General features: G+C 65.8%; 101 protein-coding genes and 1 tRNA gene (1 of these 102 running past the window's edge). 45 read left to right on the forward strand and 57 right to left on the reverse strand.

Annotated features, from left to right (window positions below):
• Positions 1-69: 69 nt before the first annotated feature.
• A complete protein-coding gene (locus ACFVWR_RS06750; protein WP_387209354.1) occupies positions 70-702 on the reverse strand; it encodes a TetR/AcrR family transcriptional regulator in 633 nt (210 codons plus the stop codon).
• An 85-nt stretch (positions 703-787) separates the two neighbouring features.
• Here ACFVWR_RS06750 and ACFVWR_RS06755 point away from each other — a divergent pair, with 85 nt between their 5' ends.
• Genes ACFVWR_RS06755 through ACFVWR_RS06765 form a run of 3 tightly spaced genes read left to right on the forward strand, consistent with a single transcriptional unit; the run spans position 788 to position 2,570 of the window.
• On the forward strand, positions 788-1,798 hold the full coding sequence (locus ACFVWR_RS06755; RefSeq protein WP_387209357.1) for a zinc-binding dehydrogenase: 1,011 nt from the start codon (positions 788-790) through the stop codon (positions 1,796-1,798).
• Positions 1,799-1,824: 26 nt separating this feature from the next.
• Positions 1,825-2,199 carry a VOC family protein gene (locus ACFVWR_RS06760; protein ID WP_387209359.1) on the forward strand — a complete coding sequence of 125 codons (375 nt, stop codon included), beginning with the start codon at positions 1,825-1,827 and terminating at the stop codon, positions 2,197-2,199.
• 11 nt (positions 2,200-2,210) lie between these two features.
• A complete protein-coding gene (locus ACFVWR_RS06765) occupies positions 2,211-2,570 on the forward strand; it encodes a DUF2200 domain-containing protein (protein WP_387209361.1) in 360 nt (119 codons plus the stop codon).
• A 20-nt stretch (positions 2,571-2,590) separates the two neighbouring features.
• Here the strand turns inward: ACFVWR_RS06765 and ACFVWR_RS06770 are convergent, their stop codons facing one another.
• A complete protein-coding gene (locus ACFVWR_RS06770; protein WP_387209363.1) occupies positions 2,591-4,576 on the reverse strand; it encodes an FAD/NAD(P)-binding protein in 1,986 nt (661 codons plus the stop codon).
• 139 nt (positions 4,577-4,715) lie between these two features.
• On the opposite strand from ACFVWR_RS06770, the gene ACFVWR_RS06775 reads away from it, so the two are divergent.
• The 6 genes from ACFVWR_RS06775 (at position 4,716) to ACFVWR_RS06800 (ending at position 11,945) form a co-directional block, all read left to right on the forward strand.
• Positions 4,716-5,858: an LLM class flavin-dependent oxidoreductase gene (locus ACFVWR_RS06775; RefSeq protein WP_387209365.1), complete on the forward strand. Its 1,143-nt coding sequence runs from the start codon at positions 4,716-4,718 to the stop codon at positions 5,856-5,858.
• Complete coding sequence (locus ACFVWR_RS06780) at positions 5,842-6,357, forward strand: GNAT family N-acetyltransferase (protein ID WP_387209557.1); 516 nt, start codon at positions 5,842-5,844, stop codon at positions 6,355-6,357. The genes ACFVWR_RS06775 and ACFVWR_RS06780 overlap by 17 nt, the downstream gene beginning before the upstream one ends.
• Positions 6,354-7,313, forward strand: coding sequence for an amino acid ABC transporter permease (locus tag ACFVWR_RS06785; RefSeq protein WP_387209367.1), 960 nt, complete (start codon positions 6,354-6,356; stop codon positions 7,311-7,313). Before ACFVWR_RS06780 ends, ACFVWR_RS06785 begins: the two co-directional genes overlap by 4 nt.
• Positions 7,310-8,068 carry an amino acid ABC transporter ATP-binding protein gene (locus ACFVWR_RS06790; RefSeq protein ID WP_387209369.1) on the forward strand — a complete coding sequence of 253 codons (759 nt, stop codon included), beginning with the start codon at positions 7,310-7,312 and terminating at the stop codon, positions 8,066-8,068. The genes ACFVWR_RS06785 and ACFVWR_RS06790 overlap by 4 nt, the downstream gene beginning before the upstream one ends.
• Before the next feature lie 65 nt (positions 8,069-8,133).
• The gene (locus ACFVWR_RS06795; RefSeq protein WP_387209371.1) at positions 8,134-9,156 is read left to right on the forward strand and encodes a transporter substrate-binding domain-containing protein; all 1,023 of its coding nucleotides are present in this window, start codon (positions 8,134-8,136) and stop codon (positions 9,154-9,156) included.
• A gap of 137 nt (positions 9,157-9,293) precedes the next feature.
• On the forward strand, positions 9,294-11,945 hold the full coding sequence (locus ACFVWR_RS06800) for a hypothetical protein (protein ID WP_387209373.1): 2,652 nt from the start codon (positions 9,294-9,296) through the stop codon (positions 11,943-11,945).
• 20 nt (positions 11,946-11,965) lie between these two features.
• Here ACFVWR_RS06800 and ACFVWR_RS06805 read toward each other — a convergent pair whose 3' ends face one another.
• Positions 11,966-13,096: an FAD-dependent oxidoreductase gene (locus tag ACFVWR_RS06805; RefSeq protein ID WP_387209375.1), complete on the reverse strand. Its 1,131-nt coding sequence runs from the start codon at positions 13,094-13,096 to the stop codon at positions 11,966-11,968.
• A 53-nt stretch (positions 13,097-13,149) separates the two neighbouring features.
• Positions 13,150-15,414, reverse strand: coding sequence for an FUSC family protein (locus tag ACFVWR_RS06810; protein ID WP_387209377.1), 2,265 nt, complete (start codon positions 15,412-15,414; stop codon positions 13,150-13,152).
• 139 nt (positions 15,415-15,553) lie between these two features.
• Here ACFVWR_RS06810 and ACFVWR_RS06815 point away from each other — a divergent pair, with 139 nt between their 5' ends.
• Positions 15,554-16,150 carry a dihydrofolate reductase family protein gene (locus ACFVWR_RS06815; protein WP_387209379.1) on the forward strand — a complete coding sequence of 199 codons (597 nt, stop codon included), beginning with the start codon at positions 15,554-15,556 and terminating at the stop codon, positions 16,148-16,150.
• Between the two features lie 92 nt (positions 16,151-16,242).
• Positions 16,243-16,929, forward strand: a complete 687-nt coding sequence (locus tag ACFVWR_RS06820) for a hypothetical protein (RefSeq protein WP_387209381.1) — start codon at positions 16,243-16,245, stop codon at positions 16,927-16,929.
• Positions 16,930-16,937: 8 nt separating this feature from the next.
• On the opposite strand, the gene ACFVWR_RS06825 is transcribed toward ACFVWR_RS06820, so the two are convergent.
• The 6 genes from ACFVWR_RS06825 to ACFVWR_RS06850 all read right to left on the reverse strand — a co-directional run bounded on the left by ACFVWR_RS06825 (position 16,938) and on the right by ACFVWR_RS06850 (position 21,345).
• A complete protein-coding gene (locus tag ACFVWR_RS06825) occupies positions 16,938-18,281 on the reverse strand; it encodes an FAD-binding oxidoreductase (RefSeq protein ID WP_387209383.1) in 1,344 nt (447 codons plus the stop codon).
• Between the two features lie 93 nt (positions 18,282-18,374).
• Positions 18,375-18,716, reverse strand: coding sequence for a PRC-barrel domain-containing protein (locus ACFVWR_RS06830; RefSeq protein ID WP_387209385.1), 342 nt, complete (start codon positions 18,714-18,716; stop codon positions 18,375-18,377).
• Positions 18,703-19,107 (reverse strand): hypothetical protein, encoded by a 405-nt coding sequence (locus ACFVWR_RS06835; protein WP_387209387.1) that lies wholly within the window; start codon positions 19,105-19,107, stop codon positions 18,703-18,705. Before ACFVWR_RS06835 ends, ACFVWR_RS06830 begins: the two co-directional genes overlap by 14 nt.
• Entirely contained in the window at positions 19,104-20,333 is a 1,230-nt protein-coding gene (locus tag ACFVWR_RS06840; protein WP_387209389.1) for an NRAMP family divalent metal transporter, read from the reverse strand. The genes ACFVWR_RS06835 and ACFVWR_RS06840 overlap by 4 nt, the downstream gene beginning before the upstream one ends.
• Positions 20,330-20,800, reverse strand: coding sequence for a hypothetical protein (locus ACFVWR_RS06845; RefSeq protein ID WP_387209391.1), 471 nt, complete (start codon positions 20,798-20,800; stop codon positions 20,330-20,332). Before ACFVWR_RS06845 ends, ACFVWR_RS06840 begins: the two co-directional genes overlap by 4 nt.
• A 44-nt stretch (positions 20,801-20,844) precedes the next feature.
• Positions 20,845-21,345, reverse strand: coding sequence for a MarR family winged helix-turn-helix transcriptional regulator (locus tag ACFVWR_RS06850; protein WP_387209393.1), 501 nt, complete (start codon positions 21,343-21,345; stop codon positions 20,845-20,847).
• 141 nt (positions 21,346-21,486) lie between these two features.
• Between ACFVWR_RS06850 and ACFVWR_RS06855 the strand changes: the two genes are divergently transcribed.
• A complete protein-coding gene (locus ACFVWR_RS06855; protein WP_387209395.1) occupies positions 21,487-22,425 on the forward strand; it encodes an NADP-dependent oxidoreductase in 939 nt (312 codons plus the stop codon).
• A 5-nt stretch (positions 22,426-22,430) separates the two neighbouring features.
• On the opposite strand, the gene ACFVWR_RS06860 is transcribed toward ACFVWR_RS06855, so the two are convergent.
• Entirely contained in the window at positions 22,431-23,372 is a 942-nt protein-coding gene (locus ACFVWR_RS06860; RefSeq protein ID WP_387209397.1) for a MerR family transcriptional regulator, read from the reverse strand.
• 104 nt (positions 23,373-23,476) lie between these two features.
• Here ACFVWR_RS06860 and ACFVWR_RS06865 point away from each other — a divergent pair, with 104 nt between their 5' ends.
• Both ACFVWR_RS06865 and ACFVWR_RS06870 read left to right on the forward strand, forming a co-directional pair.
• Complete coding sequence (locus tag ACFVWR_RS06865; protein WP_387209399.1) at positions 23,477-23,935, forward strand: RrF2 family transcriptional regulator; 459 nt, start codon at positions 23,477-23,479, stop codon at positions 23,933-23,935.
• A gap of 80 nt (positions 23,936-24,015) precedes the next feature.
• Positions 24,016-25,227: an MFS transporter gene (locus ACFVWR_RS06870; protein WP_387209401.1), complete on the forward strand. Its 1,212-nt coding sequence runs from the start codon at positions 24,016-24,018 to the stop codon at positions 25,225-25,227.
• On the opposite strand, the gene ACFVWR_RS06875 is transcribed toward ACFVWR_RS06870, so the two are convergent.
• A complete protein-coding gene (locus tag ACFVWR_RS06875) occupies positions 25,150-26,523 on the reverse strand; it encodes an MFS transporter (RefSeq protein ID WP_387209559.1) in 1,374 nt (457 codons plus the stop codon). The two genes, ACFVWR_RS06870 and ACFVWR_RS06875, sit on opposite strands and share 78 nt — an antisense overlap.
• A 190-nt stretch (positions 26,524-26,713) precedes the next feature.
• On the opposite strand from ACFVWR_RS06875, the gene ACFVWR_RS06880 reads away from it, so the two are divergent.
• Positions 26,714-27,598 (forward strand): helix-turn-helix transcriptional regulator, encoded by an 885-nt coding sequence (locus ACFVWR_RS06880; RefSeq protein ID WP_387209403.1) that lies wholly within the window; start codon positions 26,714-26,716, stop codon positions 27,596-27,598.
• A gap of 3 nt (positions 27,599-27,601) precedes the next feature.
• Here ACFVWR_RS06880 and ACFVWR_RS06885 read toward each other — a convergent pair whose 3' ends face one another.
• The 3 genes from ACFVWR_RS06885 to ACFVWR_RS06895 form a co-directional block, all read right to left on the reverse strand.
• Positions 27,602-28,432, reverse strand: coding sequence for a hypothetical protein (locus ACFVWR_RS06885; RefSeq protein ID WP_387209405.1), 831 nt, complete (start codon positions 28,430-28,432; stop codon positions 27,602-27,604).
• Between the two features lie 74 nt (positions 28,433-28,506).
• Positions 28,507-28,974 (reverse strand): hypothetical protein, encoded by a 468-nt coding sequence (locus ACFVWR_RS06890; RefSeq protein WP_387209407.1) that lies wholly within the window; start codon positions 28,972-28,974, stop codon positions 28,507-28,509.
• A 13-nt stretch (positions 28,975-28,987) separates the two neighbouring features.
• Positions 28,988-29,416: a hypothetical protein gene (locus ACFVWR_RS06895; RefSeq protein ID WP_387209409.1), complete on the reverse strand. Its 429-nt coding sequence runs from the start codon at positions 29,414-29,416 to the stop codon at positions 28,988-28,990.
• Between the two features lie 145 nt (positions 29,417-29,561).
• Here ACFVWR_RS06895 and ACFVWR_RS06900 point away from each other — a divergent pair, with 145 nt between their 5' ends.
• A complete protein-coding gene (locus tag ACFVWR_RS06900) occupies positions 29,562-30,104 on the forward strand; it encodes a CGNR zinc finger domain-containing protein (protein WP_387209411.1) in 543 nt (180 codons plus the stop codon).
• Positions 30,105-30,121: 17 nt separating this feature from the next.
• Here ACFVWR_RS06900 and ACFVWR_RS06905 read toward each other — a convergent pair whose 3' ends face one another.
• Together ACFVWR_RS06905 and ACFVWR_RS06910 are read right to left on the reverse strand one after the other, a co-directional pair.
• Positions 30,122-31,726: an ABC-F family ATP-binding cassette domain-containing protein gene (locus tag ACFVWR_RS06905; RefSeq protein ID WP_387209413.1), complete on the reverse strand. Its 1,605-nt coding sequence runs from the start codon at positions 31,724-31,726 to the stop codon at positions 30,122-30,124.
• A gap of 165 nt (positions 31,727-31,891) precedes the next feature.
• The gene (locus ACFVWR_RS06910; RefSeq protein WP_387209415.1) at positions 31,892-33,337 is read right to left on the reverse strand and encodes an MFS transporter; all 1,446 of its coding nucleotides are present in this window, start codon (positions 33,335-33,337) and stop codon (positions 31,892-31,894) included.
• 88 nt (positions 33,338-33,425) lie between these two features.
• Between ACFVWR_RS06910 and ACFVWR_RS06915 the strand changes: the two genes are divergently transcribed.
• The 3 genes from ACFVWR_RS06915 to ACFVWR_RS06925 all read left to right on the forward strand — a co-directional run bounded on the left by ACFVWR_RS06915 (position 33,426) and on the right by ACFVWR_RS06925 (position 38,562).
• A complete protein-coding gene (locus ACFVWR_RS06915; protein WP_387209417.1) occupies positions 33,426-33,962 on the forward strand; it encodes a TetR/AcrR family transcriptional regulator in 537 nt (178 codons plus the stop codon).
• A 358-nt stretch (positions 33,963-34,320) separates the two neighbouring features.
• Positions 34,321-36,621: an NACHT domain-containing protein gene (locus ACFVWR_RS06920; protein ID WP_387209419.1), complete on the forward strand. Its 2,301-nt coding sequence runs from the start codon at positions 34,321-34,323 to the stop codon at positions 36,619-36,621.
• Between the two features lie 495 nt (positions 36,622-37,116).
• Entirely contained in the window at positions 37,117-38,562 is a 1,446-nt protein-coding gene (locus ACFVWR_RS06925) for an SIR2 family protein (protein ID WP_387209421.1), read from the forward strand.
• Between the two features lie 363 nt (positions 38,563-38,925).
• Here the strand turns inward: ACFVWR_RS06925 and ACFVWR_RS06930 are convergent, their stop codons facing one another.
• Genes ACFVWR_RS06930 through ACFVWR_RS06945 form a run of 4 tightly spaced genes read right to left on the reverse strand, consistent with a single transcriptional unit; the run spans position 38,926 to position 44,820 of the window.
• Positions 38,926-41,082, reverse strand: coding sequence for a zinc-ribbon domain-containing protein (locus ACFVWR_RS06930; protein ID WP_387209423.1), 2,157 nt, complete (start codon positions 41,080-41,082; stop codon positions 38,926-38,928).
• The gene (locus ACFVWR_RS06935; RefSeq protein ID WP_387209425.1) at positions 41,079-42,089 is read right to left on the reverse strand and encodes an ATP-binding protein; all 1,011 of its coding nucleotides are present in this window, start codon (positions 42,087-42,089) and stop codon (positions 41,079-41,081) included. The genes ACFVWR_RS06930 and ACFVWR_RS06935 overlap by 4 nt, the downstream gene beginning before the upstream one ends.
• Positions 42,083-44,077: a hypothetical protein gene (locus tag ACFVWR_RS06940; RefSeq protein WP_387209427.1), complete on the reverse strand. Its 1,995-nt coding sequence runs from the start codon at positions 44,075-44,077 to the stop codon at positions 42,083-42,085. Before ACFVWR_RS06940 ends, ACFVWR_RS06935 begins: the two co-directional genes overlap by 7 nt.
• A complete protein-coding gene (locus ACFVWR_RS06945) occupies positions 44,074-44,820 on the reverse strand; it encodes a TnsA-like heteromeric transposase endonuclease subunit (protein WP_387209429.1) in 747 nt (248 codons plus the stop codon). Before ACFVWR_RS06945 ends, ACFVWR_RS06940 begins: the two co-directional genes overlap by 4 nt.
• Before the next feature lie 1,134 nt (positions 44,821-45,954).
• On the opposite strand from ACFVWR_RS06945, the gene ACFVWR_RS06950 reads away from it, so the two are divergent.
• The 5 genes from ACFVWR_RS06950 to ACFVWR_RS06970 all read left to right on the forward strand — a co-directional run bounded on the left by ACFVWR_RS06950 (position 45,955) and on the right by ACFVWR_RS06970 (position 58,033).
• Entirely contained in the window at positions 45,955-46,203 is a 249-nt protein-coding gene (locus ACFVWR_RS06950; RefSeq protein WP_387209431.1) for a hypothetical protein, read from the forward strand.
• A 1,458-nt stretch (positions 46,204-47,661) separates the two neighbouring features.
• Positions 47,662-48,198, forward strand: a complete 537-nt coding sequence (locus ACFVWR_RS06955) for a hypothetical protein (RefSeq protein WP_387209433.1) — start codon at positions 47,662-47,664, stop codon at positions 48,196-48,198.
• Between the two features lie 1,841 nt (positions 48,199-50,039).
• Positions 50,040-53,180 carry a hypothetical protein gene (locus ACFVWR_RS06960; protein WP_387209435.1) on the forward strand — a complete coding sequence of 1,047 codons (3,141 nt, stop codon included), beginning with the start codon at positions 50,040-50,042 and terminating at the stop codon, positions 53,178-53,180.
• A 386-nt stretch (positions 53,181-53,566) separates the two neighbouring features.
• On the forward strand, positions 53,567-57,097 hold the full coding sequence (locus ACFVWR_RS06965) for a DUF3376 domain-containing protein (RefSeq protein WP_387209437.1): 3,531 nt from the start codon (positions 53,567-53,569) through the stop codon (positions 57,095-57,097).
• A gap of 501 nt (positions 57,098-57,598) precedes the next feature.
• Complete coding sequence (locus ACFVWR_RS06970; RefSeq protein ID WP_387209439.1) at positions 57,599-58,033, forward strand: hypothetical protein; 435 nt, start codon at positions 57,599-57,601, stop codon at positions 58,031-58,033.
• 688 nt (positions 58,034-58,721) lie between these two features.
• Here the strand turns inward: ACFVWR_RS06970 and ACFVWR_RS06975 are convergent.
• Positions 58,722-59,765, reverse strand: a complete 1,044-nt coding sequence (locus ACFVWR_RS06975) for a TolB family protein (protein WP_387209441.1) — start codon at positions 59,763-59,765, stop codon at positions 58,722-58,724.
• 418 nt (positions 59,766-60,183) lie between these two features.
• Here ACFVWR_RS06975 and ACFVWR_RS06980 point away from each other — a divergent pair, with 418 nt between their 5' ends.
• Positions 60,184-60,504, forward strand: coding sequence for a hypothetical protein (locus ACFVWR_RS06980; RefSeq protein ID WP_387209443.1), 321 nt, complete (start codon positions 60,184-60,186; stop codon positions 60,502-60,504).
• A gap of 33 nt (positions 60,505-60,537) precedes the next feature.
• On the opposite strand, the gene ACFVWR_RS06985 is transcribed toward ACFVWR_RS06980, so the two are convergent.
• The 6 genes from ACFVWR_RS06985 to ACFVWR_RS07010 form a co-directional block, all read right to left on the reverse strand.
• Positions 60,538-60,768 (reverse strand): hypothetical protein, encoded by a 231-nt coding sequence (locus ACFVWR_RS06985; RefSeq protein WP_387209445.1) that lies wholly within the window; start codon positions 60,766-60,768, stop codon positions 60,538-60,540.
• Positions 60,761-60,967 (reverse strand): hypothetical protein, encoded by a 207-nt coding sequence (locus ACFVWR_RS06990; protein ID WP_387209447.1) that lies wholly within the window; start codon positions 60,965-60,967, stop codon positions 60,761-60,763. The genes ACFVWR_RS06985 and ACFVWR_RS06990 overlap by 8 nt, the downstream gene beginning before the upstream one ends.
• Before the next feature lie 279 nt (positions 60,968-61,246).
• A complete protein-coding gene (locus ACFVWR_RS06995) occupies positions 61,247-61,510 on the reverse strand; it encodes a hypothetical protein (RefSeq protein WP_387209449.1) in 264 nt (87 codons plus the stop codon).
• A 224-nt stretch (positions 61,511-61,734) separates the two neighbouring features.
• A complete protein-coding gene (locus ACFVWR_RS07000) occupies positions 61,735-61,992 on the reverse strand; it encodes a hypothetical protein (protein WP_387209451.1) in 258 nt (85 codons plus the stop codon).
• Entirely contained in the window at positions 61,989-62,621 is a 633-nt protein-coding gene (locus ACFVWR_RS07005; protein WP_387209453.1) for a hypothetical protein, read from the reverse strand. Before ACFVWR_RS07005 ends, ACFVWR_RS07000 begins: the two co-directional genes overlap by 4 nt.
• Positions 62,622-62,733: 112 nt before the next feature.
• Positions 62,734-63,351, reverse strand: a complete 618-nt coding sequence (locus ACFVWR_RS07010) for a hypothetical protein (RefSeq protein WP_387209455.1) — start codon at positions 63,349-63,351, stop codon at positions 62,734-62,736.
• A 373-nt stretch (positions 63,352-63,724) separates the two neighbouring features.
• On the opposite strand from ACFVWR_RS07010, the gene ACFVWR_RS07015 reads away from it, so the two are divergent.
• Positions 63,725-64,156 carry a hypothetical protein gene (locus ACFVWR_RS07015; protein ID WP_387209457.1) on the forward strand — a complete coding sequence of 144 codons (432 nt, stop codon included), beginning with the start codon at positions 63,725-63,727 and terminating at the stop codon, positions 64,154-64,156.
• Positions 64,157-64,216: 60 nt separating this feature from the next.
• Here the strand turns inward: ACFVWR_RS07015 and ACFVWR_RS07020 are convergent, their stop codons facing one another.
• On the reverse strand, positions 64,217-64,444 hold the full coding sequence (locus ACFVWR_RS07020; protein WP_387209459.1) for a hypothetical protein: 228 nt from the start codon (positions 64,442-64,444) through the stop codon (positions 64,217-64,219).
• Between the two features lie 120 nt (positions 64,445-64,564).
• Between ACFVWR_RS07020 and ACFVWR_RS07025 the strand changes: the two genes are divergently transcribed.
• Positions 64,565-65,158 carry a LysM peptidoglycan-binding domain-containing protein gene (locus ACFVWR_RS07025; RefSeq protein ID WP_387209561.1) on the forward strand — a complete coding sequence of 198 codons (594 nt, stop codon included), beginning with the start codon at positions 64,565-64,567 and terminating at the stop codon, positions 65,156-65,158.
• A 28-nt stretch (positions 65,159-65,186) separates the two neighbouring features.
• Here ACFVWR_RS07025 and ACFVWR_RS07030 read toward each other — a convergent pair whose 3' ends face one another.
• The 9 genes from ACFVWR_RS07030 to ACFVWR_RS07070 are packed head-to-tail and all read right to left on the reverse strand — an operon-like array spanning position 65,187 to position 69,752.
• Positions 65,187-65,453 (reverse strand): hypothetical protein, encoded by a 267-nt coding sequence (locus ACFVWR_RS07030; protein ID WP_387209461.1) that lies wholly within the window; start codon positions 65,451-65,453, stop codon positions 65,187-65,189.
• Between the two features lie 37 nt (positions 65,454-65,490).
• A complete protein-coding gene (locus ACFVWR_RS07035; RefSeq protein ID WP_387209462.1) occupies positions 65,491-65,955 on the reverse strand; it encodes a hypothetical protein in 465 nt (154 codons plus the stop codon).
• Positions 65,940-66,293, reverse strand: coding sequence for a hypothetical protein (locus ACFVWR_RS07040; RefSeq protein WP_387209464.1), 354 nt, complete (start codon positions 66,291-66,293; stop codon positions 65,940-65,942). Before ACFVWR_RS07040 ends, ACFVWR_RS07035 begins: the two co-directional genes overlap by 16 nt.
• Positions 66,290-66,805, reverse strand: a complete 516-nt coding sequence (locus ACFVWR_RS07045; protein ID WP_387209466.1) for a hypothetical protein — start codon at positions 66,803-66,805, stop codon at positions 66,290-66,292. The genes ACFVWR_RS07040 and ACFVWR_RS07045 overlap by 4 nt, the downstream gene beginning before the upstream one ends.
• Positions 66,805-67,293, reverse strand: a complete 489-nt coding sequence (locus tag ACFVWR_RS07050) for a hypothetical protein (RefSeq protein WP_387209468.1) — start codon at positions 67,291-67,293, stop codon at positions 66,805-66,807. The genes ACFVWR_RS07045 and ACFVWR_RS07050 overlap by 1 nt, the downstream gene beginning before the upstream one ends.
• A 13-nt stretch (positions 67,294-67,306) precedes the next feature.
• Positions 67,307-68,131: a hypothetical protein gene (locus tag ACFVWR_RS07055; RefSeq protein ID WP_387209470.1), complete on the reverse strand. Its 825-nt coding sequence runs from the start codon at positions 68,129-68,131 to the stop codon at positions 67,307-67,309.
• Between the two features lie 45 nt (positions 68,132-68,176).
• Positions 68,177-68,383, reverse strand: a complete 207-nt coding sequence (locus tag ACFVWR_RS07060; protein ID WP_387209472.1) for a hypothetical protein — start codon at positions 68,381-68,383, stop codon at positions 68,177-68,179.
• Positions 68,384-68,418: 35 nt separating this feature from the next.
• Complete coding sequence (locus ACFVWR_RS07065; RefSeq protein ID WP_387209474.1) at positions 68,419-69,111, reverse strand: hypothetical protein; 693 nt, start codon at positions 69,109-69,111, stop codon at positions 68,419-68,421.
• Positions 69,108-69,752, reverse strand: coding sequence for a hypothetical protein (locus ACFVWR_RS07070; RefSeq protein ID WP_387209476.1), 645 nt, complete (start codon positions 69,750-69,752; stop codon positions 69,108-69,110). The genes ACFVWR_RS07065 and ACFVWR_RS07070 overlap by 4 nt, the downstream gene beginning before the upstream one ends.
• 282 nt (positions 69,753-70,034) lie before the next feature.
• Here ACFVWR_RS07070 and ACFVWR_RS07075 point away from each other — a divergent pair, with 282 nt between their 5' ends.
• On the forward strand, positions 70,035-70,199 hold the full coding sequence (locus tag ACFVWR_RS07075; protein ID WP_387209478.1) for a hypothetical protein: 165 nt from the start codon (positions 70,035-70,037) through the stop codon (positions 70,197-70,199).
• 5 nt (positions 70,200-70,204) lie between these two features.
• Positions 70,205-70,489 (forward strand): DUF2510 domain-containing protein, encoded by a 285-nt coding sequence (locus tag ACFVWR_RS07080; protein WP_387209480.1) that lies wholly within the window; start codon positions 70,205-70,207, stop codon positions 70,487-70,489.
• Between the two features lie 389 nt (positions 70,490-70,878).
• On the opposite strand, the gene ACFVWR_RS07085 is transcribed toward ACFVWR_RS07080, so the two are convergent.
• The gene (locus ACFVWR_RS07085; RefSeq protein WP_387209482.1) at positions 70,879-72,480 is read right to left on the reverse strand and encodes a hypothetical protein; all 1,602 of its coding nucleotides are present in this window, start codon (positions 72,478-72,480) and stop codon (positions 70,879-70,881) included.
• A 279-nt stretch (positions 72,481-72,759) separates the two neighbouring features.
• Between ACFVWR_RS07085 and ACFVWR_RS07090 the strand changes: the two genes are divergently transcribed.
• Both ACFVWR_RS07090 and ACFVWR_RS07095 read left to right on the forward strand, forming a co-directional pair.
• Positions 72,760-74,373, forward strand: coding sequence for an ATP-dependent endonuclease (locus ACFVWR_RS07090; RefSeq protein WP_387209483.1), 1,614 nt, complete (start codon positions 72,760-72,762; stop codon positions 74,371-74,373).
• Positions 74,370-76,052, forward strand: coding sequence for a UvrD-helicase domain-containing protein (locus ACFVWR_RS07095; protein WP_387209485.1), 1,683 nt, complete (start codon positions 74,370-74,372; stop codon positions 76,050-76,052). The genes ACFVWR_RS07090 and ACFVWR_RS07095 overlap by 4 nt, the downstream gene beginning before the upstream one ends.
• Positions 76,053-76,301: 249 nt before the next feature.
• Here ACFVWR_RS07095 and ACFVWR_RS07100 read toward each other — a convergent pair whose 3' ends face one another.
• From ACFVWR_RS07100 to ACFVWR_RS07120, 5 genes are all read right to left on the reverse strand, one after another.
• Complete coding sequence (locus tag ACFVWR_RS07100) at positions 76,302-76,586, reverse strand: hypothetical protein (RefSeq protein WP_387209487.1); 285 nt, start codon at positions 76,584-76,586, stop codon at positions 76,302-76,304.
• A gap of 290 nt (positions 76,587-76,876) precedes the next feature.
• On the reverse strand, positions 76,877-79,870 hold the full coding sequence (locus ACFVWR_RS07105; protein ID WP_387209489.1) for a type I restriction endonuclease subunit R: 2,994 nt from the start codon (positions 79,868-79,870) through the stop codon (positions 76,877-76,879).
• Positions 79,867-81,066, reverse strand: coding sequence for a restriction endonuclease subunit S (locus tag ACFVWR_RS07110; protein WP_387209491.1), 1,200 nt, complete (start codon positions 81,064-81,066; stop codon positions 79,867-79,869). The genes ACFVWR_RS07105 and ACFVWR_RS07110 overlap by 4 nt, the downstream gene beginning before the upstream one ends.
• Complete coding sequence (locus ACFVWR_RS07115; protein ID WP_387209493.1) at positions 81,059-82,576, reverse strand: N-6 DNA methylase; 1,518 nt, start codon at positions 82,574-82,576, stop codon at positions 81,059-81,061. Before ACFVWR_RS07115 ends, ACFVWR_RS07110 begins: the two co-directional genes overlap by 8 nt.
• Positions 82,577-83,009: 433 nt before the next feature.
• A tRNA-Gly gene (locus ACFVWR_RS07120) sits at positions 83,010-83,083 on the reverse strand.
• An 87-nt stretch (positions 83,084-83,170) separates the two neighbouring features.
• On the opposite strand from ACFVWR_RS07120, the gene dcd reads away from it, so the two are divergent.
• Positions 83,171-83,776: a dCTP deaminase gene (dcd, locus tag ACFVWR_RS07125; protein ID WP_387209495.1), complete on the forward strand. Its 606-nt coding sequence runs from the start codon at positions 83,171-83,173 to the stop codon at positions 83,774-83,776.
• 28 nt (positions 83,777-83,804) lie between these two features.
• On the opposite strand, the gene ACFVWR_RS07130 is transcribed toward dcd, so the two are convergent.
• Positions 83,805-85,478, reverse strand: coding sequence for an alpha-amylase family protein (locus ACFVWR_RS07130; protein ID WP_387209497.1), 1,674 nt, complete (start codon positions 85,476-85,478; stop codon positions 83,805-83,807).
• 115 nt (positions 85,479-85,593) lie between these two features.
• The gene (gene idi, locus ACFVWR_RS07135; protein WP_387209499.1) at positions 85,594-86,148 is read right to left on the reverse strand and encodes an isopentenyl-diphosphate Delta-isomerase; all 555 of its coding nucleotides are present in this window, start codon (positions 86,146-86,148) and stop codon (positions 85,594-85,596) included.
• 85 nt (positions 86,149-86,233) lie between these two features.
• On the opposite strand from idi, the gene ACFVWR_RS07140 reads away from it, so the two are divergent.
• Complete coding sequence (locus ACFVWR_RS07140; protein ID WP_387209501.1) at positions 86,234-88,075, forward strand: cell wall-binding repeat-containing protein; 1,842 nt, start codon at positions 86,234-86,236, stop codon at positions 88,073-88,075.
• 93 nt (positions 88,076-88,168) lie between these two features.
• On the opposite strand, the gene ACFVWR_RS07145 is transcribed toward ACFVWR_RS07140, so the two are convergent.
• Entirely contained in the window at positions 88,169-88,672 is a 504-nt protein-coding gene (locus ACFVWR_RS07145) for a hypothetical protein (protein WP_387209503.1), read from the reverse strand.
• Positions 88,673-88,993: 321 nt separating this feature from the next.
• Between ACFVWR_RS07145 and ACFVWR_RS07150 the strand changes: the two genes are divergently transcribed.
• Complete coding sequence (locus ACFVWR_RS07150; protein WP_387209505.1) at positions 88,994-90,316, forward strand: alpha/beta hydrolase; 1,323 nt, start codon at positions 88,994-88,996, stop codon at positions 90,314-90,316.
• A 72-nt stretch (positions 90,317-90,388) separates the two neighbouring features.
• On the opposite strand, the gene ACFVWR_RS07155 is transcribed toward ACFVWR_RS07150, so the two are convergent.
• Entirely contained in the window at positions 90,389-91,051 is a 663-nt protein-coding gene (locus tag ACFVWR_RS07155) for a hypothetical protein (protein WP_387209507.1), read from the reverse strand.
• Between the two features lie 55 nt (positions 91,052-91,106).
• On the opposite strand from ACFVWR_RS07155, the gene ACFVWR_RS07160 reads away from it, so the two are divergent.
• Entirely contained in the window at positions 91,107-91,766 is a 660-nt protein-coding gene (locus tag ACFVWR_RS07160) for a MarR family winged helix-turn-helix transcriptional regulator (protein ID WP_387209509.1), read from the forward strand.
• Positions 91,767-91,791: 25 nt separating this feature from the next.
• Here ACFVWR_RS07160 and ACFVWR_RS07165 read toward each other — a convergent pair whose 3' ends face one another.
• The 3 genes from ACFVWR_RS07165 to ACFVWR_RS07175 are packed head-to-tail and all read right to left on the reverse strand — an operon-like array spanning position 91,792 to position 94,870.
• On the reverse strand, positions 91,792-93,162 hold the full coding sequence (locus ACFVWR_RS07165) for an MFS transporter (RefSeq protein ID WP_387209511.1): 1,371 nt from the start codon (positions 93,160-93,162) through the stop codon (positions 91,792-91,794).
• A gap of 47 nt (positions 93,163-93,209) precedes the next feature.
• Positions 93,210-93,962 carry a GTP pyrophosphokinase family protein gene (locus ACFVWR_RS07170; RefSeq protein ID WP_387209513.1) on the reverse strand — a complete coding sequence of 251 codons (753 nt, stop codon included), beginning with the start codon at positions 93,960-93,962 and terminating at the stop codon, positions 93,210-93,212.
• Between the two features lie 59 nt (positions 93,963-94,021).
• Positions 94,022-94,870, reverse strand: a complete 849-nt coding sequence (locus ACFVWR_RS07175) for a serine protein kinase RIO (RefSeq protein ID WP_387209515.1) — start codon at positions 94,868-94,870, stop codon at positions 94,022-94,024.
• 237 nt (positions 94,871-95,107) lie between these two features.
• Between ACFVWR_RS07175 and ACFVWR_RS07180 the strand changes: the two genes are divergently transcribed.
• The 10 genes from ACFVWR_RS07180 (at position 95,108) to ACFVWR_RS07225 (ending at position 109,039) form a co-directional block, all read left to right on the forward strand.
• Positions 95,108-95,905, forward strand: coding sequence for an ABC transporter ATP-binding protein (locus ACFVWR_RS07180; RefSeq protein ID WP_387209517.1), 798 nt, complete (start codon positions 95,108-95,110; stop codon positions 95,903-95,905).
• Positions 95,887-97,458 carry a transporter gene (locus ACFVWR_RS07185; RefSeq protein ID WP_387209519.1) on the forward strand — a complete coding sequence of 524 codons (1,572 nt, stop codon included), beginning with the start codon at positions 95,887-95,889 and terminating at the stop codon, positions 97,456-97,458. Before ACFVWR_RS07180 ends, ACFVWR_RS07185 begins: the two co-directional genes overlap by 19 nt.
• A 236-nt stretch (positions 97,459-97,694) precedes the next feature.
• Complete coding sequence (gene dnaK, locus ACFVWR_RS07190; protein ID WP_387209521.1) at positions 97,695-99,557, forward strand: molecular chaperone DnaK; 1,863 nt, start codon at positions 97,695-97,697, stop codon at positions 99,555-99,557.
• Between the two features lie 2 nt (positions 99,558-99,559).
• A complete protein-coding gene (grpE, locus tag ACFVWR_RS07195) occupies positions 99,560-100,252 on the forward strand; it encodes a nucleotide exchange factor GrpE (RefSeq protein WP_387209523.1) in 693 nt (230 codons plus the stop codon).
• An 87-nt stretch (positions 100,253-100,339) separates the two neighbouring features.
• Positions 100,340-101,332 carry a DnaJ C-terminal domain-containing protein gene (locus tag ACFVWR_RS07200; protein ID WP_387209525.1) on the forward strand — a complete coding sequence of 331 codons (993 nt, stop codon included), beginning with the start codon at positions 100,340-100,342 and terminating at the stop codon, positions 101,330-101,332.
• Between the two features lie 2 nt (positions 101,333-101,334).
• A complete protein-coding gene (locus ACFVWR_RS07205) occupies positions 101,335-101,751 on the forward strand; it encodes a heat shock protein transcriptional repressor HspR (RefSeq protein WP_387209527.1) in 417 nt (138 codons plus the stop codon).
• Between the two features lie 150 nt (positions 101,752-101,901).
• A complete protein-coding gene (gene tdh / locus ACFVWR_RS07210) occupies positions 101,902-102,945 on the forward strand; it encodes an L-threonine 3-dehydrogenase (RefSeq protein ID WP_387209529.1) in 1,044 nt (347 codons plus the stop codon).
• On the forward strand, positions 102,945-104,129 hold the full coding sequence (locus ACFVWR_RS07215; RefSeq protein ID WP_387209531.1) for a glycine C-acetyltransferase: 1,185 nt from the start codon (positions 102,945-102,947) through the stop codon (positions 104,127-104,129). The genes tdh and ACFVWR_RS07215 overlap by 1 nt, the downstream gene beginning before the upstream one ends.
• Before the next feature lie 217 nt (positions 104,130-104,346).
• Complete coding sequence (locus ACFVWR_RS07220) at positions 104,347-106,812, forward strand: glycoside hydrolase family 2 TIM barrel-domain containing protein (RefSeq protein WP_387209533.1); 2,466 nt, start codon at positions 104,347-104,349, stop codon at positions 106,810-106,812.
• Positions 106,805-109,039, forward strand: a complete 2,235-nt coding sequence (locus ACFVWR_RS07225; RefSeq protein ID WP_387209535.1) for a glycoside hydrolase family 36 protein — start codon at positions 106,805-106,807, stop codon at positions 109,037-109,039. Before ACFVWR_RS07220 ends, ACFVWR_RS07225 begins: the two co-directional genes overlap by 8 nt.
• 212 nt (positions 109,040-109,251) lie before the next feature.
• Here ACFVWR_RS07225 and ACFVWR_RS07230 read toward each other — a convergent pair whose 3' ends face one another.
• The 6 genes in view from ACFVWR_RS07230 to ACFVWR_RS07255 are tightly spaced (at most 51 nt apart) and all read right to left on the reverse strand, a layout consistent with a single transcriptional unit that may run on beyond the window.
• The gene (locus tag ACFVWR_RS07230; protein ID WP_387209537.1) at positions 109,252-109,722 is read right to left on the reverse strand and encodes a GNAT family N-acetyltransferase; all 471 of its coding nucleotides are present in this window, start codon (positions 109,720-109,722) and stop codon (positions 109,252-109,254) included.
• A 51-nt stretch (positions 109,723-109,773) separates the two neighbouring features.
• Positions 109,774-110,676: an ABC transporter ATP-binding protein gene (locus tag ACFVWR_RS07235; RefSeq protein ID WP_387209539.1), complete on the reverse strand. Its 903-nt coding sequence runs from the start codon at positions 110,674-110,676 to the stop codon at positions 109,774-109,776.
• A complete protein-coding gene (locus ACFVWR_RS07240; protein ID WP_387209541.1) occupies positions 110,673-111,593 on the reverse strand; it encodes an ABC transporter ATP-binding protein in 921 nt (306 codons plus the stop codon). Before ACFVWR_RS07240 ends, ACFVWR_RS07235 begins: the two co-directional genes overlap by 4 nt.
• Positions 111,590-112,585 carry an ABC transporter permease gene (locus ACFVWR_RS07245; protein ID WP_387209543.1) on the reverse strand — a complete coding sequence of 332 codons (996 nt, stop codon included), beginning with the start codon at positions 112,583-112,585 and terminating at the stop codon, positions 111,590-111,592. The genes ACFVWR_RS07240 and ACFVWR_RS07245 overlap by 4 nt, the downstream gene beginning before the upstream one ends.
• A gap of 19 nt (positions 112,586-112,604) precedes the next feature.
• Positions 112,605-113,594, reverse strand: coding sequence for an ABC transporter permease (locus tag ACFVWR_RS07250; protein WP_387209545.1), 990 nt, complete (start codon positions 113,592-113,594; stop codon positions 112,605-112,607).
• 50 nt (positions 113,595-113,644) lie between these two features.
• On the reverse strand, positions 113,645-113,990 hold the 3' end of the coding sequence (locus ACFVWR_RS07255; protein WP_387209547.1) for an ABC transporter substrate-binding protein. It continues 1,355 nt past the right edge of the window; 346 of the gene's 1,701 nt are visible here — the last part of the coding sequence; its start codon lies off the right edge, out of view — the gene reads right to left on this strand; the stop codon is at positions 113,645-113,647.

Consider the following 113,990-nt stretch of genomic DNA (forward strand, 5'->3'; position numbering starts at 1 on the left):
AGTGCGGCAGGTGTGCCTGCCACACTCGACCGGAACGGCCACATTCGCGCTCGGCGCCGCGCGCGGCCGTCAGCGGGAGCCGATCGCCGACTCCAGCAGGCGGGGCGGCTTCGGCAGCGGGCGGTTGCCCGACGCGGCGCGCGATCCGTCGATGATCAGCGCCGCGAAACGACGGGCCGCGGATGCGTTCGACCCGTCTGGCGTCGCCGTGAGCCCGCGCCCGGCGAGGAGCACGAGGATGAAGTCATCGAGCACGAAGTCGGCCCGGAGGTCGCCCGAGGCCTGGGCGCGCGCCGCGATTCCGGCGAGCTCCTTCAGCATCTCTCTCCGGTGCGCGGCGAAGTCGATGGCTTCCGGATGCGCGGCGAGGAAAGCGTCGGTGAAGCCCCGGTTGCGGGCGTTCAGCTCGGTGAGCCGTTCCACCACAGAGCAGAAGCCTCGCCACGCATCCGGGTCGGCCGCACCGGTGTGCACGATCTTTCGGCAGGCGTGGAGTTCGTCCATGAAAGCCTCGACGACCAACGTCTGCTTGGTCGGAAATCGCCGATAGAGGGTGGCCGGCCCGACTCCTGCGTGCCGTGCGATCTCGCGCATGGAGACTCCGAGGCCCGACTGCGCGAACAGGTCACGGGCCGCGTCGAGCACGCGATCCCTGTTCTCACGGGCGTCGGAGCGGAGCGTCTGAGGCACTGTGTCGGTCATCCCTCTCACTTTACCTAAGTGGACGCCGGCGTCCGTTACCGTCGTTCGCGGGGCGATCCGACACGCGCCTCAGAAAAGGGCAGAGATGCGCGCGATCGTGATCCGTACGTTCGGTGACCCCGACGGGATGCAGCCCGTCGAGGTGCCGGAGCCCACCGCCGCCTCCGGCGAGCTCGTGATCGACACCGAGGCGATCGGTGTCGGCGGTGTCGACGCCGTCATCCGTCGCGGAACCATCGGCGGCGCCGGATTCACCGAAGGGCTGATCCCCGGCAGCGAGGTGGCCGGGGTCGTCAGCGCGGTCGGCGACGGCGTGGACGCGGGATGGCTGGGGCGACGGGTGTGGGGGTTCACCGGCACCAGCGGCGGATACACGGAGCGCGCCCTGGCTCGCGTCGAGAACGTGGTCGCGCTACCGGAGGGCCTCAGCCCCACCGAAGCCGTCGCCATCGGGAGCGCGGCGCCGGTGGCCCATTTCGCTCTGGCGCACGGTCGTTTGGTGAGCGGTGAGCGGGTGCTGATCCGCGGCGCCGCCGGGAGCATCGGCATCGCCGCCGTCGAACTCGCCGCGCGTGCGGGGGCGTCGGCGGTCGCCGTGACCACCTCGTCGGCAGAGCGCGGCGAGCGACTGCGCGAGCTGGGCGCGACGCACGTGCTCGACCGAGACGGTGCGGAGAGCGAGGCCATCTCCCCGTCACCCTCCGACGGATTCGACGTCATCCTCGACATCGTGGCGGGCCCTGCCACTGGTCGGTTCATCGAACGCCTCGCCTCGAACGGCCGGATGGTCATCGTCGGCGCCATCGCCGGCTTTCCGCCCGCAGACTTCGGGGCCGCACTGCTTCGCGGCTTCCAGCGTTCGCGGTCGGTGGCGACATTCAGCCTCGACACCGTGCCCCGCCCCGAGCTGGCGCGGGTGCGGGCCGCCCAGTTCGAGGCCGTCGTCCGCGGCGATCTGCACGCCGTCGTGCACGACATCCTCCCTCTCGAAGCCGCCGCCGATGCGCACCGACGCATGGATGCGGGGGAGGTCTTCGGCCGCATCGTGCTCGCTCCCGCCCCGACGTCGGAGGCTCCGTCTAGCCTCGGGAAGTGAACGCACCCCGATCGTCAGGAGACTCCATGCAGTTCGCTTCAATCCGTATCATCACCTCCGACGTCGACCGTCTCGCCGAGTTCTATGAGCGCGTGACCGGTGTCGCACCCCTACGCCCGGCGCCGATCTTCGCCCAGTTCGACACCGACGGCGGCACGATCGCGATCGCGAGCTCGCAGACGGTCGCGATGCTCGGCGAGGCCGCGCCCCAGCCGGCGTCGAACGCATCCGTCATCGTGGAGTTTCTGGTCGACGACGTCGACACCGAGTTCGAGCGTCTGAGATCCGGCCTCACCGACGTCGTGCTCGAACCGACCACGATGCCGTGGGGAAACCGCTCGGTGATGTTCCGCGACCCCGACGGCAACCTGGTGAACCTCTTCACTCGGCCAGCGGCCTGAATGAGCAGATGATGGCTGCGCAGAAGTTGTCCGCCATGAGCTTCGCGAAGATCTATCCGCTGTACCTGGCGAAGGTGGAGAGGAAGGGCCACACGAGGGCTGAGCTCGATCAGGTGCTCTCCTGGCTGACGGGTTTCGACGAGAGCGGGCTGCAGAAGGCCGTCGCCGACGACATCGACCTCGAGACCTTCTTCGAGCGCATCCCCGCACTCAACCCGAATGCCACGCTCATCACCGGGCTGATCTGCGGTTACCGGGTCGAGGAGATCGAAGACCCGCTGATGCAGAAGATCCGCTACATGGACAAGCTCGTCGACGAGGTGGCGAAGGGCAAGAAGATGTCGTCGATCTTGCGCGGCTCCATGCCCTGAGCCGTAACGGTCTCCGGAACCTAGGGCAGTCGAGCACCTCGCACAGCGCTCGGCGCATCCCGCAGCGCGCCCAGGTGCCGCAGAACGGCTCTCGCGCTGGCGTCGTTCTCCCGAAACGCGATCGCGTTGGTGCCGGGCCGACTGAAGGCGCCGGCGAACGGCACGGTCGTGTACGGGCCGATCGCGTAGCGGCGGGGATGCGGTGAGCCTGTCGCGTCGATCACCCTCGAGTCGGTCGGGCGCACGGTCAGCAGCCCGGTGTTGCCGCTGAAGTCGGCGTCGCTGACGATGTGCTCGATGCCGTGGCCGGATTCGATGAGCGCCCTGAGCACTGCGCTGTCGCTGAGAGCGGCGCGCGACGGAGGCAGCCAGGCGTCCACGAGCGCGGCGGCTTCGACCGAGCGTTCGACGTTCGCTCCGCTTGCCCGAAAGACTCCGTGCGTGTCGTCTGTCTCGATGACGGTTCCCGAGCCGAGAAACTCGACGATGCCGGCATCCGACAGGGCGAGAAGCTCTTCGAGGCGATGACCGGGCGGCCCAGAGGCGACGAAGCTGAAGTAGCCGGGCCACCAGCCTTGCAGGTCGCGCATCCGGGAGCGTGCGCTCCAGTTCGGTGCGTCGATGATGGTCGACAGCGCGAACAGGCTGAACAGCAGCGACGTGAAGAGGCCGAGGGTCGCGCTGTGTTCGGGGAGCGTGCGCAACCGCAGGTCGCGACGGATGTATGCCCGCACCTCCTCCTGCAACGCCTCGGCCGACTCCACCCTCACGCCGTCGAGCGGCCGGTCGAAGCTCGCGAGGTCGAGCCGGTCGTCGGGGTCGGGCACCGTCTCTTCCACGAGTCGCGCCAAGCCCGGGCCGAACGGATCGAGGTGTTCGAACCGTTCGACGAACTCCGGCCACGACGACCGCACGCGCGTCGGATGGCCGGTGAACAGCTCGGCGTAGTAGCCGTGCAGCATTTCTTTCGCGATCAGCGGCCAGACATCGGCACGAAAGTCGAGGCGGGTGGATTCGCGCGCGAGCGTGGCCGCGATCTCGGCCGTGAAGAAGCGCAACGGCGGGCGCTCGCCGACGAGGGTCGAAGCGATCTTGGAATGGTACGGCACACCCCGGCGCGAGCCGATGACGAGCCGCGGCTCGCGCCCGCTCGGGGTGTAGTGGAGGGAACCGTCGGCGCGGGAGCTGAAGCGGCCGCCTCGCCCCTCGGTGAGCAGCACGATCAGGTCGACGGCGGCCAGCCCGAAGCCCCGCACGACGACCGTCTGGCCCGGGCCGAGCGCCGAGGTGTCGGCGTCAGCCGTGAACGAGGGCGGCAGATAGGTGAGTCCGTGGCGGTCGGCGAAGCCGGCCAGGCGCTCGGTCTCCGCATCCGGTGCGCTGCCGTTGTGCCCGACGGCGTAGAGCACGAGGTCGACGTCGATGACGGCTCCGCTCGCGAGCACGACGTGTTGACGCGCGTCACCGTCGCCGTCCACGCGAACGGCCCGGTCGGCGTGCACGCGCAGCTCGACGTCGTCGCCGAGCACGGCCCGCGCCCGTCGGAAGAACCAGTCCAGATACACGCTCTGCAGTCGCCGGGTGGGAAAGCTGTCGCGCGACAGGGAGGCGAGTTCGCTGGCCACGCCGGCGTCGCGCACGGTCACATCGGCGATCGAGCCGGTGTGCACCTGCTCCGCCCACTCGATCAGCGACGGCCCTGGCAGCACCGGGCCCTCGATCGCGCACGACGCATCCGTGAACATTGTGACGTCGGCCGCCAGCGAGTTGAGCTTGAGCAGCGGCGACTGGTCGAACCTCCAGATGCGGCCGCCGCCGGGCGGTGAGGGGTCGATCAGGTGCACCACCACCGGCCGGCCGTCGCCGAGCTCGTAACGATTCGCTGCGAACCGCTCCAGCCAGCCGACCGCGCGCGGCCCGGCGCCGATGACGGCGACGGACGGGGCCGCCGGTCGAGGTGCGGCCGTCGCGACGTCGGCCGGAATGCGGTCACGGATCAGAGACATCCGCACATCGTCGCGAGGGGATCAACCCGTGCCAAGCCCACATGTCGATGTGTGACCGATGTGACGCCGTGTTTCCCGCGTCGTGGAACTCCATTGACTCCGCCGCCTACGTTTCACCAAACCTCGAAGGAGAAACGACATGCCCATTGAATTCCTCGGAATCGCCGGTCTGAACGACGGCGGTGAGACCCGCGCGCGCTCCGGCGCGAGCTTCGACAAGGACTACACGCTGCGGTTCGCCCGCGCCCACGAGGAGAACGGCTGGGACCGCATCCTCTTCGCCTACCACTCCGGCGCGCCCGACCCGGCCACAGCTGCCGCCTACATCGCCGGCAAGCTGGACACTCTGCAGATCCTGCTCGCGCACCGGCCGAACGTGTCGTACCCGACGTACGCGGCCAAGGTGTTCGCCACGCTCGACCAGATCAGCGACGGCCGCATCACGGTGCACTTCATCACGGGAGGCTCGACCGCCGACCAGGCCGCCGAGGGCGACTATCTGACGAAGGACGAGCGATACGCCCGAACCGGCGAGTACATCCGCATCGTGAAGCAGGCGTGGACGAGCCGCGAACCGTTCAGCTTCGCCGGCGAGCACTACCGCTTCGACGACTTCGTGTCCGACATCTTTCCGGTGCAGCAGCCCCGGCCCAACATCTCGTTCGGCGGGTCGTCCGCGGCCGCATACGCGATCGGCGCCGCCGAGAGCGACATCTACGCGGTCTGGGGCGAGCCGCTGGTGAACACGGCCGAGCAGATCCAGACGATCCGGGATGCCGCGGCCGCGGCCGGTCGTGCCACCCCGCCCCGCATCCAGGCGGCTTTCCGGCCGATCATCGGCGCCACCGAAGAGCTCGCCTGGAAGAAGGCGGAGGAGATTCTCGGGGCGATCCGCCAGCGCACGTCGGCGCTCCCTGCTGCCCACGCTCGGGCGCTCGCCGAACCGGAGAACGCCGGGTCGCAGCGGCTGCTCGAGATCGCAGAACGCAGTGACCGCTTCGACCGCGCGCTGTGGACGGCGCCGGCCAAGGCATCCGGTGGCCGCGGCAACTCGAACGCTCTCGTCGGCACGCCGGAGACCGTGGCGGCCGCTCTGCTCGACTACGTCGACCTCGGCGTCGACGTGCTCTCGGCTCGCGGGTATGACTTCATCAACGACACCATCGACTTCGGCCGCTACGTCATCCCGATCGTGCGCGAAGAGGTTGCGAAGCGGGATGCGGAGAAGGCCGCGAAGGCGGACAAGTCGGACAAGGCGGAGGCCGATCGTGACGCCGCCTGACACCGTGACGGACGAGTTCCGCTACGTCTCCGCGACGGACGAACTCGCCCGGCCGCTGCTGGCTGAGCTCGAACTCGAATACGACACCCGCTACGGCGACTTCTTCGGCGAGCGGGCGGCCACCGAGTTGAGCCGCTACCCGGCCGAGGAGTTCGCAGCGCCCCGCGGGGCCTTCGTGTTGCTGCTGCGCGACGGCGAACCGATCGCCGGGGGTGCGTTCAAGCGTTTCGATGACGACACCGCAGAGCTCAAACGCATCTGGACCAGCTCGGCTCACCGCCGCGAAGGGCTCGCTCGCCGGGTCGTCGCCGAGCTCGAAGCCGAGGCCGCCCGGCGGGGATACACGCGGGTCACTTTGACGACCGGACCCCGCCAGCCCGAGGCCAAGAGCCTGTACCTGGCCACCGGATACACGCCTCTGTTCGACCTGAGCGCGCCCGCCGAAGAAGTGGGCATCCACGGCTTCGAGAAGTCCCTGGCGGCGGGGGCGGAGCGATGACCACCATCGCCCGGGCGCCGCAGGCCTCCGTGGAGGTGCCCGCGGGCATCGACCTGCATCGTCTCGCGCAACGGAGCGTCGTTCCGCTGCGCCATCCCGGCCGCTGGGTCGCCACGGCACTCGTGCTCGTTCTGCTGCTCAACTTCGGTGAGACCCTCTTCACCAATCCCTCGTGGGAATGGTCGAAGGTCGGCAAGTGGTTCTTCAGCCCGGCGATCCTGACCGGACTGCAGCTCACGCTCGCGGCGACCGCGATCAGTGCCGTCGTCAGCTTTCTGGGTGGCATCGTCATCGCCCTCGGCCGGCTCTCCACCAATCCGGTGCTCAGCACGCTGAGCTGGCTGTACGTGTGGCTGTTCCGCTCTGTGCCGCTGATCCTCGTGCTGATCTTCCTGTTCAACCTCGGCAACCTCTACCCGACGATCGGAATCGGAATCCCGTTCGGCCCGCAGTGGGAGGTGAAGACCGTCACCGTGCTCTCCGATCTGACGCTCGGGGTGATCGGGCTCAGCCTGAGCGAGATCGCCTACTCCGGGGAGATCGTGAGAGCGGGCATCCTGTCGGTCGACAACGGTCAGCTCGAAGCGGCCAAAGCGCTCGGCATCCCACGCCGCCGCCAGTTTCGGCGGATCGTTCTGCCCCAGGCGTTGCGCTCGATCGTTCCGGCCTACGTCAATCAGATCATCGGGCTGCTGAAGGCATCGTCGCTGCTGTTCTACGTGTCGCTGCTCGACCTGTTCGGTGTGGTGCAGAACCTCGGCAGCACCTACCCGTCCGACATCATCCCGCTGCTCGTGGTGGCGACGATCTGGTACCTCATCCTGACCAGCGTCGTATCGATCGTGCAGTTCTACGTCGAACGCTTCTACGCCCGGGGAGCCGTTCGCGTGCTCCCGCCCACTCCGCTGCAGCGCGTGCGCTCCTGGCTGCGCCCGGCCTTCGGGGGTGCTCGATGAGTGCGGGGGTCGAGATCCACAACGCCACGAAATCGTTCGGCGACAAGACGGTGCTGAAAGGCATCGACCTGAGTATCGCGGAGGGAACGGTCACAGTGATCCTCGGTCCGTCCGGTTCGGGAAAATCGACACTGCTGCGGGCCATCAACCACCTCGAACGGCTCGACGAGGGATACGTCGTGGTCGGCGGCGAGCTGATCGGCGTGCGAGTGCATCGCGACAGGCTGAAAGAGCTGACCGAGAAGCAGATCCTCGCCCAGCGCTCGCGCATCGGCTTCGTGTTCCAGAACTTCAATCTGTTCCCTCACCTGACGATCCTCGACAACGTGGTCGAAGCGCCGATCTCTCTCGGGATGCCGGTCGCTGCAGCCCGGGAACGCGGGCGTGCCCTGCTCAGCAAGGTCGGGCTGGCCGAGAAGGAGAGTGCCTACCCCCGCCAATTGTCGGGCGGTCAGCAGCAGCGCGTCGCGATCGCGCGTGCCCTGGCGCTCGAACCCGACCTCATCCTGTTCGACGAGCCGACCTCCGCGCTCGACCCCGAGCTGGTCGGGGATGTGCTGCAGGTCATCCGCACCCTCGCCGGCACCGGAACCACGCTCGTCGTCGTGACCCACGAGATGGGCTTCGCGCGCGAGGTCGCCGACCGGATCGTCTTCATCGACGACGGCCGGGTCGTCGAGCAGGGCACTCCCGCCGAAGTGCTCGACCGCCCTCGGCAGCAGCGCACCCGAGACTTCCTGAGCAAAGTGCTCTGAAGCCGCGGGCCGACGCCCGCGGAGTTCCGCATCCGAACCCCACCCCACCCTCACCAAGGAGAATCGTGCCCAGCACAGCATCAACCCGAAAGCGGCTGCTCACTGCGGCCGGAGCTTTCGTCGCCTCAGCAGCTCTCGTCGGTTCACTCGCGGCCTGTTCCGGGCAGGCGTCAGCGGAGACCACGAGCGCCGACACCGGAACGGTCACAGTCGCCGCGCACGCCAACGGCGCGGGAACCGAGACGACCATCGACGTCGCACAGGTCGACGCCATCCGCAAAGAGCTCCCCGACTCGGTCGTGAAGAGCGGCAAGCTCGTGATCGGCGTCGGCGCGCTGCCCGCCGGCTTTCCGCCGCTCGCCTTCACCGGTGACGACCAGAAGACCCTCACCGGCGCGGAGCCCGACCTGGGCCGGCTCGTCGCCGCCGTCTTCGGCCTCAAGCCCGAGGTGAAGAACGCCACCTGGGACAACCTGTTCGTCGGCATCGACACCGGGGCGACCGATGTCGGCTTCTCGAACATCACCGACACCGAGCAGCGCAAAGAGAAGTATGACTTCGCGTCCTACCGCCAAGACAATCTCGCGTTCACCACGCTGAAGTCGGAGTCTTGGACGTTCGACGGAGACTACGAAGCGCTGGCCGGCAAGACGGTGGCCGTCAGCTCGGGCACCAATCAGGAGAAGCTGCTGCTCGAATGGCAGACCAAGCTGAAGGGCGAAGGCAAGACTCTGGAGGTTAAGTACTTCCCTGACACCAACTCCGTCTACCTCGCGCTCAACTCCGGCAAGATCGACTCGTACTTCGGCCCTAACCCGGGCATCGCGTACCAGAACACGCAAGACGCGAAGTCGGCGAACCCCACCCGGACCGCGGGCACGTACTCGGGTGCGGGCGCCAGCCTGCAGGGCCTGATCGCGGCGACCACCAAGAAGGGGAACGGACTCGCCAAACCGCTCGCCGACGCGATCAACCACCTCATCGCCAACGGGCAGTACGCGAAGTGGCTGAAGGCCTACAACCTCAGCAACGAGGCCGTGCCGAACTCGGAGATCAACCCGCCGGGGCTGCCCAAGACGAACGAGTAGCCGGCCGTCGCGCTAGCTGACTGGTGCCGTGTTGCCCTCCCGCTGGTCGGGAGGGCACCCGGCACCGCCGCGGATTCGCGCGCGGGGGGGGAAGCGGGTGTGGAAACGATCCCAGGTTTTTCGGGCAGAATCGTCGGATGACCGCAGAGCAGCAGCCTTCTTCGCCGGCGTCCGTGCCGGATGCATCACCCGATTCCGGCGCGCACGCCGTGACCGTTCCGCTGGATGGCGGCGAGTGGAGCATCCGTGAGGCGCTCGGCGACACGGCGGATTGGTATGTGGGCGCACCGCTGCCGGCGGCGGGGAACAACGTCGCCGAGGCGTCGGCTGCGATGGCGGCGGCGCCCGGCTGGCTCCCGGCCCGGGTGCCGGGCGCGGTGATCGACGATCTGTTCCGGGCGGGGGAGGTGCCCGACCCGCGGGTCGGTCGCGGCAGCCGGGCGAGCGAGTGGGCCGCCGAACGTTCCTGGGTGTACCGGCGGGCGGTGGAACTGCCTAAGGCCCCGACCGCGTCGTCCGCGCCGAACCGGCACGCGGCCGTTCTCGAGTTCGACGGGGTGGATCCGGGGGCCGACGTCTACTGGGACGGCGAGCACCTCGGGCGCATCGAGGGTCTCTTCCACAGCCACCGCATCCCGCTTGAGCAACGGCATCGCACGTCCGGGCTCCACCGGCTCGCCCTGCGCGTGCTTCCCGCGCCCGACTCCGAGCCCCAGGTCGGGCGCACGGAACGCGTTCGGGTTCACGCGCCGCGGATGGGCTACGGCTGGGATTTCAGCCCGCGCCTGCGGCATCAGGGTGTGTGGAAGAGCGCGCGCATCCGGATGGGCGCCCTTCTTCTCGGCGAGGTCGCGTTTGCCACGCGACTGCGAGCGCCGAGTGGGGATGCGGCGGCGACCGGCACCGTCATCGTCCGCTGGGAGCAGCCCGCCGGGAATCCACTGGTCGTGGCCGACGCGACGGCGTCGGTCGTGGTGTCGCGCGAGGGACACACGGTCGCGGAATCAACGGTTCCGGCGTCCCAAGGCGAGGCGACCGTCGCGGTCGAAGCCCCCGAGCTGTGGTGGCCGAACACGGTCGGCGACCAGCCGCTTTACTCGGTCACGCTGACGGTGCGCGCGGCCGACGGCGCATCCGATTCGCGGGTCAGAACGGTCGGGTTCCGGCAGGCGGAACTGGTCGCGAACCCGGGGGCACCGGCGGGCGCTCTCGGCTACACCGCTGAAGTGAACGGCGTGCTCGTTCCGTTGCTCGGCTGGAACTGGGCACCCGCCGACACCCTCTACGGCTCCATCGACCCGCTGAGCGTCGAACACCTGCTCGGCGAGGCCGCGCGGTCGGGCGCGCGACTCATCCGGGTCTGGGGCGGTGGGCTGATCGAATCCGAGCACTTCTACGACACCTGCGACCGGCTCGGGCTGCTGGTCTGGCAGGAGTTCTCGCAGTCGAGCTCCGGGATGCAGAGCGCGCCGAGCACAGATCCGGCCTTCGTGGCGCTGATGCGCAGCGAGGCCGAGCTGATCGTCCCGACCCGTGCGCACCATCCAAGCCTGCTGCTCTGGGGCGGCGGCAATGAACTGGATGCGGGCGGAGTGCCGCTCGACGACGACCGGTCGCCGGTGCTCGCGGCGCTCCACGCGGTGGTCTCCGAGCGGGATCCGGGCCGTGCCTGGCTGCCCACGTCACCGACCGGGCCCGAGTTCCACAACCGGCTCGACCGCATCCACGCCGATCCGCAGGGACAGCACGACGTGCACGGGCCCTGGGAGCATCAGGGTCTCGAATCGCACTACACGCTCGCCAATGCGGGAACGTCTCTCGCGCACACGGAGTTCGGTGTCGAGGGGATGACGAATCTGCGGTCTCTCGAAGCGCTCATCCCCGAGCAGGATCGGTGGCCCGCCGACCGCACGAATCCGGTGTACCGGCACCTCGGCGAGTGGTGGAACAACGCGACGCAGGTCATCGACTTGTTCGGTGGGCGTCCCGACGATCTCGCGACTCTCAATCGGGCGAGCCAGCTGCTGCAGGCCACCGGGTTGCAGTACTCGGTGGAGGCGGATCGCCGCCGCGCGCCCCGGTGCAGCATGGTGCTGCCCTGGCAGCTCAACGAGAGCTACCCGAACGCGTGGTGCACCAGCGCCCTGGACTTCCGCGGGGATCCCAAGCCGGCGTTCTTCGCGGTGGCGCGGGCGTTCGAGCGACGCCGGGCGACGTTCCGGGTCGAGCGGATGGCGTGGGCCGGCCGTGCGTCGGCCAAGGCCGAGGTCTGGCTGTGGGCCGAGGATGCCGTGCCGACGGGGTCGGCGCTGGTGTTGCGCATCCGGGGGCTCGATGGTGCGGTTCTCGCAGAGCGGGCGGTGCGGCCGGATGCAGTCTCCGACCCGGTCGTCGCCGGCACGATCGAGGCGCTGCTGACGGAACTGCCGGCCGTGTTCATCTGGGAGGCGGAGTGGCGGGATGCGTCGGGCACGCTGATCGACCTGGAACGGATGCTCGCGACGGCGGCGCCTGATCTGGCTCCGCTGCTGGATGTCGACGCGGCCGACCTCGACGTGCGGGCAGACGCAGGCGGTGTCGTGGTGCGGAACACCGGCGCGGTGGCGGCGGTGACCGTGCGGCTCGTCGATCCGCGGCCGGCGGGATCGCGCGGATGGTTGGTGACCGAGGGCGATCCGCGCCCGCTGCTTCCCGGTGAGCAACGGCGATTCGCGGTGAACTGGATGCACGCAGAACCGGGTTCCGTGCGCCTCGAGTGCTGGAACGCACCCGCGCAACTCGTGGCGTGAGGGTTGCCCCACTCCTTTCGTCAGCGAAATCGTGCCAGCGAGAACGCCGGATGCGCCGGGCCGCGGTCGAGCGCCAGGTCGGCGAGCACGCGCCCGACGACGGGCGTGAACTTGAACCCGTGGCCGCTGAAGCCCGCGCCGACGATCACCGGCCCCGCCCGGTCGAGGATGAAGTCGGAGTCGGGGGTGGTCGTGTAGGTGCAGCTGATCTCGGTGAAAGTCTCCGGATCGACGCCGGGCAGCCATTCGCGTGCGTAGCGCTGCAGGAGCGCCAGCTGTTCGGGCTCGGAGCGGAACGTCCGCGCATCCGGATCGGTCACCGGCCCGACCCCGTGCCAGCCGGCTTTCACGCCTTCGCCCGGCGTGAGCATCCCGTAGATCGCCGACGGCCACCACTCGTCCCCGTTCCCCGGCCGGTGGTTGAAGCCGGGCCACCGCGCATCCGGGTCGGTCACCGCGAAATGCGCGGGCTGTTCCTGGGTCACGACCAGGCGCGGCAACGGCAGGATGCCGTCCAGCAGTTTCGTGGTCCACGCCCCGACGGTCACGATCACCCGGCGTGCCTCGATCGTCTCGCGGGCGCCGCTCCGCCCGTCGATCGTCAGGCGCACGCAGTCGTCGTCGAGCACGTCGATGCGCTCGACCGCGGTGTTGTGCCTGATGTCGGCTCCGTGCGCCGTCGCGGCCCGCTGCAGGGCAGCGACGGCCGTATCCGCGTTCAGCCGCCCGGCTTGGGGTGTGAACAGCACCTCCGACTCGAACCGGATGCCGCTCCACCGCCCCGACGCCTCCGCCGCGGGCAGCAACTCGGCGGCGATCCCCACCGAGTGCAGCGCGTCGCGCACTCCGGCGAGCGCCGAACCGCCTCCGTGCGTGACGAGCCCGACCAGATCGAGCAGCTGCGCGTCGACGTCGGCTTCGAGCTCCCGCCAGAGGGGCAGCGCCTCAACCAGATAGTCGAGATACGGCTGCGTGTCGTAGGAGACGTTGAAGTTGCGCGAAGCGCCGTGCGACGCCCCGTTCGCGTGCCCCTCCGAGAACCGTTCGAGCAGCACGACGTCGTGCCCGCCGCGTGCCAGCTGCCAGGCGGCAGCCGAGCCCATGGCGCCGCCCCCGACGACGACGATCTCGGCCGAACGTGTGCTGGTCATGCACACCATCCTGCTGCACCGGGCGGAGCGGCAAGCCTGGCTGCGGCCGAATGTTACGCCGCGGCCACGATCGCCCCTTGGAGCCGCCGCACGACGTCGAGGTAGTCGGCCGTCCAGACGATCCGGATGGCGGTGGCCGCGGTCAACGGGTCGCCGCTCGCGTCGTGTTCGGTGGCCACCGCTTGGGCCAGGCGCTGCTCGAGCGCGGCGTCGGGCGGCAGGGGCTCGGGCGGAGCGGCGCCCTCCAGCAGGTCGCTCCCGAAGTCGCGGTACCAGTGGTCGAGACGCTCCACCAGCAACTCCAGGGCGTCGCGGGTGCCGGCGAGGTCGCCGGTCACCGCATCCTGCCCGTTCCACACGTCGACGATCGCGTCACTCGCGAGCCGCACACCGGCGACGCCGATGACCGCGGCGGTGACCTGTGCCAGGGGGATGCGCTTGGTGCCGCGCTCTGAGAGATAGGTGCGGAACGTGTCGTCGAGTCGACGGGAGGCTGCGGCCGCGCGCAATGACTCCGGGCTCGGTCGCGCGGCCTTGGGGGCCACGGCTTCGCACCTGTCGAGGCCATAACGGACCGCGGCGTTGAGATAGTGGAGCCCTTCGCTGTACGCGTCGGCCAGAGCGCGGCGGAGCGCCGCCGTCGCGCCGCGCGGCCAGAACAGCACGCCGACGAGCAGACTCACCCCGCAGCCGATCGCGATGTCTTCTATTCGGAGCAGCCCCACGCTCCAGCCGGTCGGAACGATGATGTTGAAGAGCAGTACCAGGGTGATCGTGAACGCGGCCTGCCCCGCCGCGAATGAGATCGCGGCCGGGGCCACCCCCGCGAGGAGGATGGCGAACGGCAGCAGCACCCAGAGGGCGACCGTGTTCGTGCCGATCGCGAAGAGCAGCAGAGCGCCGACCACGACGCCCACCGCCGTGCCGACCACCCCGCGCAGTGCGGTCTGTCCGGTGCTCAAGGCGTTCGAGCGGAGAACCGACAACGTTCCGAGCACGACCCAGAACGAGTGCTGCACCCCGGTGATGTCTGCCAGCAGCACGGCGATCGCGAGTGCCGCCGCGCCCCGGATGCTGTTCTGAAGCCACCCGGAATGCCACGTGAAGTAACCGCTCGCCCGCTGTTCGGCGGCCGTGAGGGGCCCGGGCACCTCACCATCCCCTGGCTGTCGCCCGAGAACCCGCTGCCACCACGTGCGCCTCTCGGCCCTGGCGGTGAGTGCGATGTTTCGGGCCACCTGGTCGACGGACTGACTGATCTCCTGGGCGCGAAAGCCGGGATCGAGGGCCGAGACGAGACCGCCGATGGGGTCGGCGTCGCCCCCGGCCTCGCGCCCCGGCAGCACGGGAGCCGCCATCGCCGTCGCTTCGGCTGCGACGCGCGCCGCCGCCAGCCGGGCCATCTCCCGTTCCAGCGCTTCCGGGTCGCCCCCGGGTCGCGCCAGGAGATCTGCGCCGCGGTCGAGAACGTCGGCCGCGACGGATTTCACCGTCATGGCCGACTCGTGAACATGCGGGAGAGAAGACGCGCCGACGGCGACGGATGACGCGGACTGCGAGATCCGGGCGTTCAGCCAGTTCAGCTCGTCGACCAGCCGAACCACTGTTCGCGCTGACGTGCTCAGCCCGGTCGGGCGATACGGCGACCCGAGAAAGACAGATTGGAGGGAGGCCACCGCCTCATCCGCCTCGGCGACCGCTTGCGCCCGTGCGTCCGTCAGGTTCGGCCTGCCGTTCCCGCCGAAGAAGGCGACGTCGGCCCGCAGCCTGCGCGCGAGCGCGCGGCAGGCGTCCGTCGCCGGGGCGCGCAGAGGCTCGCGCACCGGTGCCGGCCACAGGATGGCGATGGCCGCGATGCTGACGGCCGCGGCCATCCCCCAGCCCAGCAGTCTCGGCGCGATGGAGTCGACCGTTCCGGGAAGTGTCACGGGAAGGATGAACGCCAGCAGCAGGGACGTGCTCGCCGACGCCAGCACGGAACTGATCGTGCCGGCGAACAGCACCAGGAACGCCACGGCCGCCATCGCGGGCACCGCGAGCCACACCGGTTTCGACACCAGTGTCCCGAGACACACGAATACCGCGCCGGTGAGGGCCAAGCCGACCTGCGCTTGGAGGCGCTCGCGCATCGGTCCGCCGAAATCGACGAGCATCAGCATCGCGAACGAGCCGAACGCCGAGAACGTCGCAACCGCCGGGTCACCGATGACGAAGAAGGCGAACGCGAAGAGCAGCGGCATGACAATGGCCGTGCGTGTGGCTCGGCGCAGGGCCGCGAACTGCGGATCGTGTCGCAAGTACCAGGCTTTGAGCCGCATCCGCCCCCCTCCCACGTCGCCTGCCGGGCCCACCGCGACGGGAACGGCGAACCGGTTCTGGCGGAAGACTACCGCTCCGGCGCCGAAAGCGGCTCGCCTGCTCTAGCCGCGCCGAGAACGCTGGTAATAGGCTCCCGCCATGAAACTGACTATCAGCCTGCAGGTCACCCTCGACGGGGTCGCCCAGGCCAACGGCGGCAACAACGAAGAGATGGACCCGGGTTTCACCCGGGGCGGATGGGCTCTCCCCCTCAACGACGGTGAAGCAGTTCAGTACATCCTCGACACGTGGCGGCGACCCGACGCGCTTCTGCTCGGCCGCAAAACGTTCGCGCTGTTCGAGACGTACTGGGGTGCGCGCAACGACGATGGCGGATTCGGCGAGGCCATCAGCTCGAAGCCGAAGTATCTGGTCTCCACCACCGTGACCGACCCGGCCTGGGAAGGCACGACGGTCGTCTCCGGCGATGTCGCCACCCAGGTGCGCAAACTCAAGGAACAGCCCGGCGGCGAGCTGCTCGTGGTGGGCAGCGCGGCGCTCGCGCGGTGGCTGCTCGAGAACGAGCTGGTGGATGAGCTGAACCTCGTCCAGTTCCCGGTGATCGTCGGAGAGGGCGAACGCTTCTTTCCCCACCAGGGTCTGGACTTCGCGCTCGACCTGGCCGACTCCCGGGTGTTCGGCACGGGCATCGTCGCCCTCACCTACCGCGTGGGTGGTCGGCCCGAGTACGCCTGAACGAGCTTCCGCGCTCCCGCGGAAGACCCGCAGCGTCTCGCCCCGGCCGACCTGATTGCCGCACCTGGCACATCATATGTAGTGTGTGTCAGATGAAGAATTTCAGTAAAACGGTCGCGGCCCTCACGCTGGGGGCAGCGACCGTCGTCGCCCTCGCCGGATGCGCGGGGTCGACGCCCGTCAAGGCGGCGGCGGCCTCGCACACGGCGACACCGACGCGGAGCGCGTCCCCCAGTCCCAGCGTCGGCCCGCTCGAAGACGGTCTCACGTGGAAGAGCGGCCTCAAGATGGTCGGCGATGCCGGCGGCGGATACTTCGCCACCTTCATGAACCCGCTCATGAATGACGCCGGGTGGGCCGAGATCCCCGAACGCACCGATTGGAACGGAGGGAAATGGGCTTACAAGTCGACCACGACGAGTTGCGAGATCTCCTTCTTCCAGGGTTCGGTGAGTGGCGTCACCATCGTTCCGGGAGACGATCGGGCTTCGACCGTCAACGCCCTCAAGGCGCTCTACGGTGACGTGTATCCGGTCGTCGAAAGCAGTGTCACCGATGTCAGCCTTCGCTACGGGATGTCCGGTCCGATCAAGCCAGGAGACCCGGTGGTCGACATGCTCTCGGCCACGGGCACCGCGCCCGACTTCGGCATGGTGGTGTGGGCGCGCGTCTTCTCCTCCATCGGCCAGACCACCTACCTGAGCGGCCAGTGCGAGAGCCCGGAAGAACTGGCCACTGTGACCACCGCGTTCACCCGCTTCGGCATGCTCGGCTACTAGGTAGGCGCTCACAGCGAAGGGGTGGTCGCGATTCGCTCGCGGGTGCGAGCGAAGAGATCGTGTGGATCGTACATGGCCTTGACGGTGGCGAGTCGCGAAGCCGTGTCGGCCGGGTACACGGCGGCAGCGTCCGCGGCCGTGGCTGTTGAGAGGAAGTTCGCGTAGGCCCCGGAGGTCAGTGGCGCGATCCGTTTCCACAGCCCGGCAAGCGCGGGCTCCGCTCGGTCCATCACCGCATCCGGACCGCCGGCGAAGGTGGTGACCATGAGCGCTGCCGCGCGATGCACGAACGCCGTCGAGTCCGCTGGAACACGCGCGAAAGCGCCACCGAGTGCGTGGATGGTGATCACTGCCGGCTGCTGCTCCGCCGCGATGTCGGCGAGCAACGCGAGCGTGGCAGGGGCACTGGCCTGTTCGACGAACGCATTGCGAACAGCGAGCCGCAGCCCCGGAGGGAGAACGGCGCCGGGTTCGAGGATGTCGGAGTATGCGCATCGGGCGACGCCGTCAGACAACACGGTGCCGAGACGGCGCAGGGGATCGATTGCCGCCGTCGCCGCCGTCTCGTCGCCGTCGAACGCGACGACCAGCTCGACGGGCGCTTCGGCCCCACCGGTGAACGGATTCGCCAGTTTGACCGTCGAGCTGAGCTCGTCGGGCGCGGTGCGCATGTGCTCCGCCCAACCCGCGAGCACTGCGGCGGCCTCCGACGCGGGGAAGGTGATCGTGCCGAACCACAGGTCACCTCCGGGATGGGCCTGGAAGTCGAACCGGGTGACGACGCCGAAAGCGCCACCGCCGCCACGCACCGCCCAGAAGAGATCGGGATGCCGCTCGCGATCCGCCGGCACGACCGCCCCGTCGGCGGTGACCACCTCGACAGCGAGCAGGCTGTCGAGCGCGAGTCCGTGCCGCCGCACCATCCAGCCGATCCCACCGGAGAGCGTGAGACCGCCGACACCGACGCTCGCCGTATCGCCGGAAGAGAGAACGAGGCCGCGCGGGGCGAGCGCGGCCGCGACGGCGCCCCAAGTGGCTCCGCCGCCGACCCTCACGACGCCGTCGTCACCGACGTCGACCGCGTTCAGGGCGGCGAGATCGATGACGATCCCGGCATCCACGGTGCCGAGGCCCGCGAACGAATGTCCGCCGCCGCGGACGGCGAGCGGCAGCCCTGACCCGGCGCTGAACGTGACCGCACGCTGCACATCGGCGACGTCGGCGGGGCGGAGCACGGCGGTCGGGGCGCCGGTGGCGATCGCCGTGCGTCGGGCCGTTTCGTACTCCGGGTCACCGGGCTGGGCGATGCTGCCGGTGAACTCCCGACGCAGGAGGTCGAGGGATTCGGGCATGGTTTCTCCTTCGCGTAGTCGCCCGGCGGATGACGGGGTCGACAAGGAGACGTTCCTCGCGTGGAAGATGTGACAGGATGCGACGAAACCGGGCTACTTCGTGCTCGCGAGCGCGGGGTCGTAGCGGCGGTAGCCGGCTCTCAGCCTGATCGCCGAGGGCGACAGGCGCTCGATGTCATCCCACCGCACCAGGAACGCGCCGCGATGGCGCCACCGCAGAAATCGGGCGATGAGCCACGGCGACGTTTCATCGTTGCGTTCGTAGCCGAGAAAGGAGGAACCCGAATGCGCGCTGACGATGAATCCGTCGAGGCGTGCATCCGCGAGCAGCTGCCGGGGTGCGCCGTCGATGACGAACCGTGCGTCGATCACCCGACCGACCTGGGTTCCGTCCGGGTCGTAGACCGGGGTCTGCATCAGGTCACTCAGGATCATGACGGCCTCCCGGGATGCGGGCAACGATGTGGTCTCGCACCCATCGCTCGGGCCACGTCACGTCGAGGTGCTCGCCCGGCACCCCGAGCGAGACCACGATGTCGACCCGCTGCACATCCGACCAGGGGATGCGGTGCAGTCGCGAGCGCGGAGGGCGCCCACCAAACATCCGGGTCCAGAGGGCGGAGCCGCTGACCAGGTTGGTGATCACGGGCGGCGCGGTGCCCGCCTCGATCGGCTCGTCGTACGGGATGTCGCTGAGCTCCAGGTCGTCGACCGTGACGACGGGAACGTCGTCGCGGTCGAGGATCTGCCGGTCGAGCAGATGGAGCTCCGCGTCGAGCACGCGGCCGGCGTAGGTGGGCGGAGGTTGCTTCTGGATGTCGTTCATGCGCCCATTCCTGTCACGATCATCAGGGGGATGGCGGCGATCGAGGCGACCAGGATGATCGCCAGATAGATCATGGCGAAGACGTTGGTCACCCGGCCGTTGACGGAGTCGCCCATGTATTGCTTGTCGTTGGCGACGACGAGGATCGGCAGATAGGTCAAGGGGAGAGCGATCGCCGAGAACACCACGGAGAATTCCGTGACCGCCACGGGGTCGACGCCGGTTGCGAGAACTGCGACACCGATCAGGAGGGCGATGATCATCGTGATGTGGAAGCGCGCCGCCTGCACCGGGCGGCGGAACTTGCCCCACGACCATCCGAAGAACTGGGCCAGCGTGTAACCGCTGGAGAGCGTGGTCTCCAGGGCGGCACCGAACGTCGCGGCGACCATGCCGACGATCACGAAGGCCAGGGCGAGCTTCCCCCCGGCCTCGGCGACCGGCAGGGCCACCTGCGCCAGTGACGTCACATTGATCCCGCGCGGAAGCAGCACGATCGTGGCGCACGCGGCAATGGCGAGGGAGAGCACGCCGCCGAGGGGGAAGCCGACCATCACGTTGATGCGCGATTGGCCGATGTCCTTCTTCGTCCACTTCTCCTCCACGCCGCCGCTGGAGAAGAAGAACACCTCGTAGGGCGTCATCGCGGCGCCGAACAGCGCGATCGCGTAGTACCAGTACGTCGCGCCGTGTTCGGTGGCGGGAACGTGCGGTGCGATCGCCTGCCCGGCGAGCACGGCCCAGTTCGGGTGCAGCAGGAAGACGGCCACGGCGAAGACGATGAGGGTGAGCCCGAGCAGGCCGGTGACGTTCTCGAGCAGCGAGAACTTCGCACGCCAGACGACCAGCCACACCGCGAAGGCGGCGACCGGGATCCAGAGCGTCGGCTCGATGCTGCTCGCCAGCTGGAGCGACAGCGCGATACCGCCCACTTCGGCTGTCAGCGTGAGCAGGTTGATGAGAAACGACGCGGTCAGATTCGCGAGGCCGGTGCGAGGCCCGAGGCGCTCGCGGATGATCTCGAACGTGGCCCGCCCGCTCACGGCCGCGACCCGGCCGGACATCTGGGCGAACAGGCAGATTCCGCCGACGCCAACCAGCACCACCCAGGCCAGGGACATCCCGAACCGCGAACCGACGACGGCGTTCGTGACGAGGTCTCCGATGTCCAGGAATCCGCCGATCGCGGTGAGGACGCCGAGCATCACACCGAGCAGGCGCTTCACTTCTTCGCCTCAGCCTTCTGCAGGTCGTCGGCGAGCTTCGTCAGGTCGGAGGTGGATGCGCGAAGCGCCGGCAGGGCGGAGCCTGCGTCGGTCAACACCACTCGCTGAGCGGCAAGAACAGCGTCGGTCGCCGTCCGTATCTCCCTGAGAGTGCGCTTCTGCGCGGCCGTCTCCGCTGGAGTCGACGGCGCGACCTCTGTCGCGGACTGCTCCGCCGAGCCCAGCTCGGTGATCGCATCCCCGAGCGCCGTCGACGTGGTCGTGACGAACGTGCGGTCGGATTTCTGCTGCGACACGGCGAGCTGGGCGGAACTCACCGCCGAACGCGCGTCGGTCGCCGCCTGCAGTAGCGACGAGGTCGGGCTCGTGCAGCCGGTGAATCCCAGGATGATGAGCGCAGCAGCGACCGGGGCCGAGAGGAGCCGCCGGTGCCGGTGCCGGTGCCGGCCGTCTTCTCGTATTCGCACGACCCGCACTGTATCCCCGGGAAGCGCTTCTGGGGAGTCTGCGGTCAGGCTGTCTTGCGGCGGCGCGGCGCTGCGGAGCGCGGCGGGGCCGAACGCATGTGGTCGCGAACGCGACCCAGAACGTCGGCGAGAACCTCGACGTCGCCTCGCGTCAGGGGTTCGTACAGCAGTTCGTCGAGCACCGCGATGTGTCCGGGGAACACGGTCGCGAGGGCATCCCTGCCCTTCTCGGTGATCGTCACGGTCGTGGCCCGTTCGTCGTCGACCGCTTGCGCGCGCGTGACCAGGCCCCGCTGCTCGAGCGTCTGCGCCTGGTAGGTGAGTCCGCTCCTGCTGTAGACCACGCCGTCGGCGAGGTCGGTCATGCGGCAGCTGCCACCCGGGGAATCGCCGAGGGTGGCCAGCAACTGGAACTGCACGTAGCTGAGGTCGCCGGCCTCCCGCAACTGCTGCTCGACCGAGTGCCGCAGCAGGCTGCTCACCTCGATGAGCGCGAAGTACGCACCCAGCTCTGTGGGGTCGAGAGCGCGCGGGGAATCGGCCATGTCCACATCCTATCGGTTGCTACGAAGTCAAAGCAGTTGCTACGAACTTGAAGCAGTGCTACAGTCCTGGTAATTGCTTCGGATTCGAAGCAATGACCCACTTGACGCAGTACTCGATGCAACAAGAGAGAGAAGAAGATCATGAAGGCAGTACGTTTTCACCAGTTCGGCACCCCTGAGGTTCTCCGCTACGAAGAGGCCGATCAGCCCGTCGCCGGCGAGGGTCAGGTGCTCATTCGCGTGGCGGGCTCCGCGTTCAACCCCGCCGACGCGGGCATCCGCGGCGGCACCCTTCCGTTCCCGGTGACCCTGCCGCATGTGCCGGGCTACGACGTCTCGGGAACGATCGACGCCGTCGGCGACGGAGTGACCGGCTTCGAGGTCGGTGACGCGGTCGTCGGGTTCCTGCCCATGGGCGAGAACGGCTCCGGAGCAGAGTATGTCGTCGCGCCGGCGGCGGTCATCGCCCAGGCGCCGTCGAGCATCGACCTCGCCGACGCGGCGGCGCTCCCGTCGGTCGGGCTCACTGCGTGGCAGGCGCTCTTCGAGCTGGCCGAACTCCAGGCGGGTCAGCGTCTGCTGATCGCCGGTGCCGGAGGAGCGGTCGGTGCGTACGCCGTGCAGCTCGCGAAGCGGGCCGGCGCGCACGTCATCGCCACCGCGAGCCCGCGCAGCCGTGACGCGGTTGCTGCCGCCGGCGCCGACGAGATCATCGACCACACGAGTTCCGACGTTCTCGATTCGGTGACCGAGCCCGTGGATGTGTTGCTGAACCTCGCGCCCCTGAGCACCGAGGAATTCGTGTCTCTCGTCGCTCTCGTTCGCGATGGCGGGATCGTCGTGTCGACGACCGCGTGGATGGCAACGCCCGGGGATGAGAGCCGCGGGGTGCGAACCGCCGGTGTCTTCGTTCGAGCCGACGCCGACCAGCTCGCCCGGCTGGTGCAGCTGGTCGACAGTGGAGAGCTCACCGTCGACGTCGCCCAGCGCATCCCGCTGAGCGAGCTGCCCGCGATCCACGCCAAGGCGGCCGTGGGCGAGCTGCGCGGAAAGGTCGTCGCCGTCCCCGACGCCGAGTGACTACGTCACGCCGGGTTCTCGCGCAGCCAGCCGAGCACCTGCTGGGCGTGCGTGTTCGGGGGAAAGATCGGGTAGAAGACGTGCTCGACCCGGCCGTCACGGATCACCAGGGTGAGCCGGCTGTACAGCCGGTCGTGGCCTTCCGCCGCGAACGTCGGCAGGTTGAGGCCGTCACCGAGCCGGAAGCCTTGGTCGGAGAGCATCGCGAACGGCAGGCGGAGGCGGTCGGCCACCTCCGCCTGGTAGGCCGTGTCCTGGCTCGACAGCCCGAACACGGCCGTGACGCCCTCGGCCGAGAGTTGGTCGAAGTGATCGCGAAAACCGCATGCCTCGGTCGAGCATCCGCGGGCGCCGGGAATGGAGTCCCAGCCCTCCGGAAGATCCACACCGGGGCGTCCTGTGAGCGGATACAGGTAGACGATCGCTCGCCCCTCACCGAGCTGGGAGAGGTCGACGCTGCGCCCATCCGACGCCACGAACGAGAGGGGCGGAACCGCCAGGCCGGCCAGGTGCGCGGCCGCGCCGTCGTCCTCCGGCACCGGGAGGCCTTTCGGCAGGGTGGTGTAGTCGGTCATCGTCGTCTCCTGGGGGAAGGTTCGGGATGCGCTCTCGTCGAGCCGTTGAACCAGGAGCGCCCGGCGGGCTTGGAGGGTCGCGATGATCCGGTCGATGTCCTCGATGCTGTCGCGGTACGCGGCCAGCGACGACACGCAGTCGTCGCCGTGATCATGACCCTGCGACAGGCACTCGATGAACGGCGTCGCCTTTCGCGCGCTGATCCCGGTGGCCGCGAGACCGCGGATCTCTTTGACGGCGCGCAGGTGGCTCTCGTCGTACTCGCGATAGCCGTTCGCCGACCGGCGAGGCTCCAAGAGGCCGAGCTCTTCGTAGTACCGCACGGCCTTGGGCGTCACACCCGCGTGCCGAGCCAATTCACCGATCCGCATGACAACCTCCCGAACCGAACCTAAACCCTGCCCTGTGGGGCAGGGTCAATTCTGTGCCTCCGGTGCCTTTTCGAGCCCGGTGCAGTGGACATATAGTGTCCACTATGAGAATGAGCAAGGGGGTCGAGGCCGCGCTGCATTGCTGTGTGGTGATGCACTGGCTGGATGGCCGCCCCGTGACGTCGGCGCAGCTCGCCGAGTTCTTCGCCCTCCCGCCGGCGTACCTGCAGAAGACCCTTCGGGCGCTGGTGTCCGACGGCGTGGCACACGCGGCGCGAGGTCAAGCGGGCGGGTTCACTCTCGCCCGGGCTGCAGAATCGATCTCCCTGATGGACGTCGTGTCGGCGGTGGAGGGGCGAGAGGCGGCCTTCCAGTGCGAGGAGATCCGCCTCGACGGCCGATCCGGCACTCTCGGTTCGCGCTCGGGCCCGTGCGCCATCGCGCACGCGATGCATCGCGCCGAGCTGACCTATCGCCGGGCGCTGATGGCCGAGAGCGTCGCCGACGTCGCCGACCAGACCGGCTCGGGTGTGCGCGACCGCACCGTCGCCGCCTTGGTATAGCTTTCGCGCTCTTCGCAAGACCCCGCACCAACGCCCGAGATCTCCCCTGACCGCCCACGATCATCGAAGGATTCTGGACAATGACTATCGATAATTCCGGCCTCTGGTGGCCCCGATTGCTTCCGCTTCTCGCCGCGACGATCGCGGTCGGAACCGACGCCTGGATCGTCGCGGGGTTTCTGCCGGCGTTGGCCGGCGATATGGCAGTGTCGACGGGAACGGCGGGGCTGTCGGTGACCGTGTTCGCGGTGGCGTACGCCTTGGGCGCGCCGATACTCGCCGCGTCGACCAGCCCGCTCCGCCCCCGTGCGATCATCACGGTCGCCTTGGTGATGCTGGCCCTGGCGAACATCCTCTGCGCCGTAAGCGGGGGCTTCGCCCTGTTTCTCGCGGGCCGGGTGTTCGCCGCGCTCGCTGCCTCGATCGTGACTCCCGCAGCGGGCGTGTTGGCTGCGCGGGTGTCGGGGGAGGAGCGTCGCGGGCGCGCTCTGGCGCTGGTCGTCGCGGGGCTGACGGTCGCCACTGCGGTCGGCGTTCCGCTCGGCAGCGCTCTGGCGAGTGTCGCCAACTGGCGCAGCGCTCTCGTCGGTGTCGCCGCCCTCGCTGTCGTGGCGGCGATCCTGATTCACCTGACCGCGCCGAACCCTGCCCCCGGTCGTCGCCAGCGCCTGGCAGAACGTCTCGCACCGCTGCGGCAGCCGCGCATCGTGGCCATCCTGCTGCTCACCTCCCTGGGGATGGCGTCTGCCTACGTCCCGTACACGTACATCGCCACCCTGCTTCCCCCGGGAGAGAGCGGATGGCTCATCGGCGTCTTGACCGCGTACGGCATCGGCGCGGTTGCGGGGTCGCTCACCAGCGGGAGCCTCACCGACAGGATCGGGGGCAACCGCACCCTGACGATCGCGTATGTGCTGATGGCGGTCGCGTTCCTGGTCTTCGCGAGTAGGCCGCCGGCCATCATCGGGATGGTCGCGGCCGCGGTCTGGGGGGCGGCGAGCTGGATGCAGACCCCACCCCAGCAACACCGGCTGCTCGCCGCCGCGCCGACGAGCGGACTGGTGACCATCGGCACGAACGCATCCGCCCTCTACATCGGCATCGCCGTCGGCAACGCTCTGGGCGGGGCCCTTCTCTGTGCCGGCCCCGCCGTTCTGTGCTGGGTCGGGGCGGCAGGCGCCCTGGCGGCGCTGGTGTGGAACATCGTGCTGTCGCTAACGCCGGCGCAGGAAGAGCGCGATGGCGATCGCGGCGGCGATGCACAAACCGCCGTTCACCCAGATGGCCGCTGACACGCCGGAGAGCACCGACTCGGCGAGCGGTGCGCCGCTGCCGACGACGACCGCCGTGAAGACCGCGCTCATGACGGGCGTTCCCAGGGTGATGCCGACCTGCTGGCTCATGGTCGTGAGCCCGGTGGCCAGCCCTTGCTCGTCACTGCCCAGACCCGACGTGGCGGTCACCATGAAGGCGACGATGACGACCAGGTTGGCGACGCCGCCGACGAACGTGGCGACGAGGAGAAGCCAGATCGACCCCGGCGCTTGCGACAGGAGCACAAGCGGTAGTGTCGCTGCGCCTTGCGCGACGAAACCGACGACGATCGCCGCCTTGTTTCCGATCCGAGCGATGAGCTTGGGGCCGATCAGCCCGCCGATGACGGTGCCGGCGCCCAGCACGGCGAACGACAGACCCGCCGCGAGCGGCGTGTAGCCGAGCACCTTCTGCAGGTACAGGGTCAGCAGGAACACGAGGGACGTCTCGGTCGCGAAGGCGAGAAGCCCGGCAACGTTTCCCCACGAGACGTTCGACCGCGCGAGGATGCTCAGTGGCACGAGCGGGAACGCGGCCCGTCGCTCGATCAGCACGAACGACACGAGCAGTATGCCCGCCGCAGCGAACGACGCCAGCGTGTTCGGATTCGTCCAAGAGCCTTCCGCTGCTGACGTGAGCCCGAACACGAGAGCGAGCAGCCCCAGTGTCACGGTGAATGCGCCGGGGATATCCAACTTCGTTCTCGAGCTCGCCCGGCTCTCCTTCAGCACCAACGGTGCGACGATCAGCACGCCCACCGCGATGGGCACGTTGATGAGAAACGCCCAGCGCCAGGAGAGCAGGTCGGTGAGCAGGCCGCCGAGAATGGCTCCGGTCGTGAAGCCGGCGGCCATGAGAGAGCCGTTCAGCCCCAGAGCCTTATCGCGTGCGCGCCCCTCGGGGAAGGCGCTCAAGAGAAGGGCGAGCGCGGCGGGCACGACGGTGGCTGTCGCGAAGCCTTGCGCGACGCGCGCGATCAAGAGGAGTTCGGGGGTCGTGGCGAGGCCGCCAGCGAGCGAGCCGGCGCCGAGCAGGGCCATGCCGATCACGAACATCCTCCGGCGCCCGGCGAGGTCGGCGACGCGACCCATCAGCAGCGTGAAGCCGGCGGAGCAGAGCGCGAACGCGGTGGCGATCCACTGCAGGTTCTCGATGGCGAACCCGACGTCGGCGCCGATCGTCGGGAGGGCGACGTTGAGGATGGAGAAGTCGACGGCGAGCGTGAAGCTCGCCGTCAGCAGCACGATCAGGGCCATCCGCTGCCGGCGTGACATCGCCGGTGCGTTCCCCCTCGGCTGTGTGTCGGCGACCGCTGCCGCTGCTGCGTTCGTGCTCATGTGGAGCCTCCCTTGTGTGTGTTGACCCCACCAACGATGTCGTCGTGACCGGGCCGCAACCACACCCGCTCGTGCCTACCCATGACAGGGATAGGCAGGTCCGAGCGCTGAAGACCAGAATGGGGGGATGACGAGTCCGAGTGAGCTGGGAGAGTTTCTCCGCATCCGTCGCGCCGCGCTGCAGCCTGGGGATGTCGGAGTGGTGGGGTACGGCGTTCGCCGTGTTCCCGGGCTACGCCGCGAAGAACTCGCGATGCTCGCCGGAGTGAGCGCGACGTACTACACGCGCCTCGAGCAGGGTCTCAGCGTCAACGCATCCGAGGCCGTCATCGACTCCATCGCTCGCGCCCTGAATCTGACCGCGGATGAGCGCGCCCACCTCTTCGATCTGGCCCGGCCGCAGCGCTCGGTGCGGCGCAAGGCTCAGGTGAGGCCCGATCACGCCCGACCGGGAACGCTCCGGCTCATCAACTCGCTCCTCGGCACCCCGGCCGTCATCATCGGGCGGCGCAGCGAAGTGCTCGGCTGGAACACGCTCGGGCACCGGCTCGTCGCGGGCCACCTCGACGTCGACAGCCCGACGCGCCCCCACGACCGGCCGAACACGACCCGCATGATCTTCCTCGACGGTCACACGCGTGAACTGTACGGACGCTGGTCGGAGGAGGCGGAGCGCGCGGTCTCGTCGCTGCGCGTTCTCGCGGCGAAGAATCCCGACGACCCAGAACTGGTGGCGCTCGTCGGCGAGCTGAGTCTCAAAAGCCCGGAGTTCGGCAAGCTCTGGGCACAGCATCCGGTCGCTGCGTGCGTGTCGGGCGTCAAGCAGTTCCGTCACCCCGAGGTCGGCGACTTCGAGTTGGCCTTCGAGGTTCTCACGCCGCCCGATGAGTCGATGCACCGCCTGCTGATGTTCACGCCGGAGCCCGGTTCGCCCGCGGAGGAGGCGATACAGCTCTTGGGTCGCGAGGTTGATGTCGCCGACGTCGACTCGACTGCCGCGCGCCTGGGGTGACGCTCAGCGGCGGCCGGGGTCGAGGTTGACGCCGATTCCGTACTTCAGTTCGGGCTCGGGAGAGCCGATGAGGAGTTCGGGATTCAGCCAGACCAGCTGGGTCTCGGTCAGGCCGAAGCGGCGCGAGACCGCGAAGATGGTGTCGTTCGGGTTGGGGATGTAGTACGCGAGCGTGCCGCCGTCGCTGATCGCCCTCCCCTTCGCGTTCGGCACCGCACCGCCGTCCGCCGGCTTGAGGCCGGGGAACGCGGAAGGGAGCGTCCACGTGATCGCCGCGGCAGCCATCACCCGCGCATCCCCGCCGGGAGTCTCCTCGATCGAGTGCAGAAACGACGGGTCGCCGAACGACGGCAGATCGACCATCAGCGGCAAGACGAGCTCGCCATCCGGCTCGGTGCGGTCGGCGGCCGAGATCAGGGAGAAGCGGCTCTCGTCCTGAATGTTCTCCGGGCGGCCGTCGTGCCGCTTGCCGGTCATCATCAAGTCGATCCCGGCCAAGTCGGCAGCGGCGGGACTCTCGGGGCGGATGCGCACCTCGATGCGCCCGTTCGAAGCGACCACGATGCGCACGGCCCCGGTCAGCGGATGCTCGGTGGCGGGATCCCCGATCGGTTCATGGTCGACGACGCTCAGCTCGCCCGTGCCGATCGTCTGGCCGGCGACCAGCAGGGTCGGGAGTTGCTGCTCGATCGGCGCCGGGTCGGCCGCCGCCGCTGCCGCCGGTGACGCGGTCGGGTGCGGCGGCGGGGCGAGCAGTGCGCATCCGGTCATCGCTCCGACCACGCTCGCTGCGACCAGGGCCGCGGCGACGCGGCCAACCCCCCGATGAGTCATGGCTCGTACCTTACCAAGGCGGCCCCACCCGCCTGCTTCCTACGCTGGCCGTTACGGCGTCGCGGTGCGTCGCGTCACCACAGATCGCCGTCGAACCAGCCGCCGAAGCCGGCGCCGTTGTCGAAGCCGGCCCACAGGGCGGAGGTGATGGCTACGTCTGCCACGGTGTCGAGGATGCTGTAGCCGATCAAGGTCTGTGTGAGCGGGTCCCCTGGTTCTCCGAGGATGCGACGGAGGGTGCCGGGGCGCCGCTTCTCGGAGCGAGCAGCCGCCCGCGCGAGGCTTCGCGGGGTGGCGTCGACGGGCGGCTCATCGTCGGTACCGGCGTCGGCCGCGAACCGTTCGAAAAGGAGGTCGAGCTGGGCCGGTGTGAGCCGCTCGAAAGCCTCGACATGCACGGCCTCGATCGCGGAGGGCGACGACGATCGAAGCAGCCGCTCATACCGGCGGACGGCGTCGAGGTCTGCGTGCGTCGTGCCGGCCGGCACGAGGTCGGTGGGCAGATCGAGCTTTCGGCCCAGGATGCGATTGAGAAGGTTCACGATGCGCCGCTCTCTACTTGGCGTTCAACGGTTGGCGGAAGGACTTGCGGAAGGAGGCGGGGCCGACCAGGGGCAGGAGCGCTGCGAGCAGACGCTGGCCGAGTGTGCTCGGGGTGCGGGTGAGTTCGATGTCGACGCGGGTGCCTTCGGGCTCGGGCGTGAGCTGGAAGGTCCAGCCACCGCCGGGGCCGAAGACTTTGGACTCGTGCGTGGTGACGGTCACGCGACCCGCGTCGTCGTTCCAGTCGTAGCGAGCGCGTTCCCACGCTGACGCGGTGCCCTCGGTGACCTCCGCCCAGGATGCGCCGCGCTCATGGACGACGAAGTGCTCGGCGTCGATGCTCGGCCAGGCCGCGGGGCGGGCGGGGCTGAAATCGGTGAGGGTTCTCATCACCTCCGCCGGAGTGGAAGCGGAGTGGATGCTGAGCTTGACGGTGGTCATTCGGAGTCCTCATTTCGTTGGGTAACTGTTCTGAATGGTTATACCGTGGCAGATCGTTCATAACTTGTCAAACAGGTTATTTTGACGCGTAGGTCACGACTAATTGAGCTTGCGGCCCGCGAGTGTCACCACTTAGCATGGTTACATGCACGCTTTTCCCTGTGGCACATCCGCTCTCGACTTCGTCGGGACCCGTCGCGCGCGCCGCAACGCAGCGCCCACAGAGAAGCTCGCATCCCCAGAAGCACTCGACGCCTGGTTCATCGAGGCCGGCATGATGGAGCAGTCGCCCGAGGCCACTCCAGGAGAACTGCAGGTGGCGGTGGAGGTGCGGGAGTCGATCTATCAGCTGGTGTTCGCGCGCATGCACGAGGAGCCGCTGCCGGAAGATGCCGTCCGCGTCGTCAACGCTCACGCGGACGGTCGTCCGATCACCCTGCAGTTGAGCGCGTCAGGAACCGTCACTCGCGCCGCACGCGTCTCCGAAGGTCTGGCGCAGCTTGCTCGCCAGACCGTCGAGATCGTCGGCGGGCCCGAAGGGGGCGTTCTTCGCGAGTGCGCCCGACCCGAGTGCACGCAGGTCTACCTCGACCACTCGCGCGGACACCGCCGCGAATGGTGCTCGATGAAGACCTGCGGCAACCGCATGAAGGCGACGGCGTTCCGGGCCAGGCAGAAGCAGTCCTGACGCGGAACGCCGTCGACTCACGGCGTCGGCACTTCGAGCAGTCGGCCGTCGGCCGTGAGCTCGAGCGTCAGGGTCAGTCCTAGACGGGCCAGGAACCGGTCGTCGTGGCTCACCACGAGCAGCGCTCCCTTGAAGTCGGCCAGCGCGTCGACAAGCTGGGTCACGGAGGCGACGTCGAGGTTGTTGGTGGGCTCGTCGAGCACGAGGAGTTGCGCCGGCGGTTCGGCCAGCAGCTGACGGGCGAGGAGCACCCGGAAGCGTTCGCCTCCGCTCAGCGTCGCGACCGGACGCTCGACGTCGTCGCCTTTGATGAGCAGGCGGCCGAGCCGGTTGCGGATCAAGGAGTCGGGCACATCCGTGGCCACGGCGCGCACGTTCTCCAACGCACCTACGCTCTCGTCCACGCCGTCGAGGCGCTGGGTGAGGTAGCCGACCCGGTCGGTGTGGAGCACACCGCCGGCGTGCTCCGGCCCCCGGTCGCGGCGCTGCAGCAGTGCTTCGAGCAAGGTCGTCTTGCCGACCCCGTTGGCGCCGACGACCGCCACCCGCTCCGGGCCCTGGAGAAGGTAGGTGCGGTTGGTCCCGCGAAGGTCTGCGATGCGCCGGCTCGCCGGGACATCCGGGTCGGGCAGCTGCAGACTGATCCGCTGATCGGGGCGGACGCGGGCAGCGGCCTGCTCGCGCGCGGATTTTGCGGCATCCAACCGGTCGTCAAGACCCGAGCGCAGCTTGCCCGCGGATGTTTCAGCGCGCGATGCGAGGCCGTTCATCAGGATCTTCGAGCCCTTCTTGTTCTCGTTCGCGGTCTTCGCATTCTTGGCCCGTTTGGCGAGTCGGCTCTCCGCTTCCGCCCGCTGTCGCTGCTCGACCTTGACGGCGTGCTGCGCGGCCGAGGCGGCCTGTGCGGCATCGGCCTGCTGCTTGTCGAGCGCGGCTTTCCACTCGCTGTAAGGCCCGCCGAACGTGCTGAGCCTGCCCCCGTAGAGCTCGGCCGTCTGGTCCATCCGTTCGAGGAGAGCGAGGTCGTGACTGACGACCACGAGCGTCCCGGGCCAGTCGTCCAGCATCCGGGCCAACGAGTCCTTCGTCGGTCGATCCAGGTTGTTCGTCGGTTCGTCCAGGAGTGTGATCGGAAGGCGGCGCACTCGGAGCCCGGAGATCGCGATGAGCATCACCTCGCCGCCGGAGAGCGTCTGCACCGGGCGGTCGAGGTCGGCTGCGGAGAAGCCGATCGATCGCAACTGCTCGTCGGCTCGCGACTCGATGTCCCAGTCGTCGCCGATGGTGTCGAAGTGCTCCTCCGACACGTCTCCCGCTTCGACGGCCCGGATCGCGTCGATCACCCGTTCCACGCCGAGGAGGGCGGCCACGGTCGTGGAGTCGTGCCAGGTGAGGGATTGGCGGAGGTAGCCGACGTCTCCCGAGGTGGAGATGGATCCCGAGGAGGGAACCAACTCACCCGCGATGAGACGGAGCAGCGTGGATTTTCCGGCGCCATTGCTGCCGACCAGGCCGGTGCGGCCTGTTGTGAACGACCCCGAGAGGTCTGAGAGAGCCGTGCGGCCGTTCGGCCAGACGAAAGATACGTTGGAGAGAACGATGCTGGATGTGCCAGTAGACATGTGAAAACCTCGACGAGAGAGAACGGACAGACAGGGCTAGGTCCGGTCGCGCGGTGGCAGCTCAAGGAGGCCACCGATGACCGGTGGCTAGACTCTGTCGATCTCGTCGGTCAGCACCGCAACACCATACCAAAGTCGGCCAGGCGGCTCCCCTCTTAATCAGCCCTAATCGGCGATGGTGGCCGCGGCCGTCGCGACGGCGGTCTCGCTGTTGGCGCGCGGCTTGCGGGCGGCGATGAGCATGAAGACTCCCACGACGATGGAGAGGGCGTAGAAGCCGGCGGCCACGCGGAAGACGTTCTGGAATCCGACGACCTGTGCCGCGACGCCGGCGTGGTCGCCGGTGGCGGCGATGAAGATCCCGGCGAGGATCGCCAGCCCGACGGAGCCGCCGAGCTGATGTGCCGTGTTCACCAGACCAGAGCCCGCGCCGGCTTGCTCATCCGGAACCTCGGCCATCCCGAGCTGGGTGAGCAGGATGATTGCTATCCCCTGTCCGATGCCGAGCACGAGCAACGGGAGCAGAATCCACGGGAAGAAGGCTGTAGAGGCTCCAACGGTCGAGAGCCACGCCATGCCGACGAGGGCGACGACCAGGGAGGCGACCAGCAGGCGCTCCTGTCCGAACCGGCGCACCAGCGGCCTGACCACGTACACCGTGGCGAAGAACATGCCGGTGAGGGGGATGAAGCTGAGCCCGGCGAGCAGGGCGCTGAACTGCAGCACATTCTGCAGGTACTGGCTGAGGAAGTAGAACGTCGAGAACATCGCGCCGACGATGAGGATGCGGGCGAGGTAGGCGCCGGACCGTGTCGTGCTAGAGAACAGCTTCAGCGGCACGATGGGCTCGCTGCTGCGGCGTTCGAGGAGCACGAACACGACGACTAGCAGTGCGGCCAGGGCCAGGGATGCGAGAACGACCGGGTCGGTCCAGCCGCGGGTGCTGGATTCGATGAGTCCCCAGACCAGTGCGGTCATCCCGATCGTGATGGTGAGTGCGCCGAGCAGGTCGAATCCGCCCCGGCGTCGTGCGGTCTCGGTGAGGAATCGCGGCGAGAGCAGCACGACGATGATCCCGATCGGGACGTTGATGAGAAGGCCCCAGCGCCACGAGAGCAGGTCGGTGAACACGCCGCCGACGATGATTCCGACGCTCGCGCCTGCGCCGATCACGGCGCTGTAGATCGCGATGGCGCGGCTGCGCTCTTCGGGCTCCGGATACGCGCCGACGAGCAGCGCCAGCGTCGACGGGATCGCAAATGCCGAGGCTGCCCCTTGCAGAATGCGCGCGGCCAGCAGTGTCGGCACGTTGAACGACAGCCCGGCGAGCAGGGATGCGGCGGCGAAGACGGCCACGGCGATCACGAACACGCGCCTGCGGCCGGCGAGGTCGCCGATCCGGGCGCCCAGCAACAGCAGGCCGCCGAAGGCGAGGACGTAGGTGTTCTGCACCCAGGACAGGGACTCGGGTGAGAAGCCCAGATCTGAGACGAGGTGGGGGAGCGCGGTCGTGACGATCGACGTGTCGAGCACCATCATCAGCTGGGCGCCCATGATCAACGCGAGCACGACTGTTCGGCGCCATTTCGGTGTGGATGTCGCGGATGACATCGTGTTCTCCTTAGGATTAGTGGAGGGGTCCCCCCAGTTGTACCACATAAACGGGGGGGCCACCCCATTTAATTCCCATGGAGGCACAATGTCCGACCGACCGCTCCGCGCCGACGCCCGCCGCAACCACGAACGCATCGTCGAAGCGGCGACCCGCGTGTTCGCCGAGGCCGGCGCTGCGGCCTCCATCGAGGAGGTCGCCCGCCGCGCAGGTGTCGGCAGTGCCACGCTGTACCGGCGCTTCCCGACCCGCGGCGCCCTGTTCGAAGCCGTCTACTCCGAGCAGGTCGACCAGTTGCTGGCGCCGCATCCCGAAGACCCTGACACCCCGGCGGAAGCGCTTGAGGCGTGGCTGGCCCGGTTCGTCGACTTCATCATCGGCAAGCGGGCCTTCGCCGAAGAGATGGCCCACGACACCGAGCTCGTCTACGAAGCGCGGCGCCGGATCTACGGAAAGGCGGATCCCCTGCTCGCCGCGGCCCAGGAGACGGGGGCCATCCGCACCGACGTCAGCGCCGACGACATCCTCAGGATGCTGAGCGGCATCGGCCTCGCCGACTACCCGCAAGACGGCCAACTGGAACGCGTCGTGAGCATCTGCCTCGAAGGGCTGCGCGTGCATTGATGAGCGCCCCTGTCGAGTCTTGAGGATCTCCTGACCAGCAAGGCGAATATCGAGCCCAACGTTTTGCGATTAGCTCTCGCGGGGGAGTCATGGTCGGACCCAATCACGATCGCGAAGCTGGAACATTGAAGCAAATACCCAACTCGGAATGAGCCGCTCTGGTCCAGGCCACACACGGGAGCGACTCGCGCGACTTTACCTACTTGAGGCAAGTAGCGCGAACTCCCGTAGCGCGGCTGTGGCGCTCGCGACCGGGGCATGTCATTGAGATGTCCGTGGGGCGAAGACGACCCTCGGACTGGGCCGAGCCGACACGCGCGTCGTGCCGTAGTGTGCTTGTCAAGCGCGAAGGAGCGAGATGCCAGCAAGTGACGAACAGCAGGATGAGCGGCTGTTTGAGGAGGAAGTGCTCCGGGTCGCCCGCGCGTTGTTTGCAAAGGACCGGCCGTATCAAGGCTCGGGATATCTCGATGCAACCGAGCGTGACGGCATCTTCATTGGCGACGACCTGATCGTAGTGGTGGAGGCAACCGTTTCGAGAAGGCTCGACAAGGCGCACAAGGACGGCGACAAACTCAAACAGGCATGTGACCGACTCGCGAAGGAACATCGGTTCAAGGGCGTCAAAGGATACTTCGTCACCCGAGACGAACCTACGGCCGACCAGCGGCAGTACATCGACAGACTTGACGCACCGATCATCGCATGCAGTCTCACGCAGCTTCGATCGAAGCTGATCGATTCGAATGAGTACCTCACCCTTCGTGCGCTGTACGCCTTCGGAAGCGCGCGGAACCCGTTGAGCGGCAGCATGACCGATCTCGACGAGTACGTGCCCTTTGGCCTAACCGCGATGGCTCCGGGTGAGAGTGATCGAAGCTATTCGACGAAGGACATTGCAGAGCGAACGCATTCCGGGAAGCTGACGGTCATTCTTGGTGATTTCGGCGCCGGCAAGAGTATGACCCTGCGAGAAGTGCATCGTCGGCTGGCGGCCGCGAGCATGCAAAAGACAACTCTGAAGTTTCCACTCACTCTTAACCTGCGCGACCACCAAGGCCAGACAGAGCCCGATGAGGCTATACGGCGTCACGCTACGCGACTTGGTTTCAGCAGTGGAACGCAGTTGGTCCGAGCGTGGCGGGCGGGTGAAGTTTCACTTCTGCTTGATGGGTTCGATGAGATAGCTACGACGGGCTGGTTGGGCCAAGCAACGGAACTTCGCGACATTCGGCGGCGCTCCGTAGAACTTGTGCGCAAGTTCGTTGAGCAGTCGCCGATAGGGTGCGGGATCTTGATAACCGGTCGTCGGCATTTTTTCGATAGCACCGTCGAGATGCGTTCAGGACTCGGACTCGGGAGTCGAAGCCCCCTCGAACTTTCGACCGATCAGTTTTCCGACCAGCAGGTGTCGACGTACCTTGAGCAACACGGCTGGAGCGGTTCCTTGCCGAAATGGCTTCCGTCGCGCCCGCTGCTGCTCGGTTACCTTGCGACTTCCGGTGTCATCAAACCCTTGGCAGAGGCAAGCTCCGAAATCGGCCCAGCCGAGGGATGGGATCTACTCCTCGAGCGGCTTTGCGATCGTGAAGCCACAATGGAGTTCGGCGTCGACGGCGCGACCGTGCGGCGCATTTTGGAGCGGCTTGCGACGGTCGCGCGTGGGCGCAATGACGGCACCGGTCCGATATATAAGGAAGATCTTGCTCTTGCCTTTGCGCAAGTCTGCGGCTACTCGCCTGACGAGGGCTCGTACCAGCTCCTTCAGCGCCTGCCTGGGTTGGGCGTTCTTGACGAAACTGACGGTTCGAGGCATCTAATCGATCCTGCGCTCGCAAACGCAGCTGGTGCTGGCGACGTTGTGAACTATGTGATCGGTCGTGGCGCCGATCAAGCGCTCGAAGAACTGCAGCCGACGATAGTCCCGCTGAGCTCGCTCGGCATTGCTGTATGCGAGGTTCGCGCACGGAGCGCAGGGGTTACCGGATCGCAAACGGTCGCAATGGCGAGCAGGCTGCAATCCCGAGCACACAGCGAGGCCCTGGTGCTCGACTTAGCGCGCCTCGCGCTTGAGCTTGGCGAAACTGGGACTTGGCCCTCGCTTGTCTTCAGCGAGTTGTACCTCGAGGAAGTAGTTTTCGCCGATGTTGATGAAGACTTAGGCCCTTTAACATTCGTGAACTGCGTAGTGGCAACGCTTGACGTCACCGAGTACGACGGCGATCGGTCGCTGCCGACATTCACGAAATGTGATTTTGGAGTGGTTCGAGGCGCGGGAAGTTATGAATCGCTCCCGCAGGGGCATTTTTCAAGTTGCACTTTTGATCAGTTCGACCCATCGTCCAAGACAACGCGTGGAATTCTCGCCACGCCCGGACTCTCGGCTCGACAGCGTGTGTTGCTCAGCGTCCTGAAAAAGGTGTACATGCAGTCCGGTTCGGGACGTAAGGACAGTGCACTTACGAGGGGCCTGGATGGAAGGCTGCGTGCGCTAGTTCCGCAAGTTGTTGACCTGCTGATAGGCGCCGATCTGATCGTGAAGGGTCGCGCCGGCGGCAACGCGGTTTACTACCCAGTTCGAGGTGCGACGGGTCGAGTCAGGAAGATGCTCGAAGGAAGCGTTTCCAGTACTGACGCGGTGCTTGCAAGCGCACGCTGAAGGAAACTGTCGTTCGCTGTCGCCGGGACGGCTATTGGAAGCGAAGCTGCGGGGAACGGGACCGCATGAGTGGAGAGTTCGAACGCCCACGCATCGATTAGCTAGACGGCGCGACGGCCCAGATTCGGCAAGAGTAGCCTGAGTTGTTCAGGCGCACTCTTCTACTGGCATCAACCAAATGAGACAAGTCCAGGGTTACTCGAACAACCACACGAGTCCTGCATTGGCCGTCTTCTCGGACCCGCCTGTGGCGCATCGGACTAGATGCGACCATCCTCAGGACTAGAGTTGAACACAGCCGCGACGGCTTTTAGGTCAGGATGCGACGGCTTATCGTGACGGAGTGTGTGACCCTGGATGGAGTGGTCCGGGCACCGAACTAACCTGACGAAGACATCAGCGGAAAGTTCAAATTCGGCGTGTGGCGCTAAGTCGTGCTCGACCAGACGACGGCTTTCGCAAACATCAATGGAACTGCCCAGTAGGGAGCAAACAATGACTTCGCTTGCGTCTGCCCCATTTCACGAAGGTTGCGCCGTCTGCGGCACGCATTTCCCTATCGACATACCGGACGAGTTGGTGGAAGCCGCCAAGAATCGGGATCTTGTCGTCTTTGCTGGGGCTGGCATCAGTACCGAGAGGCCTCAGCTCTTTCCGGAAACCTTTTACGAGGAGGTGGAAGCTCGGTTGCGAGACGAGCCGAGCGGCAAGTCATTCCCCGAAGTGATGCAGGAGTTCGAGGACGCCTTTGGGCGGCGGGAGCTAATCCGGGCGATGCTTGACAGGATCGACTACGTGTCAACGTTTCAATCCCTGCAAAGCAACACGACAGCGTTCCACAGCGAAATAGCGAGCATCTCGCAGCTCAACGCGATCCTTACGACCAATTGGGACGACTTCTTCGAGCGATTTTCCGGAGCTCGGCCTTTCGTCCTTGATGAGGACTTCGCCTTCTTTGACCTGCCTGGGCGTCGAGTCTTGAAGCTGCACGGCTCTATGTCGAACTTGTCAAGCATCGTCGCTACCACCTCCGACTACACGAGCAGAGAGGAAGACCTCGCGAGATCGGTCATGGGGGCTAAGCTGCGTGATTTTCTGGCGACCAAGGTCATTCTGTTCGTTGGTTACTCGCTCACGGATTCCGATTTCGAGAGCATATATCGTTCGGTGATCGAACGAATGGGACGCTTCCGACGTCACGCATTCATCGTCACGCCTGTGGATACGGGTAGCGCGGTCGACTTCGGCCTCACACATCTGAAGACTGATGGCGGTCATTTTGCGCACCTGCTAAAGCGCAGGCTGGAAGATTCTGGCCACCACATCCCGGACGAGCGCCTGGATCGTGCCGAATGGATTCATCGCGCTGTTCTAGCGGCGCACGTTGCCTCAGAAAAGCTTCTCGAGAACCCCAATGTATTCGGAGGATTTACGCAGGCCTATCAGGACGGGATTCTCGCCGCTCTCGGTCGTGTGAGGCTGATGCGCCACAAGGGTGAGTACTCAGACCCACAGCAAGTTCGGCAAACCGTGAGCGAATACGCCCACTCCTTCGCCGAAACTGTAGCCGACCGCAGGTATTTCGACGCCTGCTACGTCGAGGGGTACATGCTCGGCACGAGGTCGCTGCTGCTTAGTGACGACGAATTGAGGAACCTACCGATCATAGAAACGTTCGGAAGCCCTATATTTCGATCCAAACGTCCTGACCCGCATGGAGAGGTCGAAGTGCCGTGGTGGGTGAGCCGACCCGAGTGGACTCTTGCAGAATTCATACAAGAGAGCAATCGGCGCGGAGGCGATGTCGGGGACTGGCTGGCCCGTGCCGCGGCTGCGACGCGATCGAGAGGAGGCCGATCGCCAGGCCTCGCCGTTGAGCACAAGCAGATACTCGCGGGGCTCCGTCCTGGGCAGGTCCCTCAGCACTCGGAGTTTCTCTAATCCGGCCTTGGATCTCGATTCAGTGGACTAGTGTCTGCGGTCGAGTTCGAGGGCACCGGCAGCTCTACGGCCCCGCAACCGGCTCCGGCTCCTAAGGGAAGATGCTGTTCAAATCCTCTTTCACGTGCTGCTCTGGTCCAGAGTTGCCTAAGACAAGTCCTGTGTAGCGTGAGAATTCTGTAGAAACAAGCCCGAGTTGGCGAAGGAAAGCCACGTGGCGAATCTTTAATCGCAGACCAAACCTCAGCAGTATGGTCGGCTGAACTGACGACGGGCCTGCAACAAGTCTCTGCTCGACTCTCGCAAGCCGAGCTACTGGTATTCCACGAGCAACCCTTGCTTCCGCGCGCCCTTCGGAGAGCTTCAGCTGGCTGAGGCGAAGGCGACCCTGTCAGCTTTCGGGCAATCGGGGCACCCTCCCGTGCGTCGGCGATTGATAGGGCGTTCCCATCGAGTGTGCCCTCGAAGACACGTCCAGAACCGAGGGCGATTGCCGGGTAGGACAAGTTCGGGAGATAGGCCGAGATTCGCAGCTATGTCCCAATCGTCGACGACAGGTCCGTACCGGGATCGCAGGTCGTTGACGTGTGCCAGGCACCGTTTGTTCAGGCATACTGAGCACTCAGAGTTGCGACGCATGTCGCGTATCGACTTCCAATACGGGTGCCCCTTGTCGCACCTCCACCCGTGAATGGCATCGCCGGCAGCCAGGGCGGAATCAGCTTGCAGTCCCAGGTTGAGCGCCGGATCCCATAGGTCACGCCATTCTGGGTACGCGTGAGCGATGTCGGTAACGCCTTGAATCAGGACGGTTCTCGCGCATGCGCGGCATCGTCGAACGTTGCCCACAGCCTCATTGTGCGAAGCAAGGTATTCGTGCCCCTCTTCGCACCGCCACCGAGCACGCCACGTGAGGCCAGGGCCCACGAGGTACGAGGGGAATCCGTTCGCCTCGTCGTCCCAAAAGGGTGAGAGACAAGGGTTACTGACGTCGATGTCGTTAAGGCCAGGCATCGTCTCCCGTCCCGCGCAGTACGGGCAGCTCCGAATGCAGACCAGTCTTGCCACTTCTTCGTAAAAGTACTGATGGCAATCCGTGCAGTGCCACCAAAACCACTGCTTGGAATGAGGCGGGAGGACGTCCGGGGTGACTGGCGCGTACGTGTCTGCCCACCACATTTTTGCGACCTCGGGGAACGAGTGCGCCACGTTGTAGGTATCGGTGACTCCTCCTCCGCTGCGGTGGCATTCGGGACAGAGGTGGCGTTCCAGCTGGGCTCTAACGGTCGCGCGATACGAGTGACCCTCTTCACATCGCCACCAGAAGTAAGAACCGTTGGTGAAGGGTAGATTCCCGGGGGGTGGGCCACCGTTCTTGATAACGTCCCACCGAGCGGCGTCTCGAGGTGCAAGTTCGTAGATGCTATTGACGCCGCGCCTGCGAATAAACCCCATACACACGGGGCACCCTTCGTCTTCGCGATACCGGGTGCTGGCGATCGAATCTGCTGACCGTGCCGTGGCATGACCTTGTGAGCAAATGAATCTGAGGTTGTCTCTGCGCCCCTGGTGGCCTTTACGCACGACTGCATGACGCACTCGATATGCGACGTCCTCGTCAGCAATAGAGGATCGGACTAGCGTCAAGTATCGGCTCGGCGGCTCAAGGGGATAGTGGATGGCGCCGGTTAGGCGCAGGTGGTTACTGCCGCCGACTAGCGCGAGGACATCGTCATTTCGGTTGGTGAGCCATTCGTACTGTGCCACGTAGTTGGAATAGTTCATTTGCCAGACGGCATCGAGTACTGGTTGGCGCACATCGTCAGGTAGTTGTGCCAGCCGCTCCTCGCATTGCTCGTAAATTTGGCGAAGGGTGAGGCGGGTATCCGCAAGGTGTCCACGAGTATGCAAGTACACGGTAAGGAGAGATACAGTCAGGACGAAGGTGTCCTGGGAATCGACCTCTCGGCCGAGCTGGTTCAGGATGAGTTCCGCTACCTCCCATGCCGCCCCGAAGAACTTCCAGGAGATTCCGGGGTGACGTCGAAGCAGGCGTTGAAGGCGAGAGTGGGCCTGTCGGGTGGTCCCTCTTACAGTTGCTCCCGCGTTCCCGGGATGCAGCCACATCTTGTGACGACTGCAGATCAGCGGGAACCAGTGGCCAGTGGTTGACGCGTATTCACCCGGGACACATCGAGGGCATGAGGCTTGCCGCTCGAACGCGTGGGCAAGTTCCGTTTTTTCCGAGGGCGTACACAGGCGCGCAGAGGATGACTTGAAGGCGGATTGGGCTCGTGTCCACCGGCCGGCCGTCAGAAGATCGAGGGCGCGGTGGAACGCATCTTCACTAGTTAGCTGCTCGGATGAGCTGGCCCGAACCATCTGCGCGATCCTCGCCACGAAGCCATGGGGGACGAAGTTGGCAGCTTCTAGCCGATGAGCGTAACTGACCGCTGTCTCGAGGTGCGTTATTCGAGGTATCCAGGGAAGGCTGCGAACGCCAAACTCGTCGACGCTCATGGCCGGCCCTGATTAGGCGACTTTGCGTCCAGGAAAGTCTGGTCGAGGACCTCCTGAGTGATGACTTCGCTCTGCGGCGACGTCGATGAGTGGATCACTTGCGCCGCGGCCCGACGGAGTAGTTCATTGACTGCGGAGATGCGCCCGTTGGTGCGCTTGAAGATGGCGCGGCTGAGCTCCAGCAGCGTGCCCGGCTCCTGGCCGAAGAGACCGAGCCTGCGCTCAAATGAGGAGAGGGCTTGGTGCCATTCGGTCACGCCGGAAGCGTCGGCGTTGTAGTCGGTGAGCTCGATCAGTTGAGATCTCGCGAGGACCGGGAATCCCAGGTCTCCGAGCATGACAGCGGATTGGCCGGCGTCGGAGCCCGCGAGGATGAAGGTGCAGCCGTATGTTTGCTCGATGAGGTCCTTGAGAACTCGGGATGATTCAATGCCCACGAAGGAGCGCGTCGTGAGGTTCTGGATCTCGTCCACAACCACCAGTCGGGTGCCGTGGGTGACCATGTTGTTGACGACCCTGGCTTGCAATGATTCGAGCGTGTAGCTGCCCTCAGGGAGCCCTATGAATCTGCTAGCGCGTTCGATTACCGCCTTGGGCGTGATATGTGCTGGCAGGCAGATGTATACGATCGGTAGCGCATCAGCCAGGTCGACGCCGTCTCGCTGTCGGCGGTAGGCGGTGTAGAAGAAACGCATCGCCTCCAGGCACAGGGTGGTCTTGCCCCTGGTGGGAAGTCCATTGATGACGAAGCCGGATCGGCCGCGTGCGCGTTCCTCATTCAGTACGGACGTGAGCAGCAACTCTCGGTGCAGCTTGACCATGCTCGGCGTGGTTATGGTGAGGTCGCGCCCGAGGCGCACGATCCGCTGATGGTTGAACTCCGCCTTGGCCTTGTCATCCCAGTCTTCGAACTCGTCGATCGGCGGAAGTTTGAACTCAGGGGTTGGCGCCAGGTGCGAGTAAAGCCCAGCTCGCAGTTCGAGAAGCGTCTGGTCGGCGGCTACCACAGGTCCGGTTCCACATCGTCAAGCTCAGGCTGAACCACCTTGGGAGTGAAGAAAGGCTCCTCGGTCGGCGCCTTACCAATTGCATGCGGGTCGGGTTGGATCGGAGGTGGCGAGTAGCCAGGGTCTAGTTTGATAGCAGCGTGCGTACGCGCTTCATGCCGTTCCCGAGCCCGCACCTGGGATTTCGCGGCCATTGCTAGCTCATGGGCAAGCTCGTGCTGGTCGGCTCGAGATAGTTCTCTGGCCTCGGCCGCGATGCGTCTCGCTTCCGCATCGATCTCCTCGGCGAATGGCCGAAAGAACCGATCGCGGTCCTTCAGAGGCGCAACGATGGGGTTCCCGCCGGGTGGAATCACCCAGACTTGGCCAAGGTCTGTGGGGTGATAGTGGATTGGCCAGCTTGAGGTCCCCGTGATTGGAGACAATCTCAGGCGGAACGGGTCGAGTTCAGGGGAGTCGTATACCCGGTAGTTGATCTGAATACCGCTAAGAGCAATGACCCTCTGGGTCACGCTGGCAATTCGCGGCAGGTAGTCGGCCGGTACTGGCAGGGGCCTTTCCGGGTAGAACTCGCGGAGCGCGGTCAGCATCGTGTTCGGTGAGTGTGGCGTTGAAGGCCGCCACGGTGACCGAAGCCCGGAATGGCGCGTGTTCTGGTAGACGTGCGCGCACCAAACATGGAAAAGTTCGGCGAGCTCGAATACGGTCAGTAGTTGGCCGTCCGGCGTCCGGTCCCCTCGGTTCGTGACGTCCGAGCCCAGGTACCCGGGCATGTACTGGGCAAACTCCATCTCTATAGTTTCGAAGACACGCTCGACGAGCGATTTGTCGGTTGGCGTGCGAGGTCGCGCTTCGGTGTGGTTGATGCCGCACAACTTCATCGCACTGGACACGCTTTGCGACAGGTAGTCGGCACCATTGTCGGATTCGATCGTGCGGGGACGGATAAATGGCAGCCGAGTCTCGGGTAGCTCTTCTCCGAAGTGTCGGCGCCAGGCGCCCGCAACCAGTCGTTCAGCCAAAGCCTTGTCTAAGGGAAGGACACGGCGCGGCATGCAAGACTCGACGATCATCAGGGCGATGTCGATGCCCTGCATGCTCCTGAGCCGGACGGTTGTTCCTACGATGCAGCGGGTGCTCTTATCGATCATGAGAGCCAATTGGGCGGTTGTCCGGCGGTTCTTGAGCCCGTCCAGCACCTCGACGTCGAACCGGCTCGTGTCAATTTGTACTTCCGAGCCGGGCACGTCAGGAACCGCACTTGCTCTGTTGGCTGAGGTAGGACGATTCGAGTCGCTGTGGCGACGCTTTGCTGTGCCGAAGGGATCGGCAGGCCCACCGATCAACTCGAGGTAATGCCGGAGGGTGGGGTCCGATGGGAGCCGCTCATTCTCGCCGCCGAGACGGTTCAGTTCTTGCCGGATCTCCTCCCGAAAGTACGCGAGAGTATGGGTCGATTGGGTCGTCAGCGTGTGTTTGGTCGACTCGATGGCTTCTCTCAAAAGAGGGGACACGTTGCGCAGCGGATCTTTGAGGGGGAGCCGCCGACGGTCGTAGAGCCAGGATTCTCCGAGGTCGCGGTAGCCGTACAGGTGGCGCTGGAGGGTGCGCAGGCTCATTGGGAACCCCAGCTGTTCCAGTTCCTCCCTCTTGCTGGCCTGACGCTTCATCATCGGCACGTCAGGTTGGTATTGGGCACGTGGCGCGCCCCCGGGTTCTAAGGGTGCGCCGGACAAGACTTCCTCGAGGTGGACCGCGAGATTCCAAGGCTCGGTGGTCAGCGACCTCGCAAAACCCGAGACCCGGTTAATGCTTTCGATAGCGGGCTGTGCTTCGGCACGCTCGGCCAGAATTTCTTCGCCAAGGACGTCGTACTCCGTGTCGTTTTGGAGGTCGTGGATTCGGATGACACCATCCGTTTCTGAGAGCGGAACGACTTCGTGGCCTCGGAAGTGAATGGACACACCCAGGGTGATGTACCCGTTCATGCCCCCTTCACCCACCAAACCCTTGTGTGCGGGCCAATCGGTGCTCCGAACGTGTAACCAACTTTTCGCTGCCACATGAGGGCGTACATATCGGGGTAGCTCACTTGGTGCCCGAAAGCGTCGAAGAACGTTTCCCAGGTCATGAACGGGTTGCGGCTTAGGGCCCCTCGAACGACTTCATGAACTTCGAGGGACGGCCGGAAGTCAGGAGCTCTGAAGTTGGCCAGAAGTTTGACGTTTTGCGCAGGGACGCTCTTGTCCTCGCCAGTCATGACTTGGTAGGTCCAGCCAATCCGGGAGCAGATCTCTGCGGTTCGTCGGAATTGTTCGACCGCGTCATTGCGTAGCTCTTCTGGGCGCACGTCATAAACGATTCGTTCCCCGTCCGTCGAGAGACCGAAGAAATCCGGGACGTGTCGAAGCCCGTCTGGATGCACGAGACAGAACGATTGTGTGGACAGAGCGCTCAGGCTCGCAATATGGTCGAGCAGCCGCAGCGCGTTCTCCTCGGCTTTCGATTCGAACCAGAGCCATTGGCCCGTCTGGGCAAAAAGGTAGTGCCCAAAATAGCTTGACTGCCCCTGAAATTTGGCGCCCCGGCGACAGGGCACAGCTTGCTCTAACGGTGCCCTGAGGGCATCCGATGAAGCGCGCACTTCGTGCCGGTCCCCCGCAGTGTCTAGCCAGTGGATGGATGGCTCGTCGAGCGGCAGGACGTGACGGAACGCGTCAAAGTGACGCAATCTCCCATACGACATTCTCTTTCGACCTCCCTGCGGCGCTTGGCCGCGACGTGGATTGTCGATCGAGGGCCGTAAGGCGCGCAAAAAGAGTGAAGGAGAGCCAGGAAAGAGGGCGGCCGATTTTCCCGGTGGCCGGCTCAACCTGCCTGCCGCCGAGCAAATCCGTTCTCGCTCCGAAAAGCGCGCCCATGATGGGCAGCATACTGGCCACATCGGCGAAGGGCTATGGTCGGCGCGCTGTCACATGGATTGCGATTAAAAGCTCGGCGATCGGTGCTGATCGGGGCACGACCGCTGAGACGCTGCCCGGGCGAACCTGCGGCGATCCGCGGCGCCGCACTCTGGGCATCACGATGTAGGGCCGCGGAAGTCGGCTTGAGTCGGTGGTCCTGAGGACCTCAGCCTCGGAGATAAGGCTCACCTCCGGCCTGCACCCAGAGGATTCGAACTCGGGAACGTCGTCGAAGGGGCCAAGCACAAGCAGGGCCGGGTCGCGCGCTAGTACGACCTGTAAGCCAGTGCGATACCGAAGGTCGGCGTCTATGATCGCAACGCCGATCGAGCGTCTCCGTTCGGCCTGATCCGGGCTGCCGTCTGATTGATGATTTGAGGCGGGGTTGGCCTGCGACTGCTTCATTGCCGCCAAGCCCACGCAGATCTGCCCGCTGCCGCGATGACGGCGGTTGCTTCCCCATCTCGTAACAACTCCCACCTTGCACGTATGTCGGCTCCGGACAAGCGGCCAAGAAGCCAGCTCCACCATGTTTCGGGGTCCTCGACGCCTTCCGCCAACTCGCAAAGGACAGCGTCAAGCCGGGGGAGGATCGAGCCGTCTAGTACTTGAAGGGCTGGATAGACAGTCTGTCCGTCGTTCAAGGTCACTCGGAAGAGTAGGTAGTCATCGACGAGAGCATTCAATTGCCACGGCTCGATCCGTAGCTGCTGGCATATACCGGCTTCGGTGTAGGCGGGTCCGAATCGTGAAGTATCGCCAGCTGCATGCGACGGAATGCTGTCCATTCGCCCTCCCGCTTGAGTGTCGAGCTGATCTCTGGCAATCTCAGAACTGGTTAGAAGTATAGACGACCTGCAATCATAAAACACAGCAGGCGGGAATCAGCGCAGAGGGGGCGCATGAATGATCACTCCCTCGACGGCGAGGATCTCGCGCGGCGCGTGAACCGGAACATCCGGACGGTCATCGGCGGAGACCACCTCGCGGCCGTAGCGGAGAAGACCGGACTTGACCCCGATCGTGTGGCCGAAATCGTCAGAGGCGCCCTACCAGACAGCTTCGAGCTGATCAGATTTGAACTCGGGTACCGACAAACGGTGTGGCCGGACCCTGCGGGTTCGCCGATTTGGGAATCCGAGCGCGACTGAGTCGGGGCGAGACCGCAAGCGTCGAATCCAGATTCATGCTGTCGCCTCACCGAAACGCTGCACAAGTCCGCGCGGCTCGCCCGCTACCTTTTACCGTATGCCCCGCCCAATCCGTCCGAGCCCAAATGGGGGTAACCCTGAAGGGTGGCCGTGGGAGAAGCGCTCCGACCCCGTGTCGGAAACAGCGCGCCGGCTGGTCGTGAACATTCGGACGCGGATGGGCCAATCCAGTGTTCGAGCTACTGCGCGTGCTGCGGAGATTGATCACAACGTGTTGCGGATGGTTCTTGCAGGCGAGTCCTGGCCCGATCTCATCACGATCGCGAAACTCGAACGAGCAATCGGGTCGGTCTGGCCGGGAATAGTTGACTGAGGTGAGGTCTGTCCGCCGCAATTAGGGCAGACCGGCCCGGCTTCGCGCAGCTTGCATCGGGGCCGACTCCGACCCTCCCGATAGGCTCTCGAGCGACGAAGACGCAGGCTCTACCGTCGACTCAACCGACAAGAGCGGCCTTCACGGTCATTGGCAGCGCAGCGGTTTCGTGCAGATCCGCTTTCGGCGGAGCCTCCAGGTTCAGAAGCGGCCCCCGGATGCCCCAGACTCGGACGGTTCCGAGGGCTCATCGCGGGGCGGCATTTTCGCGTGCATCCATCGTTTTCGGGCCGCCTCGTGTGCCTCCCGCCAGGCTTGGTCCGTGTGTGACACTGTCATCGGGCGAGCAGCGCGGGCCGCGTCTAGCACATCTTGGTGGCGGTCGGCCCTGATTGCGTCAATCGGAGCGGACGCAAGTTTCTCATTCCAGTCGTTGAACCACCGGCGAACTCCCCAGTCGTCGGCCTCCCGGATGACGATGTTCCAAGCTTCGTACGCTGTTGTCAGCCTCTCCACTTGCTCTGGGGTGGGGCTTCGATCGTTCGGGCTCCGCTCGAATCGTTCTCCCCAGACGTATGCATCCATCGCGTCGGAGGCGGCAGCAAGCCACGAGGTGCTCCACGAGCCAAGCCGATCCGTGAGATACATCGCGAGCCCAGACGTGTCAGTCGCCATTGACGTTCTCGAGTCTCGCGAGCGGTTCGATTCGGACGATTGGCGTAGTGATCTGCCAGTAGTAGTCAGTCTCCGCATTATCGGGTTCCATGGTCCAACATCCATTGACGCCGACTTTGCAGACGACAACCGAGCGGATCGGTCGAGTCCCGTCATTGATGTTCGGATGGGACCGCGGCCCTAGTTCCCTGGTCACCGTGCCGGCTTCGAGGTCAAATATGTACGAGGTCCCCGTCTGGGTCGTTACCGCGTAGAGCCCGCGGTCCTTTGGGAGAAACTCCAACATCACATCGCTCCTCCATGAGTCGATCACGGGCAACAGATCTCGGGGGGTGATTGTCTGCTTTATCTCGCATGTCTATAGTTCTAACCGGGCAGTCGTGCGTTGTCAATCGGATTGGGAGGCTGCGATGAATAGCTCGGAGGAATGGCAGTGGGACCTTGTCCGTGAACTCGCTCACATGTGGCAACTCAACCCGGGGCCGGTCGTCGAAGCTGCTCTGGATCGAGATGTACAGCCTCGTCAAGTGATCGAGGGGTACACGCGAACGCTTCGCTTCGTTCGACTTAATGGAACCGAGGCGGCGTCTGCAGCTCCGCTCCTCGAGCTCGACGCCCGTCCACCGGGCATCCTCGATGCCAGAGTCGTCCTGCAGGACGATGTCTGGATCGACATCTTTCGTCGCCCGCACCGGGTGTGCCGAATGTCGTCCGAATATGCGCGCGCAGTTATCGCACTGCTGCAGACGCGTGCGCCTGAGCTCTTCGTCCTTGCGGAGCCAAACGGCGACCTCAACGAATGGCTGGAGACGACGCCACTGATGGCGGCGCTTCGCGATCGACTCGGGCACGAACCGAGAGGACCTGTTGGCAGCGCGAAAACGGATCCGCTGGAAGTGCGCGAAGGCATTTCGCTGCTTGACCTCTCCGAAGGATCGAGCCAGTGACGAGGAGGTGCCTTTTGATCTCTCAGGTCGCGATTAGTGGCAACACCGTGGAAGGACATTGTCCGGCCAAGCTTGCGTGGGCGGTTGCCGGCGTTATCGGCATGACGGGCACGCGAACGCGTCCGGCAGCGACGAGCGGACTTCGACTCCAGCTGACACGCCCCGCCTCTGGACTTCAACCCGGCTGACACGGAGGGCTGACCGCCGTCGCGTCGCCATCGCACGGACTCTGCCCACGCCCAGGTAGAACACGACAAGTCGAACTGGCTCAAGAATTAGCAATTGCTGTCACGTCTCGCGCTAGATGGGCATTCTCTACCTAGTTGGCCGCACAACGTTCGACCACAGCAAGTGCCACAGATCGAAACGGCGCCAGCAGCGCGCTAGCTTGTTCGCGTGGGGATACCTCGTCTTATGCCGGACAGCAACGTGTGGGCGCTCATTGTCGACAATGATGGCGTGGAGGAAGTGCGGACTGAGGCGCGAGCGTGCGGCGTGCGGATTGTCGCTTGCCCTGCTGTTGTGAACGAAGCGCTTCGCACCCCTAACTCGGCTGCTAGGAGGCGTCTCGTTCGCGCGATGACACTTCAGTCGTGGGAGCGACTTATGCCCGAAGCGTTCAAGGAGGCGGAGGAGCTTAGGCGGGCAATCTCCCGCTTGCACGAAGATTGGCTCAACCCTCGGCCCGACCGCGTGGAGTGGCAACACCTGAAAGCGGATTGGCAGTCTGGGTGGTGGAGGCGAGTTCGCCGAGACCCCGACGGAGAAGCAGCGCGCGTTCGACTCATGGGACAGGCGGATCTCGACCTTGCCCGCCGGCAGTCTGCAGAGGTGAGAAGCCACTCAGCTGAGGAGGGCAGGCACTTCGAGCATGTCTCGTTTGACCTGAACGTGATCCCGTCGGCGCCCACCCCATGGTGGCATGGGCGCCCCCTTCAGCTCTGGCAGGCAGAAGGTGAAGCCCGGTGGTGGAAGGTATTAATGAGTCCGGGAAGCGCTGAGAACGATTGGCTCGGGCCATGGATAAACCCGGAAGCAGTTCGACGGCAGGAATGGTTCGTCATGTGGGCAAGACAACTCCTTCCTCCAGATGTCCCCCTCGCGTGGCTTCGCTGGGCATTCGGCTTGGTTCAAGCGACGCGCAAGACCACCAAGGGGACTCCTGTGGACAATCAGATCGCAACCTACCTTCCCGAGTGCGACGTCTTCTTGACGGCGGACCGGGCGTTCGCGGAATGCGTCGAGAAGGTTCGTCCTCACGCTCCTTTGGCAATGGGACGCGGGCACATGCTAAGAGCGGGAGCCGATCCTCTCAAGGCCATAGTGCGGAGTATTCACGAAATCAGCGAAGACCACGCTCATCGCCAAGCGCAGACGATACCTCCCATCGGCCATGGTCGCATCGGTCCCAACGACACTGGACGGGGTACGACGCGGGCACGCCCGTAACGGCAAGCGCGTTATCGAGCCCCGGGGCGCCGACGCGGCCGCCATGAATCGGCCGGAACCGCACCCGGGCTCCAACACCTGCCCACCGGTGAACCCGGCGGCGGCCAGAAGGTCGAACATCGCGGCAGTCACTTGCGGCGGGGTAACGCACGGCGGGGGGGTGGCGATGCCGGTGGGGGAACATTCCTGGCGACATTTCCGTATCGGGCACGTTCGCGGCGAGAGCTTCGATGCGATGATCGGCCCTTCCGAGCGTGACGCGACATTCGCCCCTGCCGAGATTGGCGACGTACAAAAAATTGCGTGCTCGGGAAGCGGCGGCGCACATGTAGAGGTGCGAAGCGAGCTCCGCTAGAGTCTCGACTAAGTGAGAATGCCTCAACAAAAGCGTGGTGGACGTGAAGCTCAAATGGACCAGTTGGTTGCGCATTTTGCTGTGCCTGTTCGTGGTGGGACTGACGCTACTTCTGGCCTGGGCGCCCGGGGCTTCGGATCTCGCCCGGCGCGTATGGCCCGACACGAAATACTCCGATATTCGGGAGACTGCGCTCTATGTAGCTACCGCGGCATTCGGCGTGCTGATACTTCCCGTTGTTCGGCGGACAGTAGCCTCTGGCGTCGCTCAAGCGGTGTGGCTCCGACGATCTTGGGATGCAGGCAATTGGACGGGCAGACCGTGGGCCGGCGTCGATCCGGCACACATCCCGTCTCGGTCGGCGATTGTGGCCGGTCCCCGGCAGGCGCAGCGCGTGCAGCGCGCCCTGATTCGTCAGGCAGCGCCGATGGCGCTGCCTGTAGTGACGGTGAGGCCAGAGGGCAGCGGCGAATTCGGGCTGGAAGTTGATGCGGGGTTGCGTCGGTTCGGGAGCCTGGCCCGTGCTGGCAGGCTCTCGAAGTGGGATCGAGAGCGGCAGATTCTGTTTCTCATCGACCTCACGCAGCGCTCATGGGCAGCTCAGGAGTTGCGCCGGGTTTCGTGCATTCTGCGCAGCTGGGAGGAGATCTGGCCGAACCGCAGGGTTGTGCTCCTGACCGCCCGTAGCGACGTAGAAGCCTTCGTGGGCTTCGACGTCCACAAGTTTCCGGTTGATCCGGATCAGGGTACATCCGCACTCGACGCGCCGTTGGTGCTAGGACCACAGTCGCCGCACGCCGCGCTCTGGGCACCGACCCTGCTCGCACTCGCATATGCCGGACTCAGCATCATCCTCGGGCTCGTAGTGCCCGGCTTGCTCACCCGTTCCGTAGAGCCCCTTACGTGGCTGGGAGCCCTCCCATCGCTCTTTGCAGTGGTGCTTTCGATCTGCTGGTCGATATGGACACCTCGTCTGATCTCCGACCGGCCGCTGGGACTAGGTGCCGCCTCCGTGGCTCTCGCGATCGGACTGTGTTTCAGCCAGCTGACCAGCGCGCCTGATAACACAGCGGTGGCGACGCAGCTCTGGAATGCCGTTGGCTCCATCTTGACGATGACGGCCCTCCTCACGCTTGTGTTTAGACGGCGCCCAATGCGCGCTGCAGTGACGAGCTCGGCAGTGCTCTTCTGCCTGGCGATTTTGGTGGCTGCCTTCCTGACCGTGGGTACTGATCCGATGTTCCTCGCGGTCGGGTTGTCGGGCGCGTTCATCGCCACGACCCGTTTCGCTGCACGCGCGGAGGTAGTCGTTCTGGCGGCGGTGATCGTCACCATTGGCGTGGATCTGGCACTCGACTTCGCATCCCTGTCCGCCCTCGCAGTCCCGTCGACCGTTTTCGGCGTGGACGTCAGTCAGACGTTAACCAGTCCCGATCAGTGGTCGATCTTCGTGCCAGCGGTGGCTATTGCGGCGGTAGCAGGCATGCGGTTATGCGTTCTCCGACAAATGTGGATTCGGTCAGGTGAAGCGAGATCGTTTGTGCCGTTCTCCCTGGCGTGGTTCCCGATGTGGGCCCTCGCACCGATTCCCGCCGTCGCTGCCGTTCTGGAATTCAGCATCATGCCGGAGTCGTCGCTGGCATCGTTCATCCCGAAGGATTTGGCGACTGGGTTCGTCGGGCTCGGCCTCCTCGCAGCGATGACCAGCGTGCTTCTCGGGTCGGTCGGAGCACTCGTGTGCAGTCTCGTTCCGGTCTCCGAATGGGTCCGCCGCCTGTCCTTGTCCCTCCCTGTCATTGCTGCCCTCGTCGTTCTGGTCGGTCAGGTTCCCCAAGATGTCCTTCCGCCGATATGGATGCTGGCCGCGCTCGGTGTGCTGGTTGTGGCAGCCGCACAGCTCCCTCCGCCACAGCGATCAGTGACAGCAGCCGTTTCAGGCATTCGCGATGTCGCAGTGGCTCTTGCGCTCCTCGCCGGCGCGGGCTTGATCCTGGCGGCTGCGCTGCCGTGGTTCGTGAACGCCGTCAACTCATCTCTCAATTCCGCGTTCGGCAAGCTGCCACTGAGCTATGCGAGACCCTGGTTGGTGGTCCTACCGATCGCCCAGGATGCCGCAAACTTCACCCTTACGTTCCGCAGTTCCTTTGCGGGCTGGACTGTGCTCCTCTTGGCACTCCTGGCGGTTCTGGTCGGAGTGCTCCAGAGCCTTGTGCCGCGCGGACGGCCAACGTCAGGGTCGGGAAGACCAGGAAGGCCCGCGTGGCGGGATGGTGCCCTCGGACGAGCCACGCCGGGTACGGTTCACCTCGTCGCCGCCCTTGCAGTGGGGTTGCTTCTGACTGCTCACGCCTCAGATGCGAACCGGGGGGCAGTGCCCGGCCTACATCCGCTCCTGTGGTTGGAGGACGAGAACCTTGCGAACACGCTGGTGAACAGCGCGTGCGTCTTGATCTGCATCAGTACCTGGCTGTGGAGGCACGGTACGGCCGACTGGGTAGTGCCTCTTTTCCTTCTCGCTCTTCCACTCCTGCATTTGACCGGCAGAGCTCCGACCGATGCTGCCTTCGTCATCGCCTTCTGGCTCGCTGCCATGTTTATTGGAGGGCCGAGCACGGTGCTTGCGTCCCGACGGAGTAGTTGGCTCCTCAACCTGGCAGTCTGTCTGCTCGCCGTCGCGCTGTGCGCGGTACTTATCTGGCTATTTGCAGTGCCGCGGACCGTGATAGCGTTCGGCGATTTCGGTGTCCCGGAGTTCCTTATTGCGGCCGCCTTGCTGCTGATGGCAATCATCATCCGACAAAGCAGCGGCTCCCCCGTTTCCCTGCACGTGGAGCGTTTCCGTCGCGCCGCGCGCCGCGTCGTGCTGATCACGGTATTTGGACTATTCCTGCTCCTCGTCTCCAGCATGCTGGTCGCCTTGGGCCGCGTTACGGCCGCCACTTCCGCGGTGACCGCTTGCTGGACGCTCTGGGGGGCGCTGACCGTCTGGGGGTGGCTCAGCCTCGGTATACTCACCCGCACCGTGGGACGGCGTGGCCGTGTGGGCCTAACCGTGCTACGGCAGGACCTCGAACAGAATTACGGCGACGCGGACGCGTCCGTGGCTCCCTGGATGCCACTCGTCGAGGCGGGACCTAACGCTTCCCGATCGGATCGGAGCGCGACCGTCAAGTCCTGAGCATCTCCATGTCTGCCTAACGAGTGAGGTTCCTTGATCGCCCGAATCTTTGGTGGCTGATCCGAGATCGGCCATTCGAACGAGCCGTGTAACTTGCTCACGGGCTCAGTTCAGTGACCGCGAGAAAAGTAACCCGCCGCCGCCGCCAACGGAGCGCCGGAGTTGTTAGCTCGCAAGCCGACGCTCCCGAACCTCGACGCCTCGGTGTGCGATATTCCGGTGGGCCAAAGGGTCTACCGCCGGTCGATAACATGAGCTATCCTCGCTTAAGGATCCGAGCGTGAATCGAACAGGCGGCTAGCGCCAAGTCCCGAACTACTTGCGTCAGTGCAAGCCAGGACCGTCCTTAGACCCTTCTGGAGCACGCGGGCTCAACCGCTCGGATCGTGAGATTCGTCGAGAGAAGGCTCATGACTCCAAGGCTTGCCGCTACTGTCGTGAGGCTTAACCTCCACGATGCCGCGCCGGTTGACGCTCATGCCGCTGCTATTCCAATGCCTGCGGGTGTCGTCGCAGCGTACGGGCGGACGCTGCGCGCTGCACTAGCGATGCGAGGGGGAGTAAGCCTCGCTGTCTGGATAGGTGGCGCGGTAGCAGAGCTTGATGTGTTCCGCCGAATTCGGCTCGTACGCAACTCTGGAGAGGTCGAAGCCTACTTCGCGTATACCCGCAACGACGAAGTCAACGTCGAAGCCGACGAGGCCCTGTTCAGACGCGCGGACATCTATGCGCAGGTCCTCGAATCCCAGGGATTCGACTCAATCGAGTTTGACATTCTGGCAGGTGCTAGCGCCGGTGGTCTGAACGGCGTGCTTTATGCCGCTGCTCAGCGAGCGGGGGCATCGGTGGACCCGATGCTCGACGTCTGGAGCGATGCCGGGGACATCTGGCGACTGATTCACCCACCTGGCTTCCGCGCGGTGGACTCGGCGCTGCAGGCAGATGGGTACTTCTGGCCGAGAGTGCGGACTGCTTTGACGAACCTTTATGCCTCGCCGACGCGCAATAGTGAACATGTCGCGAATCGGGTGTCGCTTGACTTGTCCGCGACCATAACTGACGGCGGCGACCTCAACGACGGGGACTCGCGACAGGGCTACGGCCATTTTCACTTCGTCGGCGCTGACGTCGGAGAGCGAGGCGTTATTCATGACCGGCTCGATGGCAGAAGGATCCCCGGCGACGTTGTTACACCACAAGACGACGATATCGCTCGGCTGGCATACGCCGCACGAACGACCTCATCGTTCCCTGGCGCTTTCGAGCCGGCGCTCATCGCTTCGCACGAGGTCTCCGCACCCTCGGAACTCGACAGCGACCACCTCGACGTGAGCTACGCCTTCAGTGCACATCGACCACGAGGGGCATCGGCGTTTCACGTCGTTGACGGCGGGGTAAAGGACAATATCCCAATCGACCGCGCGTTCCGCTCAATTCGCCAGACACCCCTTGACGACTTCTCGACCAGAGCTCTTATTTACCTCAATCCGCGGCCGGATGCACCGGCGTCGATTATGCAACCACAAGCAATGCAACAGGCACCGCGCATCAGCCCACTTTCGGAAGCTAAGCATCTGGAAGCCCGTCACGACCCCCTCTCCCACCTCGTGGCTTCGACCATCGCGGCCGTGAAGAAGTTCGCCTTCCGGGAGTCCGGCGAGCTGGAGATCCAGGCGGTCGAGGACTTCCGACGTGATCTGCTTTCCGTTCGTGGCCGGTCCTTCATCGCTGCGCAAGCGATGCGCACAAGCCATGACGATTTCTCCCAGTGTGCTCGGCGCGCTGCAATCGCCGACTACGTGCAATACCGGGCAAGCGCTGACATCGTCCTGCTTGACGAGGTCCTGCAGCACCCGGCGCTTTGGGAACTGGGCACGAACCTGCGACTCCGCAGGTTGCGGACTTCGGCTAGCGAACGGACCCGCCAGCTCGTGGAGGTGTTCATCATCAGCCTCTACAGTGAAGACCTCGATCCTTCGGGTTCCGTGTCGATGGCGATCACGGAGGGTCCGCAAGCCCTCGACGACACCGTGGGGTCTGCGTCGGCATGGCTTCGATACCTTGAGGAGACACTTTTTTTCTCTTCTAAGGAATCCCACCGAGACTACGCACAGGACTTCGCGGAGATTCGGGATCTCATCGATCGGGCGGCCAGCCGCGCCCGATCCGCGCGCGAGCTCCTCATCGACGCAGTACTGCAGCTCGTACGTGGAGACGACGATGAGACGTCTGCAGCCAACATTGTGAACATGTGGACCACTCCTGCGCCGGCCCTCAGCGACGTCTGGGAAGGTGACCTGACAGACGCGGTGCGGCTACTCAAAGAACTCACGAGTGCGCTCCGAACTCCCGCCCTCATCGAACTCAACATCGACCACTCGATCTGGTCGAAGATCCCGTTGGCACCGGACTTCGGCGCGCATGACCTTGCGCCGCTCGTGAGCGGCAGCGGCATACCCGAGCCGATGAGCGACCTGCGGTTCCGGGCAATCAGCGCCGGCGAAGCAGCAAGTTCAGCCATCGCGTTTCAACGGTTACGCGAGTACCGAGAAGTCACGAGGGCGCGAGCGGCTATGCGGCGACCGGTCGTCCGGTCAGACCCGACGACGCCTTCCGATCCGATCGGCGCCGACAGTAAACTGGCTGGTCTTACTCTCTTCGGCTTCGGCGGATTCCTCTCTACCGAATGGCGGCGAAACGACTGGTGGTGGGGCCGACTCGATGCCGCCGCAGGAATGCTCCGGTTCCTGGCCGACCTCGAGCCGGCTCCTGACACAACGAGCGTGCTGACGCCAGGTGACGCTGTGCACATCGCTCAGGAGGAACTTCTCCGCGCGGCAACTGGAATGCACCAGCGCAGCCAGTCACTGAACGACGTGGCCGACGCGTTCGCTTCGAATTCTCCCTCGCTAGCGAGCTTGCGTCCCGATTATCTCAGTGCCATCGCGTCACGCCTGCTGCGAGTAGTCTCAAGGGGCATCACCCAGCCGGATGAGGGTCTTGGAGTGGGACGACGCCTGGCAGTGTGGGTTCTGCGACCCCTGGCTGTTGTTGCGCCTGCCGCATTGAGCGCTTCAAAGAGCGTGCTCATGATCGGACTCGCTTTCGCGATGCTCCTAGCTCTGGATCCGGGCGGTCTAGCATCCCACCATTTCGATGCGACGCGACTGTTGGCATGGCCGGGCGCTGTGGGCGGCGTGATCGCGAGCGTCCTGGTCCTTGCTGCAGCCGTCTCGGCTGTCGCCGCGTTCCGTCGCGGGCACGCACGTTGGCGCACAGTAGCTCCGGTTGCGGCGCGTGAGCGTGCGCGTGGCCTGCGCAGGTTCTGGACGGGGGTCGCAATCGCGGTCGTAGCCATAGCCGCGGTCACTATTGACATTTCTGCTGGATTTCTCACCGCTCTCGAGTTCTGGGCACTAGGCGCGATTGTCTTGGTCGCCCTCGGGTCCGCGGCTCACGGCGCGAAGAGCCTGCCCGGCCCGTCGACTTCCCGGCGCGAGGTAGCTATATCAACGTTTCTTGCCGTAGGCGCAATCGGGCTTGCCGACTGGGAAGCTCGCTCGCACGGCTGGAGTCTGCATCTGACGGTCATAGTCGCGAGCGCCGGCACTGCGCTGGCCGCAACGCTCCTGTTCGGTTGGAAGGTCGGGCTGGCGCCCCGAACTCGACCGGGTGAGACCAACTGGAGGCGAAGCCTGAGGGTTGTCCTCTCGTTTGCAGTCTGGCTATTGCTCGCCGCGTTCTGCGGAGGAGTTGCGGTGCTCACCGTTGCTGCAAGCGGATTGTTGCCCGCAGGGCCATTGGCCACACTGATTGCTGTGCTCACAACATATGTTGCGTGGGGGACGGCGACGTGGTGGGTTGGGGAGATTCGAACCCCCTACGAGCCAAAAGATGACACCCTGATCACCCAATGATCGACTGAACGTCTACGCGCGTTGAATGCCGTGCAGCGATGTTTCGCTCCCCGCGCTCGGTGCGTGGCCTCGCGTCGCGGAGAGGTGCCCAGAGCATACCGACCGGGTTGTCATCACAGGGCATAAAAAGAGAAAACATCATGATTGTGTTCGACAGGGGAGAAGATGGCAATTGAGTTCGGTTCGGATCCGGTTCGGGCTGGTATCGACGCGGCAATTCGGAACCTTGAGGCCGCAGAAACCGTACGCAAAAATCGCCCTTGGCTTCTATCAGGCAGCCACTTGGCTTTTGGTGGCAGCCGGCGTCGGTGTCCTTGTGTAGACGTGGTTCCGCTTGTGAGAACAGTGCTCGGCCCCTCGTCGCGTGGAGAGAAGTGCGGTAACTGGCTTGAGACGTGACATAACGGGACCGCCCTGTTACTCCCACCCGTCCGGCACCTTGCGCGCATAGATGTAATGCAGCCGCTGATCGGCGGCCGCAACACTATCGATCGGAGCATAATGACTCGCACTGGCCTCACCCTCGAGGTTCTCCGCGGCGCGCACGGAAAAGACTGCACGCTCGGCGGCGTCTCAAGCAAGCACGAGACGCTCACCCTGATGGGAATCGTCAAGTACCGCACTTCCGACCCTAAGAGGATCGTTCACTCGCTCCCGGCGGAGGCGCGCTCGTCAGAGCCCCGAGAGGACGCGCCCCCGGTCGCGCTGGAGGTCCGCTTGTTCTACCACGGGCCTGTTCCGACGCTCGTGCCGACCTGGTACGACGCCGAGAGCGGGCACTGGCTGATCAACCCGGGAAGCACCATTGTCGGAGGTAACTTCGCCTACGGTCACGACGCACGATTCCGCGCAGTCATGCGGGAAGCTCTCGGGTACGAGTTCTATGGAGCGGTCTCCGTCCATGACCGGAAGGAGACGTACGACTGGCAGCCCTGATGGTGGCGGCGGCGCGCGTCGTGCTCGGGGCATGGCTTCTCCGATGACCCACTCGGCGCCGCCGGGAACATCGTCTTCGCCAACTTCCTCGGCGCCATCGGTGTCCTCGGCGGATGTTCCACCTCACGACCGCCGCTTCGGCTTTCACGTGGCGCAGCTGATCTTTGTGGTGGCTTTCCTGTCCCTCGGGGTGCGGAGGCTGGTCGCTGCGCGCGAGGAGCTGCGGAAGTTCGAGGAGGAAAACGGTCCCGGAGCGGGCGGCCAGAAGCCTGTGCGGGACCTGTGGCGCCCCGAACGTGTGAGCTCCCGGCACGCGGCGACCCGTGCGCGACGGGACACCGTCCTCGGGCGGGGACCGGTTGCGTCAGGTTTGGTCATCGTGGCTGCTGGATTCATCTGCCTGGTCTTCTCACAGGGCCTGGGCGACTCGGTTTCTGGGCGGCCACGTTCCGCTTCCTGGGGTTTGCTGGTGGGCTGGCGGGAGCCGCCGTATTGCGTGCGGGGGCACGCTACTTCCGGCGCCGTAGCAACGATGGTGAGCCGCCTCCGTGACCGGGTTCGTGGTCGAGTCGTCGGCGGAGCGACGGCGCAGGCGGCGGATCTTGATCAGCAGTGCCCCACAGGCCGCCCACGTATTGGCGTCCGGCCAAAGCGGTTGGGGCGGCTGGCTGCGGAGATAGCTCTGTCGCTACCCGGCTTTCGGTGACCAATCCGCTCCCGAGCTGCTGTACTTCCCGGTCGCGATAGGAACTCTTGCTGAACCGTTGACGGGTGCCAACGCGAGATGGGTGACCCCGTCGTCTCCGGCCGCCGCGTAGACGATCCATGTGCCGTCAGGCGAGAAGCTGACCTTGTGGCTCACCGTGGCGTGCTTCAGGTGCGTGATCTGGGTGCGGCCTGTTCCGTTGGAATCCACGGTGTAGAAGTTGCCGACGCCGCTTTCCTCGTCCGGGGCGACCCGGAACGCGATTCGACCCGTGGCGGCCGACCAGTCCGGCGTCCCGTCGGCGCCCGAGTCCCACTTCGTTAACTGCCGACCACCCGTTCCGTCCGTGTTGACCACGAAGAACGCCCGACCGCCGGAGGGCTGCCCGCTGCCGGTGTTGAAGATGCAGTAGACCAGTTGCTTACCGTCGGGTGACCAGGCGACGCCCCCCACATCGGCAGCGCCCGGTGCCATCGCCACAACCTCATGCTGGCCGGTACCGTCGTTGCGCATGACGTAGATGCCGGTGTTGGTGAGCTGCTGCTGAGTCGGGTTCCCGTCGCCATGCGCGTACGCGATCGAAGCCCCGTCGGGTGAGAACACGGGCTGGTCGTTGAAGTTCGTCTCGGTCGCCGAGGGGTTACCTGCGGTCAGGGCGACCGGGTCAGTACCGTCGGCGTTCATCAGGTCTATCGCGTGTGCTTCCGTGGGCAAGCCGACGTCCGTCTGTTTGGAGAAGACGATCCTCTTGCCGTCAGGGGACCAATCCGGCTCAGCATCGGTCTCGTTGCCGACTGGCTTCGTAAGCTGAGTCTTCTGAGTGCCGTTGGTGTTGGCGACGAATAGCGCACCTGTCTTACCGTCGGCATCGAGGTATTGCCGGTAGACGATTTGGCCGCCCGGCGGATCCGCCGTGTGCGATCCAGATGATGACCCGGAACTAGGCACCGCACCGGTACAGCCGGACAACGCGATACCGACGACCACCAGAGCAACAGAAACACTTCGAACACGCACGACGATCACCCCGCTCAGTGGGCTCTTCGGCTGCCCCGAGCCCACACAAAAACTGTCCTCTTGTCCGCCACCGCTGCACAAGTAGGCTCTCGCCTGGGCTCATTGGCGGAGCGACGGCGCAGGCGACGCATGTAGGTGCCTCTCGCTAAACCTGCTGCTAGAGAGTATGTTCGCCCGGTGAGCATGGCTCGGAAACACCCGTGGTGGGTGACGTCGTCGACCCAGGCGAGGTCCCTCCGGACAGGCATCGTTTGGACGCTTCTCACGGCGTCGAACCTGTACCTTAGCCACGCACCGAGAGTGGGGGCTCTGTGGTTTGTCGCAGCGGGGCTCGCTGCCCTCCTCGCCGTTGGCGGTTGGGCCAGCTACGTCTTCTATCGGCGCCACCCAGAAGCGGAGCAGATCGCTTCTTCGGCAGAGCGGTCCGATGGACGGTGAGCGTACCGGTGAGGAACCGACCGACCCCACCGCGAGTGCGGACGCGGAGGAGGCACCGCTGCTGCGGATCGCCCGGAGTGAACTCCGCACCGGCAAATGGCTTCTTCTCGTTGGGATCGCCACCACCATCGTCAGTCTCGCGATCGTGATCTTCGCGATACTTCGACCGCACAGCGTCTTCGACACGCTGGTCGTTGTCGCCGTGTCCGCCGGCGGGACGATGCTCGTCCTGGGCGCCCAGAAGTTCCGCAACGGCCGCGCCACGCTCCGCGACGAGATCCGACGGCAGGCGGAGCACCGTCAGCAGTAGCGGCGGCTCCGGGTAGCGCCACCACCAAGACCGTCAGCGCCGCCGAATCAGGACGAGGCGAATCACAGCCCCGACGGCGAGCACCGCCATCGCTACGGCGATGACAAACGCCGGTACCGGATCCTTTCGGGCGATGAACCCAAAAGCGACGAAGAGCAGGGCGGCTATCGAACCGAGCAACAGCACCAGGCGGAGGTAGAAGAGCTGCAGATCACGATTACGGACGCCAGGCTTCGCTTGCCTCCTCTCGCGCGGCTCAGCCATCCTCTCCGCCGTCCGCCGGAAGGGGGTTCTGCTGCCGCCACCGGCGAAGCAGATTCCTGGTGAGCCACACGCTCAACCCGATGTTGACCAGCAGCAGCAAGGCGAGTCCGCCGAACCAGAACCAGTCTCGTGTCTCGAAAGTACCGCGGGTGGCGGGGCCGACCGACCAGACACAGACGGCGACGAGCAGCACGGTCACCAGCCAACGGATCGCCAAAATGCGGATGAGTCGAGCTCGCGTCAATGGCGGCGGCCAGTCGGGCCCGGCCGTCACCCGAGCCGCCGTTTCGTGAGGTACCAGACGGCCCACCAACTGTACCCACAGAGCATGATCAGCATCACGTAGACGTCCGCGACAAACCAGCTATTCCCCAGGAGCCAAACGAATGTGAAGAACACGAAAAGAACGGTAGAGAGGGCCGCGTAGAACCAGGCGATCTGCGGGTTCGTCCACGCCAGCCACCACGGTCGCCGCCGCTCAGCCATCGTCGCGGTCCCGCGCTTCAGGTGGAGCGGACACTCCTGTCGCCGGGTGTCTGAGCACCCATCCAAGCGACAGCCAGGCGACAGCAGCGGTCAGCACGAAGAACACGCCGATGAGCAACCACCACCAGTCCCCTCGGCGCAAGGCGATGAGCGGCTCGATGCAGGCGAGGGCCGTGCAGAAGATCGCCATCCACCGAGATCCGGCCCGGGCGGAGGTGAGTACCCACCACGGCTTCGTGGATGCTTCACCAGCCACGACGCTCTCCCTCTTCGGATCGCTGGCCGAGATAGATGACAGTCGCCCACCCCCAGACTGCGAGGAGCAGGAACGCGACAGCCAGGAGACCGGCCCACCAATCCGCGCGAGTCAGCCACACTGCCACGTCTACAACGGACAAAAGCGTATATACGATCGCAAGGGTGAGCGCCCAGCCTCGGTTACCGCCCGTAGACCTAGCCCACCACGGGTACTTCGACGAGTCACCGTTCATCGTCGGCCACCTCCTTACCGTCGGAGCGGTGCAGCTGCTCCCAGAACAGGACGGCCCACATCCATACGGCGCCGATCAATCCCACCACGCTGAAGGCAGCCCACCACAAGTTGCCGTTTCGCAGTGACGTCAGAATCCCCACGCCGGCGTAGACCGTCAGGAACAGGGCAAGGGCAAGCGTGTACCCGCGGCCATGCTGACCACGAGCTCGCACCCACCACGGCTTCTTCGACGGCGCACCGGTCACGGGTCGGATCCAATCGGCGGCGCAGTGGTGCGACCGTCCGTTGCGATTGGACCGTCGGCAGGTGGAAGGTGGGCGAGCTCGACCTCCAATCTGCCGATGCTCCTGACCTGCCGGATGTAGTTGATCGGGTACCAGATGGCGAGCGCGAGGAAGAAAACGAGGAAGGCAACCCAGAGGATGACCCGTGGCCGGTCCGTGACGATGAGGTAGACGGCAAGGAGAGAGAGCAACCCGAACTCGACCGGCCCGAGCCATCGGTACAGTTTCGCCTGCCGTCTTCGATGTTCGAGGACCGGTTCCCACTCGTCAGCCCGAGCGTTCGCGGGAAGCCGACCGTTCTTGATGGCATCCGTGACCGCTCGCGCCAGCCCAGGCTCTCCGGCCGATCTGCGCTGCCGGCCTATGAGCAATCCCATCCCCACACCGAAGATCACAGCAGCGACCGCCGCGCCGACCGCACTTGCCCAGCCGACCTGTTGTAAGCCGGTGGCGACGTTCACGCCGAAGAACAGTACGCCGAAGATGACTCCCGCCATGATGCCGGTGACGATCGCCGGTTGCCGGTTCATCCAATTTCTCAACATCACTCCGCCCGTCGCGATGGAGTTACCTGGGGTCATCGAGCCCAACGGGTAGCCAACACCGAAACTGAGCGAAGGTCAACGAGCTTCCATCGGATCATCCGACTCCGGGCGGCGCACCGGTCACGGGTCGGACTCTACTCGCCGCTCCGCCCGGGATTCACTCGAAGAGGATCTTCAGCAGCTCCGGCGTATAGGTCTGGGGGCCGGCGTTGTTCCAGTTGGAGGCGAGCCAGACGCCGTGCCCCACCCACTGAGATTCACCGATCGACCGACCAGTGTCGGAGTTGTTCGTGACACACCATTCGCCGCTGTACGCCTTGCCGCATCCCATGCCGAGCTGGTGCATTCGGGCGATCACCGCCTGTTCGGTCGCGGCGTCGACGTGTCGGAGCTGGGTGGTGAGGAATGTGTCGCTCGGCCCGGTCGCCGGCGCCCAGTCGCAGATCAGGCCCGGAGCGTTCGACAACATCACCGCGAGGGCCGGGTCGTACGTTCCGTACCCGCTCCCTTCCGCCCGGGGCGCGCCCGGTCCGGACTTCCACGCCGGGTTCAGCGTCAGCGACCCGTCGGGGGAGACGAAGTCGTGCAGACCGGAGTAGAACGCGTCGCAGCTGGTCGGCAACCCGTCGTCGTCGACGACGGGTGCCGCGGAAGGGGCAGGGGAGGCCGAGCTGTGGGCGGCTGGTGTCCGGGTGGGCGTGCTGGCCGCTGATGCGGTGCAGCCTGCAAGTGACAGGACGATGAGACCAATGACGGCTGACCTGGCGAGCTTCACGCCGGCAACCCTAGCGGACGCTGTCATCATCGGACGCAGCTATCGGCGCGCCCTGTTCCCACTTGCCGTGTCGGAACTGCCGGCAGTAGCGCAAGCCATGAATGGCGAATGACCCCGAGCGCCTGTTGATCCCGACCGGGCTTCCGTCAGGGACCGGGAAGATGCCGCACACCAGACTGATCGCGATACTGCCAGAGCGCCCAGGCGAAGTTCCGCCAGAACTCCGGACGGCGCGTTTTCGGGCCTGTCACGGGTCGGGCTTTACTCGCGTCGCAGCTCGCCGTTGCAGGTAATAGCCGGCCACCCTAGCTGACGGTGTCTGCCGCATCGACCAGTGGAGACGATGGATTGAATGTGGATCAGTATGATCGCCATGGATGTCATCGCAGACAGGGGAATCATGAAACTACGCGCCCGCGCGTCAACCGGAGCGACCATCGCCGCGCTCCTGGTGGCACTTAGCCTGGCTGGCTGCTCCACCATTGCGAGCGGCGGCGCGACAGCTGTCGCTACGACCGGCTGCTTGAACGTTCGGTCAGCCGTCACGAACTTGGAGGCGCTGCGGTCCTGGTGTCGTGACCACGGAGACGCCGCGGGCGCAGCGGCCTGGCTTTCCGGGATCGACAGCTCACTGAAGGCTGAGGTCACTGCCGACGACCGTGTGCGCGACGTGGCGGACAAAATGGACGCGCAGGTCAAGCTGCTGGCGGGAGCCGACCCTCAGTCGGCGCTAGCACAGCTACCGGATGTCCTCACCAACGTCATCAGCGAGCTCACGCCAGCGCGAGATGCAGCCTGCGCCTGAGCCTGCTTGGGACCGAGCAGGTAGGGGACGAGCGCCCGGCCGGCGGCGAGGTCGTCACACTCACGCCCGTTGCCCACCCTCGAGTTCGCGCCTCGCTTTTCGCCAGTGCCGGAAGTACATCACCGTCTGCGTGGTGAAAATCAGCCCGAGAGCGACGTTGATCCACCCGCTCGCGCTGCCGACGATGACCAAGATGACCCCTCCGACGAGGTTGAGTGCCGTCACCGCCGTGAACAGCCAGGCGAAGTTTCGCCAATACTCGGGGCGGCGCGCGCTCGGGTCGGTCACGAGTCGAACACTACTCGCGGCGCCGCAAGACGACGGAAGTACATCTCTCCGGACGCTCTACGCGCTCTGCCCGAGTTGTGCCAGAGTCATTGCAGGCGAAGGTCAACGGAGGTGGCGGCGATGCGAGACCCTCGACTCAGAGACGGGGAGCGAACCGGCCAAGCCTGGCTGGGGCTCGCGGCGTTCATCGTTGTTCTTGCCGTTACCGCGCTGACCGCTTGTACAGCCGTTCCCCACACACCGCCCCCAAGCCGCGGAAGCAGGGACGGTTCATCGCCGGTCGCCGCTGCTCGGCCGACACCGCTGCATCAGGCGCCGCCAGTCGGAGCGTTCTCGCCAGCGCCTACCCCATCACTGCGGCCGTGCATCGGATGGGGTTTCTACGAGCACGACCGGGACGTCACCTTCGAACAGCCCGTCGACTGCGGGCCGATCGAGTTCGCGACAGGGAAGGTTTCCGTCGATAGCGAGGGGACTCCAGTTGCGTACACCGTCGCGCCCGGGGACGTGTGGGCCGTCATCGCCAAACGCTTCGACCTCGGCGTCAGCTACCTGAACAACATCAACTCCGTCCGCCGGCCCAACGTCATGAACGTCTACCCCGGCGACACCATCAACCTCGACCCGCACACCATCGTCAGCGTGGGCACCGAGAACGGCCAGGTCGGGCACAACCTCGCCGAACTCCCAGACCCTCACCTCGAGCAGCGCTGAGACAGCGCAAGAGGAAGGGCTCCGACCGTCAAAGGAAGATCAGCAGCAGTCCTGCGATGACGGCGGCGATGCAGACTCCGACGACGAAGCCTTGCGTCCGCCTGCTCTTCCACGGGCTTCCTCGCGACCTGCCGACCAAAGCTGCGATGACACCGGCAGCCAACGCGACTAGCAGCACGGTAAGGGCGATACTCCTCAGCCGACCACTACTGGTTTCAGCCGCGGCCTGCAGGCCCAGCGACCCGGCACCCGCCAACACACCAGCGGCAAGAGCGCGGGTTCGCCGATCGGTCACGGCTCGGACTCTACTCGCGGCAGTAACAGTCCGGCGTCTATCCTGTCGCCGCGACGACCCCGTTCGTAATGAGGATCAGCACCAGCATGTCTAGGAACACGAATGCGATGGAGAGCGCTGCGATGCTGAGCACCACTATTACGAGCTGGAAGATTCGGAAGGCGACACTTGTGGTGTCCCTTCCGAGTTCGGTTGCGAACCGCCGAAGCATCAGTCCGGAGCAGGCGAACGGCGCTGCCATCGCGATTAGAAGTAGCCCAGTCGGGCCGAGGAAGCGGAGCACCTCCGGCTGCAAGTCGAGAACCAACAGAACCGGTCCGACGATGGCCAGGATGGAACCGATGAACAGCTGGCTGTGGCCGGCCCACCACACGCTTCGGGAAAGAGGAGGCATGCCCACGGGCGGCCGGCGCCGGAACCAACGCACCTTAGGCTGCTGCGCCGTGGATGTGGCCATCTTGCCCGCACCGTCGTCGGACACGGCCTTCACCGCCGCATCCACGAGACCACCGAGAGTCCGGCGTTGGCGAACCGGAACCAGTACAGCAGGTTGACGACGACCAGTATGGGGATTCCGATCGCCATCGGCCAGAGGCGGATGTCTGCGGGGAGCAGCTCGAGCGAGGCGACGACGGCGGCCAGCACGTAGGCGAACACCGCGAGGAGCACCACGCCGATGCTCAGGTCACGGGTCTGGGCGGCCGGATCCTCCCGAGGGGCTGCGAGACGTACCAGGAAGGCGACGACGCGTCTGCGGAAGACGATGGCGGCGGTTGCGATGATGGTGATCCAGGCGGCACCGATCACAGCGGCGGCTGGCCCGGCGAGGGCGTTGATCATGGTGTGGCTCCGATCTTCCGTGCGGTGACGATGGCGCGCGGCTCGTCCGGCCAGCCCAGCCATCCGCGGACGTCCATCTCGTACGAGGTTCCGACGTGTAGTGACCGTCCGAGCGTCTCGGCTTCCTGCTCGTCGAGCCCACCACCGCCTCCGGTGACTTGCAGCTGCCCGCAGGTGGTGGTGTCGATGTCGTAGACGGTGCCGAGGTAGCCGGACTTTCCGTAGGTGTCGTGGTGGCTGTTGCCCGCGACGACGCACACCAGGTCCGTGCGGGTCTGCCACCAGATGTTCGACGCTACGGCGTCGACGCCGAGGCCGATGAACGTGAGCCCAACCACCGTGATCACGATTATCCCGGTGATCAGGTTGAGTCGCCGCACCCACGGTTTCGCGTTCGGACCCCGCCCATACTGACGCACTGGCGAGTTCTCGAACTGCTCCGGAGTCCGTTTGTCCAACGGGATCATCTCGAGCCTGGCCTGCAACCGGTCCGCGAGCGTTTTGCGGGGCATCAGCGCACCCGCTCTTGGGATGCCCAGTCCGCCCAGGCCACATACGCGGCGGCAAGCCCGGACCCGATGATGCCGGCGGGGATGCCGAGGAAAACGGCCAGCCACGGCTGGATGCCGCCGACGACCACCACAGCCACGAGCGACCCGAATATCGCGCCGAGCGCCGCGACGCCCGCCCGGTACCGCGACCCACCACGGACGGTGAAGAGCAGCAAGGCGAGAGCCGCGCCGGACGCGGTGGCGAAACCGTACGGCGCTCCGAGCCAGAACCAGCTCGCCACCGAGCCTAGGAACGTGGCCGGTGTCTGCGCTTCCCAGTACGACGGGTTGTAAGAGAGCGCCGACGAGATCAGCAGCACGGCGGCCACGAGGAGACCCGACGCTGGCACTGCAAGGGCTGCACCCCAGATCAGTCGCCTCATCAGGGCCAGGCGGACGGCCGGGTCTTCGGGCAGGCCGGTCAGCCGTCGCGGTCGGGTGTCGGTCATCGGGTTCATCCTCCTACCAGCCGGTGTCACAGGTCCATGAGATGCCCCAGCTGTCGCCCGGGTGCTCGAAGGTGACAACGATGTTGAGCGCGTTCGTCGGGGCGACCAGGTTGCTGGTCCAGTTCCCGCTGGCGCTGCCGCCCGCGCCGGAACAGGCGCCGGAGAGGACGACCAACCCTCGCGGCGGCGTGAATGCTCCGCCCCCTGTTGCGGGCGACCCGGCAGAGGTCCCACCGCCGGCCCCGCCGCCCGTAGCTCCACCGGTGCCTCCGCCACCGCCGGAAGCGCCACCGCCAGAGGTCGTCCCGCGAGACGTCCCACCTCCGCCCGGCGCGCCCCCGTTCCCGGCAGCTGCCTTCCGGGCCGCTTCCGCCGCCGCGGCCTGCTCCGCGGCAACCGCCGTCGCATGGGAGTCGACAACTGCCCTTCCCTTCACGGCGTAGTCAGCCAGCGCGGTGATCGCCTGCTGCCCAGTGGCCTTCGCCGCCGCTGCGGCCTGCGCCGCGAACGCGTCACGCACCGCCGGGTCAGCGTTCGGGTTCGCAGCGAGCACTGCCCCAGAGGTGGACCCGGCCGACTTCGTCATCGCTGTGAGGGCGTCATCCACTGCGGCGACTACCTTCGCGAGCGCGGCTCTGGCCGAGGTGTTCTTGCCGGCGAGTGTCGTGTTGCGTCGGGCGGATGCTTTCGCCTCCGACACTGCCTTCTGCACGGCGGCAAGGCTGCCGTCCCGCGGTTTCACCGGTCCACGAGCAAGAACAGCCACATCGGTCTTGCCAGCGGTCTTCTCGAGGACGTCCAGGGCGTCGGCCAGAGATGTCCGGGTCTCCGGTGCCACATACCCGTCCGTCGCCGCGATCAGCGGCCGTCCCGAAGCGACCAGCTACTTCGCGGCCGCCCGGTTGGTCGTGACCGCCTTCACGACCGCGGCATCCGCCCGGTATGACTTCGACAACGCGGTGTTCGCGGCATCGAGGTCGTGCTCGGCGGACGAGGTCGCGTACGCCACACCACCCCACGTGCCCGCCCCCGCGAGGACGAGCGAGACCGCGACGATCGACGCGGCAACAACCAATTTCCGACGGTTCATGAACCCCCCTGTTCACCGACCAAGATGCGGCCGGGTCAGTGCTGGTGGGCGACGACGATGTCCCAGTTGGCGACATCGGGCAAGGGGTCCACGTACTGGTGGGCGAAGGCAAGAGCTTCGTCGGCTGAGGCGAACGCGTTGTATCGGCCGAGCGATTCCCACGGGATCCGCATTTCGAGGCCCCCATCGATGTTCCATTGGAGGACGTTCGTGCTCCCGGACCGGTCTGCCGACAGAGGTACCTGGCTGATGAAGACGACCTGCTTGCCAGTGGCGTACCGAAAATTGCCGGCGGCGGCGTTTGCGGCCTTGAGACCGGCGGTGGCGTCCTGTGGCCCGTGTCCCTGCTGCAACGGCACAGCATCCGCCTTCGCCTGCTCGGCGGCCATAACCTCAGCTGGCATCGGCTGCAGCCGGTTCGTCTTGACCCACCGGCCGTCCGGCATTTTGTAGGCGAAGTCGCCCGAGTCCGGCATCTCTCGGCGGAGGTCGAGTGCGGTCTCCTCGTCGAGGACACCACCGAGAGGTACCACAGTCGGGGTTGGCGTCACTGTCGGGGTGTGCTCCGCGGCGGCCGCGGGCTTCCCGCCGGCGATGTGAAACGATCCGGCCATGGAGTCCACGACGGCGTACGCGCCCACGCCGAGCGCGGCGACAGCGACGACCGCGATCGAGGTGACGATGATGGCGGTGCGGCGGCGAGGCATGGGGGGCTCCTTCGGGGTCATTGACCGACGATCACGGTTGCGTCCGGGCCGACCTTCGCGCGGACGGCGGCGAGGCATTCTTCAGCAGTGGCATACTGCTGGTCACCGCCGAACTCCGTGCTGATCCAGGCGCGCCCCAGAGTTTCGAATGCGGGTGACAGGGCAAGGTAGGCGTGGACCACGACGCTGATCTTGTGACCGAGGGTGTACTCCAGCTCCTTCTTCCGCTGCTCGATCAGAGCCCCGGTGGGGTCGCTTGCTGCTTCGCCTGCATCCGCAGACGCGGCGAGCCTCTTACCTGCGTCCACCTTCACGTTCTCGGGCAGCGGCTGGTCGCGGGCGATGAGCACCTGGCTGCCGTCGGCCATCTTGTAGGGGAGGAGGTTGCCCTGCCAATCGTGGGCGATCGTCTTCGCCTGCTCAGCGGTGAGGGCGGCGCCGACGGTGAGGCCCCTGGCTGCTTTCTCCGCTGCCTGCTTCGCCGCTTCCTCCTCGTCGACGGGTGCAGCTGCCACCGCAGTCGCGGTCGGTTTGTCGCGTTCGACGTGAAGCGTCCCATTCATCGACTGGATGACGGCGATGGTCCCGACGATGGCGAGGGCAAGCGCGACGATGCCGAGCAGGACGAAGACGATCGTCCAGTTGCGACGGCGTGATGACATGTTTCCCCCTGAGCGCCGAACAGTCTTTCCACGTTATCGACAGCGCGGACTGGGAGTCGCTTGAATCAGTCTCGTTCGCGCCCCCAAATCGGGTGGGTGGCCCTCCAAGTGGGCGCGCGGACTATCTCGCGGGCCTACCCTCGGGACATGCCTTCACCTCGTCGACGTTGTCTTGCTCGCCGGTCGCCAGTCCTTCTACACCGAGTTGAACCTTTCCGCGGAAGAAGAGGAGGTGCGGCTTCGTGCCTGGTTCACGAACGAGTATGGCGAATCGATGGCGACATGATCGCCGAGGCTACGATCACCGAGCCTGACGGCCCCTACCCGAAGGGTCAGTGGTTCACGTCGCAGGACACAGATGCCATCCATGGCCTCTCCGAGGACATCCGCGACGGAGTCTTCCAGTTCGACGATGCCCTGCGGGATCACCCGCGTGGCGGCCGCTAGACACAATGCCGAAGACACCGAAAACCCCGGCGGGCTGGTACGCGAATGATGGCGTTTACTTCTGGTGGAACGGGGTCCAGTTCACGACTATCCGGCCCCCGTTGAACAACCCTGCGGCGGCCCGAGGTTGGTACGCCGACAACGTCATGCCGAACGTAGAAATGGCTAGGTGGTGGACGGGCAGCTCGTGGTCAGAGGCCACAAGTGCCCCGGACGGTCATCACGACGTTGCTGGGAAAGTTGGCGAAGCAATGATCAGCGTGACCGTACTCGGTGCTGGGGCTAAGTAAGCCATCGGAAAGTTGACCGAGATACTTTCCGCGTCCTGGCCACGGAGCCGGGTTAAGACGCTGAACACCTTCACTTCCGCCGTGGCTCCCGGCATCACCTTGTGGCGACCGTGGAGTGGGAGGGGCCGAACCCCTAGGTTCGCGTTGTCGTTGCGCCCTCTCGGACACCCTGACCTCGGTCTTATGCGACGCAATCGGTGTCACTGACCAGGAGGGCTCGTTCGCTGACGCGGCGATGGCCTTGCCGCGAAGGGAGGTTCCGAAGTCCATGCCTGTGAGCCGGCACAAGCGAATGGGTAACGGACTTTCTCCGCGCGGGCCTTGAGGATCATGGGCTTATCGAGCAACTCCAGGTGGTGTCGCGCGTGCGCGCTGCCGGCCGTGCATAGTTACGGCACCCGATACAGCGCCTCCGAGTCAACGAACGTCTCGCTCATCTGGTGGTTCGGAAGAATCGTCACTCTTGCCTGTGATGGGTCGTGCGAACTTGTGGCGTCTGGGTCGCACGCAGGCCAGCCCTTGCCGATCACCTCGACCTGGACGCAGTTCCAGCCGACACCGACAGGGTAGTAGGCGATGAATTCCGAATCCGCCATTGTGCAGTCGCCAGGCCCAAGGTCCGCCTCGAGGCAAATGGCGTACTCCGTCACACCAGGGACGTCACCCGGACTGATGTCACGAACGAACGCGCTTGGCCATCGTATGAGGATGCTAGCCGTGTCGAAGCACCTTTGGTCGCCCGAGCGGGGACACCACTTTCCGCTCAGCTCGGCTGACAAACCCGGGATTGTCGCCGGAGCGGTGAGCGTGATGGTGTAGCCGAAGGGGTTCAACGCGGAGTCCGCCGCGGCTCCGAAGCCGTTGAGAGCAGTGCGTATCCCCGAGACAAGCCACGACACCCCGCTCGCGATCGCCGCGCCTGCGAGGCCCAGTCCGGCTCGCTCGATCGCTCCTGCCATGCAGCCAAGGGTGGTGCCGGTAGCGTCGTTGAGGTAGTTGAACGCCTGGGCGCTCGTCTGGATGTTGGCCGTTGCCATGCTGCTGAACCCTGAGATACATGAGGCCCAGTCGAACAGTTTCGCGACCGCTTCTCGCGACATTCCGCCGTGCCCGAACTTGTCGAGGATCAAGGCGAGCGTGTCCACTGCGAACTGGCCAGCGGAGACCAGGTATCCCGCGGCTGATGGTTTGACACCGACGAGCATGGTCCCCGTTCCGGTGACGGAGTAGTCGATGGCGTCGCCGGGGCCGACGAGATTGACGGTGTCACCGGGTGTGGAAACGTGGTCCTTAATGGCGTTTGCGACCATCCCGGCGAGGTCGGTGGGGCCACCGGACGTTGCAGCGAATCCAGGCATGCTTTCGCTGACGACGGTGTATCCGCGGCCGTTCGTGACGCGGAGCTGAGGGGCGCCGTTGGTGTCCAGCCCGAGGCACCAAAAGACGAGGCTGCCACCGTCGGACTTGACCGTGTATCCCTGCTTCCGCACGTCGTCCTCGTGTGCGCATGTCGGCTGTTTTCCGGCGCCCTTATAGAGGGTGTCGAGGAGGCCGCGAGCGCTATTGAGCACGTCGCCCCACCACGTGATGAACCAGTTGGAGAAGTGGGTCGTCTTGACCTCTGCGAATCCCGCGGACACTCGGACGTTGTCCGCCGGCGTGAAGGTGGCGCCATCTTCGGTGGAGACGACGACCGGGGTCGGCTCTCCCTTGGCGAAGTCGTGCCTGAACCGCAGCGTCGCGCTGCCGACGAGTTCCGCTCCGCCGGACATGGCTACCCGCCACCCGTTCCCGTGGGCTGGGTCGGACACCGGCGTTACGGACATCCGACCGGAACCCTCGATGGCGCTCCCCGGCACGTCTACGAGGATGGCGTCACCTGACGTTGTTAGGTTGGCGTCTTGGCCTGCGTGCACGGTCATGGTGTTCTTCGCGGTTGCTGACGCAGGCGTGCAGGCGGTCATGGCGACAGTGGAGAGGGTGAGCGCCACCACTGTAGCGATCAGGCCACTGGTCCGATGTCGCATGAGTCCTCCAGCCGCTCGGGTTCGGCGGTGAGGCCCATCCTGGCGGATCAACGGCCCAGACGCGAGTGTTTCTGAGGATCTGTCACCACCCCCAATCAGAGTGGCTTTCTCCTGTTATGCGAGGGTGGTTGGGCTGGCATCGATAACCTAGAAACGCTTTTGAGGGGGTGGGACAGTTAAATCGCTGTGGCCAGCGCATCGCAACGACGCCTCTTCGCCGATCGCTGATGAAAGGTTCCAACGTTGAGGCTTACCCGGATCGGCTTGGAGAATTACAGACGACTCGAGGACGCCGAAATCGAGGTCCGCGACCACCTCGTTCTCGTCGGTGCCAATGATGTTGGCAAGTCGTCTTTGTTGCGTGCGCTCGACCTTGTACTCGGAGCGAGCACGGCTCAGCTGTATAGCAGTCTCGGCGCTGACGACTTCCGCGATCCCAATGCGGACCTCCGGCTTCGGGTACAGCTCGTCGATTTCAACGCGGACGAGAAGGCTCTATTCGCGGACGAAATCTTCGTAAACCCGTCGACCAGTGAGAGTTCATTAACTATCCAGCTCACCGCCACGATCGACGCGAGCGAGTCGCTCACCGTCTCTCGGATTGGTCCGCACGCCGGAACCGGTCGCCAGTTGTCTCGCGACCAGCTAGCAGGACTGGGATGGAAATTTCTCAGCGCCAGGGCTCAGACGCGTGATCTACGAGAGGACCGCCGCTCTGCCCTCGATGACATGCTTCGTGCGATCGATCTCGGCGGGGAGAAAGCGAGCTTTGACGCAATTGCGACGAGTTTTCAGGGCGCACTCGACAACTCGAAGGTTCTTGCCGACCTCCGCGTTCAGCTAGCCGGTCAGCTATCAAAGGCATTGCCGGAGGAATTGAAGGAGAAGGACCTGTCCTTCGTCAGCGGCGCCTCTGCGGACGATGATCTGCTCAGCGATGTGCGCCTCAGGGTCACCAAAGGTGGGATCGAGCACGAGCTGTCGCAGCAGTCCGACGGAACTCGAGCCCTCTATGCAATTGCGCTTTACGACCTCATGAGCGAGGGCGCGAACGTGGTCTGCATTGACGAGCCGGAGATCCATTTGCACCCGACATCGCAGCGGAGCCTCGCTCGTCTACTGCGAGCGAGCACCAATCAAAAGGTGCTTGCGACTCATTCTTCGGACATCGTGGGTGCCTTCGACGCTGATTCGATCGTTGTCGTCCGTCCGGGCGGCCGGATAGTTCAGCCGGGTCGTGGTTTCCTCGCTGCCGATGAGCGGACATTCGTAAAGTGGTGGGTGAGAGACAAGCTGGAGCCGTTGACCGCCATGCACGTTGTTACAGTCGAGGGGCTCTCTGATCGCATCGTCCTCGAGCGCATTGCTGACCTCACGGACCGCAACCTCGACAGACTTGGCGTCTCGGTAATAGAAACGGATGGCGCCAGTGAGGTGCGGCCCATCGCGAAGCTATTCGGGCCCTCCGGATTCGATCTACCCGTCTCGCGCCTGATAGATGACGACCAAGCGAAGATCGACCTAGCGGACGCGCTTGGGATCGCAGTCGATGATCTCGGCGCCCATTCGGTCTTCATATCGCAGCAGGATCTCGAGGATGAGTACGTTCGAGCCCTCGGCGGCGAAAACGTCTATGCCGCTTTGAGGGACGGGGGCCACTTCTCGAGGAACGAGCTAGCAAATTGTGCGGCTAGAGGGCCAGGAGGCACTCACACCGACGAAGACGTTGCCGAATTCTGCCGAGTGAACAAGCGGAAAATCAGAGCCGCACTTTCCGTTCTGCCGCTCCTCTCTGAGACGAACGCCACGGGTATCACCAGCGTCAACGCTCTTTTGTCTGAGATTGCTGGTCAATGATTAAACCGACCCCATCACAGATAGCGATCCGAGACGCCTCAGCTCTCGACCTTCTCGTTGTTGCGCCCGCCGGGTGCGGAAAGACCGAGGCACTCGCGCTTCGCGTCCAAGGCCTCCTCGAGCGAGGGGTCGTGCGGGCACCGCAAAAGGTCCTTGTGACAACGTTCTCGAACCGGGCGCGGGACAACATCAAGGACCGATTGCTGCACCATCTGCCGGCATCGACCGTTCGAGAGCGGGTAAGCATCGCCAATTTCCACGGGCTCGCCTCGCGCCTTGTCCGCGCGCACGCAAACGTTATCGGGCTTGACCCTATGTTGACCCTTCCGGATAGCGACTGGGTTGGCGCGCAGTGCCGGACACAAGGTTTCGATTTCAACACGTCTACGGAAGTGCAGACAATTCTGCGACGCGCTAAGCAGGAGCCGCGCGCGGACGTGGAAGTAGAACGCTTCTTGAAAGTTGCAGGGGGAGAAGCAGCACTCAAAATCGAACGTTTGCGGGTCGCGGAGAACCGGCTTACATACGACGACCTGCCCCGGCTAGCGGAACTCATCCTGGCTAACGAAGCAGTAGCGGATCTATATCGGACCCACTTCGGTGCGGTGATCGTCGACGAGTTCCAGGACCTGACTCCGCAGCAGTTGCGCATCATCACCCGAATCGGCAATAAGAGGACCACATACGCGGGGGACCTCGCTCAAGGCATATATGGCTTCGCGGGCGCCAGACCAGCTGAAATCGACGCGGCTATCCGCGCGGAATGCAGCTCGATGGTTGAGTTCTCGGAGTCTCACCGTTCGTCTCCCGCTGTGTTGGCTATGGTGAACTCCATGATCCCGCTTACAGGCGGGACTCCCCTTTCTTCCGCAGACCCGGCGTCATGGCCTAGCGGTGGCCTGGCCGCAGCCGTCTCACATCACACCGCCGAAGCCGAGGCAGAGTGGGCATCCAAGGTGGTGGAGGCCCTACTTGCCCGTGTGCCTGGACAGCGAGTCGGAATCATCGCACGGACAGTCGGTCGTCGCCGCTTCGTCGAGCAAGGGCTGACCGAAGGCGGCATTTCCTTTTATCGATGGGACGACGGTGTGCTCGACACCGACAGCGCTCGCACCATGAGATCCATGTTGACGCGGTTCGACCATTCTCGCTACAACATCGCAAACGACAAGATGGAAGCTCTGCGCGAAATGGTGGGTCTCGACGCCGTCATCGATCCGTCTGCGCGGGAGAGCCTCCTTGGTGCCCTGGAATGGTGCCACGATCTCCTTCGCGCAGGAGCCACCACCGATGAGGTCCGCTTGCGAATCAGAGTGGGCAATGCCGATACGTTGGTCACTGTACCGGGCGTTCATCTACTCACGGGTCATGTCGGCAAAGGGCAGCAATTCGATTGGGTAATAGTCATCGGTCTCGAGGAGGGAGTCCTGCCAGACTTTCGGGCCACAAACGCTGATGGTCTGACCGAAGAGGCGCGAATTCTTTCCGTCATGCTTTCGCGTGCTCGCCACGGAGTGATGGTCAGTAACGCGTCAGTCGTGCCGACCAACGCTGGGCGAGCGATGAGTCGCAACCCGTCGGAATTCCTTCGGAGACTTGCCTCGGCAAAACCGTTGGACGCCTCCGCCATGGTGGATTGGTTCAACCGAGCAGATTGGAAGGCGATCGCTGCCCGGTAGTGAGCCAAGATCCGTTTTATGGCTGACATGTGACCGGCCACGGCGGCACCCGCGGCTCCCGTTGAACGGAATCAGCGTGCTCTGGCAAAGGAACGCGCACACTTCTAGTGCCGCAGATGCGATCAGTTCTGCACGACCGGCCGCACGAGCCGCGGCGGTGCCGACGAAATGTCCGGGGTCGCTGGCACCCTGGGCGCGGCGAGGGAGCGGGGGCGGTTGCCCCCGAGGCGCATCGGCCGCCTCGGCGTCTCACTCGTTGAGAACTTCGATGACCACCCAGGCCTCGCCGAGACTCACGCGCATGGTGACGGCGTGGCTTACCTCTGCATTCAGTTCGAGAGCAAAGTATCCCTCTACGCCGTACTCGACTGCTTGCACGACTCGGTCTCGGTTGCCTATGGATACCCCGGCCTCCTCCGCTGGACCCACCCACGCAGGATCAGTTGTGCCACTGATCCGGATTTGGTCACCAATGACCTGGACTTCCTCCACGGTGACTACCGCCTCCGTGGGCTCGACATTGCTCCACGCCACTGTCCGATGTCTCATGTCGAGCAAAAGTACCTCGCGACCTGGCTGCCCCGCAGGACGGCAGTCTTCTCAAATCAGCCTTAGTCCACCGTGCGTGCGTCGGGTTGGTGCAACGAAACGATCGAAATCAGCTCGGCGTCGCAGCGGACCTCCAAATCACCAGGCTGAGCCGTTTGATCCGGGGTGTGGTTCGATCGATAGACGTACCCGCTTGCGCCTGGGCAGGGCTCAGTGTCGGCGGATTGGTTACCTCTCGTACCCTTTACGCTTTCTAGAAGAGCCGGGTTGCGCGGCTAGTAGTTCTCAGCGATGTACTCATAGGCGCGGTCGAACAACTCACCTTTGAACGGCAGGTTGTACTGCTTCAACACCTTGCGCAGAGCCAAGCGGACATCCTTCTCGGTCTCCGTGTTCACCCACCCGTCGAAGCCGACCTCGGTGACGATGCGGTCGACGGAGCGCACTACGTCGGCGATGATGACGGACACCCCGGCGGGTTTGAACTCCTCGAAGATCTGCGTAAGCGCACCGACCCGAGGGTCTGGCAGCAGAGCGAGTTCGCCAGCATCGTCGGCCTTCTCAGCGACGGTGAGGTCGCGGGCGACGGTGAAAATCTCGCGAAGGAAGTCGATCGAGCCTTCCGCCTTAGCCAGTTGTGTTTGGCGAAGTTGCTCCAAGCGTTCGGCGAGAGCCCTGTAGACCGGGTGGTCGTGGCAATCGCGGCGTCGGGCGATGCGGCCCGCGATCGAGTCGAGGATCTCATCAGCGCTCTTCGAAGTGACCTGCGGTGCGTCCGTAGGCTGGAGAAGGCCTTCATCGATGAGACGTTTGACGGTGAGTTCATCAGCGATGATCACGTCGAAGAGCGGGTTGCGTACTTGTACGTCGGAGATGTGTTCGTGCACGAGGGCCAGCGTTTTTGTTCCGAGCCGGGCCCACAGCAAGGCACTGTCGCCGTCGCTGGGAGTGATCGCCCCGTACACCTTCGCGACCCACCTGTAGTCAGGCTTGCGAGGTTCCAGGCGCGAGTCCGGGGCGAGGGTCTCCCAGATGCCTTCGACGTACTGGAACTCGTCGGCGAAGCGGTCGCGTGGCGGCCCGGGTGGGACTCGCTCGATCGCGGCTTCGAGTGACGCGAAGTCGCCTGCTTTTCGGTCGACACCAATGAACCGGTCGAGGATCGAATCGAGTGCCGCCTCGAACTCGTCAAGCAGTGCGTCGTCGTCGATCTCTCTGCGAGCGGCATCGGGGTCCGCCGGTTTCATGGCGCGAGCGAACCCGTCACCGAGGCCGATGTAATCCACGATCAGTCCGTAGTCCTTGGGTTGGCCGGTTACTGGGTGGGACCACGGCCGGTTGGTACGGGTGATCGTTTGGAACAGGGTGTGCAGCTTGAGGGGCTTGTCCAGGTAGAGGACACCTTCGATTGGCGCGTTGAAGCCGGTACCTAGTTTCGAGGTGACAATCAGGAACTTGAGCGGGTCGTCAATGTTCCGGAACCGGTTGAGGAGCGCTTCTTCTTCCGCATCGTTGAGTTCGTGCGACGCGAACGCTGGCTCATCTTTCGCCGCGACGCTCATCACAACCGCGGCCTGGTCTGTGCCGCGTTCGGCCAGCAGATTGGCAAGAACTTCGTGATAAGCCGCGCACATCGCCCGGTTGTACACGACGATCTGCGCCTTCATGCCGAGCGGATCCACCTTGGCGTAGAAGTGATCGATGATGTCTTCGCACACCGCGCGGATTCGTTCCGGGTTCGCGATGAGTGTCGAAACCTTGGAGAGCTTGCTCGCGACGAACTCCTTCTCGGCGTCGTCGAGCACCTCAGATTCGGCAAGCTCTTCGAAGGCTTCTTCAAGCCGTTCTTGATCGATCCTGAACCGCACCAACCGCGACGACACTCGCATCGGGACGGTGGTGCCATCAGCAATCGAGCGGTCCGAGTCGTATGTGTTCAGCGCCTTACCTGGGTCCCGATCATCTCCGAATAGGTCAAAGGTGTTGTGAGTCAGGTCGGCGATGGGTGTGCCCGTAAAGGCGAAGAACGAGGCGTTGGGTAGCGAGGCCCGCATCTGGTGCCCCAGGGTTCCCTCTTGGGTGCGGTGCGCTTCGTCGACGAGGACAATGATGTTCTCGCGGTCGTTCAGATGGCTCGCGCCGGCGAACTTGTGGACTGTCGTGAAAATGATGCCGCGTTCGTCACTACGCAAGAGTTCCCGAAGGTGAGCGGCGCTTGTGGCCTCGGTGAGGCGCGGCATCCCGGCTGCATGGAACTGGTCGAAGGTCTGCCGGACGAGCTGGACACGGTCCGCGATTGCGATGATGGTCGGGTTCTTCAGCCGCGCGTCACGGATGAGCTTCGCCGCAGCGTAACTCATCGCCAGCGTCTTGCCGGATCCTTGAGTCTGATAGATCAGCCCGCGCCGTGCGCCCGGCTCGTTGGCACGTCCGGCGATTGCCTCCACAGCTTCGTACTGGAAATACCGGGGAAGGATCTTCACGAGCCGGGGCGCGCCGTTCAGGATCAGCGTTTCGTAAAGCACGAAGTCCCGAATCAGGTTCAGCACCGTGGCTGGCGCGAGCAACTGCTCGACGCTCAATTTCACTCGTGGCCAGCCGTCGAGTGTTGCAGGGGTGTCGGTAGACCCCCAACGCTCCCACCGATTCAGGGGAGCACGAACCGCACCGTACCGGAACTCTTTACCCTCTGTTGCGAACGACAGCAGATTCGGCACAAAGAACGGCGCTCGCTCCACTTCGTAGTGATCGTGGATGTCCTGAGCGGCAAGCACCCACGTCTTCTTGCCGTCAACGGACGTCTTGGTCTCACCGACAGCAAGAGGTATCCCGTTAACCCACAACACGACGTCGAACCGGGCACTGTTGCCGGGCGAGCCGTATGTGACTTCGTCTGACACGACGAACTCGTTGTTCTCCGGGTTGGCGAAGTCGATGAGCATGACAGGGACATCGCGGACCGGATCCGCTAGCTGCACTGTTCGACGTCCCCGGAGCCAAGCGAGAAACGCCTGATTTGCTCGGACCAAGCCGAGGTCGCCTCCGTCGATCACCGTCATGCGGAGCTGTCGTAGTACCTCGTCAACCCGGTCGGGTTTGCCTGCCAGCGGGGGGTTCAACCGCTCGACGGCGGACCGTGTGGCCGATTCGATGATGACCGAAGAATGCGGCCTGTCGAGATCAGCGGCACCGACGTGCCTCCACCCATTGCCGACAAGTAGGTCGACAATTGGCTGCTGGACAACGGACGCCTCACTGAATCCGCTCATCGTCCGTTGCTCCCGAGAAATCGGTCGTACGAACTGGGGATCTCGTGAGCGCCTGAGATAAGAACGGTCAGCATCCGTGCCCTCAGCGCTTGAAGAGCATTTGCAAAGTTCTTGGCGGCCTCAAACTGCTCCCTAAGCGCGCTCAGCATTCCGACGAACTCGGGTCTGTCCTCATCAGGGGGTAGCACGACCGGAACTCCACCGAGGATTCGGGTGTTCAGATTTGCCATAGTGGCCCCTACCGCGTGGTCAGTCAGCCATGCTGAAACGACGGGAGTCGAGAGCCACACTTCCAACCAGGAAGTGATTGACGGATCGCCGGGACGTACTAGGAGGCAACCGGTGCCACATAGCATCCCATCGTCGTCGTCGGATACGGTGGCGAATCGAGTGACGTCACCACGACGAGACCAGACAATGTCACCAGGCTGAAGACGATGCCGGCTCAAGCGCGCGGCCCTCGCCTCGTCGATTCGCGCTATCCCTTCTGACACGATGCGCCCGTCTGACATGTTCGTGGGCATCACAACCGCAGTTCCGGCGGTCACGTAATCGGCTTTGTGCAGCTGGCTTCCGAATGGGCCGGTCTGGATGAGCCCGTCAGCTCCAACCGCTTCCGCCAGAGTGACGGAAGGCCATGCGCCTCGACGCGACCGTGCTACTGCTTCTGCGCCGAGTTCGGTAAGAGTTTTGCGCGCCGAGTGTTGAAGGGATACCGCCTCCTCCAACGCACCATCGACCGAACCAATCAGGTCCACGATTCGTCGCTGCTCAGCCAGCGATGGAAGCGCCACGACCTGAGAGTTCAGGTCTCGTTTTGTAACGTGCTTCATCGTCGTTCCGTGCATCGGCAGTGACGGAATCATGTATTGCAGCAGGGGTACAAGAAATCGTTTGTCGACTTCTGGGGTCCTCGGGGAGACGGAGAAGAGGTGCTGATTCAACAGGGCGGGTCCACGGGACCACGCCTGCGCAGAGAGCGTTGCCGACCAAGAGAAGATCACGTCTCCATCCGAAATGCGCATGGATGCCGGAACAGTCGCCGTAGAGCGATCCATCGGAGCTCGGGCGTCCAACAGCTGCTTGATCCGAACGACGGGTAGCCCCTCCTGTCCCAGCTGACCTGGCTTGAACGGGAAACCATTCTGGAGTGTGACGAGTTCCCCTAGGGTCGTACGCCCCCACTCGTCACGCATCGAACCCCGCCTCGCGAAGGCGCTCGTCCAGAGCAGACTGCGCGTCCGCTAACCGCTGCTGAGCCTCGCGCATCAGAATGATCGCTTCCTCTACGTTTGCGTCAGTTAGTGTTTCAGTCTTGATAAAGCGGCCGATGTTGAGGTCGAAATGGTTAGCCTCGATTTCGTCGTGGTCGACGAGTCTGAGGTGCAGCCCTCCGGCGCCGTCGAGGTCCGCGCCCGCTTTGTACGCAGCGGAGATCGCATCGATATCGGCTTCCGACATCTGGTTCTGGTTCTTGCCGGACGTGTAGCGGGCCGAAGCATCAACGAAAAGCACTCGCCGTACTCGGTCGACAGGCTTCCGGCGTCTGAAGATGAGGACACTTACTGGAATCGTCGTCGAGTAGAACAGATTGTTCGGCAGGCCGATGACCGCTTCGAGAAGGTCTTCGCGCACCAACTCTTCACGAATACGTGCTTCCTTGCCACCGCGGAAGAGTACGCCGTGCGGCATCACGACGCCGACCCGGCCGGTGTCGGGTTTCATCGAGGCCACCATGTGTTGGATCCACGCGAAATCGGCGTTGGTACCAGGGGGCACCTCGCCGATTGCCCGCCCGTAACGGTCACCCGCCCAGGATTCCGCTCCCCAATTCTTCAGCGAGAAGGGCGGGTTCGCGATGACCATGTCAAACAGCCGCAATGAGTCACCGTCCAGGAGCTTGGGTTCACGGAAGGTGTCGCCACGAACGATCGTGAAGTCTTCGACACCGTGCAAATAGAGGTTCATCTTCGCTATCGCGCTGGTCGTGAGGTTAATCTCCTGGCCGTAGAGGCGCAGGGTGCGCGAGTCCCCTCCTGCAGCGTCAACCGCTGCAACCGTCTCCACGAGCATCCCGCCTGATCCGCACGCGGGGTCTGCGACGGACTCTCCCGGCTTCGGGGCGAGCAGCTTGACGATGAGGTGCACGACGTGCCGCGGTGTGAAGAACTCGCCTGCCTTCTTGCCGCTCGCTTCGGCGAACTCCCGGAGCAGGTACTCGTACGCGCTTCCGAGCATGTCTCCGCTGACAGATTCTTCATCGAGCCGCAGCTTGTCGAAGGCGCGGAGCAGCGCAACGAGAGCGGTCTCGGGGAGACGCTCGGTGTTGGCCCAGTTGACGTCACCAAACACGCCGTCAAGGTCGCCGGGGTTGGCTTCTTGGATACTCAGAAGGGTCGACGCCAGCTTGTCGCCGATATTCTCAACGGTGTTGTAGACGTCTTTCCAGTGGCACCCGGAGGGAATGTCGAAGACGTGATAATCCGCTTCAACGTCGTCGTCGAGGTCATCCCCGAAGTCGGCCAAAGCGCGGGCGTGGTTGAAGTCCCAGGTATCGGAGATCCACTTGAAAAAAAGCACGGGAAACACGTAGCTCTTGAAGTCGGCTGGGTCGACGGGGCCGCGCAGCGCGTTGGCAGCGTCCCATAGGGCGCCCTCCAGCTGCCCTTGCGTGATGTGAGTCGGCTCTGACGAAACCAAAGTCATTGGTGTGGTGCTCCTACGAGTGGGGATGCGCGCCGGGAGGCCCTCAGCGTTTCCAACTCTGGCATGTCCCACAGACAGACGGAACCGCGCAAGCGAGCCACCTTCGAATGACACACCCTTCTACGGACCTTTCGCAGGCGGCGCTCGATGAACAGGGTTTTCCACTTCATGAACTCCGAATGGATGTTCGGGTTGCGTTCCGTGCCTTCCGCGCCTTGACTCGTCGTTCCAGCGCCCGGACGCCGTTAGCGGGTAAAGAGCGTTCACGTCGGGAGCTGAAGATTGTCCGAAAGTGATCGTGCCGGGATCGGGACCCTGGTGGCTAGGCGGTCGACCGAAAATTCGCCAAAACGGCTTTCCTTCGCCACGTCCGGTTCTAATTCGCCAACTCGGGCTTGTTTCGACAAATTCACAGCGCCCGACGGGTGGTTGCTGGAGCGAGTGACGGGAATCGAACCCGCGCTATCAGCTTGGGAAGCTGAAGTTCTACCATTGAACTACACTCGCGTTGGCCTCAGGAGGCTCCGACCATCCTAGCGAATGGCGCGGTGATTGCCAGAACCGCATCCGTCGCCGCCCCGGTAGGCTGAGCGCGTGCTTCTCTCTGATCGCGATATCAAGTCCGAGCTCGGCGCGGGACGCATCGGTCTCGAGCCTTTCGAGGCGGGGATGATCCAGCCGTCGAGCATCGACGTGCGGCTCGACCGCTACTTCCGGTTGTTCGACAACCACAAGTACCCGTTCATCGACCCGGCCGAAGATCAGCCCGAGCTGACCCATCTGGTCGAGGTCGAGCCCGACCAGCCGTTCATCCTGCACCCGGGGGAGTTCGTGCTGGGGTCGACCTTCGAACTCGTCACCCTGCCCGACGACGTGGCGGCGCGGCTCGAAGGCAAGAGCTCGCTCGGGCGTCTCGGCCTGCTCACGCACTCGACCGCCGGTTTCATCGATCCCGGGTTCTCGGGGCACGTCACTCTTGAACTCAGCAATGTCGCGACGCTGCCGATCAAGCTGTGGCCGGGCATGAAGATCGGGCAGATGTGCTTCTTCCGGCTGTCGTCCGCCGCCGAGAAGCCTTACGGGTCGAGCGACTACAGCTCGCGCTACCAGGGTCAGCGCGGCCCGACGGCGTCGCGGTCGTACCTGAACTTCCACCGCACCGACGTCACCACGACCGACGCGGGTCACCCGGCCGGCTGAGCCGAACTACCGACCCAGCGCCCAGCACTCAGTACTCTGTCGACTCGTCCGCCGCGTGCACGCGCAGCCAGCGGTAGCCGTAACCCTCGAGCGGAACAGTCGCCTTCCCCGTCGGTGACAGGGGCAGTCGTTCGCCGGTGAACAGATCGCCGAGGTGCGCATCCCGGTCGACGCCGCGCACGGTGATCGCCACTTCGGCCGCGTCGGATGCGAAATTGTGGAGCAGCACGACCGAACGGTCGTCCCAGGTCAGGCGGTGCGCGAGAACCGCAGGGTCAGCCTGCTCGACGACCTCGAACGCACCCCAGCCCAGCTCGCGGGCGTTGCGGTAGTGGCGGATGAGCGTCTGCATGAACGACCAGAGGGAGTCGGCGTCGCGCCGCTGGTCGGCGACGTTCACGTGCTCCGGGCCGAAACCGCCCTGGGGCGGCGCGCTGCGCAAGCGCGATGGTCGCGCTGTGGAGAACCCGCCGTTACGCCCGGAGTTCCACTGCATGGGGGTGCGAACGGCCATGCGCCCCTCGAGATCGAGGTTCTCGCCCATCCCGATCTCTTCGCCGTAGAACAGCACGGGCGTTCCGGGGAGGGAGAACAGCAGGCTGTAGACCATGCGGATGCGTCGCGGGTCGCCGTCGAGCATCGGTGGGAGGCGTCGCACAAGACCCCGGCCGTAGACCTGCATGCGCTCCTCCGGGCCGAACGCCTGGAACACCTCGTCGCGCTCCTCCGCGGTGAGCTTGTCGAGCGTCAACTCATCGTGGTTGCGCACGAAGTTCGCCCACTGGATGTCGGGCGAGCCCGCGGGGCGAGACATCAGGGCGTCGATGAGCGGCCGCGCATCCCTTCTCGCCAGAGAAAGGTAGAGGTTCTGCATGGCGATGAAATCGAACTGCATGTTGAGCTCGTCGCCGTCGTCGCCGCCGAAGAACTGCGCCTGCTCGTCGCGCGGCAGGTTGACCTCGCCCAGCAGGATGCCCTCGCCGCTCCGGCGGCCGACGAACGACCGCAGCGCCCGCAGATAGTCGTGCGGGTTCGGAAGGCGACGCGCGCCGTCGATCACCCCATCCGCCTGCAGCAAGAAAGGAACCGCATCCACGCGGAACCCCGAGACGCCGAGCTCGAGCCAGAAGCCGATCACTTTCCCGATCTCGTCGCGCACGGCGTCGTCGGTGATGTTCAGGTCGGGCTGCTGTTTGTAGAAGACGTGCTGGTAGTACTGGCCGGCCTTCTCATCCCACTGCCATTCGCTGGTCTCCTTGTCGGGGAACACCGGCGCCGCCTGCTTCTTCGGCGGTTCGTCGCGCCACACGTAATAGTCGCGAAACGGCGAGTCGGGGGAGGAGCGGGCGGCCTTGAACCACGGATGCTGGTCGGAAGTGTGGTTGACCACCAGATCGACGATGATGCGGATGCCCCTGTCGCGAGCGATGCGCACGACTTCGACGAAGTCACCGAAGTGGCCGAGGCGGTTGTCGACCCCGTAGAAATCGGTGATGTCGTAGCCGTCGTCGCGGTCGGGGCTCGGATAGAACGGCATCAGCCAGAGGCAGGTGATGCCCAGCTCCGCCAGATAGTCGAGTCGCTGGGCGAGACCGGCAAGGTCACCGATCCCGTCGCCGTTCCAGTCCATGAACGTTTCCACATCAACGCAGTAGAGAACGGCGCTTTTCCACCACAGGTCGCTGGTGTCGCTGACTTTCATGGCGCTCGGCGGTTCCTTTCGCTGGATGCTGAACCCCTGGCGATCATGCCGCCCCGGGCATACGTCAGCCTAGTTATCCACAATCAATTCCACAGGTGGAAATCATGAGTTCTTCTCACAGCTGACCCGAAGCTTCGAGGGACCGGTCGGCGTACAGCGCCGGCAGCTGGAGCGTGAGCCACGGGCTGAACGCCCACGGTGTCGCCTCGACGGCGGCGAGCAGGGTGAGCGCATCCACCCACTCCCATTCGGCGACTTCGGACGCCGCCGGCGACAGCTCGCCCGACACCGTTGCGGTGTAGACCGGGCAGATCTCGTATTCGACGATTCCGGCAGCGTCCACGGCCCGATAGCGGAAGTCGGGAAGAACGACCTGCAGGTTCTCGATCGTCGCGCCCAGCTCGTGCTGTGCCCGCCGCAGCACGGCGTCGTCCATGGACTCGCCGGGTGCCGGATGCCCGCAGAACGAGTTGGTCCACACGCCCGGCCAGGTCAGTTTCGAAAGGGCCCGCCGGGTCACCAGGATGCGCCCGTCGCCGTCGAACACGTGGCACGAGAACGCGAGATGCAGCGGCGTCTCGGTCGTGTGCACGGTCGCCTTGTCCGCGACGCCGATCGGTGTGCCGTCATCGGCGAGCAGCACGACTTCTTCGGGGCGGGTCGCAGTCATGCGTCCATTCTCCCCGAATTGGGGCCGAGCGCGACGTGCGCGCTGCGTATCCGGATGACCTGTTTGTGAATATGCTTCACCTATCATGCGAACCCGAACGCGTGTCGCCCTGCTGGCGACTGTCCTCACCCTTGCCCCGACGCTCGCCGTCACGACCGTCGCGCCGGCGTCTGCCGCTCCCGTGAACACGGCGGCTACCGGCGACATCGTCACCGCATCGTCGCTGCCGTCGCTCCTCACCGCGCAGAGCGACGACACCACGCATCCCTACAGCCGAGACCAGTTCCAGCTCTGGATCGACGCCGACGGCAATGGATGCAACACCCGCTCCGAGGTGCTCATCGAAGAGTCAACGACCCCCGTGACAGTGGGCGCCGGATGCTCGCTGTCCGGCGGCACCTGGGCGTCGCCCTACGACGGCGCAACCTGGACGGCTCCGTCGGACGTCGACATCGACCACGTGGTCCCGCTCGCGGACGCATGGCGCTCCGGAGCGTGGGCGTGGACGGCCGGTCAGCGCCGCGATTACGCCAACGACCTCGGCTTCGCGAACGCGCTGATCGCGGTGACCGACAACGTGAACCAGTCGAAAGGCGACGACGACCCCGCCCAATGGATGCCGTCGAACGCCGCCTTCTCGTGCGACTACGTGATCGACTGGGCGCTCGTGAAGTACCGCTGGTCACTCACGACCGACAGCGCCGAGCTGGCGAAACTCGAGTCGACTCTCACCGACGGCTGCGGGGCCCGCGAGGTCACGCTGCCGGAGCAGCTGATCTCCAGCGTCACGCCACCCACGCCTCCAGCGCAGACCGTTATCGCGCCGTTCGGCAACGGCACGACCCGGCTCTTCGGGATCGACCGCTACTCCACCGCCATCGCCGCATCCCAGCGCTATGCACCGAACGTGCCGGCCGTGTTCGTCGCCGCGGGGATGAACTTCCCCGACGCGCTCAGCGCCGCCGCAGCGGCCGCGCTCGTCGGCGGGCCCCTGCTCATCACCCCGAGCGCATCCCTGCCCACCGCGGTTCACGACGAGATCGTGCGATTGGCGCCGCACCAGATCTACGTGGTCGGCGGTGCGGGCGCCGTGAGCGAGTCCGTCGCCTCGGCGCTCGCCGAGATCGCCCCGACGCAACGGTTGGGTGCGACCGACCGCTACGGCACGGCTCTGAGCATCGTCGACGCCACATTCACCTCATCGTCGCAGGCGATCATCGCCACTGGTGCGACCTTCCCGGATGCGCTCTCCGCAACCGGCGCAGCCGGCGCCGTGCAGGCTCCCGTCATCCTCGTGAACGGATCCGCTTCGGCCGTGCCCCCGGCGGTGCTGAGCACCCTCGACCGGCTCGGGGTGGGGTTCGTGACGATCGTGGGCGGTACGGGCGCCGTCTCTGCCGGTATCCAGTCCCAGCTCGCGCAGCGCTACTCGGTGAAGCGACTCGGCGGAGCCGACCGCTACGCGACGTCCGCGTCGATCAACCAGGAGTTCTTCTCCGAGGGCGCGACGACGACATTCCTCGCCGCCGGGCTGAACTTCCCCGACGCGCTGTCTGGCGCAGCGATGGCCGGCCGGCTCGGCGCCCCCCTCTACATCACCAGCCAGGCCTGCGTGCCCGAATCGGTGTACAACGCCATCAACGCGATCGGCGCCACCAAGCATGTCGTGATGGGTGGCACGGGCGCAGTGAGTGAGGCTGCCGCAGTGAACACGAAGTGCGTGCCACCACCGGTGGTGACACCGCCGGTCGTCACTCCTCCTGGGCCACCGACGAACCCGGGCGATACGAAGAACTGCACCGACTTCTCCACCTGGGCTCAGGCTCAGGCGTGGTTCGACAAGTACTTCCCCTACTACGGCGACATCGCGAAACTCGACAGCGACAAGGATCGGATCGCCTGCGAGGCCCTCCCCGGCCACCCTTAACCTCGCGCGCGCCGACTCCCAGCGCGACGAAAGGTGCCAAAAGGTGGCTTCGAGCTGCCTGAAGTCACCTTTTGGCACCTTTCGTGAGGTGGGTCAGCAGGTGGAGGGCTCCAGGGTGGCGGCGCGGGCGGAGGAGTGGGCGGAACGAGTGGCGGAGCGGGCGACGGTGGCGCGGTCGTCGCCGCCGGTGCGCAGGAAGAAGATGAAGGGTGCGCCGTCGAACGGCACCCGGATGACCGCCGCCGCGGTGTCGGCGGCGTCGGCCACCAGTTCCGCGTCGCTCACCGACGTCGCCCGGACGCGGCGCCCGGTCGCGTCGCCCGCGAGACCCTGCACGGCGAACACCAGGTCGTCGAGGCTGTCGTCGTGGCGGTCGATGGCCCAGAGAGCGAGCGGCGAATCGGATGTGTCGGCCACGGGAACGACCTCGAACAGCGCCGCCGCCAGCAGATCGAGTGGCAGATCGACCGTCACAGAGGGGGCGTGCTCCAGCATGGGTGCGCCCTCGGGGGCGAGCGCGAGCCACTGGCCGGGGCGGAGGTCGGCGAGCAGGGTGAGCAGCGGGCCGGTGATGACGGGGGGCAGGTTCTTCAGCATGGAGATGCCTTCTTCACGGATCGGGTGATTCGCGCATCCAGGTGTTCGGGCCACCTGGATGCGCGGCGGCGCCTTTTCGGGTTGCGCCGACACGGTGCGGTTCGGGACATGCACCGAACAAGAGACGGCGAAGCGTTCAGATCATGACGCGGGTTTCGACACTTTCCGACGACTCGCGCGAGCACTGGAGGAGTGACCGTCTCCGCGGCATCGCTTTCACAACGATCACCCAGGATGCGGGGCCGAGGATGGGCGTCGTCGCGACCGTGATCGATCCCGAGCGGGCGAAGGCGCGCCAACGCGCACTGGAAGGGGACGGCTTTGCACTCGAACGCTGCGTTGCGCGTCGAGCTCTTCGCGGTGCTAGCCTCCCTGGGCGTCGACCAGTCCTTCGTGCTCGTCGCACTGGGCGTCGTCGCTGCGGCACTCGCGGTCTATCTGCTCGTCAGGCCGACCGTTCTCCGAGTCGCCGCGGGCGTCGGCTCGGCAGTGGTCGGCGCACTCCTCGGTTTCGTCGCACTCCCCGCGCTGGCCTGGGCCGGCCTCGCTTCGGTACCGAACTCGGGAGATCGAACCTGGACGACGCTCGGCTGCGCAGCCGTCGGTCTCGCGGTTGCGAACCTGTTTCGATCCCGCTGGCCCCGCAAGACGATCGCCGTCGTCGCGATCCTGGCCTTCGCTGCCGCCGCACTGGTGGCGGCGGACGCCCAGCCCGGCGCAACCCATCCGGCCGCATCCGCCTCGCCGCCTGATCCGCGCGGTGAACGCGGCCAGGTGGCCGACATCGGAACCGACTACGCCTCGACCTGGAGCCGACCCGCATCCGTACCGGTGACCGGAGAGCTGCGAACCGTGCACATGGCGGCCCCGTCGTCGCACTTTCCGGCGCGCGACGCGAAGCTCTACCTTCCGCCGGCTGCCCTGGTCGATGATCCGCCCGTGCTGCCGGTCGTGTACGCGTTCGGCGGCCAGCCCGGTCAACCGAACAACATGTTCGCCTCCGGGCACCTCGCAGCGACCATGGATGCCGTGGCCGCTGCGAACGGTGGCATCGCGCCCATCGTGATCGCGGCCGACCAGCTCTCGCGTTCCGACCGCAATCCGATGTGCGTGGATTCGCCCCTGGGCAACTCGGCGGACTACCTGCTGCATGACGTGCGCGCCTGGATCGTGTCGCATTTTCGGGTGAGCAGCGATCCGGCCGCCTGGAGCATCATCGGGTTCTCTCAGGGTGCGACGTGCGCAGTGCAGTTCGCGAGTGGGCATCCGGAGATGTTCGGATCGGCGCTCGCGGTCGCGAGCCAACTCGCCCCCACTCTCGGCGACGACGCGACCACGATCAAGGAGGGCTTCGGAGGCTCCGCCGCTGCGTATGGCGCGGCCGGCCTCACTACGATCATGCGAGCGCACGCCCCGTACGCCGATTCGGTTCTCGTTCTCGGGGTGGGGCAGAACGACGCGAAGTACACGCCGTACGCCAAGGTGCTCGCTTCCGCCGCGACGGCCTCCGGCATGCACGTGAAGCTTCTCGTCTCGCCCGGCACCACTCACGACTGGTTCACGGTGCGTTACGTGATCTCGCAAGGGTTTCCGATCATCGCGGCGCACCTCGGACTGCGTGCTTCGGCGTTGCCCGAGGGCTGACCCTGCACGCGACGAGCCCGGCCGCTCGCGGAATGAGAACGGCCGGGCTCGTGAGAGGGGGGCGGGTATGCGTCAGCGCGGGGTATCCGCGGCATGCCAGCCCAGGTTGCGGGCCATGGCCTCGAGGGTCGCCATCGTCGTCGCGTAGTCCGCGTCGCTGATGCCGGCCGCGACCGAGGCTCGCAGGTCACGGATGCGCTCGAAAGCCGCATCGTGCGCCTTGCGCCCTTCGTCGGTGAGCGTCGCCGCTCCGCCGTCGAAGGTCACCCAACCGCGCTCCGCGAAATCGCCGAGCACCGCGTGGATGCGGTGGGCCCGGTCGTGCTCGCGGTGAGCGCGCCCGTCGTGCGGGCGCTCACCGTGGTGATGGTCACCGTGGATGCGCTCGCCGTCGGCCTGGGCCCGCTCCACGAATGCGGCGCGTTCCTCGTCGGTGGCGAAGCGGTCGAAGCCGGGACCGAAGCCCGGGCCGAAGCCGCGACGGAAACCGCGACCGAATCCACGGCGGCCGTGGCCAGTGCCGTGACCGCCCCTGCCCTTGCGGACGGGCGGCAGCTCGGCCTGGATGTCCTCGGCGGAGGCCGGACCGTCGGCGAGGGTGTGGAGGATGCGCCAGCTGCCGCGGCGGAGGCCGAGGTCGGCGAGCTCGTCGCGCATCCGGGAGCGGAGGTTGTGCTCGATGACGCCGAACCAGTACGCGGGCGGCGTGTTCTGAGAGTTCTTGGTGGTGTTCATGATGAACCCCTTTCTGGTTGCATGTACTATTACAACCAAATGTATGATTACATACATGGAAATCAACGGTCAAGCTCGTGAAGAGAACTCCCAGCCTTCCGACGTGGTCGCCATGATCGAGCGCTCGTTGGTCGCCATGCGGCACGACCAGTCCCGCCGGAGAATGCACCCGCGCGGAGAGGGCGAGTTCGGTCACGGCCACGAATCGGGCCACGGTCACGAATCGGGCCACGGCCACGATCAAGAGCACAACCACGACCACGGCCCGTTCGGCGCACCTCCCTGGGGAGACGGCCCCGGAGGTTTCGGCGGCGCCGGCGTGCGTGGCGCCCGCGGCGGCCGACGCGGACGGCCAGACGGTTCACTCGGGCGCGCCGCGCGCTTCCGGATGCTCGACGCATTGCAGGCGGCGGCGAAAGCCGGGTCGAGCCTCTCGATCAGCGCGCTGGCCGAGGCGGTCGGCGTCGATCAGCCGCGGGCCAGCCGTCTCGTGCAGGAGGGTGTGGAGCGCGGGCTCGTGCGGCGCATCCAGGACCCGTCGGATGCCCGCCGTACGCTCATCGAGCTGACGACGGCAGGGCGCACGCTGATCACCGAGGTTCGCGAGCGCCGTCGCTCCTCGGTGGAGGAGGCCATCGCATGCTTCACTCCGGAGGAGGCCCAGACTTTCGCGACCCTCTTCGACCGCTTCGTGCGCGCCTGGCCCCGCGACTGAGTCGGGCACGAGCGCAGGACCCGCGTCAGCGAGCGTCGACGCGCCTTTGGGCCCGCACCGGGATGAGCAGCGCGAGCCCGATCGCGAGCACCAGCACGATGCCCAGGATGCCCCAGAACTGTGCGCCGCCGACGGCGACGAAGGTTGCGAACAGCAGGGGTGCGAGAAAGCTGACCGCGCGACCCGTCGTCGCGTAGAGGCCGAACACTTCGCCTTCGCGACCGGCGGGCGTGATCCGCGCGAGAAAGGTGCGGCTGGCCGACTGCGCCGGTCCGACGAAGAGGCACAGCACGAGGCCACCGATCCAGAACGCGCCCGCGCCCAGATCGTGCGCGAAGAAGACGGCGAGACCGGCGACGATGAGCCCGATGAGCGACGTGACGATCACGGGCTTCGGGCCGAACCGGTCGTCGAAGCGGCCGGAGATCAGCGTGCTCACCCCGGCTACGACGTTCGCCGCGATGGCGAAGATGATGACCTCGCCGTTGGAGAAACAGAACGTTCCCGCGGCGAGGATGCCGCCGAAGGTGAAGACCCCGACCAGTCCGTCGCGGAAGAACGCACTCGCCACCAGGAATAGCACCGTGTTCCTGCTCTCCTTCCACAGCTTCCCGATGTCGCGCACCAACGCCGGGTACGAAGCGAAGAAGCCGACCCGCACGCGGCGGTCGGCCGCCGGGATCTCGGGCACCTTGAACAGGATGGGGAGCGAGAACACCAGCGTCCACGCCGCCGCGATCAGCGCGACGATGCGGATGTTGAGCCCTTCGGCCTCCGGAACGTGCAGCAGTCCGCCGTCGCCCGAGACGAGGCCGAAATACACGATGAGCAGCAGCACGATGCCGCCGAGGTATCCGGCGCCCCAACCGAACCCGCTCACGGCGCCGACCGTCTTCGGCGTCGAGACCTGCACGAGCATGGCGTTGTAGTTGACCGAGGCGATCTCATAGAAGATCGTTCCGACGGACACCAGGATGACGCCGAACACGAAGTAGCCGGGCTCGCCTTTCACGAAGAACATGAGGGCGGTCATGAGCACCACGACACCGGTGTTGACGCCCAGCCAGAACTTGCGCCGGCCCGAGCCGTCGGTGCGGCGGCCGAGCACGGGCGCGATCAGCGCGACCACGATCCCGGCGATGGCCAGTCCGAGCCCGAGTCCGCTGGAGAGCGGTGCGGCGGTGGCCGAGACAGAACAGGAGGCCGTCGGGTCTGTCGTGAGCTGCATCGACGGATCGGCGAAGTAGCTGCTGGTCAGGTAGACCGTGAACACGAACGTCGTGATGACGGCGTTGAACGCTGCCCCACCCCAATCCCAGAGCGCCCAGGCGACGACACGGCCGCGGGGGATGCTGCGCTCGCTCGTCGAGTCGATGAAGAGCGGGTCGTTGGTCATGTGCACACAGTACCGACGAGCGGTGAACGGCTGGGGACGCCGCCCGGTCAGATTGCGATGGCGAGTCCGCCCGTGCTGTCGGTCGAACCGGATGCGCTCTGCGCCCGCACCTGCTGGTGCAGATTCTCCATGGTCACGTCGAGGTCGTGGGCGGTGTCTGCGGCGTTCTTGAGGTCGCGCAGCAGGTTCGCGGGCACGTCGCCGTCGTACTTGTAGTAGATCTTGTGCTCGAGGCTGGCCCAGAAGTCCATCGCTACCGTGCGAACCTGGATCTCCACCGGCACGGCGACCGTGCCTTCGCTCAGGAAGACCGGCACCTCGACGATCGCGTGCAGGCTCTTGTAGCCGTTGGGCTTCGGGTCGCTGATGTAGTCCTTGATCTTCAGCACGCGCAGATCTTGCTGGCTGGTGAGCATCTCGAACACCCGGTACACGTCGGAGACGAAACCGCACACGATGCGCACCCCGGCGATGTCGGTGATCGACTCGCGGATCGCGTCGAACGACGGCTCGCATCCCTTGCGCACGATCTTCTGCTCGATGCTCTCGGCCGACTTGAGCCTGCTCGAGATGTGCTCGATCGGGTTGTTCTCGTGCAGCGCGAACTCTTCGCGCAGAATCGACACCTTCGTGATGATCTCGTCGATGCCGAACTTGTACGGCATGATGAACCGCGCGAAACTCTCGCGGAAAGCGCGCATCTCGCCGAGCGTCGACGGGTCGATCTGCTGCAGAGCGGCCAGTGCCTGCTCCGAGAGGATGGGCTCGCGGTACTCGACGGGGGACGTTTCCTCACTCACATCCGTCACGTTATCGACGGCGCTTGTGCAGCGGGTGTGAAGTCGTTCTGCGAACCGTTTCAGTACAGTTCGGCGACGAGCTCGCCGAACAGCTCCCCCGCATCCCGTTCCAGTCCGCGGCGCGTGAACCAGTCGCACACGTTCGTGCAGTCGCGCTGCAGAAAGTCCAGGCCGCCAGGATTGCTCACCACCTCGACCACCTGTGGCAGATCGATCACGACCACACGGCCGTGGTGCACCAGCAGGTTGTAGGCGGAGAGGTCGCCGTGGGCCAGCCCGGCGCGGGCGAGTGCGCGCATCGCATCCGCGACCTGGTCGAAACAGGATGCGAGCTCCGCGACCGTGAGCCGCGCCTGCGCCAGTCGCGGTGCGGCCTCGACACCGTCGCCGATCAACTCCATCAGCAGTTCGGTGCCGTGCACCTGCACCGGGTACGGCACGGGGAGCCCCAACGTGAAGAGTCTGCTGAGCGTCTCGAACTCGGCGTAGGCCCAGCGGCCGGCCGAGACCTGCCGGCCGTACGCCGTGCTGCGGGCGACCGCGCGCGAGTCGCGGGTGTTCCGCATCCGTCGACCCTCCTGGTAGCGCGCGGAACGGTGGAAGTCGCTGTTGGCCGCGTCGCGGTAGCGCTTGGCTGCGAGCAGTACGCGCTGGGCCGGTTCGTCGGGAACGGCGCGCTCGATGAGGTGCACGTCGGCCTCTTTGCCGGTTTTGACGACGCCGAGCTCGGTGTCGATGGCGCCGGCCGACGTGATCAGCCAGTCGGGATGCGGCCGCGGGCCGCGTTCGGTGGGGGTCGTCGCGGGCCAGGTCGTCCAGCGCTGGCCGTCCCCCGGCTCAGCGGTGGAGAAAGAAGGGACGGAGAACGAAAGCTCCGCGAAAGAAGAAGAGAGGTCGTCGAAAGACAAAAGGTGAGCTCCAAGGAGAGGAGGCCACCGGCGTCAGATGTGTGCTGCGGCCTCGAGGACGGGGATGCTGGATGCGGTCACAGCGAATGCAGTCATAGCGTCACGCATCCTCTCCGCCCTGGCCTCGGGAGCAGGTCTCCTGGCAGAACCCGTCCATCGTAGCGTGGCGCTTCCCCGGGCGGTAGGGCACTTGTACTCTTGGGCGGAGTTGCCCACCGACGACGAACGGGAATCTGGATGAGCAAAGTCAACGCAGCGAGCGAGATCGCTCCCGAGGATGCGGGAACAGCCGTCCGCATCCGCGGGCTTCGCAAGAACTTCGGCGCGAAAGCCGCTGTCGACGGGATCGACCTGGATGTGCCGAGCGGCAGCTTCTACGGGCTGGTCGGGCCGAACGGCGCCGGAAAGACGACGACCCTGAGCATGGCGACCGGCCTGCTGAGGCCCGACCAGGGCCAGGTGTTCATCCACGGTGTCGATGTGTGGCGCGACCCGATCGAGGCCAAGTCGCTCGTCGGCGTGCTCTCCGACGGCGTTCGGCTGTTCGATCGCCTCACCGGCGAACAGCTCGTCGAATACGCGGGGCTGCTCAGCGGCATGGATCGCGAGACCGCGACCTCGCGCACCCACGACCTCCTCCGGTTGCTCGACCTCGAACAAGACGCGGGAACGCTCGTGGTCGACTACTCGGCCGGTATGACGAAGAAGGTGGCGCTGGCGTGCGCGATGGTGCACGCTCCGCGGCTGCTGGTGCTCGACGAGCCGTTCGAGTCGGTCGATCCCGTGTCGGCCGCGAACATCCGGGACATCCTCGCGGGATTCGTCCGCGGCGGCGGCACGGTGATCGTCTCCTCGCACGTGATGGACCTGGTGCAGCGGATGTGCGACCACGTCGCCGTGATCACAGCGGGCCGGGTCGTGGCGGCAGGAACCGTCGACGACGTGCGCGGCGGATCCACGCTGGAAGACCGTTTCGTCGAACTGGTCGGCGGTCGCCGTGTCGGGGAGGGGCCCGAATGGTTGCAACACTCGTAAGGCTCCGCCTGCTCGTTCTCAAGAACTCGTTCAAACGCAGCACCAGCCAGCTCGTCGCCGTCATCATCGGCGCGATCTACGGCGTCGGGATGCTGCTCGCCGCGATCGTCGCCCTGTTCCTGTTGAACCTGGCGCCGGTGGATGCGGTGCGCACGGTGGTCGTGCTCGCGGGCTCGGCCGCCATCCTCGGCTGGGTGCTGTTCCCGCTGCTGCTTTCCGGTGTGGAGCAGACCCTCGACCCGTCCCACCTCGCGGTGTACCCCATCCCGCTGAACCAGTTGCTGCTCGGAATGCTGCTGAGCGGCATCGTCGGCGTGCCGGGCGCGGTGACCACGATCGCCGCGCTCGCCACCTTCGGGTCATGGCTGCGGATGCCGGGCGTCGCGGTGATCGCGCTCGTGACCGGAGCCATCGGCGCGGTCACCTGCGTCGTCGCCTCCCGCGCGGTCACCTCGCTCTCGAGCGGCGTCGCCTCGGGCCGCCGATTCCGGGAGGCGAGCGGGCTGATCGTGCTGATCCCGCTCATCCTCGCCGGTCCGATCATCATCGGCGTCACCCGCGGGCTGCGCAGCTCGGCGGAGGGACTGCCCGCCGTGGCCGACGCTCTGTCGTGGACCCCGCTCGGTGCGATCTGGGGGGTGCCGTCGTCGGTGGCGCTCGGCGACCCGGTCGGAGCGCTGCTGCGGCTGCTCATCGCGTTGGCGGCCCTGGGCATCCTGCTCGTCTTGTGGCGGTTCGGGCTCGCGCGGTCGCTGGTGACGCCGGTGCGCGCGTCGTCCCGGTCGCGTGCCCAGGGCAAGCTCGGACTGTTCGGCGTCTTCCCGGGCACCCAGACGGGCGCCATCGCGGCCAGGGCTCTCACCTACTGGTTCCGCGACCCGCGGTATCTGCGGCAGCTGATCGTCATCCCGCTGCTTCCCGCACTGCTGTGGTTCTACGCGACCATCAACAACGACTCGGGGTGGCTCGTCGCATCCGGGCCGATCATCGGCTTCCTGATGGGCATCTCGCTGATCGCGGACGTGTCGTTCGACTCCACGGCGTTCGCGCTGCACATGTCGAAGGCGGTGCCCGGTCGTGCCGACCGGCTGGGGCGGGCGCTCGCCGTGATCAGCTTCTCCGTGCCCGTGATCGTCGTGATCACCGTCGCCACCGCGGCGTTCCAGGATGCGTGGCTCGCGCTGCCCGGGCTGCTCGGCCTGGCGCTCGGGCTGCTGTTCAGCGGTCTGGCGATCGGTTCGGTGACGTCGGCGCGGTTCGTGTTCCCCGTGCCGGCGCCCGGTGACAACCCGTTCCGGTCGCGGCCGGGGTCGAACATGGCGACGGTCGGTACGACGTTCGCGTCGTGGGGCGTCCTGGCGGCGCTGTGCCTGCCCGAGATCGTGCTGCTCGTGGTGTCGCTCGTCACGGGGCAGGCGCTCTGGGGCTGGATCGGCGTCGCGGTCGGGGTCGGCCTCGGCATCGTCTTGCTCGTGGTCGGCGTGCGGCTCGGTGGACGCATCCTCGACGCCCGCGCCCCCGAACTGCTCATCCAGCTGGCCAAAGACGCCTAAAAAGCAATCGACTCCGGTCAGAACGCTCTTTTCGCCCCCGAAAAGCAGCATTCTGACCGGAGTCGATTGCTTTGGGGGGAATGAAAAGGGGGCGGGCAAAGTTGAGTCAAGTGCGCTCAAGTTTTGGGAGTGCGACTTGACAGTCGTGAACTCCGATGCGAAGCTTGAGTCGTCAGGACTCAAGTCTTGACCCATGACTTTCAGAGCAGAACCAGCAACAGAAAGAGAGAGCACATATGTCACGTGCAGTAGGAATCGACCTCGGAACCACCAACTCGGTCGTCTCCGTTCTCGAGGGTGGCGAGCCCACCGTCATCGCGAACGCAGAGGGCTTCCGCACGACCCCGTCGGTCGTCGCCTTCACCAAAGACGGCGAGGTGCTCGTCGGTGAGACCGCGAAGCGCCAGGCCGTCACCAACGTCGACCGCACCATCGCATCCGTCAAGCGCCACATGGGCACCGACTGGACCACCGAGATCGACGGCAAGAAGTACACGCCGCAGGAGATCTCGGCGCGCATCCTGGCCAAGCTGAAGCGCGACGCCGAGCAGTACCTGGGCGACACCGTGACGGATGCGGTCATCACCGTTCCCGCCTACTTCAACGACGCCGAGCGTCAGGCCACCAAGGAGGCCGGTGAGATCGCGGGCCTCAACGTGCTCCGCATCATCAACGAGCCGACCGCGGCCGCTCTCGCGTACGGCCTCGACAAGGGTAAGGAAGACGAGCTCATCCTGGTCTTCGACCTCGGTGGCGGAACCTTCGACGTCTCCCTCCTCGAGGTGGGCAAAGACGACGACTTCTCGACCATCCAGGTGCGTTCCACCGCCGGCGACAACCGCCTCGGTGGAGACGACTGGGATCAGCGCATCGTCGACTGGCTCATCAAGAAGTTCAAGGAGACGACCGGTGTCGACGTCTCCGGCGACAAGATCGCGAAGCAGCGCCTGAAGGAGGCTGCCGAGCAGGCCAAGAAGGAGCTGTCGTCGAGCATGTCGACCAGCATCCAGCTGCCCTACCTGTCGCTCACCGAGAACGGCCCGGCCAACCTCGACGAGACGCTGACCCGCGCCCAGTTCGAGCAGATGACCAGCGACCTCCTCGACCGCACCAAGAAGCCGTTCCAGGACGTCATCCGTGAGGCCGGCATCAAGGTCGACGACATCGCGCACGTCGTGCTCGTCGGTGGCTCCACCCGTATGCCCGCCGTGAGCGAGCTGGTGAAGCAGGAGACCGGTGGCAAGGAGCCCAATAAGGGCGTGAACCCGGATGAGGTCGTCGCCGTGGGCGCCGCGCTTCAGGCCGGTGTCCTCAAGGGTGAGCGCAAGGACGTTCTGCTCATCGACGTCACCCCTCTGAGCCTCGGCATCGAGACCAAGGGCGGCATCATGACCAAGCTGATCGACCGCAACACCGCGATCCCGACCAAGCGCAGCGAGACTTTCACCACGGCGGACGACAACCAGCCCTCCGTCGCGATCCAGGTCTTCCAGGGCGAGCGCGAGTTCACCCGCGACAACAAGCCGCTCGGCACGTTCGAGCTGACCGGCATCGCTCCGGCGCCGCGGGGCATCCCGCAGGTCGAGGTCACCTTCGACATCGACGCCAACGGCATCGTGCACGTGTCCGCCAAGGACAAGGGCACCGGCAAGGAGCAGTCGATGACGATCACCGGCGGCTCGTCTCTGCCGAAGGACGACATCGAGCGCATGGTGCGCGAGGCCGAGGAGCACGCGGCTGAGGACAAGAAGCGCCGCGAGTCCGCCGAGACCCGCAACCAGGCCGAGCAGCTCGTCTACTCGATCGAGAAGCTGATCAAGGACAACGAGGACAAGCTCCCCGAAGACGTCAAGAACGAGGTTCAGGGCGACGTCGACGGCCTGAAGGCCGCGCTGGCCGGTGAGGACGACGAGGTCGTGAAGACCGCGTACGACAAGCTGAACGCGAGCCAGTCGAAGCTGGGCGAGGCCATCTACGCCTCCAGCCAGGCCGACGCTGCCGCGGGTGAGCAGGCGCCGACCGGTGAGCAGCCGGCCGACGAGTCCTCCGACGAGGACGTCATCGACGCCGAGGTCGTCGAAGACGAGGAGAAGAAGTAACCATGTCCGACAAGAACCCCAACGGCGAAGGCTCGAACGAGCCTGACCACGAGGAGCCGATCATCCGCGACAAGCGGCGGATCGACCCCGAGACCGGCGAGGTTCGGCAGCCGGCGGATGCGGGCTCGGGCACCGAGGGCGGGTCGGAGGGCGACACCTCCGACCCCGACCTCGCCCACGAGGAGCTCGTCGACGTCGGGCCCGCTGAGAGCGGCGGGTTCGAGTCACTTCTGAGCGACGAAGACCTGGATGTGCTCAGCGGTCAGTCGACCGCCGACCAGCTGGCCGCCGAGCGGCTCGCCGACCTCCAGCGGGTGACCGCGGAGTACGCGAACTACCGCAAGCGCACAGAGGCCAACCGTGAGGTGGAGCGCGAGCGCGTGGTCGGAGACACCGTCAAGGGTCTCATCCCGGTGCTCGACGACCTCGACCGTGCCGAGAAGCACGGCGACCTCGAGGAGGGCAGCGCGTTCGCGACCATCGCGGCCAAACTGCGAGGCACGATCGAGCGTCTCGGGCTGACCGCTTACGGCAAGCCGGGCGACGCGTTCGACCCGCAGATCCACGAGGCGATCTTCCAGCAGCCCAGCCCCGACGTGACGGTCGACACCGTCGCCGACGTCGTCGAGACCGGCTATCAGCTCGGTTCGACGACGGTGCGGGTGGCGAAGGTCGTCGTGGCGGTGCCGGCCTGATCCGGAACGGACATGCGGAAGAGCGGCGGGAGCACCCCGTCGCTCTTCCGCCTCATGACATGAATCACTATTTGGGAAGGAGACGCCGTGGCTAGCCAAGACTGGTTCGACAAGGACTTCTACAAGGTTCTCGGCGTCTCCAAAGACGTCACCCCGGCCGAGCTGAAGAAGGTCTACCGCAAGCTCGCCCGCAAGTACCACCCGGATTCGAACCCGGGCGACGCATCCGCCGAAGCCAAGTTCAAGGAGATCAGCGAGGCCCACTCGGTTCTCGGTGACCCCGAACAGCGCAAGGAGTACGACCAGATTCGGGCCATGGGCTCGGGCGCACGATTCACCGCTCCCGGTTCGGCCGGTCAGGGCGGCTTCGACGACGTGTTCGGCGGGATTTTCGGCGGCGGCGCCCCTGGTGGCAGCCGCGGCTACACCTACCAGCAGGGCGGCAACTTCGACGACATCTTCGGTGGGATGTTCGGCAACGGCGGTTTCGGATCGTCGAGCGGCGGATTCCGCGGCAACGGCGGCCCGATGCGCGGCAGCGACGTGACGGCGCACACCACCATCGACTTCCTGACCGCCACCAAGGGCGAGACGATCACCCTGCAGGCCGCCGACGGCAAACCGATCAAGGTGAAGATCCCGGCCGGTGTCGCAGACGGGCAGAAGATCAAGCTGCGCGGTAAAGGCCAGCCGAGCCCCGATGGCGGCGAGTCCGGCGACATCGTTCTGACCGTGAGCGTGCGCAAGCATCCGGTGTTCGAGCGCGACGGGCTCAACCTGCGCGTCACCGTGCCGGTGACGTTCGCGGAGGCTGCTCTCGGTGCGACCATCGAGGTTCCGACCCTCGGCGGCGATCCGGTCAAGCTGCGCGTGGCTCCGGGAACCCCGAGCGGGCGCGTGCTCCGGGTGAAAGGCCGCGGCGTTCAGACCGCGAAGGGCACCGGCGACCTTCTGGCCGTCGTGCAGGTCGCGGTGCCGTCGCACCTGTCGAGCGATGCCGAGGATGCGCTGAAGGCGTTCGCCGAGAAGCTCCCCGACGAGAACCCGCGCGACGACATCCTGTCGAAAGCGCGCGTCTGAGGATGGACGAGAACAGCCAGGTCTTCGTGATCTCGATCGCGGCCGAGCTCGCGGGGATGCACCCGCAGACGCTCCGGCAGTACGACCGGCTGGGTCTCGTGAGCCCCACGCGCACTTCGGGCAAGTCCCGCCGCTATTCGATGCGGGATGTCATCAAGCTGCAGGAGATCGCCCGGCTGGGCGGCGAGGGGGTGAGCCTGGAGGGCATCCGGCGCATCCTCGAACTCGAAGACCAGGTGGGCGCCCTGCAGAACAGGGTGCACGAGCTCGAGTCGGCGCTCGCGGATGAACTTCTCAACCGCCCGGGCCGCCGCGTGTTCGCGGCCGGCTCGGAGGGCGAGGTCATCTCGATGCGGGCGGGAACCCGCGTGCGCCGCAGCAATCAGGTGGTCGTCTGGCGGCCGCTCGGCCGCGACTGACCGCTGCGCGCACACTCGCGGTTGTAACCCGCTCGCTGCCGGGCTCGACAGCGTCGTAGGCTGTCTGCGGCTCCACAAGAGCCTCGCGGGCGCGGTCGCGTCTGCACAGAACACTTCCCACGATGAAGCGACGAAGCGGAGACAGTGCCGATGAAGGCCCTCTACAAATCCGAAGCCGGCCCCGGGCTGCAGCTGATCGACGTTCCCGAACCCGAGATCGGGCCGGAAGACGTCAAGATCCGGGTGCTGCGCACAGGGATCTGCGGCACCGACCTCCACATCCAGCGCTGGGATGACTGGGCGGCCTCCGCGGTGAAGGCGCCGCTCATCCCGGGCCACGAGTTCTTCGGCGAGGTCGTCGAGGTCGGACCGCTGGTGCACGACGTCGCGGTGGGAGACCAGGTCTCCGGCGAGGGGCACATCGTGTGCGGCACCTGCCGCAACTGCCGCGCGGGGCGACGCCAGATGTGCATCCGCACGCAGGGCCTCGGGGTGCAGCGCGATGGAGCGTTCGCCGAATATCTGAGCCTGCCCGCCACCAACGTCTGGGTGCACCACAGCACGATCGAGCCCGAGGTCGGCGCACTGTTCGACCCGCTGGGCAACGCCGTGCACACGGCGCTCGCGTTTCCTGTGGTGGGTGAGGATGTGCTGGTCGCGGGATGCGGCCCCATCGGCCTCATGGCGATCGCCGTCGCGCGTCACGTCGGCGCGCGCTTCATCGTCGGCTCCGACATCAGCGCCTCCCGCCTCGCGCTGGCGGAGACCATGGGCGCCGACTTCACCGTGGACGTGTCGGCGGCCCCCATCCGGTCGGCCCAAGACGCTCTCGGGATGCGCGAAGGGTTCGACGTCGGCTTCGAGATGAGCGGTGCTCCGACAGCGCTCCCGCAGATGATCGAGAACATGAACCACGGAGGACGCATCGCGATGCTCGGCCTTCCGTCGACGCAGATCGCCGTGGACTGGGGGATCGTGGTCACCCACATGCTCACGCTGAAAGGCATCTACGGCCGCGAGATGTTCGAGACGTGGAACGCGATGGGCGCGATGCTGCAGACCAGCGCGACGCTGCGGCAGGCCATCGCCTCGATCGTCTCCGACCGGTTCGCGGCACGCGACTGGAAAGACGGATTCGCAGCTGCTGCCTCGGGCGGCGGCGGCAAGGTCATCCTCGATTGGACGGAACTCTGATGTACGGAACATTTCGCGAACACGTCGCCGGCCAGCTCGCCGAGATCGACGAGGCCGGGCTCACCAAGCGGGAGCGCAGCATCCGGGGGCCGCAGCAGGCGCTGATCACGGCCGACGGGGCGCAGGTGCTGAACTTCTGCGCCAACAACTATCTGGGGCTCGCCGACCATCCCGCGCTCGTCGCGGCGGCCAAGACGGCGCTCGACGACTGGGGCTACGGGATGGCCAGCGTGCGGTTCATCTGCGGCACTCAGGAGCAGCACCTCGAGCTCGAGCGGCGGGTGTCGCACTTTCTCGGCACCGAGGCGACCATCCTCTTCTCCTCCTGCTTCGACGCGAACGGCGGCGTCTTCGAGACGCTGTTCTCGGCGGAAGACGCGATCATCTCCGACGAGCTCAACCACGCTTCGATCATCGACGGAATCCGCCTGTCGAAAGCCCGGCGGCTGCGCTACAAGAACCGCGACCTGGCCGACCTCGAAGCCCAGCTGCAGGCGGCAGCCGATGCGCGCTTCCGGGTGATCGTCACCGACGGCGTCTTCTCGATGGACGGCTACATCGCTCCGCTGCGCGAGATCTGCGACCTCGCCGACCGGTACGACGCGCTCGTGTTCGTCGACGACTCGCACGCCGTCGGTTTCGTGGGAGAGCACGGACGGGGAACGCCCGAATTCTGCGGGGTCGCCGACCGCGTGGACATCTACACCGGCACCTTCGGCAAGGCGCTGGGCGGCGCATCCGGCGGCTACGTGTCGTCACGGCAGGAGATCGTGGACCTGCTGCGCCAGCGCGCGCGGCCCTACCTCTTCTCGAACACGCTCGCGCCGTCGATCGTCGCCGGAACGCTCGCCGCCCTCGACCTGCTCGAACAGTCGGACGGCCTGCGCGCGACACTCGCGCACAACGCCCAGCTGTTCCGCGCGCTCATGACGGAGGCGGGGTTCGACCTGCTGCCGGGCGAGCATCCCATCGTCCCCGTCATGTTCGGGGATGCGGCGCTCACTGCGCGCATCGCCGACGAGATGCAGAAGCGCGGCGTCTATGTGACGGCGTTCTCCTTCCCGGTCGTCCCCCGCGGGCGGGCGCGCATCCGCGTGCAGCTGTCGGCGGCGCACACCGACGACGAGATCCGGCGCTGCGTCGACGCGTTCGTGTCGGCGCGCGAGGCGGTCCGCGCCGACTGACGCCCCCGGCGCGTCACCTGCCCGAACGTGGCCTTTCTCCGCGAATGTGGCCGGTGCGGCCGAGTGTGCCCGCTGTGCCGGCCACGTTCGACCGCACCGGCCACACTCGGCGAGAAGGGCCACGCCGGGCCGCACCGGTTGACATAAATTAAGACACTTACGAAAATGGATGAGTGCCTGGAATGAGCCAGGCACTCGTTTCGTCCTGGGAGGACGCATGCCCTACTTGTCACTCGATGGAGAGTGGACGCTCACAGCCACCGGCGGAGCCGCACCCGAGTCGATCATCCGACGCCCGATCGCCGCCCAGGTTCCGGGATGCGCGCACACCGACCTGCTCGCTGCCGGACTGATCGAGGCACCGTTCGACGGTGACAACGAAGCGGCGCAGCAGTGGATCGGCAGCACGGTCTGGCGCTACGAGCGCACCTTCGAGTGGGAAGATGACGGCTCAGCCCGGTTCGATCTCGTTGCGGAGGGGCTCGACACGATCGCGACCATCGTCGTGAACGGCGTGACGGTGGCCCAGACGCGCAACCAGCACCGGTCGTACCGGTTCCCGATCGGGCACCTGCTGACCGCCGGCGAGAACACGATCGCGATCGAGTTCGACGCCCCGGTCGACGCGGCCGAACGCGTGGCGGCCGAGCACGGCGGAGCCCTGCCCCATGTCAACCACCACCCGTACAACTCGCTGCGCAAGACGGCCTCCAACTTCGGCTGGGACTGGGGGATCGACGTCGCCACGAGCGGAATCTGGAAGCCGATCGGCATCGAGGGATGGAGCGGGGTGCGCATCGGGTCGGTGCGTCCGCTCGTCGACGTCGTCGGCGACACCGGCATCCTGACGGCGCATGTCCAACTCGAGCGCCTCGGTGAGCGTTCGGGCGAGGTGGCCGTGACCGTCAGCCGCGACGGCGCGGTGGTGGGCGGCGCGGATGCGGTGCTCGCCGCATCCGGAGACCTGCGCGTGATCGTGCCCGGCGTCGAGCTGTGGTGGCCGCTCGGTCACGGCGAGCAGCCCTTGTACGACGTGACGGTGACCGCCGGCGACGACACCTGGCAAGGGCGGGTCGGGTTCCGCACCGTCGCGCTCGACACGTCGACCGACGCCGTCGGCAACCGGTTCGAGATCAGCGTGAACGGCCGGCCGATCTGGGTGCGCGGCGCCAACTGGATCCCCGATCACGCGTTCGTCACCGAGATCACGACCGAACGCCTTTCGCGCCGCATCGACGACGCGACGGAGGCCAACATGAACCTGCTGCGTGTGTGGGGCGGCGGGATGTACGAGTCGGAGGAGTTCTACCGGCTCTGCGACGAGCGCGGAGTGCTCGTGTGGCAGGACTTCCTGCTCGCTTGCGCCGCGTACGCCGAAGAGGAGTGGCTGGCGGAGGAGATCGTGGCCGAGGCGCGCGAGGCGGTCACGCGCCTGTCGGCCCATGCGTCGCTCATCCTGTGGAACGGCAACAACGAGAACATCATCGCGTTCGCCGAGTGGGGCTGGCGCGCCGTGCTCGACGGTCGAACGTGGGGCAACGGCTACTATCGCACCGTGCTCCCGGCGATCGTGGCCGAGCTCGACCCCACGCGCCCGTACACGCCGGGCAGCCCATACTCGTTCGACGATTACCTGAACCCGAACGACGACAAGAACGGCACCGTCCACATCTGGGACGTCTGGAATCAGAAGGACTACACGGCGTACCGCGAGTGGAAGCCCCGCTTCGTCTCCGAGTTCGGTTTCCAGGGTCCGCCGGCCTGGACGACGCTCACGGATGTCGTGCACGACGAGCCGCTGGAGCCGTACGGCCACGAGATGCTCGTTCACCAGAAGGCGCACGAGGGCAACCTCAAACTGGAGCGCGGGTACACCGGGCATCTTCCTGCGCCCGAGACGATCGACGACTGGCACTTCACGACGCAGCTCAACCAGGCTCACGCCATCCGGTTCGCGATCGAGTACTTCCGTTCGCTCACCCCGTACAACACGGGCTCCATCGTCTGGCAGCTGAACGACGACTGGCCGGTGGTCTCGTGGGCGGCCGTGGACTTCGCCGAACGTCGCAAACCGCTCTGGTACGCGCTGCAGGATGCGTACAGCCCGCGACTGGTGACCGTGCAGCCGGCGAGCGAAGACGACTCGCTCGATGTCGTGCTCGTCAACGACACGGGCGAACCGTTCGGCGGGGATGTGCTCGTCGAGCGGGTGACCTTCGACGGCGAGGTGCTCGCCCGGGCGACCCTGCCCGCGGAGGTGGCGGCGAGGGATGTCGCCCGCATCGCCGTTCCCGCTGAGGTGGCCGTCTGCGGCGACCCGGCGCGGGAGGTGCTCGTCGTGACCCCGGCAGACGGGATGCCACGCGCGTTCTGGAACTACGCCGAGGTCGTCGAACAGCGCCTCGACGGCGACCCCCTGACCGCCGAGGCGGAGCCGGCCGCCGACGGCGCGATCGTGACCGTCACCGCCCGGTCGTACGTGCGAGACGTGACGGTGCTCGCCGATCGGGCGCATCCCTCGGCCTCGGTGGATCGCTCGCTGGTGACGCTGCTGCCCGGTGAGACGGCCGTGTTCCGGCTGACCGGAGACGGGCCGATCGATGCCGCGGATGCGCTATCGCCGCTGGTGCTGCGTCACGCCAACCAGCTGGTGCGCTCCGCTCGCAAAGATCTCCGTGTCTGACCTTCGCTGGGGCGGCGACGCCGTCTCCCTCACCTTTCTGATCGGTGCCGACGCTCCCGTGTGCCTCACCGGACTCGTGGCGTCGGCGGGGCCCGCGAGCGCGGTGGTCGGCGAATCCGCTCGGCGCTACGACCCGCACGCCGACCAGCCGTTGGTCGAGGTCTCGGCGTTCGGTCACGGCCGCTTTCCCGGCGGGTTCCGTCACGTCGACACGGTGATCGGCCGTCGCCTGCGGTACGAGTCTCATGTCAGCGAGACGACGGATTCAGGGACGCGGTCGTTGCGCATCCACCAGACCGATGCTGAGACGGGCCTCCGCACAACCAGTGTGTTCGTCGTCGCCGACGGTGTCGCCGGGTTCCGCACCTGGACGGAGGTGGAGGCCACGAGCGGCGTACTCGTGCTCGACTTCGTCTCCACGTTCGCCAGCGGCGCGGTCTATGAGACGACCGGCCGGGAGGTGGACGGGCTGTCGCTGGTCTCGGCGGCGAGCGACTGGGTGGCCGAGAGCCGCTGGAGCACCCGCCCGCTTCGGCAGGCCGGGCTCGCCCGCATCGACCGATCTCTGCAGCACCATCAGCCGCGCAGCCGGTGCGTCGTGACGAACCGCGGATCGTGGTCGACCGGCGAAGCGCTCCCGACCGGCGTGCTGGTGGCGACGGATGCCGGCAGCGGCGAGAGCGGCGATCCGGCCGCCGTCGCGTGGCAGATCGAGCACAACGGGCCCTGGCTCTACGAGTTGGGGGAGACCCGGGCGGCCGCCTACCTGCTGCTCTCCGGCCCGACCGACCAGGAACACCAGTGGTCGACCCCGATCGCACCCGGCGGAGCGGCGTTCGTCTCCGTGCCTGCCTCCGTCGTCGTCGGCGCGGCCGGCGGCGGGCTGGATGGCGCGCTCGCCGCCCTCACCGACCAGCGCCGCGCGATCAGGCTGCACAGAGCTGCGGATGACGCCCTTCCGGTGGTCTTCAACGACTACATGAACACGCTCATGGGCGACCCGACCACAGAGAAGCTGCTCCCCCTGATCGACGCGGCGGCCGACGCGGGCGCCGACTACTTCTGCATCGACGCCGGCTGGTATGCCGAAGGCGCCTGGTGGGATGCGGTGGGCGAGTGGCAGCCGTCGCCCACGCGGTTTCCGGGCGGGCTCGCCGAGGCGACCGACCGCATCCGTGACCGCGGGATGGTGCCGGGCCTGTGGCTGGAGCCGGAAGTGATCGGCGTGAACTCGCCGCTGGCCGAGACCCTTCCTGCCGATGCGTTCTTCTCGCGCCAGGGAATCCGCGTCGCCGAGCACGGCCGCCATCTGCTCGACCTGCGCAACCCTGAGGCGCGCGCCCATGTCGACGCGGTGGTCGACAGGCTCGTCGACGATTTCGGTGTCGGGTTCTTCAAGATGGACTACAACACGATGCCCGGCCCGGGCACCGACAGCGACGGCTCCGCCCCTGGTGCGGGTCTCCTCGGTCACGCGCGGGCGCTGCTCGACTGGCTCGACGACATCCAGCGCCGTCACCCGCACCTCCTCATCGAGAGCTGCGCTTCGGGTGCGATGCGCATGGACTACGCCACCCTGGCGAGACTGCACGTGCAGTCGACCTCCGACCAGCAGGACCCGGTGCTCTACGCGCCGATCGCGGCAGCGGCTCCGGCGAGCATCCTGCCGGAACAGGCGGGACACTGGGCGTACCCGAACCCGGCCATGAGCGACGAACTGTTCACCCTCTCGCTCGTGAACGGCATTCTCGGCCGCATGTACCTCTCCGGCTACCTCAACCGGATGTCCGGGCCGCAGCTCGCGCTCGTCGCCGAAGCGATCGCCGCGCACCGGCAGGTGCTGCTCTCCGAGACGTCGAGCCACGCGCGCTGGCCGCTCGGCCTCCCCGCATGGGACGCGAGCTGGATAGCGCTCGGGCAGGAGGACGACGAAGGGATGTACCTGTCCCTGTGGTGGCGTGGCACCGCCGACGGCGTGGCCGGTGCGGTGGTGCGCGGGGGTGTCGATGGTGCCGGCGTGGGTGTCCGCGCGACGGATGCCGTGGTCGACATCCCGCTGCCGGACTATCGGGGTCGAGATCTTGCGGTCGACGCGTTCTTTCCGGCCGCCCTCGGCGACTGGTCTGCCCGGTGGGATGCCGCGGCCGGCGTGCTTCGGGTGGCCGTGACCGGCTCCGCCGCCGCGGCCGCCTCCGCGCGCGTGCTGCGCCTCACGCCGCGAGGCTGACGCTCGCCCGCGCCTCACGCCGCGAGGCTGACGCTCGCCCGCGCCTCAGACGCGCCTCCTCGCCGGCACTCCCCGAATCCCGCGTCTCGGACGATCGAGGGGTCCCGACACGCCGTCTGGTGCATCCCTCATACGGCGTGTTGGGACCCCTCGATGGAAGCGAGCGGGAGCGAGCGGGAGCGAGCGAGGGCGCGAAAGGGGGCGGGCGACGCTCAGAGGGTGCGGGTCATGAAGTAGCTGTTCGGGTCGTCGATGTAGTCGCCGTAGGGGCCGCACGCCTCGAATCCTGCCTTGGCGTAGAGGGCCCTGGCCGGGTCGAAGAAGCTCATGCTGCCGGTTTCGAGGGAGATCCGCTCGATGTCGCGGGCGCGGGCGTCTGCGAGCAGGTGGGTGAGGATCGCCGTGCCGATACCGGCGCCGCGCCGCGACGGGTCCGTGCGCATGCTCTTCAGCTCTTCGTGGCCCGGTTCGAGTGCGGCCAGGGCGCCGGTGCCCACGACGGCGCCGTCGCTCGTCTCATACGCGACGAACAGCCGCACACCCGGTCGCTCCTGCAGCCCGTTCACGTCGAGCGCGTGCTGGCTCTCGATCGGGGCGGTCGGGGCGAGTTCGTCGAGGTACGACTCGAGGAAGGCAAGCAGGCGCTCATCCCCGAAGTCCGCGTTTCGCAGTTCGATGGTCATCCGGCAAGTCTGGCGCTTCCGCGTTTCGGGAGCGTTAACGCCCGCCCGCAGTCACCGCGCGCCGGCGAGTTCCGCTTCGTCGATCGACACCCACGCGCCACGGTAGTGGTCGTAGCAGACGCTGTTGTCGAGCCGGGATCTGTCGACGGCGGCCTCGTCGGAGACGACCTTGCCGAGGCGTTCGGGGTCGGGGGCCGCGAGGGCGAGCAGCTTCGTGTAGTCGTGGTGGGGGTCGAGGATGACGGCGTCTGCCGGTCCGCGCTCGACGACCCGGCCCTTGTAGAGCACCAGGATCTCGTCGGAGAAGTGACGGGCCGTGGCCAGATCGTGGGTGATGTAGAGCACCGCGAGGTTGTCTTCGCGCTGGAGGCGGCCGATGAGGTTCAGCACGCCGAGCCGGATGGAGACGTCGAGCATCGAGACCGGCTCGTCGGCGATGAGCACCTGGGCGCCCGGAGCGAGCGCCCGCGCGATGGCCACACGCTGACGCTGGCCGCCCGAGAGCTCGTGGGGGCGGCGGGCCGCGAACGTTTCGGCGGGCGTGAGGTTCACCCGCTCCAGCATCTGCAGCACGCGTTCGTGGGTCTCCGCCGCACCCTTCGTGCGGTGGTGGATGAGGAGGGGCCGGGCCACATGGTGCTCGATCGAATGGAACGGGTTCAGTGAGGCGAACGGGTCTTGGAACACCATCTGCACGTGGCGCCGGTAGACCGAGCCCTGCACCGGCGTGCGGTCGTCGAGCTCGACGGCGATCCTGCCCGACGTGGGCTTCTCGAGCTTGGCGAGCATCCGGGCGATCGTCGACTTGCCGGAGCCGGACTCTCCGACGAGCGCGACCGTGCGGCCCGGGAGCAGCTCGAAGCTGACCCTGTCCACCGCGCGGAACGGGGTGCGGCGCATCCCCTTGCGCAGGGAGAAGTCCTTGGTCAGGTTGGTGATGCGTGCAGAGGTCATCGGCCGGTCTCCTTCGCGTCGGTGTCGTCGCTCGCGTCGATGCCGGTGCGGATGAAGGCTCCGCGCTCGCCGCTGAGGCTCGGGAACGATCCGAGCAGCTTCTTGGTGTACGGATGCCGGGGTGCGGCGTAGATCTCGGCCGCCGGAGCCAGCTCGACGATCTCGCCTTGCAGCATCACGGCGATGCGGTCGCTGATCTCAAGCAGCAGCGGAAGGTCATGGGTGATGAAGATCACGGCGAACGAGAGCTCGTCGCGCAGCCGCACGATCTCGCGCAGGATGTCGCGCTGCACGACGACGTCGAGGGCCGTCGTGGGCTCGTCCATGATCATCAGCTGGGGTTCGAGCAGCATCGCCATGGCGATCATCACGCGCTGCCGCATGCCCCCGGAGAGCTCGTGCGGGTAGGAGGCAGCGCGCGCGGGGTCGACGCCGACGCGGCTCAGCACATCCGCGATCCTCTCCTTGCGTGCGGCTCGCGACAGGTGCCGGCGATGGGTGCGCAGGGTGTCGTCGAGCTGCGCGCCGACCGTCATCACGGGATTGAGGGCGTTCATCGCGCCCTGGAACACCATCGAGAGCTTGTCCCAGCGGAACCTGCGAAGCTCCTCCTCACCGAGCGCGAGCACGTCGATGTCGCGGCCGTCGCGGTCGTGGAAGACGATCGAGCCGGAGGCTATGCGCGCCGGCGGCTTGTGCAGCCGGTTCACCGCATACGCGAGCGTGGTCTTGCCGCACCCCGACTCGCCCGCCAGGCCGAGGATCTCCCCCGGCGCCAGGGTGAGGGAGGCGTTGCGTACGGCGGTGACGGGCTCTTCGACCTCGTAGACGACCGTCAGGTCGGAGACGGTCAGCACGGCCGAGCGCTCGGAGGTGCGTGTGCGCACGGCGCTCTGCGGTGGGACGACGGTGGTCATGCGGTGGCCTTCCCGCGCTCCATGCGGCGGGCGTGGCGCTCGCGCTTGCGGTGGAGGCGCACGTTCTTCAGCTTGGGGTTGATGATCTCGTCGATGGAGAAGTTGATGAGGGAGAGTCCCATCCCGAACAGCGCGATGATGAGGCCGGGCGGCCCGAACCACCACCAGGCGCCGAGGTTCAGCGCGAATCCGTTCTGCGCGTAGAAGAGCATGGTGCCGAGCGTCGACGAGTTGGAGGCGCCGAGGCCGAGGAACGACAGGCCGGCCTCGCCGAGGATCGCGGCGATCACTGCGAACACGAACTGCGAGGCGAGAACGGGGAGCAGGTTCGGGAGGATCTCGACAGCGATGACCCGCCACGGCCTCTCGCCGGCGACGCGGGAGGCGGCGACGTAGTCGCGGCTGCGCAGGGAGAGTGTCTGAGCGCGCAGAACGCGGGCCGACGCAGCCCAGCCGGTGATCGCGAGCACGACGGCGATCGTCCAGAGACCGCGCGCCTCTCGGGGCACGAATCCGGAGATGACGATCACGAGCGGCAGCCCGGGGATGACCAGGAAGACGTTCGAGAACAGCGAGAACGCCTCGTCGGCGAACCCGCCGAGGTAGGCGCCGAGGATGCCGAAGATCGCCGAGAGAATGGTCGCCAGGATGCCGACCAGAAAGCCGATGACGAGCGAGCCGCGCGTGGCGATGGCGAGCTGGGCGAGCACATCCTGACCCGTCTGGGTGGTGCCGAGCAGGTGCTCGGGCGACGGCGGCTGCAGGCCGGAGTCGCGGATGGCGTTCGGGTCGCCGGTGAAGTACGGGCCGATCGCGCCGAACAGCATGATGCCGAGCACGAGGAACAGCCCGAGTGCGAGCCACGGGGTCATCGTCGGCAGCATCATGCGCCACGGCGAGCGGGGCTTCTTGCCGGTCTCGCGGAGAGCGGTGGCGATTCCGACGGTGCTGTCGTCGACGGCCGGCTCGGTGCTGGGTTGCACGTTGGTCATGAGGGATCCTTTCCGTGCCTCAGCTTCGGGCCCGGGTTCGCGGGTCGATGATGCCGTAGAGCAGGTCGACGACGAGGTTGGCGCCGAGCACCGCCAGGGTGATGAACAGGAAGATCCCTTGCATCAGCGCGTAGTCGTTGTTGGTCACGGCCGAGAGCATCTTGGAGCCGATGCCGGGGTAGGAGAACACCTGCTCGGTCACGATCGACCCCGACACCACGAAGCCGAGCGAGATCGCGAAGCCGGCGATGGAGGGGAGCACCGCGTTGCGGGCCGCGTAATTGCGGAGGATGCGGCCCTCGGTCAGGCCTTTCGCCCGGGCCGTGAGGATGTAGTCCTCCGACAGCGTCGAGACCATCATGTTGCGCATCCCCAGCAGCCAGCCGCCGATCGAGGCGATCACGATGGTGAGCGCCGGCAGGAACCCGTAGCGGATGGTCGACTGGATGAACTCGGGCGACCAACTCGGATCGAGGGTGACGTCGTAGCCGCCTTGCGACGGGAACCAGTGCAGCGTGGTGGCGAACACGTAGACGAGGATGAGCGCCAGCCAGAAGTACGGCACGGCGGCCAGCAGCGTGGTGGCGGGCACCAGCGAGTCGAGCCAGGTTCCCGGCTTCCATCCCACGAGGGCGCCGAGCGTCACCCCGATCACGGTCGCGATCACGGTGGCTATCCCGACCAGGGCGATGGTCCACGGCAGCGACGAGCCGATGACCTCGGAGACCGGCGCGGGAAAGTAGCTCACCGAGACGCCGAGGTCGCCGTGCGCGACGTGCACGAGATAGTTCCAGTACTGCACAGGAAGCGGGTCGCTGGAGTCGCCGCCGAGGAGGAGCTCGTACGCCTTCCTGGTCTCCGGTGTCACCTGTCCGCCGCGCTGTTGCAGCTTGGCGAGCAGGATGTCCACCGGGTTGCCGGGAAGCAGACGCGGAATCAGGAAGTTGATGGTGAGCGCTGCCCAGAGGGCCACGGCGTAGAAGCCGATCTTGCGCACGAAGTACCTCATCGCGTCCCGCCCGTCGTCACGTCGAACTCCTCCTCAGTCATGCGATCCCCCTACTTGCCCGACGGCTTGAGAGCCTTGTAGATCTCGGCGTTGTCGGGCGATGCCCAGACGGCCGGGAAGGCGAACAGGTCGTCCGTCGTCGGCCAGCCGGTGAACTTCTTCGCGTTGAACTCGCTCGTCGTGCCACCGGTCATGATCGGGATGTACGGCATGTCGGCGGTGATCTTCTGCTGGATCACGTCGAACTGCGTCTGGCGGGCCGCGGTGTCGGTCGGGTTGATCGTCGCGAGCGCGCCGATCGCCTTGTCGACATCGGGGTCGCTGAAGCGCGCGACGTTCATGGGTGCGGCTGTGCCGACCTTCGCGGTGTTCTTCGTCGTGAAGTAGTTGTTGTAG

Source organism: Leifsonia sp. NPDC058292 (assembly GCF_042880955.1).
In the GTDB taxonomy this organism is placed as follows: domain Bacteria; phylum Actinomycetota; class Actinomycetes; order Actinomycetales; family Microbacteriaceae; genus Leifsonia.

Excerpts from the sequence above, each read along its gene's own strand:
- ACFVWR_RS07140 (WP_387209501.1), top strand. The coding sequence starts at position 86,234 with ATGCGAACCCGAACGCGTGTCGCCCTGCTGGCGACTGTCCTCACCCTT.
- ACFVWR_RS07245 (WP_387209543.1), bottom strand. The coding sequence starts at position 112,585 with ATGACCAACGTGCAACCCAGCACCGAGCCGGCCGTCGACGACAGCACC.
- ACFVWR_RS06885 (WP_387209405.1), bottom strand. The coding sequence starts at position 28,432 with ATGACTCATCGGGGGGTTGGCCGCGTCGCCGCGGCCCTGGTCGCAGCG.
- ACFVWR_RS07060 (WP_387209472.1), bottom strand. The coding sequence starts at position 68,383 with ATGAACCGTCGGAAATTGGTTGTTGCCGCGTCGATCGTCGCGGTCTCG.
- ACFVWR_RS07250 (WP_387209545.1), bottom strand. The coding sequence starts at position 113,594 with ATGAGGTACTTCGTGCGCAAGATCGGCTTCTACGCCGTGGCCCTCTGG.
- ACFVWR_RS06940 (WP_387209427.1), bottom strand. The coding sequence starts at position 44,077 with ATGAACGGGTACATCACCCTGGGTGTGTCCATTCACTTCCGAGGCCAC.
- tdh (WP_387209529.1), top strand. The coding sequence starts at position 101,902 with ATGAAGGCCCTCTACAAATCCGAAGCCGGCCCCGGGCTGCAGCTGATC.
- ACFVWR_RS07230 (WP_387209537.1), bottom strand. The coding sequence starts at position 109,722 with ATGACCATCGAACTGCGAAACGCGGACTTCGGGGATGAGCGCCTGCTT.
- ACFVWR_RS06800 (WP_387209373.1), top strand. The coding sequence starts at position 9,294 with ATGACCGCAGAGCAGCAGCCTTCTTCGCCGGCGTCCGTGCCGGATGCA.
- ACFVWR_RS06775 (WP_387209365.1), top strand. The coding sequence starts at position 4,716 with ATGCCCATTGAATTCCTCGGAATCGCCGGTCTGAACGACGGCGGTGAG.
- ACFVWR_RS07070 (WP_387209476.1), bottom strand. The coding sequence starts at position 69,752 with ATGTCATCACGCCGTCGCAACTGGACGATCGTCTTCGTCCTGCTCGGC.
- ACFVWR_RS06860 (WP_387209397.1), bottom strand. The coding sequence starts at position 23,372 with ATGCGGATCGGTGAATTGGCTCGGCACGCGGGTGTGACGCCCAAGGCC.
- ACFVWR_RS06820 (WP_387209381.1), top strand. The coding sequence starts at position 16,243 with ATGAAGAATTTCAGTAAAACGGTCGCGGCCCTCACGCTGGGGGCAGCG.
- ACFVWR_RS06985 (WP_387209445.1), bottom strand. The coding sequence starts at position 60,768 with ATGGCTGAGCCGCGCGAGAGGAGGCAAGCGAAGCCTGGCGTCCGTAAT.
- ACFVWR_RS07220 (WP_387209533.1), top strand. The coding sequence starts at position 104,347 with ATGCCCTACTTGTCACTCGATGGAGAGTGGACGCTCACAGCCACCGGC.
- ACFVWR_RS07075 (WP_387209478.1), top strand. The coding sequence starts at position 70,035 with ATGATCGCCGAGGCTACGATCACCGAGCCTGACGGCCCCTACCCGAAG.
- ACFVWR_RS07160 (WP_387209509.1), top strand. The coding sequence starts at position 91,107 with ATGGAAATCAACGGTCAAGCTCGTGAAGAGAACTCCCAGCCTTCCGAC.
- ACFVWR_RS06980 (WP_387209443.1), top strand. The coding sequence starts at position 60,184 with ATGGACGGTGAGCGTACCGGTGAGGAACCGACCGACCCCACCGCGAGT.
- ACFVWR_RS07015 (WP_387209457.1), top strand. The coding sequence starts at position 63,725 with ATGGATGTCATCGCAGACAGGGGAATCATGAAACTACGCGCCCGCGCG.
- ACFVWR_RS06895 (WP_387209409.1), bottom strand. The coding sequence starts at position 29,416 with ATGACCACCGTCAAGCTCAGCATCCACTCCGCTTCCACTCCGGCGGAG.
- ACFVWR_RS07095 (WP_387209485.1), top strand. The coding sequence starts at position 74,370 with ATGATTAAACCGACCCCATCACAGATAGCGATCCGAGACGCCTCAGCT.
- ACFVWR_RS07115 (WP_387209493.1), bottom strand. The coding sequence starts at position 82,576 with ATGACTTTGGTTTCGTCAGAGCCGACTCACATCACGCAAGGGCAGCTG.
- grpE (WP_387209523.1), top strand. The coding sequence starts at position 99,560 with ATGTCCGACAAGAACCCCAACGGCGAAGGCTCGAACGAGCCTGACCAC.
- ACFVWR_RS06880 (WP_387209403.1), top strand. The coding sequence starts at position 26,714 with ATGACGAGTCCGAGTGAGCTGGGAGAGTTTCTCCGCATCCGTCGCGCC.
- ACFVWR_RS06770 (WP_387209363.1), bottom strand. The coding sequence starts at position 4,576 with ATGTCTCTGATCCGTGACCGCATTCCGGCCGACGTCGCGACGGCCGCA.
- ACFVWR_RS06930 (WP_387209423.1), bottom strand. The coding sequence starts at position 41,082 with ATGAGCGTCGACGAGTTTGGCGTTCGCAGCCTTCCCTGGATACCTCGA.
- ACFVWR_RS06825 (WP_387209383.1), bottom strand. The coding sequence starts at position 18,281 with ATGCCCGAATCCCTCGACCTCCTGCGTCGGGAGTTCACCGGCAGCATC.
- ACFVWR_RS06905 (WP_387209413.1), bottom strand. The coding sequence starts at position 31,726 with ATGTCTACTGGCACATCCAGCATCGTTCTCTCCAACGTATCTTTCGTC.
- ACFVWR_RS07145 (WP_387209503.1), bottom strand. The coding sequence starts at position 88,672 with ATGCTGAAGAACCTGCCCCCCGTCATCACCGGCCCGCTGCTCACCCTG.
- ACFVWR_RS07235 (WP_387209539.1), bottom strand. The coding sequence starts at position 110,676 with ATGACCTCTGCACGCATCACCAACCTGACCAAGGACTTCTCCCTGCGC.
- ACFVWR_RS07130 (WP_387209497.1), bottom strand. The coding sequence starts at position 85,478 with ATGAAAGTCAGCGACACCAGCGACCTGTGGTGGAAAAGCGCCGTTCTC.
- ACFVWR_RS07205 (WP_387209527.1), top strand. The coding sequence starts at position 101,335 with ATGGACGAGAACAGCCAGGTCTTCGTGATCTCGATCGCGGCCGAGCTC.
- ACFVWR_RS07025 (WP_387209561.1), top strand. The coding sequence starts at position 64,565 with ATGCGAGACCCTCGACTCAGAGACGGGGAGCGAACCGGCCAAGCCTGG.
- ACFVWR_RS06875 (WP_387209559.1), bottom strand. The coding sequence starts at position 26,523 with ATGTCACGCCGGCAGCGGATGGCCCTGATCGTGCTGCTGACGGCGAGC.
- ACFVWR_RS06790 (WP_387209369.1), top strand. The coding sequence starts at position 7,310 with ATGAGTGCGGGGGTCGAGATCCACAACGCCACGAAATCGTTCGGCGAC.
- ACFVWR_RS06810 (WP_387209377.1), bottom strand. The coding sequence starts at position 15,414 with ATGCGGCTCAAAGCCTGGTACTTGCGACACGATCCGCAGTTCGCGGCC.
- ACFVWR_RS06900 (WP_387209411.1), top strand. The coding sequence starts at position 29,562 with ATGCACGCTTTTCCCTGTGGCACATCCGCTCTCGACTTCGTCGGGACC.
- ACFVWR_RS07105 (WP_387209489.1), bottom strand. The coding sequence starts at position 79,870 with ATGAGCGGATTCAGTGAGGCGTCCGTTGTCCAGCAGCCAATTGTCGAC.
- ACFVWR_RS06765 (WP_387209361.1), top strand. The coding sequence starts at position 2,211 with ATGGCTGCGCAGAAGTTGTCCGCCATGAGCTTCGCGAAGATCTATCCG.
- ACFVWR_RS07050 (WP_387209468.1), bottom strand. The coding sequence starts at position 67,293 with ATGACCGACACCCGACCGCGACGGCTGACCGGCCTGCCCGAAGACCCG.
- ACFVWR_RS07040 (WP_387209464.1), bottom strand. The coding sequence starts at position 66,293 with ATGATCAACGCCCTCGCCGGGCCAGCCGCCGCTGTGATCGGTGCCGCC.
- ACFVWR_RS06870 (WP_387209401.1), top strand. The coding sequence starts at position 24,016 with ATGACTATCGATAATTCCGGCCTCTGGTGGCCCCGATTGCTTCCGCTT.
- ACFVWR_RS06815 (WP_387209379.1), top strand. The coding sequence starts at position 15,554 with ATGAAACTGACTATCAGCCTGCAGGTCACCCTCGACGGGGTCGCCCAG.
- ACFVWR_RS07180 (WP_387209517.1), top strand. The coding sequence starts at position 95,108 with ATGAGCAAAGTCAACGCAGCGAGCGAGATCGCTCCCGAGGATGCGGGA.
- ACFVWR_RS06910 (WP_387209415.1), bottom strand. The coding sequence starts at position 33,337 with ATGTCATCCGCGACATCCACACCGAAATGGCGCCGAACAGTCGTGCTC.
- ACFVWR_RS06970 (WP_387209439.1), top strand. The coding sequence starts at position 57,599 with ATGACTCGCACTGGCCTCACCCTCGAGGTTCTCCGCGGCGCGCACGGA.
- ACFVWR_RS07155 (WP_387209507.1), bottom strand. The coding sequence starts at position 91,051 with ATGAACACCACCAAGAACTCTCAGAACACGCCGCCCGCGTACTGGTTC.
- ACFVWR_RS07065 (WP_387209474.1), bottom strand. The coding sequence starts at position 69,111 with ATGACCCCGAAGGAGCCCCCCATGCCTCGCCGCCGCACCGCCATCATC.
- ACFVWR_RS07080 (WP_387209480.1), top strand. The coding sequence starts at position 70,205 with ATGCCGAAGACACCGAAAACCCCGGCGGGCTGGTACGCGAATGATGGC.
- ACFVWR_RS06955 (WP_387209433.1), top strand. The coding sequence starts at position 47,662 with ATGAATAGCTCGGAGGAATGGCAGTGGGACCTTGTCCGTGAACTCGCT.
- ACFVWR_RS07110 (WP_387209491.1), bottom strand. The coding sequence starts at position 81,066 with ATGCGTGACGAGTGGGGGCGTACGACCCTAGGGGAACTCGTCACACTC.
- ACFVWR_RS06805 (WP_387209375.1), bottom strand. The coding sequence starts at position 13,096 with ATGACCAGCACACGTTCGGCCGAGATCGTCGTCGTCGGGGGCGGCGCC.
- ACFVWR_RS06925 (WP_387209421.1), top strand. The coding sequence starts at position 37,117 with ATGACTTCGCTTGCGTCTGCCCCATTTCACGAAGGTTGCGCCGTCTGC.
- ACFVWR_RS07185 (WP_387209519.1), top strand. The coding sequence starts at position 95,887 with ATGGTTGCAACACTCGTAAGGCTCCGCCTGCTCGTTCTCAAGAACTCG.
- dnaK (WP_387209521.1), top strand. The coding sequence starts at position 97,695 with ATGTCACGTGCAGTAGGAATCGACCTCGGAACCACCAACTCGGTCGTC.
- ACFVWR_RS06855 (WP_387209395.1), top strand. The coding sequence starts at position 21,487 with ATGAAGGCAGTACGTTTTCACCAGTTCGGCACCCCTGAGGTTCTCCGC.
- ACFVWR_RS06850 (WP_387209393.1), bottom strand. The coding sequence starts at position 21,345 with ATGGCCGATTCCCCGCGCGCTCTCGACCCCACAGAGCTGGGTGCGTAC.
- ACFVWR_RS07215 (WP_387209531.1), top strand. The coding sequence starts at position 102,945 with ATGTACGGAACATTTCGCGAACACGTCGCCGGCCAGCTCGCCGAGATC.
- ACFVWR_RS06830 (WP_387209385.1), bottom strand. The coding sequence starts at position 18,716 with ATGATCCTGAGTGACCTGATGCAGACCCCGGTCTACGACCCGGACGGA.
- ACFVWR_RS06750 (WP_387209354.1), bottom strand. The coding sequence starts at position 702 with ATGACCGACACAGTGCCTCAGACGCTCCGCTCCGACGCCCGTGAGAAC.
- ACFVWR_RS06760 (WP_387209359.1), top strand. The coding sequence starts at position 1,825 with ATGCAGTTCGCTTCAATCCGTATCATCACCTCCGACGTCGACCGTCTC.
- ACFVWR_RS06865 (WP_387209399.1), top strand. The coding sequence starts at position 23,477 with ATGAGAATGAGCAAGGGGGTCGAGGCCGCGCTGCATTGCTGTGTGGTG.
- ACFVWR_RS06915 (WP_387209417.1), top strand. The coding sequence starts at position 33,426 with ATGTCCGACCGACCGCTCCGCGCCGACGCCCGCCGCAACCACGAACGC.
- idi (WP_387209499.1), bottom strand. The coding sequence starts at position 86,148 with ATGACTGCGACCCGCCCCGAAGAAGTCGTGCTGCTCGCCGATGACGGC.
- ACFVWR_RS06950 (WP_387209431.1), top strand. The coding sequence starts at position 45,955 with ATGAATGATCACTCCCTCGACGGCGAGGATCTCGCGCGGCGCGTGAAC.
- ACFVWR_RS06920 (WP_387209419.1), top strand. The coding sequence starts at position 34,321 with ATGCCAGCAAGTGACGAACAGCAGGATGAGCGGCTGTTTGAGGAGGAA.
- ACFVWR_RS07165 (WP_387209511.1), bottom strand. The coding sequence starts at position 93,162 with ATGACCAACGACCCGCTCTTCATCGACTCGACGAGCGAGCGCAGCATC.
- ACFVWR_RS06755 (WP_387209357.1), top strand. The coding sequence starts at position 788 with ATGCGCGCGATCGTGATCCGTACGTTCGGTGACCCCGACGGGATGCAG.
- ACFVWR_RS06835 (WP_387209387.1), bottom strand. The coding sequence starts at position 19,107 with ATGAACGACATCCAGAAGCAACCTCCGCCCACCTACGCCGGCCGCGTG.
- ACFVWR_RS06785 (WP_387209367.1), top strand. The coding sequence starts at position 6,354 with ATGACCACCATCGCCCGGGCGCCGCAGGCCTCCGTGGAGGTGCCCGCG.
- ACFVWR_RS07240 (WP_387209541.1), bottom strand. The coding sequence starts at position 111,593 with ATGACCACCGTCGTCCCACCGCAGAGCGCCGTGCGCACACGCACCTCC.
- ACFVWR_RS07045 (WP_387209466.1), bottom strand. The coding sequence starts at position 66,805 with ATGCCCCGCAAAACGCTCGCGGACCGGTTGCAGGCCAGGCTCGAGATG.